The following is a 115,343-nucleotide window of genomic DNA, read 5'->3' as shown; positions in this document are numbered from 1 at the left end:
TTTACATCCAAAAATTATTGTAACAAATAGAAAGCACGCTATGAGTTTCTTGGTCATATAAAGTGGAATTTAAAGCCTTCTAATTTTAATGTTCTTATACCACACTTTTTGTCCGTGATGTTGAAACATAATATGACCAACTTTAGATTTTCCATAATCGGGGTTTTCACTAAACTTACTTTTTGCTAAAAGTGCATTAAGCTCATCTCCACCAATTACATATTCAACTACTTTATTACCATTTATCCAATGTTCTACATGGTTGTTCTTTACAATTAATTTTGCGGTATTGTACTCCCCAACTGGTTTTAGTTTTTTGTTTTTAGGGGTAATTAAATCATATAAGGAACCAGCTGAGCGTTTAGGGTCTTTATCATAGAAGTCAATATCATCTAAAATTTGAAATTCAAAATCATTTAACCAATTGGGACTGTTGCCATTACCTGCTTCCATATCAAATATTTCTTGAAGGTGAAAAAAGACACCACTATTTCCAGCTTTTGAAACTTTCCATTCAAAATTCAGTTCAAAATCAGTGTACATTTCTTTAGTAACAATGTCTACATTTTGCACATCGGTAATGGTGGAAATTGCACCATCTACAACTTCCCAAGCATCAGCTGGGAAGACATCCATTTTATACCCGCGTAGTTTATCTGTATTTTCTCCATCGAACAACACTTCCCATTCTTGGGAATTAGCTGTAAATCCAAAAAGTACTACTATATAAGTTATTAATAGGTTAGAATATTTCATATTGATACTTTTCTATTTGTTAGTATTCCATTAGTTGTATCGATTTAAAATCAATAGGATGGCTGTTGGATTGTAGAGAGACATACCCATCTTTTACCCTATCATCACCATCTACAATTAACGTTTTGCCAACTTCATGGTTGGGGTCATAAGTAGGGTTTTCATAACTTAAAATTTCTTCTCCATTGACAAAATGGGATATTTTACCGTCCTTAATATCAATTTCTAAGGTTACCCATTGGTCTCCATGAAATGTTCTTTTTACGGTTGCCGGGGTGCAATAAGATGTGTTTTTAGCACCATTGACTTCTACAAAAGTACCACCAGCGCAAATTTCCCCAACGGGCCTTTCATCGGTACCATTACCTCCATGAAGATTGTATTCTAGAGAAACAGGGAAAGCTTGATTTAAACCTACAGTTTCTGGTGATTGACAATGATATTGAACACCGCTATCTCTATACCCCCATTCCGGTGCACCAAGACAGGTTTCACCAACAAAACGATATTCCACTTTTAAGCGATAGTTAGTAAGTTTTTTATTAAAGTAAAGAGCACCAAATCTATTATTGAAATTGTCTTCATAGGCATCATATCTAATACTTAAAATACCATTTTCTACTCTAAAAGTATTTCCAAAATTCTCACCTAATTCATGACCTACAATTTTCATGGTCCATCCATCTAGGTCTTTTCCATTGAACAGACTGGTCCATTTACTAACTTCTTCTATTTGGGTTTCAGCTTCTTTGGGAGCTTCAGATTTTTTTCCCTTGCAGGAAACAGAAAAAAATAAAGAAAGGAATAAGAATGTGATTGTGTAGCGCATTGGTTTGGTTTTAGTTGATTGATACTAAAATACTAAAAACATGGTCGTTAGTTAAAAAATTAAGATATTATTAGCATTAGCAATATTCGAATAAGATGCTGTATATAATGATATAGAAATGTTAGAATATAATGGTTATTTCGGCGTCCAAAATGGATCTCCAGCCTCGATAAATTCAATTGGAATTTCTGTAATAAAATTTTTGAGCCATTCTGCACAGTAGTCCATTCCTGCTTCTTCAGAATTTGCATGGCCAATAATGATAAGTGCTTTCTTTTTACCTAGGGTCACGGCGTCACGTACATATTCTACGGTTTCCCATTCATGGGTTTCCCCTATAATAAGGACTTCTACATCATCTCTTTGCAAACTTCGTATTTGTGAAGTAGAACCAGCTGCGCCTAACACAAGTCCGACATTTGTAATTTTCATTTCAGGATTTCCAACAATTCGAATGGTTGGTGTACCAAAAGTTTCTTTTAGTTGACTCCCTAATTCGGCAATTGTTAATTCTGGTAATTTATATACATAAGGGCGTTGATGTTGTTCGTAATCACTCCAACCTAATTTACTTACAATTCCTTTAAAAACACCATCTGGTGATGTTCTATGTATGTGGTCATGAAACCTAAAAACCACCAAACCATTGTCCTTAATATATTTCTGTTTTGCTGCTACAATGGAATCTCCTTCAAACTGGTCTGTTGTATCATAATGATTATAAAAAGTGGGTTCATGGGTAATAATCATATTCAATCCCTTTTCTTTTGCTCTTTGCAATACATCCAATGTTGCTAAAAATGTGGTAGCTATACCAGTAACCTTCATTTGTGGGGTTCCACCCTTATAGGTGTCCACAGTTTCTTGACTCCATTCTACTGTTACATTCTCTTTTATTTTGGAAACAACATCATCTGCAGTTAACTCAGATTGTGCTTTACAAGAAGTACTTATCAGAATTAGTAAACCAATAAAAACATAAAGAAGTTTATTATTTTTCATAGTACATGTAATTACCTTAATACCTGGTTTAAAAATGCTATTATTTTTTGCGTGAATTCTGGTTGATAATAATCGGGCGAACCATGCCCTGCTCCATGCACCACCTCTAACTGGACCTTAACACCAGCTTTTTTAAGTGCTCCATGTAATTCGTGTGCTTGATTAATGGGAACTTGGTTGTCTTGGTCACCATGTGCAATAAACATTGGTGGGTCCATGGCATCTACTTGATAAACAGGACTTGCTAACTTTGCCAATTCTGGAGCCATATCCACAGGTTTACCCAATAAGACTGCAAGTGCTGGAGCTCTTACACTAATTCCATGCGGTGTTGATTGTTGTAGAATGGTTAAAAAATTTGAGGGGCCATATAAATCGATTGTTGCTTGTACATCAGAACTTGTGTCAAGATGGTTCCCTAAAGTTCCTTCTAAGATTGTATTCCCATTAACAGTACCTATTAACGCTGCTAAATGCCCTCCTGCAGAAGAACCAGCTATAACAATTTTAGTTGCATCATAACCATACTTTTTTTTGTTGGCTCGTAAATACCTAATAGCAGCTTTAATATCATGAATCATTGCAGGGAATGGCGCTTCAACACTCAATCTATAATCTATACTGGCCAGGGCATACCCATTTTCTAGAAGTCCTTTTGGCGGATTTTCTTTAGAACCGGAATGCCAAGCACCACCATGTACCCAAACCACCAAGTGTGGGTTAGGGTTGTTTTCTGGCAGGTAAATATCCATTAGTAGCTTTCGCTCTCCTATTTCAGCATAAATAACATCTTTGTGTTGTTGGGAAAAAACAGAAAGGCTCATAAAACAAAGAACAACCCCCGTTTTTACAAGCCTTAAACACTTAACTATTCTAATAGAATTCAAAACTTATTTTTTGATTCCTTTACCAGTAGCTGCCCAATAGATTCCTCCATATAAATGTTGTAAGAACATAGGCTCGCTATAAACACCCGAAATATGACCTAAACCTGTGAAGAAAGAACGTCCACCATCAAATTCATGATACCATGCGATTGGATGGTAACCCATACCTTCTCCAATATTATCTCCCCACTTTGCATATGGTTCATAAGTGGTTTCATCTAATGTTAGCAAAACATTTACTTCTGAGTAGTCCTCTTCTAAGAATTCATACCATTCATCTGTCCACATAAAACGTTTTGGGAAAACTTCCATTCCTGGGAAATTAGCATCGGCCACATCTAACATGGCAGTTTGTTGAGCTGGGTGGATTTTGAACATTTTCCCTACTAATTGATTGTACCATGGCCAGTCATACTCCGTATCAGAGGCTGCATGAATGCCAACATATCCTTTACCAGATTGAATGAATTTTTCAAATACTGCCTGTTGCTTATCATTGAGTACATCCGAAGTCGTATTTAAAAACACAACAACATCAATATCTTTCAAAAAGTTTTCAGTAAAGCAACGATCTGCATTTTCTTCCCATACCAAATCAAAATTATGGCGTTCTGCCAACCCACGCATTGCAGTAACACCATCATAGATGGAAGCATGGTGCCATCCAGCTGTTTTGGTGAATAAAAAGACCTTGAATTGTTTTTGTGAGAATGCCTGAAATGCGAATAACGTACATATAGCAATGGCAAAAAATGTTTTTTTAGAGTTCATAATTTAAGTTTTTAGTTTATTGTTTTGTGAGTATTGCTGCCCAACCACCTCCGGGAGCCAGTTTTATATTTAAAGACGTTGTGTTGGTAACGTCAAGATTTTCTTTTTTGTAATCCTGAGCATAGCGATTAGCATTAACACCATCTTTCATGATTTCCGCATGGTAATCTCCATCAGAAAGAAAGGAAAGGTCAACATTAAGTTCTCTTTCTGCCCAATCTGTCATAGCACCTATATACCAGCTATCCCCTTTTCTTCTTGCCATAAGCACATAATCACCAACCTTTGCATCTAATGCAATAGTTTCGTCCCAAGTAGTTGGCATTTTACTGATGAATTCTGTTGATTCCGCTTCTTTTAAATAGGTTGATGGTGAATCGCACAACATCTGTAAAGGACTTTCATAAATAACATACATTGCCAGTTGATGGCAACGCGTTCCTAAACTCATAGGACGAGGGAAGACCATTCTAAAATTGGCAAGTTGAGCATTTATCATAGCACCTGGAGTGTAATCCATGGGACCAGCAACCATTCTTGTGAACGGAAGTGTAACGTTATGTTCTGGAGAAACATCTGCACTCCATTTATTATTTTCATTTCCTTTTACACCTTCATACGATATCATATTTGGGTAAGCCCTACGCAAGCCAGCTGGCTTGTATGCCCCATGATAATCTATTAGCATTTCATATTTTGCAGCCTCTTTTACCACACGTTCATAGTAGTTAACCATTTGTTGGTCCGCACGCTGCATAAAGTCGATTTTAATGCCTTTTACGCCCCATTTTTTATAGAGTTGCAACGCAGCATCTAAGTTTTGATCAATGGGTTTCCATAAGGACCATAAAACAATACCTACGTTTTTTTCCTTGCCATAATTTACAAGGACCGGCACATCAATTTCTGGGTTAGATTCTAGAACATTGGTTGTGGTTTTGGACCAACCTTCATCCAGTATTATATAATCTAGCCCATATTTTGCTGCAAAATCAATGTAATATTTATACGTATCGGTATTATCTCCAGATTTAAAATCTACCCCATAAATATTATTTGCATTATACCAATCCCAAGCAACCTTCCCTGGTTTTATCCAATCTGTACTTTCTAGTTGAAGTGGACGTGCAAGTTTATATACCAATTCGCTTTCCAAAATTTGTCTATCATCATCCGTAATTACAAATGTTCTCCAGGGAAAGCTTCTTTTTCCTGAAGTTTTAGCGATATAATCTTCAGAAATAATTACCTCATTACGGTCTTCTGCTCCTGGTGCCGGTTTTGCTTCTTTAACAGCTTTTGGAAAACTAGCTGTAAATCCATTACCATTGGTTCCATAAAGAAACATTCCTGGATAGTCATACAAATCAGATTCTGTTACTACAATTTTTACATCATCCACTTCCATTAAGGCAGGAAGCGAAGCAAATTTTGATGTTGAAAGTGTATCTATTTTGGTTGGTATGTATGCTCTTTCGTAATGCGAAACTAAGGTTTCCTCTTCTGGAAAAAGACTGGTTGTATTAACTGGAAAATTTATATCCGCTATTTCATTCTTAATCGTAATTTCTTTACCCAATTTGGTTATAAAACGATAGGCAACACCATCATTATAGGCTCTAAATTCTACAGAGAAACCATTTTTAAAGGTCAAGGTCAGTTGTTTGTACTTATCCTCTATTGTAGCATTTTTTTGAGCTATAACTGGTTTTATGGAACTATCCGTAAAGGTTTCTACTGCTTTCCTTACGATAGCACTATGGCCCAAAATTTTACCACTACCAAGCTCCAATGCAATTTCACTTTCAGTAATAACTTCTTTTCCCTTGTATGAGACCGACCAATTAAGTTTTGGTACAATGTTTACTGATATTTTTAAATTTTCATCATAAGAACTAAGCGTGTAATCCTGTGAAAAAAGATATGTGGAGCTATATAAGCACAGCACCACTAGCCAAATCATTTTTTTGTTCATGTTAAATAGTTTACTTGCTAAGCTCGTAGGCTGTTAATCCGTTTTTATAAAAAGTTGGAATCAATAACAAGTTTTTTTCTTGAATAAATTCAATATCCGCCGCTCCAATTTCTTCTGCACTTGTATCCAACAAAATCTTTTTGCTCCAATCTGCATTTACTAAATGTATTTGCCCTTGCCAGCTAGAGACTAAGTACGACCCGTCCCCTACTGCTTCAATACCATCAGGGTTTTCTATCCCTTCAGTTTTTACAGTAATCTCATTAGTGGCCAAATCTACCGTATTCAACGTTTTGTCATTCCATAAAGCCATTAAAAAGGTGTCGCCGTCGCTCAGTAATCCATTAGGCCCCGCTAAACCTTCCAAGAGTTTGGTAGCTGTGCCATTTTCATAAATAAAGAAGTTTCCTCCATTAGAATCGCTTATATACACTTTGCCATCTACGGTAGTTGTAATATCATTTAAGAAAACGGAACCTTCAATTGGGATTGTTTTAGAAACTTGGCCAGCTTCAATATCAATTTCAACTAAATTGGTAATATCTGTAACATATAGTTTATTCCCAACAATGCCTAGTCCTTTTGGGGCATCTAAACCAGAAATCCAGTTTACTTCAGTTATTTCCCCATCTAGGTTCACTTTTGATATGAACCCAACTCCGTCAGCTTCATCTGGAACACCAGCTATGTTAGAAACATAGAGAATATCTCTTTTGCTATCATAGATAACAGATTCTGATGTTGTTAAAAGGGTATCTGTTGTCCATTTAAGAGTTAATGCAGCTTCCTTTATTTCTTCTACCTCAGAAACAACAGTTTCTGCTTTTTTCTTTTCTTTACACGAGCCAAATAGTACAACTACTATTAAGGCAAAAGCATTTAAGTACTTCATCTTTTTAGGTTGATTATTGTTAATAAAAAAATTTAGAATCAATTAATGATGATGGTCTGAATTCTCATAATGTTCTTTAATAAGATTTCTTCCAAAATCGCCATCAAAATCTCTCCAAACAGCGTGGATATGATTCGCATTGTTTTGCGAATTGTCAAATTCGATTAAAAAAGTCTGTCCTTGAATTCTATAGTAATGTGCTTTGCCCAATCCCACTTCTTTGGCACCGGCCCACGCAAAGTAAATGTCAGCAAGTTCTTCGGATTCAATTTTAGCGCCCCTTTCAACCGCCACTTTATCCGGAGCAGAAGAAATATACTCATTGATTAACTGGAATACCATTTTTTGTTGAATAGCATCCAAATCTGATACAGCGATGCCCTCATTCTCCATTGGTGAAACCTCAGTTTTGTTAAGGGATAAAATGTCATTATAAGTAGAATCTTGGATTATGGCCTTCTCTTGTTGTTCCTCGTTAAGAAGGTTGATGAGTTTTATGCCTAAATCTTGCTCATCTACCAAAGAACGATGCCCTTTTCGTGGACCTTCCATCACTACGGCAGGGTTTGCACCAAAAAACATGGGTACATACGTAACTTCATCACCACTGATGGTAAAATTTAAAGAAACATGATGTCCTTCAAAAGCCCAACTCCATGGTTTTTCAGAATTTGGCTCTCCATAAAATGTAGTATAATAGCGCCCTGTATCTCTAAAAACATGATCATTGGTAAGGTCGCCTAATATGCCTTCAACTTCTATGGCACCCATAGCCTTTTCATACCCACTAGCGCTTAGATAAGTTTTTAATAGTTTGTGAACTAATTCTTTTTGAACATCCGTTAGTTCTTTTAAAGGAATCCCTTCACGCTTGAACATAGTTGACGGAAAAAAGTGCCAGTCTGTTCTTAGTGAGTCATTTTGCTTAAGCAAGGTCTTTGCTTTTTGTTCAGCATCAAGAGAATTTAAAAATAGGGTTGCAATATCATCAGGGGCGTTATCTTCTGTTTTTTTCTTTTGAGCACAACTTGTTGATAAAAGAACAGAACATAATAAAAATGCAATATAGTGTTTCATTAGATTGGTTTTTGTTATTTAAAAGTTTTGGTTTTTGGATATTTAATAAAAAATAAAGGTACAAGTTAGTTTTTTAGAAAATAAGAAGCATCAATTTAAACGTTCTTTTAACACTTTATCTTTTGAGCATAAAAAACCCGCTTTGTTCAAAGCCATCTTCCAAATTTGCTATATACCAATAAGTGTCTGAAGGCATCATTTTCCCGTTAAAAGTTCCATTCCAAGATTGGCCGGCCAACAGTTGTTTTAACAGCTTGCCATATCTGTTAAAAATAAAGACTTGGGTGATTGGAAAGTCCGTATCCTCGGTTACTATCCATAAATCATTGATACCATCATTATTTGGTGTGAAGAATTTTGGAAGGACTACTGATGGTTCTATTAATTCCCCTTCCACTGTAAAAGCCTCTATACAATTATGGGCAATCTCGTCATCATTGTATGGCACTAGGGTCACAACTATTCTTTGCCCTTCTGGCAATGGATTTGTAAACTCAAAACTAGTTACGTTTCCTAAATCTGCATTGTTAACAATGTCCACACCACCGGTTGTAGTACCAACAGATAACAAATAACCAGTAGCATCAGCCACAGGAAACCAAGACAATCCGGTAGTTGTAGAAACACCTATTTCTCCATTTCTTGGAGAAATCAATAGTGAACACTCCAATGGCAGAGGTGGCGGAGGGGCATCACCAGTTCTAAATGAAATAGGGGTGCATCCTACGGCAGGGCCATAACTGTTATACGGAATCATGGTCACAAAATAAAGTGTATTCGGCTTAAAATCTGGCGGTTTATAATTAGTGCCATTACCAACATCCACATTGTCCAAAAGTCTAACGCCACCAACAAAATTTTCTTCAATCAACATTCTGTATCCAGTTGCACTAAAATCTCTTATCCATGTAATATTAGCAGTAACCGACACCAAGGTTGCACCATCGGTAGGGTCTATAATGTTTGTGCATCGTGGAGGGGAAATTGCAATTGTTGAAAATCTGAATTCCATACAATTTGTTGCAGGCCCAAAGGAATTTACGGGAGTAATATTGACATATATATTACTAATTGGAGGTAAGTCCGAAACAAAAGTATATGCAGTTACATTACCAACATCTAAATTGTCTACTATGTCCGTGGCTCCAGATGCAGTACCTACTGTTAAAATATAACTGGTAGCGTTAGGGGAAACATCCCATTGGATAACAACATCAAGAGGGACATTGAACTCAAAATTTACCGGAAAACTAAGCTGAGTGCAATCTGGTACTTGTGCAGCTCCTTTTATAGAGATAATGCATAACGCAATATATAAAAAGAACCTACCTGCCATAACTACATGAAATTGCTAAGTTTTATTAATCCATATCCTCTAAAAGCTTTTTAAAACCCAAAGCAACCCCATTGGTCCAACCAAAACCATCTTGAGTTTTATACTCACCACCTCCAGAAAGTAAGCTGGTGTCCTCTACATTGTATTTCTCCATCATTTTACCAGTATTCTTATATACTTTTTCATTAATGAGCAACCATCTTTCCATTATTTCCTTTGCTTCACTCTTATACCCATACTCAAGCAATCCATTCACAGCAATCCATTGTAATGGTGCCCACCCATTTGGAGCATCCCATTGTTGTCCAGTGTTTTTAAGAGTGGTTAACAAACCTCCATCCTTTAAAAAGTCGTTCATTAACCTATTCCTTACATCTTTAGCTTGTTCTGGGGAAGCTACCCCAAAGAATAATGGATAAGCTGCAGCTAGTGTTTGCTCATCTGTTGTGGATTTTAATTTGAAATCATAATCCATAAAAAATGCCAGTTCATTGTCCCAAAACAAATCGCGTATAATTTCCTTTCTGGCGGTTGCTTTTTCTTGATATAAGGTTTGATTCTCTTTATCTCCTTTTAAACCATACCCATCAGAAATTTTCTTTTCCATGAAGTATATAAGACAGTTTAAATCTACAGGTAAAATTGTTGTCGTTGTAGTGGAACCAAAGTCATCTGCACCATACCACCGGCTGGAATAATCCCATCCAGAAGCTGCTCCGGACCTTAAATTATTATAAAGTAATTCTTTTTCTTCTAGAGTTTTTAATTCACTGGCTAAATGAACATCTTCTTTATAAGCCTCGGGTCTTGGGGTGTATTTATTGTCCCAATATCTATTTAAAGTGCGATTTCCATCAAGTTTAACAACTTGTTTTATAGCTTGGCTATCTAATGACACTTCAGAAAACCCAGACATCCAAAATTCATATTCCTTTATCATTGTTGGTAAGTACTCCAAAAGAAGTGTGCTATCATTTTTGGATAAAGCATCAACCATAACACTATAAAATGGAGGTTGTGAACGAGAAAGGAAGTAATCACGTGTGCCATTAGGTATAAAACCAATGGTGTTTATAAGGTGACTAAAATTGTCTACCATATCTTTTGCTAATTCATTTTCTCCGTCAACCAATAGCCCTTCCATGGTGAAGTAACTGTCCCAATAATATATTTCTTGAAAACGTCCGCCAGGAACCACATAATCATGCGGCAAAACTATTCTTGATGAGTGCGTATATATAGAATCTGGATTTCGGGTTAATTTTCCCCACATAGCACTAATATGCTCATACATGGTTTTGGTTGTATCAGTTTTAAACTCCAGCGCTTTCATAGAATTATCAACAAAATTCTCCTCAACAAAATTCTTTAAGTTGAAACCGACTTCCTTTTTCTCTTTTTCGTACAGAGAAACCAATTCTGCGTGAGACTTTATAGGCAATAAATCAACAAAGGTTTTAGAGTCTTCATAAATAGCGGCAGTCTGAATGTCTTTGAACAATTGCGTTTCATAAAAGTTAATTACTTCTATTTTTTTTGCAGACTCAGTTTTGCAAGCTATTGTAATAGTAAATAAAAGGATAAGCGTAATACGGGTAATTTTCATAGGTTTTTTTTAGTGGGGTCAAATATAATCCATATTTTAATATAGGGTTAACTAGATTAATCGTATACGATATGGTATTTTTGATGTATGATTCAAAAAGCAAACTTTAGAGATCAAGTAAGACAACACCTGTTGAATGAGATGCAAAAAGGTGAACTGCACCTTGGAAAGACTATTAACCTTGCTGCATTAGCAAGAAAATTGGATGTGAGTGTTACTCCTATTCGTGAAGCTTTAACGCAGCTTCAACAATCACAGGTTATTAAAGCAATTCCTAATAGAGGTTTTATAATTTCTGAATTAAACTCATCTGAGGCAAAAAACATATACGAACTTGTGGCCAATATGGAGGCCTTGGCTTTGGAAGAATCAGAGTTTGATGAAGTGGGAATAACACAACTTAAAAATCAACAAAAAATTTTTCAAAATTCTAACAGTCCGTTAGAGCAGGTGAATGCAGATATGGAGTTCCACCGATTATTGACAAGTAACTATAAAAATAATATTGCCCAACAAATAATTTTGGACCTTAAGACCCGTATCTTTTTTTATGAAAAGGAATTGGCAAAGAATACTGAGTTTTACAACAATGCCCATAACCAGCACGACTCTATGATTAATGCAATTGAAGATAATAACAAACCTACGGCTGCATTGATTTTAAAAATGAATTGGCTACAAAGTTTAGGGTATATGCAGAAGTTAATGGTGCCAGTAACAACATAAGGATATTGACTTTCTAATTTAACCAATAGGTCAATTTTAGGGTTAGTGACCAACTTTTTCCATCATAAGGTTCCAATAAATGGTTGTTTGTGTAAACTATGAATAAATCCGAAGCTGGTTTGTATCGCCATTGAAAGCGTGAATTCCAATTAAAGTTTTTTGATTGTTCATTGTATTGAAACAGGTTGGCAAAAAATAATTTGTTAGTGAGTGTAACATCCACTTCAGAGCCAATTAACCAAAATTCAGTTGTATTCCATGGTTCAGGTAATTTAATATTGTTATAGCTTAAATTGGATGTTAAACTTACATAGGGTTGAAAACGATATCCAATTTCAGTAGTAATATTTGTCCTGTTCCCATCTAAATAATATCCTCCAAACCGTCCACCCAAAGTATATGTAAATACACTTTGTGGTTTGGAATTGTATTCAAATCTCATAGCGTTCCAACTGTGTTTGGTTCCAGTATCAAGTAACTCTTTCCCAGAACGTGTAGGGTCAAAAGGTTCCAATAATTCCACATACTCATCAACTACATCTATCGTTAGGCTACTTCGATTTCTAAAATTCAGTCCATATTGTATGCTGCTTTGGTTATCTGTTTTTTTCATCTTTTCATTAAAAAAGTAACTAGTGTTCAATACAGGACCATGACTTAATATGCTTCCTTTTTTGTGAAAGAACAAATGACCAATAAATGATTGCATGTTTATATAGCCATTCCTTGGCACAAAGCCCACTTCTGCTGTATACCTCTCTCCTACTGATTCTTCCTGGATTCGCCAATTCCATTTTCGGCTTTTATATTCCAGATGCGAAGCTTGAGTGATTCCGTTTCCAGTTTTATTGGGCGAAAAGGATTTAAGCACAAATGCCTTTCCAGTCCATAAATTATTAGCAGAAGCTAAATTATATTCCAACCCAACATTCCTGTTAAATTTTGGATATACTGTTCTTAAAGAATCTGTGTCCTGTGGGTAGCGCAATGATTCTTTGTCCACAAACATTAGGCCTATACTAGATCTGCTAAAAACTTTTCTTTGCAGTGATAACACCCCAAAATTTTGATTAGGCAAACCAATGGCATCGATACTGGCGGTTTGCATATCCATTACTCCCAAACGCCAGTTTTCATTTAGATTTCCACTTATCCTAGCTCCAGCTCTTATAGGGACTCCAAGCCCTATACGTCTTGAGAAAAAAGGACGGATGGTAGGGTAGCCAAAATTGGCGAACAAGTCGCCATTCTCTAAAAAGAATTGTCGCTTTTCTGGAAAGAACAGTTCAAACCTGTCCAAATTTGCTACTTGACGGTCCACTTCTACTTGGGAAAAATCAGGGTTGACGGTTAAATCCAAATTAAGGGAAGAAGTCAAGCTTATTTTTACATCCCCCCCAACTTTAATTTCATTGGATTCCTGTCCTTCTATATTTTTATCCAAACCACTCAAAACATAAGGTATTACAGATATATTGGTTCCCGGGGATGGTGGTGGCCTATCCCATACCAAAACGCCTGAATATGCCATGGATGATGTTGGAAATTGCCTAGGAACAGGTGTCCAACTGGACTTTTCACTTGCCTTAAGATCCAACCTGCTAAAATTAATTCCCCATTCTTTTACCCCATCTTTGTATCTAATTGATTTAAATGGAAGAGCCATTTCAAAAACCCATTTATCATCTTCCCTTACAACTTGAGAAACCCATTTACTGTCCCAATTTAAATCTATTCGACTACCTTCATACATGGTTCCATCCCATTGCGCCCCAGCTGCATTGGACCCAAAAGAAAACCCAGTGGTCTGGTTGTTGAATGGGTCTAGGAAAAATAAAAAATTATCGTTTTTGCCAAATGAAAAATCCCGTCGTAAGGATTCAACATAGTTGGGATTAGGAGTGCTGTTATAAAATGTTGCAACTAGATAGATATTTTTATCATCATATGCCATGCGAATTTCAGACTGTTCATTTGCTTTACCTTCATCCATAGGTAAGACCATAAAAAAGTCATTGGCTGCATCTGTATTTTTCCAAGCATCATCATTTGCAATACCATCAATAACAATTGGAGAGGTAGCTTTGCGAATGTTTAACCGAAAATTTTCATTCTCTTTTTGAGCATTTAAATTGAACACAAACAGACTCACAAATAAACATTTAATAAAGGTATTCATAAAAAAAATGTAGTTGTTGTGAGCTGTCTTGGGGAAACTCTTGTTATTAATTTTAAAAGTAGCTATTTTAAATAGAAATATGGTTCAAAAAAAAGTTAGCAACAAACAATTGAATATAAAACAACATTTTTAATTATTGTACGTTTTTATTATCCCATAATAAACTCATTATGCAATATCTTAATAAAGAAATTGAAACCCTGGCCAAGAGAAAAGCATCTAAATCACTTGTTAAAAAACAATACTCCTGCGGTATTTTTCAAGATTTAGGAAAAACCACCATGGGTGTTGAAGAAGGCGCCAATACCAACTCTTTGTAAGTTTATAGTTTTGGAAAAAGGCTTTCGTCCAATCCAGGAATAAGCCTCAATGCATTTCCGTAGTACACTTTCTTTAGAACAATGTCTGGCAGCCCAAGTCCGTACATAGCCCAGAACGCATGATATTTCTTGTAGTACGGAAAGTACTCATCTTCTGTTTCCAAAACTCTAAAATAGGTCGGAAACTCTTCAGGTTTCCAACTGTCTTTTCCAAATAGGATTCTATCTTGATATTTTACAAAAAAGGCATATGCCTGCTTAGGCTGTCTACCCAATTCTGCAATTACAGCCGCTATGCCCACATTCATATTTGGAATCTCATCCATTAACGCACTTAGTTTACCCAAGTCATTGGCAAACCATCCCATGTGAGCATTTATGAAATTGGTATTTGGGTGTTTTTTAAACATGTTATGTTGTTCTGCAATGATTTGCTCCCAAGGAGCAGGGTCGGTTGCAGAACGCTTTCTTCTTGGGTGTGTTTTGAGCTCCAACCAACGTTCATTATAACTGTCCATTTCATCCCAAAAAGGTTTAGGGTCAGCGGCATGAATCAACACAGGAATGCCCAATTCCCCACATTTGGCCCAGATGGCATCCAATCGAGCATCATCTATAGTCAATCGGTTTCCATCAATGTCTTTATTGTACAACCCAAGACTCTTATATATTTTTAACCCCTTAGCTCCATTTTTTACATCAGCTTCTAACTGGGTAACTGCTTTTTCTGTCCACCCAGGAGTTCCCACACCGTCAAAATTAACATTTGCAAAAACTACAAACCTGTTTGGGTAAGTTTCATTGATGTGTTTTACTGCATTGGTGATTCTATCACCATTTCCACCACTTAGATTCACCATAATGCCCTCATTTAAACCATCCATTAGCTTTATCAATTCTGATAAATCTCGTGTGTCCATAGCTCGTTGATGACTATGAACATCTATAAATGGAAATTTGGCTTGCATTTTTTCATTTGTGGGCACAACCAATGTAGAAGTTGGATTGTATTCCTCAAAACCCATTTCTTGGGCCGTAGATTGAAATATAGCAAAGAATGAAAAGATTGATAATAACTTTAATTGGTTGATTAATTTCATTTTAAGGTGTTTAATTTAATTTATTACTTTAATATATTTTGATACATTTCTTTTGTGTCTATATCCTGTGTTTTTCCATCGGAATCAATGCACAGGACAATATCTTCATACTTCTCTAATAACTTTTTCGCGCCACTATCTCCTTCTAGGCTCAATAGCTCTTCAAAATACTTTGAATTAAAAATTGCAGGAACTCCTGCCCTCTTAATGTATTTTGTTGCTGTAATTCCTATATTAAATTCATTGTGCTTTCTAATTAGTTCATTGATATAATCCACATCAATTAAAGGTTGGTCTGCCAACATAATTAAGCATCCATCATATTGATTATCAGTATCCATTAAATATTGAACACCACAGGAAATAGAGCTTCCCAATCCCTTTTTCCAGTTTTTATTATCTATGAATTGAACATCATCTGCCTTAAATTCTTCTTTGATTAAATCACTTTTGGCCCCAACAACTACATAAACATTTTGAGAGCACGCATAGGCCGTATTTATAGCATTCCCAAGCATGGTAGAATTCTTCCATGGCAATAATTGCTTAAGTTCCCCCATTCTTGATGCCGAGCCAGCTGCTAAAATTAAAATTGCAATATTTCTATTTGTATGTTGCATTAACTATGAATGGTTCCCTGTCTGTTCTTTAAATTAATGGGTTGTCTTTCTCGTATAACGGAAAGTATTTCTGACATCACAGAAATAGCTATTTCTTGTGGTGTTTCCGCTCCTATGTCCAAACCAGCCGGGCCATGGATGCTATCAAAAAAGGCATCATCTATTTCTGGACAATATTCCAAAAATTCATTTAGTAATTTTTCTCTTCGCCTAGCTGGACCCAATATCCCTAAATACGATGGTTGCCCATTCTTTAGTGCTATTAAATACTTTAAGTCTTTCACATAACTGTGTGTCATTAAGACCACAAAAGTTTGCTGGTCTAGGGTAGGTTTATATTCCTCTGGCGCAATGGTAATAAGCTCTTGGGCTCCCGAAAAATAGCTAATGTCCTTTTCTTCCATGGGCGGTGCAACAATGGTTACCTCCCATCCTGTGAGAGAAGCATAAGTGCATAATTGAACAGCATCGTGTTCAGCCCCTATAATTATGAGTTTGTAGCAAGGCTCCAATTCTTGTTCAAAAACCTGCAATGCTTTATTGATTTGATTTTCCTGTAACGAAAAACGTTCATTCATAAAATTAAAAACCGAACCATATTCTGCATCTATGCTGTCTTTTCTTTTGAAATGAGAAGAAATATTGAACGAACTACGAGTGCCGATGGCTTCATTAAAAGCAGTCAAAAGAGCATGTTTAGGAGCAAAAGGCTCTATCAATATATATAGAATGCCCTCACAGCCCAATCGATACCGACCATCGTATGTCATTACTTTCGGAATACCCGTCTTAAAAACGGATTCTGATTGGCGGAACACTTCTTTTTCAACGCAACCACCGCTCACAGCCCCTACTGAAGTTCCATTCTCCATAATAAGCATACGAACACCTGGTCTACGGTATGAAGATCCTTCTAAAGCAACTACGGTAGCCAATACAGTTTTTAAACCATTTTCTTTGGCCGTTACGTAGGCTTTAATAATTTTCTTGAGTTCGTGCGTCATACTTACAAAATGCTGCGTGTGGCTACAAATGGGACTGTTTCTCCTTTTTTGTATGGGTCTGTTTTTGGTTTTAGTTTTATGAATCCGTTAGATTTTACCAAACTGGTTAAATCCCCAGAGCCATTTCCAAGCACTAATTCAGCTATTAATTTACCATCTTTTAATTGCGCGTTGGCTCTGATAAAACGTGTTAAATCACCCTGAATATCAATACTCTCATTTAAAATTACATCAATTTTAGGAATGGGGAGTCCTAATGTTTTGTTAAACCAGTCTTTAAAGTATATATGATAATTAGCAAAAGTTGATGCTGGGTTCCCCGGAAAAGAGAATACAACACTATTGAACTCTTTTTGTATTCCAAACCAAAATGGTTTACCTGGTCGTTGTAAAACCTTATGAAACACCTTCTCTACCCCTAAAATTTCCATTACTTCTGGGATGAAATCGAATTTCCCTTTTGACACACCTCCGCTTAAAAGTAGCACATCATTTTCTTTTAAAGCCTTTTTCAACGCTTTTTCAATAGCAGGTTTATCATCCTGCAAGTGCAGTGTGTTGGGGATAATTCCCAGTTCCGACAAAGTTGCAAACAATGTGTGCACGTTGGATTTTCTAATTTGATGAGGCAAAGGGTTTTTGTTTACTTCCACCAATTCATTCCCTGTAGAAATAATGGTGATTTGGGGTAATTTCTTTACCAACACTTCTGATTTGCCAACTGAGGCCAGCACTCCGATTTCTGCGGCTTCTATTTTTGTGTTTTTTTGCAGTACTACCACCCCTTGTTTTTCATCATCTCCTTTGTAATGAATATTTTGACCTAGAACAGGAATTTTATTGATAGTTGCCTTTCCATTTTCTATAGTAATATGCTCATACATGACCACCGTATCTGCATTGTACGGCACCACTGCCCCTGTCATAATTTCAACACAGCTATTGGTGGACTTAAGATTAAAAGGAGGTGTTCCGGCTGCTATAACATCTTGAATATCAAAAATTTCAATATCTTTTTCTATTGCTTGATAAGAAATGGCAACGCCATCTTTTGTAGAGCGGTTAAAGGGCGGAAAATCTCTATCGGCCACTACATTTTCATCTAGTATGCGATTAGTCGCATTTTGAAGTGGTACCATTTCACTACCATAGCTTTGACTATGATTTAGTACTTTTTGATATGCTTCATTAAATGAAATCATAACCAAGGAAATAATTCCATATACGAGTTAAGACCACCAGTAACATTGAAAAACTGACCATTTAGTTGTTCTTGTAGTATTTCAACAGCAGTTTGACTCCGTTTTCCAGACTGACAAAGAAGGTAAACCGGTTTGTTTGTATTGATTTCCAATAGCCTTTCTTCCAATTCCCCCAATGGAATATTTTTGCTATGCTCTATTTTATAGGAATTAAACTCTTCTTGAGTTCTAACATCTATAATTTGTATGTTTTTTTCTGAAGAAATTAAGCTTTGCAGTTGGTCTGCAGTTATATGTTGCACAACAGTACAGCTACTATTTTCATATGAATCCCGTAGTTGAGCGATTAATAAATTATCAGGAATCACATTGAAATTTATTTTATTAATAGATTGATTCAACCCATTGTATAGTAATAATTTACCGTTCATTACTTCATCTATTGATGTAATTATTTTTATTACCTCTAAAGCTTGAAAATTACCTACTATTCCTGGTATAACACCCAATACGCCATTCTCATTACAATTTGGAATTTCCTTTGTTGTTGGCATTTTTGGAAATAGGCATCTGTATGTTGGCCCACCCTGATAATTAAATACACTTACCTGCCCTTCGAACCCATGCAAAGCACCATAAACGAATGGTTTTTTAAGAATAACGCAAGCATCATTGATAAGATAACGAGTAGGGAAATTATCCGAAGCATCCACTACTATATCAAACCCTTCAATAATTTCCAAGGCATTATCTTTGGTCAAAAAGGAATCAAAAACCAAGAATTCCGTACTAGAATTCTGAGCTCGTAATTTTTCTAAGGCAACCTCTAACTTTTGTTTTCCAATATCACCCTCAGCGTATAAAACTTGACGTTGTAAATTGGTCAATTCCACTGTATCTTGCTCCACTAGTCCCAGAATGCCCACACCCATGGCGTTTAAGTACTGTAAAACAGGAACTCCCAAACCACCAACACCAACAACAAGCACGCGTGCATTTGCAAGTTTTTGTTGCCCTTCTTCACCAAACTCTTTAAGAGTGGTTTGCCGTATGTAGCGGTTTATGCTCAAACAGTTGCTAATTTTAATAATACTTTATTGTATTCCTCTTTTGAATTGGCATTGATAAGGATATCATCATTATCTGGATGTATCAACGCAACATCAGAATTAATCAAAAATTTGCGTGGACAGGTACTTGTTCCGTTCTTAAGATGTTCAATGGAGCCCCGTAGCCCTTTTGCTTCCCAAATAGCGGCTAAAGGCTCTGGTAAACCACTTTCTTTTGTTGCAAAAGCTGTAGCTGCCTTTTTGGTTATTCTACTAGAAACCAGCTGGTTTAGCCCTTTTAAATCCATTAATGGTAAATCACAGGCCAATACCAGCCACGAAGCTTCTGGATGCAATTTATGAGCTGTTAAAATGCCATTATATGGACCTCTAAACTCATTGGAATCTATAATGCAATTCATGTTATTAGGAATTACACCTGCCTGTTCAGAACGAATACTAAGAAAAGTTTTATCACAAACCTCATTTAATAAACTATACATGTATTCGCGTTGTGGAATTCCATGATAGTTAATTTCACCCTTATCCTCCCCCATTCGAGTGCTTTTTCCACCCGATAATACCAATCCGTATAATTTTGAAGTTTCTTTCATAATTTTAAATTGTATTGTCATTGCGAACCTCTGAAAGAGGTGTGGCAATCTCGCCATCATTTAGTGCAATTTATTAAAAGATTACTTCGTCTTCCATCCTCGTAATGACAAATTTAATCAACCTCCAATGGAGGTCATGGAACTTTCAAATACTGATTTATGCTCCTTTTGAGCGTCAAAACCAGTTTTTGCTCTACTGCCAATTGCACTGAGTAGTTCCTCTTTAATATTTTTTTCTGCATTTTCTGCACGCATGATATCTCTAAGGTTTGTTTTTGGTTTTCCATACAAACATGTGATGACATCACCTGTAGCTGATATTCGTAACCGATTGCAAGTACCACAAAATGTACGGCTAAAAGACGGAATCAAACCAAAAGTGCCCACATGCCCACTAATTTTGTAATTAATGGAAGTTGAAGTAGCTGGGGACTCCAACTTTTCCATTTCTGGATACTCGGAAATTACGTGCGCAAGAATTTTTTTATAGTCCCACTGAATCGTATTAAAAGTCTTACTGCCCCCATTAAAAGGCATTTCTTCCAAAAAACGAACAGAAACATTGTAGTGCTTCATTAAGTCTAAAATGGGCAATATGTCTTGCGTATTTTGATTTTCGAGAACAATAAAGTTGATACGTACATTAAACCCTTCTGTAATTAGCCTAATTAGATTGTTATGTACTATATCATACTCATCTCTACGGGTAATGCGCTCAAAAGTTTCTCTATTGATGGAATCCAAGCTAACATTCACATTTTTAATGCCCAGTTCTTTTAGTTCATCTATATAGGGGCCAATCAAAGTTGCATTTGTAGTTATTGAAATATCGTTAAGCCCTTCAAGGTGGCTTAAATGTCTCAATAAAACCATCAAGTCCTTGCGTACAAACGGCTCGCCACCGGTAATCCTGATTTTATCAATCCCCTGAGAAACAACTATTTCACTAAGCTTGCAAAGCTCTTCTATAGAGAACAACTTGTCATTTTTGGAAAAATTAATTCCTTCGGAAGGCATACAATAGTTGCACCTTAGGTTGCAACGATCTGTTACCGCCAAACGCAGGTAATTTATTTTTCTATTATGGTTATCTATCAACATTGTAAACTTTCTTATTTGTCATTACGAATCTGCTACGCATATGAAGTAATCAGTGAGATTGCTTCTTCCAATATTTTGGAATCGCAATGACTCTCTACCCACCACTAACTGGTGGAATCAAAGCAATTTCATCAAAGGTATCTATTTTTGTACTGTCCTCAGCGTAGTTATTGTTCACAGCTACCGCTAATGACGATAATTTTAACAAATCTGGATACGTTTGTCCCAAATAGCTCTTTAAATCGCTTACCGTCTTTGGTGAGAAAGATTTTGAGACAGGAATAGACAAGGACGAGCTTCCAACAATGTCCTTTGTAATTCCAAAAAGTAGGATTGTCATATTAGCCTAGAATTTCTTTTTTGGGTAAAGTTAATAACTCTGGGTTTTTCATGAAAGGTTGTTGGTAAATACGTTTTCCCGTGGCTGCTTTCAATGCATTGGATACGGCCCCTCCTGCTGGTGGCAAAGAAGGTTCCCCCAAACCAGTGGGTGAATATTCGTTCTCTATAAAATGAACATCTATTTCCAATGGAGCATCTTTCATTCTAATGAGCTTAAAAGCATCAAAATTTTGTTCTTTTGGAACCCCGTTTTCAAAAACCATATCACCATACATTGCATGGCCAATACCATCTATTATACCTCCTTCTATTTGGTTTTTAGCTCCTAGAGGATTTATGACGATACCACAATCCACCACACAGGTCACTTTTTTTATCACAGGCTTGCCATCTTCAATTACAGCATCGGCTACCTCTGCAACGTGACTATTGTGACAGTAGTAATTTACAAAACCTTGGTACACACCATCTGGTTGTTTACCCCATCCAGATTTTTCCACCGCAACTTTTACACATTCTTCCATACGCTCTGCAGAATACTGTATATTCTCATCCGTGGTTCCTTTTACTTTTTGCAACATGTCCAGCATTAGCTCCACTCTGTCCACTTCCATCAATTCTGCCAACTCATCAAAGAAGCTTTGGTCTGCATAGGCTAAGAAGTTGGTGTAAGGCGCTCTCCATGGTCCTGTGGTGACATCACTTTTATAATTCTGGGTATCAACTTGATAATTTTCAACAGCTCCTGCTGGAAAGAAATGAGGAATTAAACCATACATATTGGAGTTCATTGCCGCCTCTTTTAAATGATAGGCAATTACTTTACCATCTTTTACACCTGCTTTGATTCTATATTTGGAAGCTGGGCGATAAATACCTGCTGCCATATCATCCTCTCTGGTATAAACTACCTGAATGGGTTTTCTGGTAAGGTTAGATATTTCTGCCGCTTCACGGGCAAAATCCCCAATGAGCCTACGGCCAAACCCGCCTCCTTGTCTTGTCATTTCCAAAAAGATATCTTCTTTGTCACGCTCCAACATCTGTGCAATACTATTGGCTGTCCCTTCTGGTGTTTGTATGGGGCCAACAAGATGTATCTTATCATCTGTTACATTGACATAGAAATTCATGGGTTCCATACAGTTGTGTGGTAAAAAAGGAGAAGAATAGGTGCGTTCCAAAACTTTATCGGCCTGTGCAAAAGCTTTTTCTACATCTCCATCTTTTCTACGCGTGTTAAAATCGTTTCCATCAAGGATGCCATCCAATATTGCCTCATGGTCAGTGGTACTCTCCAACTTTTTTTCAGCGGTCCAATTTGCTTTTAATAGGTTCCTACCCTTAATGGCTGTCCATGTATCTTTTGCCAATACGGCCACCTTATCACCAAATTGCACAACATCTAAAACGCCGGGAATCGCTTTTGTAGCAGAATCATCGTAAGATTCCAGTTTTTGTCCAAAAGCAGGAGGTCTCAATACAACTGCTCTCAACATATTTTCTGCCTTGTAATCAAGGCCAAATAAAGGTTTCCCAGTAATAATCTCATCTATGTCCACATTTCCTGTGGGTGTACCAATTACTTTGTAATCTTTGGGTTTCTTTAAGGTAACATCTTCTGGCACTTCCAATGCGGCAGCTTCATTTACAACATCACCATATCCCAAGGTATCACCATTTGCATTGGTGATGACTCCTTCACTAGTAGTACACTCAGATGGGTCCACGCCCCATTTTGCAGCAGCAGCATTTACTAGCATTTGTCTTGCCGTAGCACCAGTTTGTCTTAAGGCATCCCAACCAAAACGCAAGGACTGACTACCACCTGCGACCTGGCGTGTAAAATTCTTTGTATCTAATGGAGCTTGTTTTACAAAAACGTTTTTCCAAGCTACATCCAATTCTTCGGCAATTATCATTGGAATTGCCGTTTTTATGTTCTGCCCTACCTCTGGGTTGGGTGAAAAAATAGTCACGGCGCCATTTTCTGCAATTTTAATGAAGGCATTAAAATCGTTATAATCTAATTTGGAGAGGTCTATGGGTGGTTTTACTCCTGGCTTGCAAGATTGCACCAAATTAAACCCTATTAGAAGCCCCCCACTGGCCAATGAGGATGTTTTTATGAAAGACCTTCGGCTAAAACCTACTTTTGTTGAAGTTGACATTTTATTTTTTTTAAGTTGATTGGAAGAGTTAATACACTATGAACTATTCTTAGCCCATATTTTCTGCAGCCTTTTCTACGGCCTGGTATATTCTACTATAAGTGGCACAGCGACAAATATTACCGTTCATTGCTGTTTTAATTTCCTCCTCCGACGGTGAAGGGTTTTTTTCCAAAAATGCAGAAGCGGTCATAATTTGGCCAGCTTGGCAGTAACCACATTGCGGAACATCAATTTCTTTCCAAGCTTCTTGCACAGGATGGGAGCCATCCTCAGAAAGCCCTTCAATAGTGGTAATGTCTTTTCCTTCTGCCTGTGCGGCAGTGGTAACACAGCTTCTAACTGCATTGCCATCTATATGGACGGTACAGGCACCACATTGGGCAATACCACATCCATACTTGGTTCCCACAAGGTCTAAATGGTCACGGAGTACCCATAACAATGGAGTATCTTCGCTAACATCTATACTTTTGGTCTCCCCATTTACTTTAAGTTGATACGTTGGCATAGTTTTATTTTTAGGTTGTAAAAGAGATTTATTTGTTTTGCAGCTTGAAGTTACCAAAAAAACAAACGAAGTGTTTTTAATTTAACAGGGAGTCGTTTTTATTTAACATTTTATTTTGAAAAGTGGGCTAACAACTTCTTTGTAACCCCATTGAAATTAATAAAATTAAAGTCTAACTTCGTTATCACTCAATATAAAATCATTAAAACGATTTATATCTTATTCGTTATGCAAAATTAAAACGAACAACAGCACATGATAGATGAAAACAGTAATTAAAATATTGATAATAGCTATAATGCCATCCGTGTTCATTTCCTGTGGTATAAAATCAAGTACATTGGATAAAGTTGTTCTTGATACAAACAACACTGCTTTGCCAATCTTACACTTTAATGGAACAGCTTATGAAAATGGATTGCAACACGGGAAACTATTACAAAGGGAAATTAATGAGCTAGTTGATATATGGAAACAAGACCTTGAAGAAAAATTTCAAATACCAGCAGATACTTTTATAAAGATATTTCTCGATACAACAAACTATATTCCTTCAATAGAAAAATGGACGCCTGAACTGCTTGATGAAGTAAAAGGAATTAGTAAAGGCTCTGGAATTGATTTTAATACAATGTTTGCATTTCAGTTAATAGATGAAATATGGACAAATGGAAAATTAATTGACATACAACATCATTGTACATCTGTTGGAATAAATAACTATAAAAAGGACGGAAGCTCGAATTTTATTGCTCAGAATATTGACATAACACCATTCTATCATGGTTTTGAAGTTATATTGGATATTAAAAATAGTAATTCAGGAACAAGGAAATTAGTAACAACATTCGCTGGATATTTAGGCGTAAATGGTCTAAATAAACAGATTGGAATTACTGAGAATAGTTTAACGGATTTAAAAAGTTCTTTAGAGGGACTTCCAGTGTGTTTTATTTCTAGGGGTGTTTTGGAAAAAAACTCATTTGATGAAGCTATCTCTTTCATAAAAAAAGTAAAACACGCATCGGGCCAGAATTATATAATTGGCTCAAGGCAAAATATTGTTTCATTGGAATGTGCTTCTGATTTAATTACTGAGTATTGGCCAGATTCTTCAAAGCAATATACTTTTCATGCCAACAGACCATTAACAAATAACTCGTACCATTCTTCTTATGTAGATTTGAGTTATTTAATTGGTGCAGATAGTAGATTGGAAACGATGAGGAATAGAATTCAAAACAATGACTCAATTGATATTAAAACTTTAAAAGAAGTTCTTTCAATGGAACCTGTCTGTAATTCTAACACTTTTGCTTCAACAATTATGGAGTTTAATGATACCTATAGCGAATTGAATATTTCTACAAGTAAGCCTGATTCAACAGAATACATACTACTAAGAATTGATAAATAACTTTGTATAATAATGTATAAAAATAATAGCCGAGATGGTAGTAAATTCAGGGGTTACATCCCGCTTCAGCTTTTGTGTAACTTGACAGGAATAAAGCCCGAAATCAGCTACTATTCTTATACGAGCCCGTAACGAAATATCGACTATTCCTCTCCCCTAACGATTTTGTCCCGTAGTTCTTTCCAAGTCACCAATACAATGTTTTGCTCCTTTAAGATATTGGAGCATTTTGCACTAGTGAAAAAGTCAAAATCTGCCTGTCTCCATGCGGCTCCCCAATAGGGATGGTTTACAGTAACCGCTTTCATTTCATCATCATCATAGGCCAAATGCAGAATTAGAAAGTTGAGGCCTGGTTCCAAGTTCGTCAACGTAGTGGTGTAAAATGCTTCCATGCCAGCATCAAATGTTGCAGGAGAGGCAGAGAGAATTCTATCTGCAATCACAGAATTTGAGTCCAATAATTTTTGAATGTTATCATTTGGAATGTCATAAACTCTTTTGTCCAGTAACACAGGTAGGCCGTACTCTTTCCCTAGTTTAATATAGGCTTCCAAATAGTCGGGCCTGCTCATGGCGGCACCCATATGCCCATCTAAATGCGTCACATTTATACCAGCTGCGTATGCTTTTTTAATTTGGTTTCGTAGTTCTATTTCTACTTCTTTGGCTGTGCCTTTCATTTGTAAGCTATCTACAGTAGAATAAAAATACCCGTCTTTATTAACCAAACCTGGAACCGAATCTTTGGACGTTACGGGTCCCCATTTATAAAAATCCCATTCGCTATTTAGCGTAAGATGCAATCCAAAATCTGTATTCTGGTTCTTACGGGCATAGGCTGCTATTTCTGGAAACCAAGGACATGGCACCATAATACTTGCAGAGTTTACAGGACTGTCCTCCAAAGCTTTGATACTGGCTCTGTTCTGTGAGTTTGCAACCCCCAAATCATCCCCATGGATAATCAATAATTTTGCATCTTTTGGATATCCTAGCCTTTCAGCAATGTTCTGGGTTTGGGAATAAACACCACCTCCAAGAAAGGTTAAAAAGCAAAGTAAAAGGATGGTTTTTTTCATGATATGTAGTATATGTCAATTATTTATAGTTGTTGAAAGCTACAAAAATTGAGTTTTGCATTAACATAGTTTAACATAGTTTTTTCTTTCTTCCATACTAATCACAGTGTTTGTGCGTTTTTCGTGCAGAACCCAAACACATTTGAAGATGAAGAATTTTTTAAAGTCCCTATTATTTGTTGGAATCCTTGCAACGGCCTTTTCTTGCGGCAATGCTGATGACGATGTAAGTCTGGACTTAAACCTTGGTGGTTTAGGAAAGGGAAAACCAGTAGATGATTGCCTTAACCTTGGAGAAAGCGATTTGGTACTCTCTATACAAGATCAGTTTACAACCCTTCCAGGGAAAGTATCTATTTTCTTTAAGGTATCCGATACCCAAGGAAATCCAATATCTGGATTAACTGCCAGCCAATTTACCATTTATGAACAAGGAAGAAATGATGATTGTTTCAACACCATCTCAACTTCTGAATCTCTAGCACGTATTTCTCCAAAATCACAAATCTTTAATCAGAATACCTTATTGGTACTGGATTTAAGTAATAGTGTGTTAAGTAGTAGTTTGGATGAACTAAAAACCGCTTCTCTTAGTTTTATTGATAATGTAATGCCTGCAGTTGAAGAGAGCTCTTTTAAAATGGCCATTTATTGGTTTGATGGAGAGGATGAACTGCATTTATTGAATGAATTGAGCTCATCCAAAGCAGAATTAACAGCTTCTATTGAAGGAATAACTACAGAAATAAGCAATGACCCATCGACTGATTTATATGGAGCTGTAATTAAATCTACCAATATTGCCGAAGATCTTATTAATGCAAATACGAGCAGTGATATTATTGGAGCTGCATCTGTTGTTATTTTTACGGATGGAACTGATCAGGCATCTCGTTACACCGAAGACGCCGCTCTTAAAAAGGTAAATGATGCCAATCCTAACATATCTTTTTTCAGTATTGGGCTGGGTGCCGAAATTGACACCCAAGTTTTAACTGAAATTGGGAAGACTTTTAGCGTTTTTGCTGGAAATAAAGAGGAATTGGAGACTACATTTAATGATATTTCTTTCCGAGTTTCACAACAAGCCAACAGTTTTTATTTGTTTGAGTACTGTAGCCCTAAGCGTGATGGCAGTGGTGAAAATAATTTAGCCATACAGGTTACAAGCGGCAACCTACAAGGAGCTGTACAGACTAAGTTTAACGCTACTGGCTTTACCGGTGGGTGCGAATAATAACAAGTTTGAAAGTATATTAACGAGCCGCTATTTTTAGCGGCTTTTTTTATTCAAAAAAAAATATAAGTAGGGTTTTTGGCTCGGTAATTGTTTTATACATAACAAACCATAAAAACCAAGTTGTCTTTCAACTTACATCCTAAAAACTAAAAACTGAATGTTTAACTCAAAAAAGAAACGTCATGGATGTATTAAACGAAATTATTCAAAACAGCGCATTAGGAAGCCTTTCTAAAGGGTATAGAAGTGTTGTACTGCTATTGTTCTCTGCAATTGTAGCAGTGTTAATGATAATGTTGGTGTATTTAATTTTAAATGGCTCTCAAATAAATTTTGATTTCGCATACTAATTAAGTTACCTTATAATCATTGCATTCTTAAAACTGGATTCTTTGGAATTTAAGTCAATTAAGAACCCATTGATAACGGCATGTGTTAGTTGTCCGTCTTTTTCTAAAAAGAAGGTAGGATTTATGCCAACTTCCAAGTGAAGCTCTGGTTGCTCAAATTTTGAGCTCACAATATGCAACGGAACATTACTGGCCACCATATCTGTGGGAACGGTATCTACTTTTAGATACGCATAACCCAATTTTATAAGAGATTGCGTATCTAATTTAGATATATCTTGCATTGATTTAAAAGTTTCGGGAAATACTTTCCCCACTTTAACCTTGTATCCTTCAGCATTAAAAGTTTCATACCCATAATAGGTAGATAAATCTCCTTGGTCTATGATTCTACTACTGTAGTAAAAATTGGAATGGTCTTCATTGTCAACTTCCAATCGGTGAATACCTAAATCCAGTATGTATGGGTTTCCCAATAGTTCATAGGTAGCATTTTCAATTTTTAAATCGAATAGCTTCCTGTCGTTTTTCGGGATTTTTTCATAATCCTCATAGGGAATGCTTTCATAGCTCTTATTGGCAATAGTATACAGTGCAGAAAGAATGGAAACATAGTTGAGTTTTCTAATTTCTTGTTTTTCCACATCATTGGTAAAACCTCCGGATTCAATTAAAATAAGGCTTGTCCCCCATTTGGCAATATTGTCACCAAAGGCCCGCGGCTCAAAATCATCACTATATCTACCAACCTGTCCTGGAGCATATTTTTGGATAATATGATTCATAAAAACAATGACCTGCATTGCTTTTGTACGTACATCATTAATATCTTTTTCATAGTTATAGGCGGTTGCCAAGTATGATATAGTTGCTGGCTTATTTGTTAATTCTGCATTATAGTATGTGCTCTGATCATGAAGGTTAAATCCAAAATCAGCATTTAGACTATCCCTAATTTTTTTAAGTGTTCTTCCTTCTGGCGATTGTAAACGCAAGGCATCACGATTAATGTCAATCCCCAAGGCGTTTCTTCTTTGAAACGCTTCTGCGCCATCAGGGTTTAACATGGGTAAAAAATGAAGTGTAAGATTATCCAAAATCTGTTTTTTCTCTTCACTAAAATCTGGACTATCTAAAAAGTTTAGGATATCAAAAATTGCTTGAGTAGCTGTTGGCTCATTACCATGCATCTGTGACCATAGAAAAACATTGATTGGCCCAATACCAATACTTATAAGGGACAGGTCTCTTCCTTCTATGGACTCCCCTACTTTTTGCACCTTAAATTTTGAATTTGCATCATACTTTGTTATCAATGGTTGTATGTCTAAATGCTTTATTCTACGTTCTCCAATAGAAACTTCTTTGTATTGCTCGTAACTATCATAGAGACTTGTTGTAATATCTTTATCCTGTGCAATAGCAATTATTGAAATGAGTATAGAGAGAGTCGATATAAAAATTTTCTTCATTATTATTTTATTGGTGTTTGTTTAAAAGTATGTTTTTTGGTAGCTTTTTTCACTTTTTCTAGGAAATCTTTTCCTGGGTCCGTTTTTTCCGTTCTGTAACCAGCATCTTTTTCTAACCAAAGTTCGTGCCCAACAAAGTTGGTGTACTCATAATGCCCTATAAGATAATCAATCTCATATTTGTTAGACAGATAGTTTACCAACCATATGTTGGCTTTTAATTGCTTTTTAGTTAAAGGCGTATTTTCTGTACCCCCAACATTTTCAATACCTATAGCGCAATGATTAAGGCCGATTACATGTCTTGCCATTATGGTTTCGGGCATTTGACTATAAATAGTTCCATCTTGGTCCACTAAAAAGTGTGAAGAAACATTTAGAGCCCCCGCATTTTTAATATCTGGTCTTGTATTGGGAAGTTTGGAGGGTTTAAATGCTTCAAAAGACTTTTTCAATGTAGGAATGGCTGTCCAGTGTAGCACAATTATTTTTGGGACAATAGTTGGTGCGTCTTGTTCAAGTCCATATCGTTCAGACAGGTATTCCAAACTAAGAATTTTTCGTTCCTCATCAAAAACAATGGGTTTGTCCACTATTTCTCTTGTGATACCACAGGAGGCAAATGTGATTAAAAGTAAGATGATAATGGACTTTTTCATACTGTTAGTTGTTCAATGTGTTTTCCAACACCATTAAGTCTACATTTTTTTCGTTCCAAAATTCTACCATTTCCTTTAATACAGGGCCAAATGGATAGGTAAAGGAGCTAAGAACAATATCTTGATCTCCATCCTCATCTATATCGGCACTATCCATTAGAAACCACTTTCCTAGGTTAGAATCCTTAAATGTATAGGGCTTAAATAAAAAAGATTTAGCATTGTCATTTTCTAAATAAACAAATGAAAACTCAGGCTTGTTTTCATAATCTGGGAAAGCAGCAATCAAACCAAAATCTTGATCTCCATCTTGGTCAAAATCCCTAGCAATAACTCTTGTTGCCCCATTTAATGGGTAAAAGTAGGCTTCTGTAAACTCATTTTCACCATTGTTTATGTAAATCCGCATTCCATGAAATGGTTTGTGGACATAGGAATCATCTGCATTGTCCCCATTTACAATCACGATGTCCATATCACCGTCTCCTTCATAATCCATTAGTTCAAACCAGCTACTCCCATATACTGGACTATAACGTATAGCTTTCTCAATTTTAAAATCTAAATCATCTTTTTGATATAAGATGGTGATGCCCTCATCACCTTGTCCTGTTAAAACAATCAAATCCTCTTTGCCATCATTGTCCATGTCTTGTGCAAGGACTCTAATAGCGCCAGATTGGTTGAGCAATGTTTTCTTTTGGTATTGCCCAGTTTCACTTTTATACAACAAGGAAAGCTCCCCTTTTAAATTCCCATATTCGCAAACTATTATTTCATCGGTGCCATTCTTGTTTAAATCCATTACTAAAGTATTCACGGGTCTGTGAAATACATCATGTACTGGGTTTACACGCCCTTGGCTAATATTGAATATTCTTCCCGAGACCATATCAGATGGAGTTAAAATCCCAATAGTTGTTGCAAAATACTGATCATTTATTTTTGAAAATGATGTAATGGGAGACCCTAGCTCCCCCAATACCTTTGCTTGCTTACTATTAAAATCATAGATTAACATTTGTCCACTAACAGTTCCAAGCTCTAGGTTTTTTACATCTTTATTGTACTTCATAAAAGTAAAATATGTTCCAGGAACACTATCCAATGATAGTGGATGGGCAACAAACTGAGATAATTCTTCTGATGACTTGGACATAGTATTTGATAGGCTATCGGGAGCAAGAGAAAGAACATACTCTTTTAGCATAGCCCAGTCTTCCAAAGGCAGCATAGGTTGTGATGGGTACATTCCAGATGCTATAATAGCACTTTGCTCCCCAAAAGGAAGTCCAGCATAAGGACTGTATCCATTCTCTCTTATTCCCAATCTAGCTCCCATTTCTGGTAGAATGGCTTTATCCCAAATATCCTTGGGCAAATCTTCTATATTTGGTGCTATATGACAGCTAGCACAATATGTGCCATATAAATTTTCTCCTGTTTTTTCTTTTTTCTTGGCACATGAAAAAATCAATACCATGAATAAATAAAGTACAGCGGGTTTTATTGACATAATTTTAATTGATTTGATAAGGTATTTTTTCGCCTTTATAAAAGGCAACAATATTTTGAGCAGCATACAGGGACATTCTATTTCTTGCTTCTACGGTGGCCGAACCTATATGTGGCAAAACAGCCACATTCTCCATATGAAGTAATGGATTGTCTTTATGCATTGGTTCTGGATTGGTTACATCTAACCCGGCTCCCCAAATTTCTTTACTATTTAAGGCATTGATTAAATCTACTTCATTATGCACACCGCCTCTAGAGGTATTAATGAATAATGCACTAGACTTCATTTTCTTAAAGGCAGTTGCATCAAACTTTCCTTTTGTTTCATCTGTCAAGGCACAGTGTAAAGAAATTACATCACTATTAGCCAGAAGTTCATCAAAACTTACTTTTTTAGCATAGAGCTCTGTTTCCGCCAGTTTGTTTTGCGAACGGTTACAATACAAAACATTCATGTTGTAGGCACCTTTACATCTTCTGGCAAACTCCATTCCTATAGTTCCCAACCCAAAAATACCAACAGTTTTATTTTTAAGTTCAAAACCCAAATTTGCTTGAGGCCTAAAATGCCTCCACTTTCCATGCTCAATAGTCTTATGCATAAAGAACATTTTTCTTGATGTAGCAATCATTAAACCAAAAGCAATATCAGCAGTGGCATCTGTCATAGCATTTGGGGCATTGCCAATTGGAATGCCTAATTCTTTAGAAGCGGAAATATCAATATTGTCATACCCTGCAGCAAATTGGGATATAATTTTTAAATGTGTATTGGCTTCCAAAAAAGGTTTGTCAATTTTATAGTTGCCAGTGGTAAGAAGGCCGTCATATTTTTTGGCTTCAATGTTAAGTTTTTCAGCTGTCATGGGTAAATCGTCTGTCCATTTTGTGACTTCAATTCCCGCATTTTTCATAAGCTCTACACCCGTGTCAGGGATATTTAAACACACTAATACTTTCATGTCAAAATTTAATCCTATAAAGTAACGGATAATTGACATAAGAATGAAAACTCAACTTTAATTTAATTTTTATTAGTAATTTCCATCGCCAAAACCAACTTATTTAACTGAAAACCAACCTCATGAATAATTTAAAAAAACTATTTAAATCCCTTTTACCTGGAATCTTTTTATTTGGATTTACTGTGGGAACAGGGAGTGTAACTGCAATGGCCAAAGCAGGATCCGATTATGGCATGTCCCTTTTATGGACTATTTTTCTCTCCTGTGTCATTACTTACTTTCTTATTAACCTATTTGGTAAGTTCACTTTAGTAAGTGGGTATACTGCCTTAGAAGCTTTTAAAAAGTATATTCATCCAGGAGTTAGTATTTTTTTCATCATAACACTTACGGCACATGTTTGTGGCAGTGTTATTGGAGTCATGGGCATTATTTCTGATGTTTGTTTTGAATGGTCCAAAAACTATGTAGAGGGAGGAATTGCCCCTATTTGGTTTGCTGCTGTCTTTATTGCAATTGTTTATTTGATATTTCTAATTGGAAAAACAAGTGTGTTCCAGAATGTACTTGCCGTAGTCGTTGGTATAATGGCTATTTGCTTTCTAATTAACTTCTTTATTCTAATGCCACCGATTGGTGATATCCTTAGTGGGTTTATTCCCAAAGTTCCTGAAACTGAAGTTGGCAAAAATGCCTTTTTGGTCATTGCATCTATGGTTGGAACAACCGTTTTTTCTGGCCTTTTTATTTTAAGGACTACCTTGGTCAAAGAGGCTGGTTGGACAATGGAAGATTTAAAGAAGCAAAAAAGAGATGCTATGTTTGCTGGTGCTATGATGTTTACAGTAAGTGCCTCTATTATGGCCGCCGCCGCTGGAACATTGTATTTGCAGGGCATTACCCTAGAAACCGTTTCCGAGATGATAACATTACTTGAGCCATTGGCCGGTTCTTTTGCGGTTGCCATATTTGCTATTGGTTTAATCGCAGCTGGAGTTTCTTCCCAATTTCCTAATGTGGTTTTATTGCCTTGGATGTTGGATGATTACCATCAAAGAACACCAAATATGAAGCGTAAAAGCTATCGCGTAATTGTTTTGTTGATATCGCTTTTGGGATTGATAGTTCCCATTTTTAATGCGAAACCAATTGCTGTAATGATAGCTTCCCAAGCATTTGGTGCTTTGGTTTTACCTGTAACGGTACTTTGTATTCTTTTTATGGGTAATAAAAAGGAACTCATGAAGGAACACAAATTTAATACCCTGACCAATATTCTATTGACATGTATTTTTGTCTTTGCCTGTATTATGAGTTATATGAGTTTCACAGGAATTGTTGAAACCTTAAAAACTTTATAGTAACTATTTTATATAAAAAAACGCATTATGTACCAGGCATGATGCGTTTTTTAATGCTTTTAAGTTCTTGTTTTTATTCTGTTACTTCAATATCTTCTTTAAGCGCCATAATACTGTGGTATGCTTTTTTTGGTTGATTCTCTCTATCAAACAGCAAGCAATAATTTGTTCGCCCTCTAGCTGGGAAGTTATTTTTCCATGAATTACCATCATTAACCCCCCATAAAGTTACTCTGCTTATTTTATCTTGATGCTTTAAAAACAATGCGAATAAGTCTTCATATCGTTTTGCTAAAGCAACACTAATAGAATCTGGCAAACCATTAACATAGGGGTTGTTTTGCGCATCTATTTCTGCTCTTTGGCTAATGTCTGCACCTTCAATATTTCTTGGGTTAGGAAGTACGTCAATATCCAGCTCCGTAATGGCAACTTTTAAACCTAAAGCTGAGTATTCCAAAATACTGGTTTCTATTTCTTCAATTGATGGTGATGCTAAATGCCAGTGTCCTTGCATACCAATACCATCTATTTTGGCACCACTCTCCTGTATTTTTTTAACCATTCTAATTGCCCCTTTTCTTTTGGCCTCTCCAGTCATACTGTAATCATTATAATATAAATCCGCATTTGGGTCCGCCGCTGCAGCTAGTTTAAAAGATAAGGCCAAATAGTCTTCTCCCAATACATCTAAAAATACAGACTTACGTAAAGAACCATCTCCTTCAACAGCTTCGTTTACTACATCCCAACTATCTAATTTGCCTGCATATCTCCCAGCAATCGTATTAATATGGTCTGTCATTGCAGCAACCATTTCTGTGCTGTCTTTTATTTCATGAAAGAACCTTGAAAGCTGACTGTGCCATATTAAGGTATGACCATGTACTTTAGCTCCATTCTTCTCTGCTAAAGCAAAAAGCTTGTCTGGCATTTCAAAATTAAAAGTATCCTTTGCAGGATGAATATGCATGGACTTCATAATATTCTCCGCCGTGTAGCTATTAAACTCTCTGGCAATCAATGCATTTTGTACACTGTCTTGTTCATTGATTTGACCGCCGTTAAGGGCGGCACCAATTAAGAAATTATCCGCAAAAGCTGTTCTTAAAGAAGGTACTTCCTCTTCAACTATTGGTGTAACTTTGTCTTTACACGAACTATAGGTAAGTATTAAAATGGTAATGAGTAAAAGGTTTTTAAATGTTTTCATAATGTTGGTATTATATGTTTTGCAATCGATTGCGTAAGTTAAAAATAAAACTTCAAAAATATAGAGAACAATACTTTTAAAAATTGATTAAATGATTTTTTCTGTGCAAAGAGTTGGTGTAAACTCTTTAGCAATTAAAGAGAACAATGAATTTAATTTACCTTTTCTAAATAAACATAAATAGAATCTTTAATTAATATCATCTCTTTCTTGGTTAGCTTTTTAATTAGGTATAACCCATCATCAACATTCTTTCCTAAAGAGTTCAAGGTTAACGTTTTTGACTTCTTGTCTAAAGTCCATGTACCTTGTTTAGTAGGTTCTTTTCCAATACGCCCTCCACTTAATAAACCCCCAATATTAAATTGAATATATTTCTTTCTCTCATTTTCTGGTAGCGCATTGGGTATTTGAATTGCATAAATCTCCCACCTTCCTATTAAACGTTTATTGTATCTCCTATACTTCCCCATAAATGGTACAATTTCCTTTAAACTATCAACTTCATTAATTTGTTCAAAATACTGTTGGGAATCATTTTTTTTATTGGCATTTGTTCCATGTATAATAAAAAATGAAAAAAGACAACAAAACGAGTATGTAAAGAGCTTTAGCTTCATATTTTGAAATTATATTAAAACTCGTTCCCCATTTGCTGCTGCAGATTTTTGTATGGCTTCTACCACTCTAATATCTTTTAAACCTTCTTCTCCAGGCACTAGAACATTGTGTGGCGTACCGCTTATAATAGCAAGCGCATCGTCATCCATTTGTCTTGCTTGTTGGTTGCCTTCGGATGGGTTTAGTACCTCTCCGCCAAACGTAGCTCCTTTAACTCCAGAATAACCCTGAAATGGTTTTAGCTCGTATCCGCCATTTTCACAGATGGTATGTAGTGTTCCAATATTTGCTGCAAAAGTTGCTTTGCAAGCTGCTGTAATTCCACCAGGGAATTCAAGATTAAAGACTGTTGTTTCATCCGCATCAAAAATATCTGAACGGGTATTACTTTGTATGGCACTTACGGCTATGGGTTCTAATCCTGTAGTATAGCGTGCTGCATTTAAGGCATAAACACCCATATCGAACATAGCGCCACCACCATATTCCTTCCGTATTTTCCAGTGCATAGGGTCATTTGCACCATTACGGAAACCCGTTTCGGCAAATACATGCTTTACATTTCCAAAAGGTTTGTCCGTTGCCCATTGGGTCACTTTTTGGGTAACAGGCTCGTGTTGTAATCTATAACCAATTGTTAGTTGAACGTTGTTTTTTTTGCAGGCATCAATCATTATTTGACAATCTGCTACGTTGGTTGCCATAGGTTTTTCGCACCAAACATGCTTGCCCGCATTGGCAGCTATTAGTGTATATTTTTTATGTAAAGTGTTTGGGAGCACAATATAAACAACGTCTATTTCATCATTGTTTGCCATCTCGTGCATGTTTTCATAGTTGTAGATATTCTTATCCTTTAAACCATACTTTTCTTTCCATACCGGAATTTTATCAGGACTACCCGTTACGATTCCTTTTAACTCACAATTTTTTGTCAACTGTAGTGCCGGGGATAATAAATCTCTACTATAATACCCTAGGCCAACCAAGGCCACACCTAATTTTTTCTTTTGTGTTGGTATTGAGAATGCTGTTAAGGGTAATGTACTTGCGGCTAAAAATAATCCCGACTTTTTAATAAAAACTCTTCTGTTTTCCATTTGGTTTTAATGTTGGTTTCTTAGAACTAACAAGTTAGGAAAAAGGTGTATTGGTTTTAAGAAAGCTTCCTTTTTTAACGTTCTTTTAAAACTTTATGAATTTTAAAGACTGATATTTATATCTTTAATAGCCTTAATTAGACCAACTTTTATGAAACAACTAAAATTATTTTCCGCATTTTTCTTCTGTTTTAGTGTTCTGCAAATGAATGCGCAAGATAAATACAACCATGGTCCAAACTCATGGAGTTATGAGGGGATTCCAAAGGGAACGGTCACTAAACATACATGGGAAAGCACTGTGTTTGCAAATACAATTCGTGATTACTATGTGTATGTGCCAGCGCAGTATAATGCCTCTGAGCCAGCCGCCCTAATGATTTTCCAAGACGGGCATTCCTATGTTAATTTAGAAGGGGATTTTAAGGTCCCTACGGTTTTTGACAATCTAATTGCACAAGGAAAAATGCCAGTGACTATCGGTCTTTTTATAAACCCTGGGCACGATAAAGATGCACCAGCGCCAGAAAGTCCTTGGCGTGTAACCAACAGAAGTTTTGAGTATGACGATGTTACGGGATTGTATGGTGATTTCTTAATTAATGAAATGATTCCTGAACTTAAGAAGAGTTACACTATTTCTGATGATCCAAAGATGCGTGCAATTAGTGGTTTGTCATCGGGGGCTATTTGTGCATTTAGCGCAGCTTGGTTTCATACAAATCAGTTTCATAAAGTATTAAGTCACTTTGGGAGTTTTACAGATATTCGTGGAGGGCATAACTACCCACCTATGATTCGTAAGGAAGATAAAAAGGATATAAAAATATTTCTACAAGACGGCTCCAATGATTTAAATAACCAGTATGGTAATTGGTGGTTGGCAAACTTACAAATGGAATCTGCCTTAACATATAAAGACTATGAACATAGATTTGCCCCTGGAACAGGTGGTCATGATGGTAAGCATGCCGGTTCTATTCTTCCTGAATCCTTAGAATGGTTATGGAGAGATGTTGTTAAGAAGAAAGTAGAGACCAAAGTGTATTCTTTACCAAAAGAAGAGAAGAATTCAGTTCTAATACAAGGAGAAACAGCACACTTTAATGATATGGTGTTTAATATAAATTACCTATCAAAGTCTGGAAGGGAAGTTCTTTTTAAGCAAAAGAAAGAACAGATTATTATTGTAAAAGAGGGAGAACTAAAGGTTAGTGTTAATGATAAAACAAAAACTATAGGTCCAAATAGTGTGATGCTCGTTATACCTGGGGATATTGGGAAAATTGAAGCTGTATCAAGCAAAGCAAGTTATTATCAAATGACGTATTCTTCTGATAAAATGGATTTAGTAAGAGGAAAGGAAGAAGGATCCACTATATATGATTTTGAAGAAATTGAATTTAATGAGCATGATAGAGGAGGCATCCGTAATTATTTCCATAGAAAAACTGCTATGTGTCCATATTATGAAATGCACGTGACCAATTTAAATGGGAATATTAAAAGCCATGAACCGCACACGCATGGTGCGGCAGAAATAATCCTGATGATAAAGGGAGAAACAGAAATGGAAATAGGCAACTCCAAATACCAAGCAACCGCTGGGGATGTGTATTATGCAGCATCAAATGTTCCACATGCCATAAGAAATAAAACAGCCAACCAGTGCATGTACTTTGCCTTTCAGTGGGATTGAAATTTATGATTTTTCCATTCGCTTTAAATCACCACTCGTTTGTCTGGTCGAGCGGAGTCGAGACCTTAACGCTATAGAGATTGCCACATCTCTCTTGCAGGAGATTCGCAATGACAATATGGAATTTACTCCAAAATGGCATGTCCAAAATTCACGTCAAAATCTACGCACCAAACCATGATAATGTTATGGGTAGTAAAATCTATATCTTCTGGAAGTTCATAGGTAAAATCACCTTCTAAGCCTATCAACTCTCCCAAAGTAACATATTGGGAAGCATTAGTGTCGGTAGTAATATATAATTCTAGTAAAGGTCCAGAATCTGATTTAAAATTTGTTAACACTAACTCTGTTCTTTCCTCATTAATAGTTGCCGTGCCACTAGTTGGGTGGGCAGCATCCATAAAATCTCCCATTAAGACCATAGGGGATTCCTCCTCCTCCTCCTCTTCCATCATTTCCTCTTCCATTTCCTCTTCCTCTTCCATTTCCATTTCCATTTCCATCATTTCTTCTATCTCCTCCTCCATTTCAACAAGGGCCATTTCTTCCTCCTCCACCGCATCAGTGCTGGAGCATGATATGAAGAGAACCGCCAAAAAGAATATAAAATATCTGAGTTTCATAACCTTATTTTTAATGTGAACACTACAAAGATACTTGCCAAATATCACAAAAACATCACTACACAACATTTTACTCTTGGTTCACAACAATAGTTTTCTTTTAGCGCACATAGTAGGTAGTTTTACTATGTATTAAAAAAAGAAGTTAATTTTTTCATTTTCATATAGTGTTCTCGTAAAGGAGTCTTGTCTTAATTGATGAGACTCTTTTTAGTTTATGTAACTTCTTATTGATTGAACCTTAATTAAGCAATTCTTCTGAACAGCTTACGCTATCTAAGGTATCCAATTGTTTTTCCCAAAATTGGGTTTGCGCTTTTCTAAAAAGGCATTCCTACCCTCTTTAGCTTCCTCTGTCATATAGGCCAATCGTGTGGCTTCACCAGCAAAGACCTGTTGCCCCACCATGCCATCATCGGTAAGGTTCATGGCGAATTTTAGCATTTTTATGGATGTTGGGGATTTCTCTAATACCTCTTGTGCCCATTGGTAGGCAGTATCTTCCAATTCTTCGTGTGGAACTACAGCATTCACCATTCCCATTTCATAGGCTTCTTGTGCAGAATAGTTTCTTCCCAAAAAGAAAATTTCACGTGCCTTTTTTTGACCCACCATTTTTGCTAAATAGGCAGAACCATAACCACCATCAAAACTGGTAACATCGGCATCTGTCTGTTTAAAAATAGCATGTTCTTTACTTGCAAGTGTCATGTCACAGACCACATGTAGACTATGACCACCACCAACAGCCCAGCCAGGTACTACGGCAATAACAACCTTGGGCATAAAACGTATTAAACGCTGTACTTCCAGAATGTTTAGACGGTGCATACCATCCTCACCCACATATCCTTTATGTCCCCTGGCCTTTTGGTCGCCACCACTACAAAAGGAGTACACTCCGTCTTTTGTGGACGGTCCTTCAGCAGACAGCAAGACCACTCCTATAGAAGTATCTTCTTGCGCATCATAAAAGGCTTTGTAGAGTTCACTAGTTGTTTTGGGTCTAAATGCATTGCGAATATTGGGCCTGTTAAAGGCTATTCTGGCAACGCCATCACATTTTTTATAGGTAATGTCTTCAAATTCTATGGCAATTTGCCAGTTGGGTAATTTCATGCTGATATATTTTGAATGACAAAGTAAAGAAATTTAGCCAAGACTTAGCTTGCTCCTTTTTTGGTTAAGAACTTAAGTATAACTTTATTGGTATAGTCATAGAAAACGCCCTTGAATTGGCTAAATTTATTATATGTGCTGAACCCGTTTTAGCATTGGTCAAGTCATAGATTTAACCTATTTCAATTGATACTGGTAATGAAGAAAACACCATTTACTGCAATAACAGAAATCTTTTATAATATAATAGCAGAACAAAAGGAAGATGTTATATTTAAATATAATCAGGTTGATAAAATTCTTGTTTGGATAGTAGGTTTTTCGATAACAGGCTTTTCATTAATTATTTCGAATAAGATTGGTTTTAAAGAATTTTATCAAAAAGAGATAATTATAATCATATTATCACTTTTATTTTCATGTATTATTTCTGGAATTATTTATAGGACATCTTCATTGTACTCAGTTAACAATTTCCAGCAATTAATATTTAAACTAAAAGGTTCCTTCATGCATGATGAAATGATGAATACAGAGCCTTTAGATGAAGATGAAGATAATATTACTTTTATCAATAATGAAATATTAATCAATTACGGACATAACTATGATGAAATCGTTAAACAATATTTTACATCTGAAAGTGAAAATGAAAAAGAGATATTATTAAAGTATTTAATAAATGAATACAACCAACTTGCACTTATTACGAAAAAAGAGGAAGAACATTCTAAAAAGTATGTTTTTTCTACCTATAGATCAATTTTTGGGATAAGTGAAGAACAATTAAAAAAAATTGAAAATATAAATAACACTTATTGGTTTAAGTTTTGGGAAAAGGTGAGAATGGTATCTCTTACACTCACAATTATTAGTTTTATTGTAGTTTTATTTATTTTGTTTATTGCATTTATAATGAAGTATTAAAAACAATTTGTATAATTAATTGCAATTGTAAACTAAGTCATTGATATATTGAATTTTACCCTAAAATTCATATGTTTATGATTGATTCACTTTCTTTTTCTTGTAAAAGAAGTAATCTCAAATTAAAGGTAATCTGCCAGTTGGAAGATATCATACTTATTTATTTTGAACAACAAAGTAGTGGAATTTAAAGAAAAACAAGATAATGTATAAGAAGCAAAATATAAATTGTTGAGGGCTAAGAACTTTACTATACCTTTACTGATATCCCCTTTAATTTAAGGATTGCCCTTGCTAGCTTTGGTATAGAAGGATAGCTTATTTGCTTCACCTCAAGCTGGTTACATTTTTGATAAAATCAAAATCAATTCTGCTAAACTAGTTTCAGTATTTTAATTGTTCTCAAAGGTTTGAAAAATATTAGAATTAATTATGGCTTCTTCATATAAAAAAATTTCAAAAGCGTTAAGTAGAAGCAAGCTTTTAAAAAACATTATAACATACTTCCCCTTCATATATGTATTTTTGGTTATTTATGGTTTTATTAGTAAATCCAGCTTCTATTATATAATCGATGTAGATATTCAACAATATATATCGATTGGGGAACTTTTGTTACCAGTATTTACGGCGGTTGAATTAGCTTATATTTTTTTAGGTGCTTTCTGTGTGGATCTACTTTATAAAACGGTTAGAAGAAAAAAAGAAAAGTCTCATAAGACTATTAATAAATCTCAGTCTCAAGAAGGAAAAAAAATACCGAAATGGCTTAATTATTCAATAGAGCTTTTTTTTACTTTACTATTATTTTGGCCAATATTTTTTGCAATTGGCGTTTTTCTTAGTTATCACCAATTTTTAAAATCTACATTTTTTCGAGTAGTTACATTTCTATTTGGCTTTTTACTTCTGGGGATAATTTATGTGTTTCATAATAGATTAAAAACAAAGGAATTAAAGAATTTGCTTTTTGTTTTAATTCTTTATTTAATAACATGTTCGGTTTATTTTCAGGTTATGAGAGGTAATTCTATTCTCCAAAACTCACCAGAATACAAGATAGAATTCACCTATAATGATACAATCGTTGAGTCTAATGATACTCTTGTATATTATGGAAAAACTAATTCTTATATATTCATGCGGGATATAGCTGCTGAAAAAACTAAAGTTTTTAATTTGAATTTTATACCAAGAATTACCCTTCAAAAGATGAGGGAAAGTGGTGTTTTTTCAAGAGTAAGAACCCATAAAAGAGATTGGTCAGAACATCACATATACCAAATAGTAAATACCAAGACCGGAATAAACGAATTAGTGATAAAAGTAGATAGACGTGCAGAGATATTTATTATCAATGACAAATATTTGTTCCCAAAAAGTGTTGAGGTTCATGAGAATGACAACAAATTTAAGTGGTTTGAACCTCGGCCAGAAAGCTTATTACTATATGATATTGAACCTCCTTACCGATTCATTAAAAAAGAGAATGATTATCAGGCCCTTATTATAAAGGATGGAGACACATTAATAGCAACAAACAAACCTTAGATTATGTAAAGCGTACTATTATTCCAATATTTTTTCAATGTTATGCCAATTTCACTCAGACTAACTTCTTTTGAATTAAGAACAGTTGGTAACAAAACCTATAACGAAGCTTGTCTATTTCCTCTTTTTCTCGGCTATCCAACGAGACATATATTCAGTACTCGCCATGGTTTGATGAAGAAATATGGACCCAATAAAATTTTTGGTTCTATGAGATTCTCTATTTTGCTCCATAGCTTTTAGTTTAGCACTCAAAGCAGTATTCAACTTAGATTTAGCGTACAGCTTATTTATGATAGCTACTCCATTTTCTTGGGCTTGCTTCCATTTCCTCTTGTTTTGGTACAATGCTACTGCTGTGTTTGCAAAAGCTTGTGGATTGCTTTCAATGGCTCCGTTCCAAGGAAGATTTTGGTGCATGCCTTCTGCCCCTATGTTTGTAGTAACGCTAGGGGTGCCACAAAGCATGGAATCTACTAGTTTTCCTTTGATTCCTGCGCCAAAACGTAAGGGTGCCAAGTTAATTTTTGCCTGTCCTATGGCCTTTTTTGCTTCCTCTACCCTGCCATGTATATAAAAACCTTCAGTGGGCTTATGCAATTGCAGAATTCTCTGTGGTAAATAGGCTCCGTAGATGTTTAATTTGGTTTCTGGTAATTGTTTGCGTATCAAGGGCCATATTTCTTCTTTTAGCCATATAAAGGCATCTATATTTGGAGCATGTTTGCCATTTCCTATACAGACAAAATCGGTTCTTTTTTCAAATGAAAGCCACTCACTTTTTGCATCAGTATTAATTTCATTTAACTGAAAAGGCAAATAGAGCAGTAAATGAGAGTAGATTCCAGCATCATTTAAAAGCAAAATCATTTCATAGTTAGAAATAATAAGAGAGCAATCGGATCTATAGATACTTGCAACTTCTCTTTTGGTAATATCATTTTGAAGCCAGTTGGCAATTGTAAAATCAATTTTATTTTTAAAGGCTTCCTGCCTTGTTGCACGTAAGGAATGCAAATCTTCTGTATCCAATAATCTAATGGCATTTGGAGTATGTTTTGCCACGCGCCACCCAAACTGTTCTTCGGTAATAAATCTATCAAATAGCACAATGGATGGGTTTAATTCCTTTATAAAACCATCAAAACCATCATCATTTAATATAATGCTTTTTTTCTGTACTCCCAGTGTGGGTAAATCTGTGGAATACTCGGTTTCTTGAGCTGTACTGCAAAAAGTAATTTCATATTTTTCTGAGAGGAAAAAATCTATTAATTGCAGCATTCTGCTACCAGCTGCTGTGGAATTGGGTTCTGGCCAAACAAGACCAATGATAAGCAACTTTTTTTGCATGGTATTGTAGTGCTACATTCTGGAAGCAAACTTTTGAGAGATACTTAGCCTTAACTTTCTCTCATAATCCTCTTCTAACCATTCCTTATAGTTTTTGGTGTTGTTCATTATACAATAGGAATATTGGCGCACACGGAACATAATTTCTTCCTTTAACTTTTTGGCAAGTATTCTGGCATCAAAAACATCTTCACTGTTCTCTACGCAAATCTGGGCATGTTGCTCAATACTACGCTCCAGAACAAGTTTGGATTTAAGACCTTGTGCAAAAACCTTTTTGTATTCTGCCTTTACATCAAACTCTATAGTATCAGATTTACTAAACAGGGCTTTTAATTCTGCGGGCATTTCATAAACAAACTCCCGCTCTATATCTTCATCATTTTTAATATTCTCCAAATAGAAATCTGGAAAATGAAAGATCTCTTGCCAATCAATCGGAGCATCCCATTGGCCAAAACGGGCAAGGTTGTTGCCAAGATCAATAACATTAAATTCACTTTTATTTGGTAGGATTCTTGAGCCCCTACCAATCATTTGAAAATACAATGTTAATGACCTAGTTGCCCTATTTAAGATAATGGTTTCCACTGTTGGTTCATCAAAACCTGTAGTAAGAATACTGACCGAAGTTAAAATTGCATCTGGTGTGTTAGAGAACCATTCCAATATCTCCCTTCGTTCAGATGCATTATTTTTATTGTCTAGATGTCGTATGTTATACCCAGCTTTTTTAAAGCTTTCATATACATACCTAGATGTATTGATACCGTTGTTAAAAATTAGTGTTTTAGTACCTTTTCCAAGCTCTTCATAAGCCGAGACAAGCTTGCTCAACATATTGTTATTGCCGTAAAGCTCTTCTGATGATTTTACGGTATAATCTCCATTGATTCCCAATTTTAACCCTCTAAGGCTTACATCATAATTATGTGTATTGGCCTTTGCCAAAAAATTCTTTTTTATCAATGAACTTATGGACTCCCCTACAATCAATTTTTTGTAATGGTCCTTCATGGGAAGTTTTATATTGGAACTCAATGGAGTTGCCGTAACGCCCAATATGACCGATTCATCAAAATATTTAAAGAGTTTTCTAAATGAATTATAATGGGCCTCATCAATAATAACCAGTCCAATATCCTTTATTTCAATTTTCTCTTCTTGAAGTCTATTGTTTAAAGTTTCTACCATGGCAACAAAGCACATAAACTCATTTTGATCTCTAAGCTCTTTTACTTCACTGTTAATGATTTTGTTGTTGACCCCAAAGCCATGCAGCATTTTAGATGTCTGCATACTGAGCTCTATTCTATGGGTAAGAACTACTACTTTCTTTTTATTTTGGTTGATATACCTCCTTGCTATTTCCGAGAAAATAACAGTTTTTCCTCCTCCAGTAGGGAGTTGGTACAGGAGATTTGTATTATCATCAGACTCATCCAAACACTTAAAAATGGTGTTTAAATCCTCTAGTTGATAATCGTAAAGAGTTTTTTCTTTGTGTTCTTTTTGTAGCTCCAAATTGGAAAAACAGGTATTGGTTATAAAAAAATAAACCTTGCTAAATTAGAAGTTTTTTATCCGTAAATGAAATATTAAAAAAGAAATGCCAATAATTCATTATTGCATACATCAAAATAACATGTGAAAAGTAAATGGGGAGTTTTAATCCAAAATATCTAAAACTCTTGAGAATTCTTCTCCATAAAGCCATTGATTTTCTTGGGTTACCGTATAAATTTTAAGAATACGGCTTTTGAACTCTGGTAGAAGCTCATTTATTGATATATACTGCACTACCTCCGAAAAAGAGTTGAGCATGCTTTTGTAAAATGAATCTGGAACATTTCTTTCTTGCGAGAATGATTGGGCAATTTCTAAATTAAATAACATAACATCTGCAATCAATGATGGTTCTACACCAAGCTTCACAAAATGTTTAATATATTTTTGAGCAACCGACCGTCTTGCTTTAGGTTTTCTTCTCTTAAGCGGAAAATACTCGTTGGAGATTTTTGTTTTTGCTTCTTGTACCAACTTATCCTCTTTGGGATTAAAAACAAAGTCATAATACTCTTTTACAACAGGAAAACGGACATATAAATCCATCAGTTGCTCTTCTATTTCCTCTTTTTTTATCTGGGACAAGTACTTCTTAAGGGCTCGTTTACTCACTTTTTAATTTTTGAAGGATTCTTAAACTGAAAGAAATATCAACAAAAATAAGGGATATTCCCTTATTCACAGGTATTAGTTTAATCTTGATAACATTGGGATAAGAATAACAGTTTGCCCTTGGAAAATACATATTAAAAGTGTATCATGTAAGTTTATAACATTTAACCAAAACATAATATGAGGCAACTAAAGATTATCAAGCAAGTAACAAATAGAGAATCAAAATCTTTAGACAAGTACTTGCAAGATATCAGTAAAATTGACTTGATAACCGCAAATGAAGAAGTAGAGCTAGCGCAAAAAATACGAGCTGGGGATCAAGCTGCCTTGGAAAAATTGACAAATGCCAACTTAAGATTTGTTGTTTCCGTGGCCAAGCAATACCAAAACCAAGGGCTTAAATTACCAGATTTAATTAACGAAGGGAATGTAGGATTAGTAAAAGCAGCTAAACGCTTTGATGAAACCAGGGGTTTTAAATTTATATCCTATGCTGTATGGTGGATCAGACAATCTATCCTGCAAGCACTAGCGGAACAATCTAGAATTGTTAGGTTGCCTTTGAACAAAATTGGTTCCATAAACAAAATTAAAAAGACGTTTTCTTACTTAGAACAAGCCCATGAGAGACCGCCTTCTCCTGAAGAAATCGCCAAGGAATTGGATATGACTATCACAGAGGTTAAACAATCTTTAAAGAATTCTGGAAGACACGTTTCCATGGATGCACCGCTACGTGAAGGGGAAGATTCCAATTTGTATGATGTATTACGTTCTGGGGAGTCGCCAAGACCGGACAAGTTACTTTTGTTACAATCCTTGAACACGGAAATAAATAGAGCATTGGAAACGCTTTCACCTAGGGAAGCCGATGTTATTAAATTGTATTATGGTATAGGTGATGAGGCCTCTATGACACTTGCAGAAATTGGACAGACTTTTGATCTAACTAGAGAAAGAGTAAGACAGATTAGGGAAAAGGCAATAAGAAAACTAAGGCACAATTCCAGAAGCAAGATTTTAAAAACATACTTGGGTTAAGTTACAAAAGCAGTAAATAAACAAGAAGAGCCCATTAATTAATGGGCTCTTCTTGTTTATTTACTTTGCGGACTATTAAAAATAATTAAGCTTATTTATATTATAGTCAAATAAAATTTCATTTAAATCTTCAATGAAATTAATGTAAGCTGTGTTGTCATTATTTTGCTGTGCCATAAGTAGGTATTTAAAAAATTACCAATAGCGTATGCTATAAGTAATCTAGTTCAACTAATTCATTTAAACTCAAAATTTCATTTAAATCTTGGAGAAACGTTAAGTATTCCTCTCCATATGTATCATATAACATGCTTAAGTTTATTAGGTTATTATTTGGGACTAAATAATTATATGCTAAACTTATTTATTTTTTTCACTTACAACAATTAAATGTGGTGTACTTGCTTTTTTTTGTTGTAAACTATTTATTACCGTTGGTAGAATTTCATAAATAGCGTATTAGAACAATTAAAAATTGAACGGAAGATTTGCATACTAAGGCATATATATTAGAATAATTCCAAAGAATAGGAACAACGAGGATTAAACACCTGATTTCTACTGCAATAATTGGTGTATAAAATCGTTGAATACTAGTGTATATAAAGGTTTAAGTAATTACTGCTATTAAATTTAAAACCTTTGTAAAGTCTTTAAAATGAAAAAAAATAAGCTGTATTGGTTAAAAAAACTAACCATCTATATTCTATATATTTCTGTTGGTATAGGATTTAATTCTACTACTATTGCCAGTACAAATATATATCCCGTTAATTATAAAATATTGGAATCACCTAAAGTTGTCCTAAACAGCAATAGCTTCAATGCTAAAAAAAGGAGCAATTTTACAATAGCGGGACAAACTGAACATATAGAAAGAGGATTAACAATTGTTCATTTTATTTCTGAGGAAAAATTTGAATTTAAGACGTTTGATACTTATTCTAGCGAGGAAGATTCTGAAAAGATGATTGATGTTTTGAAACTAATGCTTAACAGTAAAGCAACTTTTGCCATTTTGGCCCATGACTCTGCTACTAAAAACCTATTGGCACAATCGGAACAGCTTTCCAAAATGGGCTTTTCTAAATTAGGTGCCTTAAAAGGCAGGCAGGCATATATTATGCATAATTTGGATAATGTAATATTTGAAAGTGTAGATGACACTTCATTGTCTATCTCTCTCAATCCTCCTAAGAATGTGTTGGATAAAAAAATCTATTTCCCTAAAATAAAATACCAATTTGAGCCTAACAACAATAGATATATTGCTCATGCTGGTGGTGAGGTAAACGGCATTAAATCTACCAATACCAAAGAAGCGCTTGACCAAAATTATGAGAAAGGGTTTCGACTTTTTGAATTGGATATCATTGAGACATCCGATGGAAAATTGGTAGCAGCACATGACTGGAAAATGTGGGCAAGATTTACAGATTATACCGGAACATTGCCACCTACCCATAAAGAATTTATGAAGCATAAGATTTATGGCGACTATACCACTATGGATTTAGATGGTATTAATAATTGGTTTAAGAACCACCCAGATGCTACACTTGTAACTGACAAAGTAAATGACCCCATTGCTTTTGCCAATCAATTTGTAGACAAGAGCAGGTTAATTATGGAGCTGTTTAGTGTAATGGCAGTTGAGGAGGCTTCAGAAAATGGTATTAACGCCATGATTTCTCAAGAACCGTTGCTAAATATGGTTGGAGATAAACTAAACTATTTATCAGTCAATAATGTTAAATACGCAGCTCTTTCCAGGAGAATTATAGCAAGTCAAACCAAACTAATGCTCCAGTTAAAAGAACAAGGCATAAAAGTTTATGTGTACAATGTAAATTTTGACCCTGGAAAAGATGAAAAATATGTGCAAGAGAATGAAATAGGCCTTGTTTATGGAATGTATGCCGATACATGGTTTTTTGATTTAGATGATAACAAAGAATTATCAAATAAATAACTACCTAATCTATCTTAGAACTTTACTTGATAGGTAACTCCTGCAGAAACTGCCCAAAAGAAGTTACTTGAATTGGAGACAATTTCTTGACGGGTAACACCCATATTTGCTCTATATATATTTGGATTGTTTTTACTGGTGAATTGATATTCAAAGCTTAAACGCTCGGACTCTATATACAGTAGTGTTTCTGCCAATAATTGATCACCAGAGGTCAATTGACGTAGCTCTGGGGAATAGCCCATGCCAAAATTAATGCCCATATAATTATCCGCATCCTTTAAGTATTTACGGACCAATATGTTGCCAGATACTCTAGTTAAATTATTTGGCCTTGGTGTTATGTATGATCTTAGTGAGAAATAGTAGTTTCCACGGTAATGTCCAACAGAATTGGTAAGTACTGAAACATTTTTGGTATCAAATTTAATATAACGTCCACCAGCCGAAAACTCCATAGCCCAAGGCAAGTTTACATATAGGTCCCCTCCTATTTTTTGGTTTGGGTAAATAGAAGCATTGGAATAACCATAGTTAATGTAAGCATAAAAACGCTTAGAAAACTTTGGGTAAAAGTCTATATCATACTGTATACCATGTTTCCCTAAGCGATTACTATAATTTATTCGTGGAATAATACTTCCAGCCAATGTTTGTCTTTTAAAGGATATGCTAGAAAATATCATAGGGTCATACCGTTGGTCAAAAACAGTAAACGAATTTCTAATAGAAACCCTATTGTTTTGTATTTCTTTATCTGCTGGTGTCTTTGGCTTTATGGTGTTATCTGACAAATCCTCCGACAATTTATTCTCATCTGTAGATGATTTTTTATTTGTCCCTTTTAAACTTCCTTTGTTTGTTTGCACAGATGAGTTTGTATTATGCCATCCCAGTTCTGGGTATTTTTGATTTTTAATACGCTCCAGAGCAATTTTTTGTAACCTTTCAACTTCCTTATTGTTTTTTAGGTAATACTGGGCTTTATTTGCCAAGCCCAACGCTGTAGCATTGTTCATTGCATAAAGCTCATTCTTTATAGCAGATATCCATACGTTACTATTGTTCTGTTCTTTACTAGTAACCCTGTTAAACTCCAATCTGGCCTTATCATATTGTCCGCTCCAACTATAAGAACTGGCCAATAAGGAACGAGCCTTTAAATCCTCAGGATTTTTATTAAGCACTTCAATAAGCATTTTTCTTGCGGAATTGTGATTTCCATTATAGGCAAGTGTATATGCATTTGGGTACGATGGTTCATTAGAATCATTATACGCTAAATCTTGGCATCTTAGCCAAAGGCATAACATTCCAAAGAATAGAAAACTATATGTACGTTTTTGTAGCATTAATTATTTATAGATGCCATATCGGCTTTGAGTTCTTGTTTTTTACTATTTTTTTTGGATAGCGCTATCCCCATTTTTCTAGCCTGATTTCTGGCTCTTTCAATTTTATCGTTAATTTCATTGACGCTAGAACTGTTCTGTTGTGCAAGATCTATTAACTCCAATGCATCTTTAGGCCTTTCGGACCAAAAATAAACGTCGAATAATGCTGAATATGAGTCAATATAATTCGGGTTCATTTTTATACATGCTTTCAATATTTCTATTGATTCATCATAATTTCCCTGCCATACATTGATACGACCTGTTAGTATTTTGGTGTCTATATGACTTGGAACCATGGAAAGAATGTATTTGCAAAGCAATAAGGCTTTTTCATATTCCCTATCAAAAGCCAATTCTCTTGCTGTAAAGTATGCCTTATCCGAGTCTTGCCCATTATAGACACTATTAATCCAAACGATTTCACTTTCTTTAAATTTTTCTTTTTGTACTGAAAAAATTGCCAAACTGTCCGGTATAATTTTATCATTATTAGTTACGTATGCATTCATGGATTTAAAACTATTTAGCTTAACTTCTGCCTTTGACCCTCCCATGGAGGTACTTAAATCCATATTTTCATCAATAGAGAAAACAGAACCATCAGAAAAAATTTTCTCTCCACTGATATACTCTTTTAACTCATTTTTGTTTCTCATTAAAGGAATGTCTTTTATAGACCTATATTCAGCGTTCATATCCAACTCAGCGCCCATCCATGCCACTCTTTTTGGCATTTTCATCTCATATTTGCCCTCTAGTAAAGCCAATAAAGTTGGTGTAACATCAAAATGAGAAGAAATTGCACTTATCTTTTTTGTGGTTTTTAGCATAGGGCTGTACATAATTAAAGGCACATGAAAACGGCTTAAGTTATTTCTTTGCGGAATAGGAATAAGTCTATGGTCACCCGTGATAATAAAAATTGTATTATCATAGTCGGGTTGCTTTTTATACTCTTCAAGTACGTATTTTAACGAATTGTCCGTATACAAAAGTGTCGCAAATACATTGTCATTTTTTTTGATTACATTTTTTATTTTTCCCTTATGATTGCTTTTAGATAAAATTTGAGCTACTTGTTTTTCATACATTTCCTGTTGTGGTGGTATAAAAGGTTCATGATTACTAATGGTCATATACACTTCTAGCCTAGACTCACCTTCTTTACGTGGTAAACTCATGCTCTTTTTAAAAAGTTCTTTATCTGGATACCCCCATGAAGAACCAGCAGCATCCTCGGCTTGCATTTCATATTTATTACCAAACCCAGATTTGTCCAAGACAAAATCTAGATTTTCACTAAGTAGAAATCGGTCTATATTATCAAATGAACTATTGGTACCTTGATAATAAGAAGTTGAATAACCATTGTTTTTTAGGATACTGAATAATGTTAGTTTATTTGGGAATTTATCAAGCTCCATAAACCCACTTTTTCCAAATGGTAGGGACCCCAATAGTGATGGAAGCACCCCGAATGTTCTACCTGTATTACTAAGGCAATTTTCCCAGTACAATGATTTTGTTGTAAGGGAATCCAAGAAAGGAGTAAAACCTCCATATTCTGCACCTTCACCTACAAAATCCCTTCCAAGGCCTTCTACCATTATAAAAACAATGTTCGGTTTACTTTCCTTAAGTTCAAAATATTCGCCGAGTACGTTTTGTATTTTTTGAGGCTTAATCAATGGATATTCAACGTCTGAATTGTATGAAGTATCCTCGGTCGATGTATTATAAAGGTTCAATGCTAAGTATTGTGACTTGTTCTGGTTGATTGGTTTCCCTTCTATAAAAAGTGTCATGATAAATAGACTAAATAAAATAATGGTAAAAGGATACATCTTACTAATACGATGATAGTGTTTTGATGTTACTTTATACATACCAAAGAACATTCCTATAATTGCCACTACTGCAATAATAAGTGATATGGATACCCCCCCAGAATTGCCAATAGTTTCCTTGATATCTGCAAAACTATAACCTAATAAATCTGACCCCAATGGAACTAGTGCCGTGCAGTAGTAACTAATTAGCATGGCCTCAATAATCAGCAAGAAAATAAGTATTACAAAAACCAGATTAAACCCATATTTTGGCCTGTAATTTTCCCAAAAATTAAATGGAAAAACAAGAAGAACCCCAATTAGCGACGCATAACCAATTTGGTGAACGGCAGCTATAAAAAAGCTTGAGCCAAATATGGTATCCACTACTCCTTTAAAATACAAAGTAGTGTATTGAAAAATAGAAAGCGCAAGCAAAACACTGAAGAATGATATTATCAATCTTGTATATTGCTTTGTGGTGTATCTATCTAACTGACTTGTATTCATTTTTAAAATTTATGCTGCTTTTGCAAAACCTTTACGTACTTGTGAACCCCAACCTGATTTAATATTGAATAATTTTTTATAATTACCACGCACTGCAGCGCACACAACAATTGGGTGAAATATTATGGGTTCTACAATGGCACAGAACATTAAAATCAAAATATCTTTTGTTTTTTTATACTCATTATAGCTATATACGTCCCATAAAATGGCATAAAGGGAGAACATGATTGAAAACATATAAATAGTGGCCGTAATCGCTATGAAAAAATCCCAATTAAGTATTCCCAGATATATAAAAATTATGATAGTTATAAATCCAAAGAATTCCAGTAAAGGGGCTAACCATTCATAAAAAAACCAATACGGGTAACTAATTAGCCCCAATCTCCCATATTTAGAATTAAAGAACATATCCTTATGTTTAAATAAGGTTTCTAAGTTTCCACGTGCCCATCTATCCCTCTGGTTCACAAATATTTTTAAATCTTCTGGAACCTCTGTCCAGCATAGCGAATCGGGCATGTATTCAATGGTATAAGGAATTTTTTGGTTGTGCATGTGCCGTCTCATTTTAAATATAATTTCCATATCCTCCCCTACCGTATTAGTATCATATCCTCCTACAGCCATTGCAATTTCCCTATCAAAAAAACCAAAGGCACCAGAAATAATCAAAAGACTATCTATGCGTCCCCAGGCCATTCTACCTAAAATAAATGACCTTGTATATTCTAGCAACTGGAATCGGGCCAGCCAGTTTTTTGGAATGTTTATTTTTTCCAATTGTCCTCCAGAAATTTCACATGAATTTGCTACACGAATTACACCGCCAACTGCTATTACCTGTTTGTCAGATCGTTGGTAAAAAGATTTTACAACATGTAACAACGCATCAGGCATTAACAAACAATCCACATCTATACAACCGACATATCTATTACTAGAAAGTGCAATTCCTGTATTTAAGGCGTCAGATTTACCGCCGTTTTCTTTATCTATTACTGTTAACTTGGAAAAAGCTTTGTTAGAAGACTTGTATATACCTCTAATAGGTTTGCTTTTCCAATCTGGGTCTATTTTTTGATCTATTTTATGTAGGTTATAGGCCTCAATCATTTTTGTCATTGTATCATCCTTGCTCCCATCATTTACCACCATTACTTCATAGTTTACGTAACGTAGTGACATTAATGAACGAATATTTTCAACAATGGTAAGACCTTCATTATATGCTGGAGCAATAATGGTAATACTAGGGGCCAATGGTGACACCATAATTTTGGACAAATCACCAAAACTGTTTTTATTCTTATAATGAATGGAGTTTCTTGTGGATAAATACCCCATGAAAAGAAACATAACAAATAGAACTACTGTAAACATTAAAAAGACAATGTTTATATACTCTAAAATGATATTGAATACACCGCTGTCCATCATTTTTTCTTTTTACCCTTATTAGATTTTTTTAAATCTTCATGATTTTGATAGAACTCTTGTGTAAGCTCAAAATCTATATCAAACAAGCTAGATGGTTCAGACAATTCAATTTCTAGTTCATCTAATAGAAAACAAAACTCCAATGGAATTAAATGTTCATTTTTAGAACTGTTTTCTACCTTCTTTTCTATTTTTAAAGAAGGCTTGTATTCTACGGATTGTGTTAATATAATGTCAGTCGGAACAAGAGAAGTATGTAAGTTTTCAACTGTATTTTGAGATTTGTTATGTTCATTAACCGTATTTCCATCAATAATTGGTTCTCTTTTTAGCAGTTCATTTTTAACATATTGAGCCTTTTCTTTAATGTCTTTGTCTTCATTTATTAAAAGTGTATTTAAAAATGAAATTTCCTTCCTATCTCCTACTTCAACTATTTCATCTAAAAGAATTAATTTGGATTCTTTGTCACACCCAGCAAAAAGTTGCTTAAATATACTATCTGCTCCACTGTCAGCTTTTTCATTTAGTGGGCTGTTTTCTTCTTTTATATCAGAATATCTTTTTTCTGAGAAAATATTAAAAATCCCTATTGCTCTTTCTTTAATGGCGTAATTTTCTTCTTTCTCTATTATTTCGTTCAAAAATTCTAAATCTTTAAGGCTTCCTAAATCTTCAATAGTATCCAACAGTAAAAATTTATTATAGTTGTCTTGCTCAAAAAAGTTGTTATCAAATATGTTTGTTGTTGGTTTATGTAATATGCTGTTTTCTACATCTAGTTGGTTTTCTTCAACTTCAATATCATCAATAACTACTGGTAAGAAATTAATTTCGGGTTCAAAAGAAGAATCATCATTATCAAACTCTTCTGGAGAATCATCAATTTCAAGTAAGATTTCATCTATAGAATCATCTTGAGATTCTATAGAAACTTCTTCATAAGAAACTTCTAAGTTGTTAATGTTTACTTCTTCTTCTTCTTTTGCTGCTGCTTTTTCTTTCAAATCCTTTTCTATTTCGATAGGATTATTGGTTTGTATTGCTTTTATACTATTTGTTTCCTCAATTGTGGGAACAGGAGGAGTTATAATTTCTTCTATTTTGGATGCTTCTTCCTCCTCAACCAAGTTAGACTGTTCCAAAACTATTTCTTCTAATCCTTTGGTTGGTAAAATGGTATCTGGCGCAATGGCATTTATAGCACTTTGGGCTTTACTTTTAATAATAAAATTGGAATCTTTTTTTTCTACTAATTTTAAAAAAGAAATTTCCTCATCACTCCCAATGGAAGCAATGGTATCCAATATAAGTACCTTAATATCTACATTGCACTTCCAGAAAACCTTTTTTAAGTCTGGCAGAGCTTCAAAAACACAAAATTTCTTAATGCAATTAATTGTTTCCTCCTTAATCTGATTGTTTTTATGTCTTATCAATTGTATAATGGAGGTATTAGCATCATTCTGGTTATAATACTTTATAAGTCTTAAAGAAAAAAGCACAACATCTTTATTGGATGATGTTAACCAAGCATTAAATTTAGGGGGCTCAAATTCTTCGAAATTTCTTAACACTTCAAGAATTTTGAGTTGCTGCCACTCAGATATTTTGTATTTAGTTGTATCCAAAAAATAATTTACACCTTCATTTTTTAAGCTTACCGTGGCTATTTCTGAATGCTTTCTTATAATACTTCTTCTATCATTTATAAATTTGGTAATGAAGCTATAGGCATCTTGAACTTGCATTTGCGTTAACTCTAAAATTCCTTTAGAAACTATATGCCATTTCCAACTTTTTAGCTTTTTATAAGCATCTAGATGCAATCCTAAGTCTTGGTATAACCTAAAAAGTCTTTTTTCTGTATTTCCAGATACATCTTTCTGTAGATCAAGTAGAATTTCTGAAAGAACACTTCTATTAAAATCGTCCTTTAGAAGTTCTCTAATCTCAATTTTTAAATCTATATAGCTAATTTTTTCTTCTTTGGAAGCATTTTCTTCGTAAAACAAAAATTCACTAATCATTGGAGAAAACTGCCTCTTTTTTTCTGCTATTTCTTTATTTTTTTTTGAAATTCTATTTCTAAAGAAAAAAATACAGGAAAAATAAAGCACACCTAGACCAATAAATAACCAAGTAAGGTCCCACAAAAGATCTGTATGAATCTTTGGAGGACTTATTAGGGGGATGATATGTAGTCCAATGTTTTTAATACTATGCTATATTTTATTAAGCTCTCTTGCAACACGCACAAGGAGTTCGGAAGGACTAACGGGTTTTGAAATGAAATCATTAGCGCCAAGTTCAAAGGCACTTAGTACATTTTCCTCATTACCGGCAGAGGAAATTATAATAATTGGAATGCTTGATTTTAGGTCATTACGAACAAAATCTATGAGTTCAATGCCCGAAAAATAGGGCATCATAATATCACTCACAATAATGTCTGGCGTATTGCTTTGTAAAAAGTCTTTTACCTCTTTTCCATCACGCATTAGGGTTACTTCATAACCACCTTTTTCTAACCTGTAGCTTATTAAAGAAGCTAGTAGTTCATCATCATCGGCTAAAAGAAGCCTTTTTTTCTCTTGCATCATTTGTATACATCATTAAATCCCTTTCAACTTTTGTACTTGTCTATCAATTGCTATTTCCACTAAAGAATATTCTTCGATAAACCTTTTATGTAAATTTTCTATCTCTTTTATATTTTGAATGGTATTACAATTATTCTGAATATTTTCAACAATATTGCTAAGACCAAAAGTTTTCATCATTTTTAAACCGGCCTTTGTCTTATGGGTAGAAAATTTAATTGCTGTAAAGTCACTGTTTTTAATAGCTATTTTGATATTTCCAATAAATTCCAAAGCATTTTGTTTAAATAGACCAACTAATTCTTCTAGCATGTCCATATCATCCATACAGTCTTTATATACAGAATCTAGATTAACTAGAGTGTCATTATCTGATATTGATTGAGTATTTTGAGTGGTATGAATTTTAATGTTTCCGTCCTCGGGCTTATTTTTATATTCTATTAGTTTGTCTAATAGCTCATCTGGAGCATATGGTTTAAGAATAAAATCGTTTATACCGTATTTATCACACTTTTCCTTGTCATTAACTGAAAAATCAGCCGTTAGTGCTATAATGGGAACATTCTTTGCATTATTTACCTTACTAGCCCTAATCTTTTTGGTAATATCAAAGCCATCCATCACAGGCATTCTAAGGTCCATGAAAACAACATCTATTTTATGATTTTTAAGGATATTGAGGCCATAAATAGGCTTGTCAGTTAAGAACACTTCACACTTCCAATTTTCCAATCGATTCTTTATAAGTTGTTGGTTTAGAGTGTTGTCTTCAAAGACAAGAATTTTCATGCCTTCAACATTTTTTTCCTGTTCTTCAGTGTTTTTTAACTCTTTTACAAGATTTTTTTTGCTGCTTTTTAAATAGGGAAGTGTAAACTTAAAAGTGCTTCCTTGTCCAAGATTGCTGGTGACACTAATTTCACCATTAAGGTTTTCTATTATTTGTTTAACAATGTTTAATCCCAAGCCAGTTCCTCCGTATTTGGAGAATACATTTTCCTCTACTTGTTTAAATGGATCAAATATTTGGCCAAGATTTTCTTTGGATATACCTATGCCAGTATCTGTAACATCAAACTCCAGTAAAACATCGTTATTTGTTAATCCAACTTGAGTAATGGTCAATTGAATGGAACCATTCTCAACAAATTTTATTGAATTCCCCATGAGGTTTAATAAAACCTGTGAAAGTTTGGATGGATCGCCTATCAGGATTTTTGGAATGGTATTGTCCATTTTCACCTTTAGGTCAATATTCTTGTTTACAATCAAGGTCTTGCATAAGTATGCAACATCATTAATAAGCTTGTGGCAATCAAACTCAATTAACTCGGCATTATTGAGACTTGTTGAAATTTTAGAATATTCTAAAATTTCATTTATGATATGCAATAGAGTTTGTGATGCAGATTCTATTGCATTAACATGATTTTCTTGAGTCTTTGTTAGGGGTGTTTCCTTTAAAAGATCGGTAAAACCAATAATTCCATTTAGCGGAGTTCTTATCTCATGACTTACTTTTGCAATAAGCATAGCCTCTTCACTGGAATCTTTTGCGTGTATGTTTTTTGAATGACTTACTGCCTTATCATTGCCAAAGAATTTAGTATCAACATCATTTTTGAATGTCTTAAATGCCTTTTTTAACTCAGTAGCTTCATCTGCCGTTAGTTCTTCAAACGAAAAATTATTCAGCTCAATTTCTAAATCTGTTAAATGGGAGAATAGGTTTTTGGATTTGTTGGACATTTGGGTGCTATATTTTAGCTTTTGTTCTTTTGAATAATCATAATTATTTCTCAGTTTAAAATGAGATTTACCTAAGAAAACTAGTAGGTTTTTAATAAAAGTCTATAATAGGTATAGAGTAGGCAATTAAATGTTCCCTATATGCCCTTTTATGTTGTCAAAATGACTATTTTGTAGGTGTAAAAACATACAGTATGAAGCAGTTTATCGGATTAATTTGCATTTTGTCTATGCTTTCTTGTGCAGAGGCTGAAAAGAAAGAAGAAGTTTCTATTGAAGAAATGGCCATGGAAATTCATAATAAAGTTATCACCTTAGATACCCATGATGACATTAATGTAAGCAACTTTACAGACAGCATTAATTATACTCAAAGGCTAAGTACGCAAGTGAATTTGCCTAAAATGGAAGAGGGTGGTTTAGATGTTGCGTGGCTAATAGTATATACAGGGCAAGATACTCTTACAGATGAAGGATATGCAAAGGCTTCAGAAAATGCTATGGCCAAATTTGCTGCCATTCATAAGCTGTGTGAAGAAATTGCCCCTGACCAAATAGAATTGGCACTTACTTCTAGTGATGTAAGAAGAATACAAGAAGCTGGTAAAAAAGTTGCCATGATTGGTGTTGAAAATGCCTATCCCATGGGAGAGGATTTGTCCAATTTTGAAAAGTACCACCAACTGGGTGCTCGCTATATTTCCTTAGCACATAATGGTCATAGTCAGTTTTCTGATTCTAACACTGGAGAATTGGATAGTGTATGGTTGCACAATGGCCTAAGTGAATTAGGCAAAGAAGCAGTTAAAGAAATGAACAGACTTGGAATAATGATAGACGTGTCTCACCCATCCAAGGAAGCTATGAAGCAAATGATTGCCCTATCCAAAGCACCTATAATTGCATCGCATTCCTCGGCCAGAGCATTATGTGGACATAGTAGAAATTTAGATGATGAGCAATTGATGATGATGAAAGAAAATGGAGGAGTTGTACAAACGGTTGCTTTTAGCTCATACTTAAATACTGAGAAAAATGATAAAAGAGCCGATTTTATGCGAGGTGTTTATAAAAAGGTAGCTGACTCTTTAGAAATTGATTGGTATGAACGTTCCCAATTTGGTAGTTTAACTGATGAACAACGAGTATCATTTTTCCAAAATTACCGCAAAGTGACTTCAATGGCAGAGGAGTTAGTTGCAAATGATGAAAATGCACCTCCTGCAGTAAGTGTTATAGATTTTGTAAACCATATAGATTATATGGTAAAATTGATTGGAATTGACCATGTAGGTATTAGCTCCGACTTTGATGGTGGTGGTGGTATAGATGGTTGGTCGGATGCCTCAGAAACTTTTAATGTAACATTAGAGCTCGTAAAAAGAGGATATACTGAAGAGGAAATCTCTAAATTATGGAGTGGTAATCTATTAAGAGTATTGGATGAAGTACAAGCAATTGCCCAAAATTAAGTAGGTTTCTCCTCTTCTTTGGCTATTCTGTCCTTAACATATTCTATTTTGGTTTTCCCGTGATTTTTTGGTTTTCCATCTTCTCCTAAATTTACCATAATAATGTTATCTACCGTAACAATGGTCTCAAGTGTCATTTTATTACGGACTTCACATTTTAAGGTAAGTGAAGATTTTCCAAACTTAACAACAGCTACTCCAATTTCAATAATATCGCCTCTATGAGCGCTACTCATAAAGTTGATTTCTGACATGTATTTGGTAACTACCTTTTTATTTTCTAATTGTATTATACTATAAAGGGCTGCTTCTTCATCTATCCAAGCTAGGACGGCGCCTCCAAACAATGTTTCATTGGCATTTAAGTCCCCTGGTTTCACTAATTTTCTAGTATGAAATCTCATATTACATGAATTTGATAATACAAATTTAGACTATCAATAAGAATTAGAACAACTTATTATTGGAATCATGAAGCGTTTTTGGAATTTGTAGGTTACACCCTAATTTTTTGTTCAATTTTCCAATAAAATATGCCGATAATAATGGAGACTCTAACTCCATGTTCTGGTGTACAAAAAAATGAATGTTACTAAGCCCTTTGGTTTTCCATTGGTACAACCTATCTATCCAATCATCCAATCTGGAATAATCCGTCTCATGATTTGCTCCAACGTAGCGTATAAAAGCTTCATTATTGGTTAGGCGCATATGCATAATATCCCTTCTACCAGCAGTATCTACTAAAATATTTGCTATGTTATTTTCTTCTAATAAATGATACAGTTCTTCAGCTACTTTTTCATTGGTAAACCAATCTGTATGTCTAAACTCCATTGCCAGAGGGAACTCTTTGGGCCAATATTCCACAAATTGCACTACCCTATCCCAGTTTTTTGGTCCAAAATTACCATGCATTTGCAAAAAGATTGTTCCTAACTTTTCTTTTAAATGGCTAGTTACATCTAAATACCTGTCAACTATGGGGTATACTTTTTCATTTAGTCTTCTTAAATGACTTATATCCTGTGATATTTTAGGGAAAAATTTAAAATCATCAGGTGTTTTATCATACCATTTATCATATTGTTCTTCAGGAAATATTCTATAAAATGTAGCATTTAGTTCTATTGAATTAAACTGTGAAGAATAATAAACCAATTCATCTTTTGTTCCCCTTGGATAGAAGTTCTTTAAATCTTGTCTGTTCCATTTTGCACAGCCTACATAAACATTTAATTGGGATTCCTTATTTAATTTTGACAAAAGAACCTCAGTATCAGGGTGGTCCTTTGGAATGCAGAAATCTACTAATTCTGGGTGGTCAACTTTTCCGAACTTCATTTGGCATATTTTATGTTAAAAATACAAACTAAAATCTAGTCAAGTTTTTGTTTATAACCTCGTTAAAAACTAATTTATATTAAGAAATTTGGGAAATCACTATTGGCTATCTTTAATAAAACTTCACAAATGAACTCTAGGTCCCAAGATCTATTAAAGATTCGCCCGCAGATTTCCACAAATAGTTTAACAGAGCAAATGAGCGATAATGAACGGTTTCAGAATGAAACTATTAGACCCATTATTAAGTTTCAGAATGACTTATTTCAGGTTGCTTTTAGAAATTATATTAAGAAGCATAAGAATTCTTTCTTGGAGTTATCTATTGAAAGAAAGATGGTTTATATTGAAAATGCCATTCAAAAGGATATAAAATTTAGAAATTCTCTTAAAGGAATGGTCATTGGTCAATTCACCGTTGAAGAATATAGAATATATATTCAGAATTCTTCGGCACTGAACAAGAGAATGATGAATATGGTTATAGAACGGTTAAAAGATCAGATTCAGTTTTTTGATGAACCAGTTTTAGTCTAATAACGACTCCCCATTTAAATTAGTGGTTAAAATATCGCTCATTAAATCAAAATAAGGCCTAATAGCTTTAAAGGAATCATTTACATCATTAACAAAATCAGGAGACAGAACTTCTTTATTGGTAAAATTCTTCACAAAAATAAATTGCTTCATCCTAATCAAATCAATATTAGGGTCTTCTTTATCAAACCCTTTAGGTGCAGTCTTTAAAGCATCACCTTTTACCTCTCCCCATACTTTTTTAAAGGATTCATTACCAATTACTTTCCTAAAATCAGTAGCATCCAATTCAAGTTCTTTTCTAATTCGGAACAAGTCTTCTTTATTTGGCTCCCAAAACCCCGTTGCAATAAAAGATTCATTGTTTTTTATTTGTAGATAGTAGCCACCTCTTAATCTAGCCCCAGACCTAGAGAAGGAACCGGCAAAATGGGATTTATAAGGTGTTTTATCTTTTGAGAAACGTACATCTCTATAAATACGAAACATTTTCATTTTCTCTATTTCATCATGTACATTCAATTTATCCATTAAAATGCTAAAGAATGCTTTGATGTTGGTTTCATGTTCCTTAAACTCAGTTTTATGGTCTGTAAACCATTCTCGCGTATTGTTTTTCTGTAACTGGCTTAAAAAATTAAGGGCATCCTTGGTAATAACTGGGTTGTTCATACGACTTAGCAATAAATATTTTATGCTAAAGTTAACCCTTTTGGAAGTATTGCTTTTGAAATAATGGTTAATTTTGAATAACAATGTAACCTAAGATGGATATAAAATCTACAATCGATAAAATAATTCTTCATAAGAAACAGCCTAATTTAAGGTATTGCTTAAAGGAAAAAACGGAAGTATTTGCCAATACCCTTTTTTACACTCTTTTTGATATTGATACGCCTGTTGAAGAAAATTTAAAAAAACTTGAAGCTCTTTTTGATGAACTAACAAATTTGGCATGTTGGGATGTTGAAAAACCATGCTCTGAGCTTTGGAAAAAATATGTTTCTGGACTGCCAAGCATCTTAGAAAAATTAAATATGGATGCAGAGGCTACTGTCAATTGTGATCCAGCTTCCCTATCTATTGAAGAGGTATACATGGCCTATCCAGGTTTTTACGCTATTGCCATTTATAGATTGGCTCATGAACTTTATAAAGATGGATTTCCTTTGGTGCCACGTCTAATGACGGAATACGCACACAGGCAAACAGGAGTGGACATTAATCCTGGTGCTACAATTGGGGATTCATTTCATATTGATCATGGAACTGGAGTAGTGATTGGCGAGACTGCTATAATAATGAATGATGTAAAAATATATCAAGGTGTAACTTTGGGAGGACATTATGTTGCCAAAAATCTTCAAAAGACAAAGCGCCATCCAACTATAGAATCTAATGTCACCATTTATGCCAATGCCACCATTTTAGGGGGAGAAACCATAGTTGGAGAGAATTCCATAATTGGAGGTAATGCATGGATAACAAGTTCTGTCCCTAAAAACTCAACAGTTTATCATACTTCAGAAATTAAAATTAAAACCCAGTCTCATGTCTCATAATATTCTGGATTTAATTGGTAATACTCCCTTAGTGAAATCTAGGGTGTTGAATCAAAACCCCAATGTTACCCTATATTTTAAACTAGAGGGGCATAACCCTGGAGGCAGTGTTAAAGATAGACCTGCTTTTAACATGATAAAAGCTGGTTTGGAAAGAGGTGATTTTGATAAAAATTCCAAACTCATAGAAGCTACTAGTGGTAATACAGGAATTGCATTGGCTATGATTGCTGGTATTTATGGTTTGGATATGGAATTGGTAATGCCAGAGAATTCAACAAAAGAAAGGGTACAGACCATGAGGGCATATGGCGCAAAAGTTACTCTTACTTCATCAGATATTGGGATTGAAGGAGCAAGGGATTATGCCGAATCCAAAGTAAAAAATGATGGCTATATTATGCTAAATCAATTTGCTAATAATGACAATTGGCAAGCTCACTATAAAACAACAGGCCCAGAAATTTGGAAAGATACTGATGGAAAAATAACGCACTTTGTTTCTGCAATGGGTACTACAGGTACTATCATGGGAACTTCCACATACTTAAAAGAAGTAAATCCTAATGTGCAAATTGTTGGTGTACAACCAGAAGACGGTTCAAGAATTCCTGGAATACGAAGGTGGCCAGAAGCATATTTACCCAAAATATTTAACCCTAATAAGGTTGATAAAATTTTAGATGTAAACGAAGCTGATGCCAACAATATGGCAGTGAAAATGGCAAGAGAAGAAGGTATATTCTGTGGAGTTAGCAGTGGTGGTGCAGCTACAGCCGCACTACGCTTGGCCGAAACACTGGAAAGTGGTGTTATAGTATCAATCGTATGTGATAAGGGCGATAGGTATTTGTCTTCCAACCTATTTAGTTAGCACTGTATAAAGTTTCAGAAATTCCAATTTGAAAGTTCTCAAATTCTACCAAATTATTATGGTGGCCACCAACAATGGTATACATTCTTTTGTTTTTGCCCGGAATTGATTCATATAATTTTATCCCAGAATCATACGGTACTACCCTATCATCAGTTCCATGAAAAATAGTAATGGGACATTTTACATTTTGGATATAATCCATGGACATAAATTTATATTTCAACAACCATTTTAAGGGCAAAAATGAAAATCGGTTTTTTGCAACATCCATTAAACTAGCGAATGGTGTTTCTAAAATAAGTTTGTTAGGGTTGTTTTTTGATGTAAGGTTTGTAGCAATACCAGTTCCCAAGGATCGTCCATAAACTATAATCGAATCCTCGGCATAATACTGCAATGCATAGTCATAGAATAACTGAGCGTCGTCATATAGGGCTTGTTCACTAAGCTTGCCCGTACTTTTCCCATAGGTTCTATAATCCATTACAATAACATCATATTCCTTTTCAACAAAAGAAGAAGTAATTTCTCCCCATCTTGCTAAGTTTCCAGCATTACCATGAAAATAAAGAATAAGTCCTTTTGGGTTTTCTGTTTTAAAATGAAGTGCATTTAGTTTTGCTCCATCTGGAGCTGTTAAAAAAAATTCGTCATGTTGGTCGGAAAAAGAATAGGAGTATTCTTGATCTAGCTCAGTTGGTAAAAAAATTAGTTTTTCTTGTAAAAAATATAGCATAGTAGTTACCAATAGATATAGCGCAAACAACCACTTAAGGAATTTCTTAAGCCTTTGCATTTTTTTGTTTTTTTGAATGCCTTACATGGATGCTGCTCCCCTCTAAATCCACTTCTGCGGGTTTGGTGGTTATAATTTCCATCAACATTTTATGATATGATTCAAATGTGTTTAAATTTTTGTGTCCACCGCCGATAACAGTATATAATCTAGATAGTTTTGGTTTTATTTTTGAGAGTTTTACACTGGTTTTATAGGGAATCAATTTATCATCCGTACCATGAATAATATGTATGGGGCAGTTTACATATTTTAACCACTTATAGGTTGGCATGGGGAATTTTATTAGAACTGACAATGGCATAAAGGGAATATATTTCTTTGCTACCTTGCTTAGACTATAATAAGGCGCATCCAATATTAACATTCTGGGATTGTTCATAGATGCCAGCTTCGTGGCAAAACCAGAACCTAAAGAACGCCCATAAAGTATAATATACTTTTCTGCCACATTCTCTTTTATTTTATCATATATAACCTGTAAATCCCTTTTAATGGCCTTTTGTGAACGCCTTCCAGTGCTTTTGCCAAAACCTCTATAATCAACCATTAGTACATTGTAACCAAGACGTGTAAAATCAACGGCAAATTTGCCCCATCCCTTTATACTTTTGGAATTCCCCTTTAAATAAAACACAATACCCTTAGATTCTTTTGCTTTAAAAAGCAATCCATTGATGGTAGCCCCGTCCCGTGTGGTTATGTTATATTCTTCTATTTCCTGGTTATCATAATGAAACTGAAAGTCTTTGGAGAGTTTTTCAGGTTTAAAAAGTAGATAGTCCTGCAGAAAGTAAAGTAAAATACTTACTAATACATAAATGCCCACAACTAGCAATAGAATAAATAACCAATCTTTCATAGAAATGAAGTTGGATAGTAAATTACAAAAAATAATAATTATGATTTTTCATGAAACTCTACCTTATTCAATAAAAGCCCAGAACCTGGCGCCACATATGGGATTTGATTGGTATTTTCACCCAATAATGATTTTTTAATATCCTCTAAACTAAGCTCCCCTTTTCCTAAGAGTATCAAAGCACCCATAATCATACGAATTTGGTATCTAATAAATCCTTCTCCCTCCACATGTAGGGCATAACTCTTTTTGGGAAAAAAATTAGCCGCTATAATGCTGTTTTCTTTTAATTGGCAATTAGCAACAGTTCTTTTAAAATTAGTATTTTCCTGTGGTCTAGCTGTATAGGATTTAAAATCATGAAACCCTATAAAAAGTCTGGCTCCTTCCTTCATAAGTTCAATATCTAAATCTTCTATGATATTGGCCAAAAATGGAGCGCAAAAAGGATGGTTCTTTTGCCCAAAAGCAAAGAGGTATATATATTCTTTGGACTTACTGTGTTGGATAATATTAAACTCAGCATTTACTTCGGTAATTGTTAAGGCTTTAATATCTGGTGGAAGATTTTTGTTGAATTCAAAAAGAAATTCTTCAAAATCCACAATGGCCTTTTCATCAACAAATAATTCAAATTTTGCATCTAAAGCAGATACTTTGGAATCTGTTCTCCCCGCCCCTAGCACTTTAAAATTTGTATTGGGAAGCACAAACTTTAAAGTTTTTATAAGCATACTTTCAATAGTTTTCTGCCCAGGTTGTTTTTGCCAACCACTGTACCTAAAACCCAAAAATTGAAGCTCTACTAAATAGTAATATCGTTTTATATTCATATAAGATTTACTTGATGTAGGGTTTAACAAGATATGATTTTAACACTTAACCCCGCTTTTGACCACAGGTTTTTTGACATACCCAACATTCCTATCCTTTCATCGATTTTTTGAAATATTAAATATAGGGCCACGTTTTTAAAATCGAAAGGACTCTAAAAAGCCTCGTAATATATGAACTACCTTTTACGTATTTTTTCATGGAAGAGAAGCATGTTTCTCTCAATTATAGTACTACTTATTTTAATAGTGCTAAATTTCTATGGAATATATACCAACAAGTTCTATTTTCTTAGACCAGACAACTATATTTTCCCTGTACTTAGCATAGTACATTTTGTATATATCTATGTAATACAGTTTAAAATAAGGGAAATGGAGACTACAGATATACAAATGCGAAATCTGGAGTATGCACTCTACATAATCCTTTTTGTATACCTATTTAAATTATACGATTCCTTTAATAACCTATTGAGCTATACCGAATTTAAAGACCAATTGTTGCCAAATACTTTTAAACCAATGGCAATATTCATCTTATACCTATACCTATTATTACTGTTCTTAACATTTATCACATTTAAGCATAGAAAAGAATTGGTAGGAAAGTATGTGTTTGATGACAACGATGGTATTGATTCTTGGGACTAATAACCAATCTAACTATAACCTAGAAAGCCCTATGATATTTCATAGGGCTTTCTCATTATTAAAAACTAACACTCAATATTTATCTACTAACGGTTCCTGTTGGAAAACTTGCAGGTACATTAACACCAAGCTGTTGAACACCCATAGCATCTGCTGGTATCATTCCAGCAAGCGGCTTTAAGGTAAACGGCATTGGACTATTGTCCGGGAACGGCTCTATTGAGATTACAGCAACTCCACCTCTTAAATCCGTAGGAAATGTTAATCCACTTGGTGCATTGTACAAGAAATCTTCGCCTGGAAAAGGTGGTCCTGGGTTTGTACCACTAAATGGGTCTGCTTCATCAAAATTATCTACAGCTGTAAATGTTCCCGTAGTAACTGGCACACCATCTATAACTGCCCATCCTTCATATTTCCATCCATCATTTAGAGTTGGCAAATCCAATCCAACCATTGGACTCCCAGAACTGTTGTTCAAGAACCAAATTCCACTATATTTTTCATTATCGGCACCTGTTCCTGTTGGCGTGGCTAAAATGTACTCGCCAGCAATACTGTCAAAACTAGCAGCTACGGTACCTGTAGATACAGCTGCGGTATCACCACTAAATTCTCCAATTAATAATTTTGTTGGCGCTGGGTCTGGTGAAGGGTCTGGTACTGGTTCAATAGAAAGCACAAAATTGGTAGCGCTTTCAAGTGTTTCTGCATCTAAGGAGAACATAGTCTCAGATAATTCTCCATTTCCATTTACAGAAAATGTCCCTGTGGAAACCGGTGCCCCATCAACAATAATCCATCCTTCATAAAGAAAATCGCTTCCTAAATCTTCCAGACCACTAAGATTAAGTGTTAAGTTAGACATAGGTGGTTCATCGTCCACATTGCCTCTATGGCAACTTGTAAGTAATGCAAGTACTCCCGCAAATAATAATAAATTTTTCATATTGATTTTTTTAAAGTTATACTGCAAACTAACCCCAGCAACATAACAAGGGTATCACAGAAATATAAATTCTCCCGTAAGTTTCATGATACTTTTGTGACTTCTATGATGGTGATTTGTTCAATTTTAGTTTGATGCTGTGTAAAAGCCAGTTATTTTGGATACATTGTAATTCACCATTGCCTAGATTCCTATGTGATAGTTATGTGATACTTTTTAATTCTCTTTGTATATAATTATGAAGCAAATATTGATAATTGAAGACGACCAAGAAATTATAAAACTCTTGGAAATTCATTTGACTGGACATATTTACCAAACTTCGGTAGCCATGGATGGTGAAACCGGTTTGCGTATGGCTTTGGAAAATGAGTATGATTTAATTGTACTGGATTTAACTTTGCCAGTGATGGACGGCGTTGAAGTTTGCAAACAACTCCGTACTAAGAAAAATACACCTGTAATTATGCTTACTGCCAAATCTGAGGAAATTGACCGTGTATTGGGCTTGGAAATTGGCGCCGATGACTATATTACCAAACCCTTTAGTATTAGAGAATTACTAGCTAGAATAAAGGCGGTAACGCGTAGAACAGGAGCACAAACAGTAAATGATGCTGATTCCTCTGCACTCGCTTTTGAAAATCTTTTGATTGATATTGATAAACGTAAAGTGTTGGTGAACAAAAAGAAAATTGAGCTTTCTCCAAAAGAATTTGAGCTTTTGGTACTTATGGCTAGCAATCCTGGAAGAAACTATTCTAGAACAGAATTGTTAAACATTATTTGGGGGTATAATTTTGATGGATACGAGCATACTGTAAACTCTCATATTAATAGACTTAGGGCTAAAATAGAATCGGATATGGCCAACCCCAATTATGTATTGACCACATGGGGAGTTGGTTATAAGTTTAACGAAGACATGGTATCATGAGCAAGACAGAAAGAACCCTTACTCCCAATTTAATAAAGAAACTTTGGTTGGTTTTTATTCTCATTATTATCTTAATGGGTGCTTCCTATATATTTATTACTGGTTATTTTGCCAATAAATACAACCAAGCCACTACACAAAAGTTAAATGCAAATATTGCCAATCATTTAATTGAAGAAAAATTCCAAAACGCCTCTCCCTTTCTGGATGATGGTAGTGTAAATAAGCCCTTGTTTGGGGATTTAATGCACGATATGATGGCGGTAAACCGAAGCATAGAAGTATATCTTTTGGACAACAATGGAAGAGTGGAATACTCCGTTGTCTTGAGCCCAAGTGAAAATGAAGCTGCCAAAAAGGTAGATTTAGCTCCAATTAAATCCTTTATTTCTGATAATGGGGAAAACTTTGTTTTAGGTGATGACCCAAGAAATCCCGAAGAACAAAAAATATTTTCTGCAGCACCTTTTGATGTTGACGGTAGAAAAGGATATATCTATATTATTCTTGCTGGGGAAGAATTTCAATTGATAAGCCAAAACATGCTAGCGCAATATTTTGTAAAACTGGGTATTGGTGCAACGTTTCTTACGATGTTATTTGCTGCATTATTAGGAATTTTGAGTATTTGGTTTTTGACCAAAAACCTGCGCCTTATGACCAAAACAGTGCGTAAATTTCAAGAAGGTGACTTAACAGCACGTATTGAGAACCCTGAAAAATCCGATATTGAAGTTTTTGCCAAATCGTTTAATGAAATGGCAGACACTATTACTGGCAGCATAGATAAAATGCAGTCTGTAGATACACTCCGTAGAGAACTTATTGCCAATGTGTCCCACGATTTACGTACACCACTGGCCATAATGAAAGGGTATATTGAAACCTTGCAGATTAAAAAGGATACGCTTACAGAAGAAGAAAAACAGGAATATTTACAAATAACCCATAACAATATCGATAAGCTTTCTGGTCAAATTAATCAACTGTTTGAGTATTCAAAGCTAGAGGCTGAACAGATAACACCCATAAAGGAACCTTTTTCCATTACGGAACTCTCTCATGATTTAATAGCAAAATTCAAGGTGATTGCGGAGAAAAAAGAAATTTCTTTGGAATTAAATAACCCAGAGGAGAATTGTATGGTCTATGCAGATGTAAGTCTAGTGGAACGTGCTCTACAGAATTTAGTTGAGAATGCTTTAAAGTACACGGCTCCAAAAGGCAAAGTGACCATGTCTTTGAACAAAAAGGATAAGAATATTGAAATATGCATCGCTGATACTGGTACTGGCATTCCTTTAAGTGAACAGCCTTACATTTTTGACAGATACAAACAAGTAAACAAGAGTTCTAAAAAGCAGGGTTACGGATTGGGGTTGGCCATTGTTAAAAAAATAATGGATTTGCACGAAACCACCATAACGGTATTGAGCAAACCAAAAGAGGGAAGTTCGTTTATATTTAATTTGCCTGCATATTAAAACCTTTTGTCATTCCTACATAGGTAGGAATCAATTTGGGTTCCATATGTAATGGAGTTCAAAACCCGCAACGGGAAAAGTTGCTATGAAAGCTTAAGCCACTCATTCGAGTGGCTTTTGTATTTCTCTTCTATTTACATTTTTTGTATAGAAAATATTAACTTTTTATGGGTAGCTTCACTAAGTATTTTAAGTTAATTTAGTAACATAAGTTTTTACTACAAAGTAAATTTTAGCTATGTGTGCTAGAATTAAAAATATAAAAGGAAAATTAAAAATTAGAAGATGGCGAAGTTTAGTTTAAAAGTTAATGGCGAAATTCATCAAATTGATATGGACCCTACAACCCCAATCATCTGGGTGTTGAGAGATCATCTAAAATTGGCAGGAACAAAGTATGGCTGCGGTATTGCGCAATGTGGTGCCTGTACCATTCATCTAGACGGTACGGCAACACGTTCCTGTATTTTACCTATTTCCGCTATTGGTGATAAAGCTATAATTACAATAGAAGGACTTTCTGAAAACGGAGAAAACCCTGTTCAACAAGCTTGGTTAGAGCACGATGTGCCTCAATGTGGTTATTGTCAGGCAGGTCAAATTATGAGCGCAACTGCTTTACTAAAAAACAACCCAAGTCCAAGTGATGCAGAAATTGACACAGCTATGAACGGTAACATCTGTAGGTGTGGCACCTATACGCGAATTAAAACTGCAATAAAAACTGCCGCAGAAAAGGTGTCATAAAAATTTGCAATCCAAAACCATTCTTTATTCAACGATAAAATATTCAAAAAATGTCAACAATAAAAACATCAATAGGTAGACGTTCATTTTTAAAATCAAGTGCATTGGCCGGGGGCGGAATGATACTGGGATTTAGCTGGCTTGCATCTTGTCAATCCAAAACAAAAGAGGAAGTCTTGGCCATGCCCAAAGAGTGGTTCGAGATAAATTCATATTTAAAAATTGGCGATAATGGAGTTGTAACCATTTATGCGCCCAATCCAGAATTTGGTCAAAATGTAAGAACCTCAATGCCTATGTTAGTTGCGGAGGAATTGGATATGGATTGGAAAAATGTAGTGGTAGAACAAGCTCCCCATCATGCAGAAAAGTACGGTTTTCAATTTACGGGAGGCAGTCAAGGAATTAGAATGAGATGGGAACCATTGCGTATGGCTGGTGCATCTGCTAGACATATGTTGATTGCGGCTGCAGCACAAGCATGGCAAGTGCCCGCAACAGAAATTACTACAGAAGCTGGTCTCTTGCACCATAAAGCTAGTGGCAAATCTTCAGGCTTTGGTGAAATGGCTTCAGCAGCAGCAAACATACCTATTCCCGAAGAAGTAAAACTTAAAGAAGTAAAAGACTTTACCATTATTGGTACATCTAAAAAGAATGTAGATGGAAAAGATATTGTTACCGGTAAGCCTATGTTTGGATTGGATTATCAATATAATGGTATGTTGATTGCTATGATTGAACATCCCCCAGCTTTTGGTTTGACCTTGAAATCACTAGATGATACGGAAGCTAAAGCAATGCCAGGCATTAAAGATGTAATTACCATTAAAAGTTATAAGGATGATTTTGCAAAAGGAGGTTTTGACACCAATGCTTTCCCAGAAATAGTAGCAGTTGTTGGTAGCTCTACATGGGAAGTAATGCAAGCCAAAAAGAAACTAAAAGTTGAGTGGCAACCCACAACTGCTTATACAGAAACGGTTACCAACTTTGGACAAAAAGTAACAAAAAATATTCCTGCAGGCTTAGAGTCCTCTACCAGCCACGCAATGAATATAAAGGAATTAGCAGGTAAGGACGGGAAAGTAATTCGTAAAGATGGCAATCCAGAGGAAGCCTTTAAGAATGCGGCAAAAATCATTGAGAGTACATATGCTGCTCCCTTTCTTGCACATAACTCTATGGAGCCTTTAAATGCATTTGCCCACGTAGAAGGGAATAAAGCAAAAATAGCGGCCCCAATCCAAATACCAAACTTTATTCTACCCACAATTTCGGCAAGTTTAGGAATTCCTGTAGAGAACATTGAAATGGAAATGCCCCGAATGGGCGGTGGTTTTGGACGCAAAGCTTATGCTCACTATGTAGTGGAAGCTGCACTGATTTCTCAAAAAGCAAATGCCCCTGTTAAGTTAATTTACACTCGGGAGGATGATATGACCAACGGTATCTATCGCCCAACATATGAAGCTACATATAGGGCAGCATTGGATGAAAACAATAATTTAACAGCGTTGCATATAAAAGCTGGTGGTATTCCAGAAAGTCCTTTGTTTGCGAATCGTTTTCCAGCTGGGGCTTTAGATAATTATTTAGCAGAAGAATGGTCTATTGATTCTAATATAACCATAGGGGCGTTCCGTGCCCCTCGTTCCAATTTTATGGCCGGCGCAGAACAATCATTTTTAGATGAAGTTGCAGTAGCTGCTGGCAAGGACCCTATACAATTTCGTTTGGATCTATTAAAAAGAGCTAAGGAAAACCCGGTTGGAGAGCAGAATGACTATGATGCAGAGCGCTATGCCGGTGTTTTGGAACTGGTTAGAGAAAAATCAAATTGGGAACAAAGCCCTGCAAATGCTAATCGTGGTGTATCCGCATATTTTTGTCATAACAGCTATGCAGCACATGTGCTGGATTTAACTATTGAAGAAGGCAAACCTGTAGTGCAAAAAGTATGCTGTGCTGTGGACTGTGGCATTGTGGTAAACCCAGATGCTGCTAAAAACATGGCAGAAGGTGCCATTACAGATGGTATTGGCAATGCTCTTTTTGGTGAAATGACTTTTAAAGACGGAGTACCCCAAAAAAATAATTTCCACCAATATAGAATGATTCGTATGAGTGAAGCCCCAAAAGAAATTGATGTTCACTTTGTGCAAAATGAAATTAGCCCTACAGGAATGGGAGAACCTCCTTTTCCTCCTGTTTTTGGTGCTGTTGCAAATGCATTGTTTAAAGCCACCGGCGAACGACATTATCAACAACCCTTTTTTGGGGACAAGAAAATTCTAGGATAGATATTCTGTCACAAATTCCAAGGAAGTAGTTTAAAGCAGATGGTTTTGGAATAGATTGCCGTTCCCTTTGTAAAAATATTATGTCAATTATTTTCTTTTCTCTATTAAATTAAAGCGCAGAGCTTTAATAAGACTACCTTCGAAAAAAAACAATGTCCATAGAGCGTAGAGTGCAATTGGTGGAAAAGCTTTTTCATCAATTGGAGCAAGAAAGCGCTCAATTTCAACAAACATCAGGGTTGGGATGTGTTTCTGGTTGCGGAAAATGTTGCAGCTACCCAGATGTAGAAGCTTCTCCCTTAGAATTTTTACCGTGGGCCTTTCATTTGTTTTTAAATGGAGAAGCAGAAAAAATGCTCAGTACTCTTAATAAAACACATACTCCAACCTGTTTGATCTATAAACCTTTATCCGTTATTGACCAAGGTCGATGTAGTAGTTATAAATACCGAGGTTTAATATGTAGGTTGTTTGGCTTTGCGGCCAATACGGATAAATATGGAAAATTAAGATTGGCTACGTGTAAAATTATTAAAGAAGGCCAAATAGATAAATATAATTCCACTGCCGAAGCAATTACAAAAGGATTGTCTGTGCCAGTATTTACTGAGTATTACATGCAATTAAACCAAATAGATTTTCACCTTGGAAACATAATAGTACCCGTAAACAAAGCCCTTAAACTGGCATTGGAAGAGGTACTGCAATATTACGCATACAGACCTTTTCCAGATTTAGGAAAAAAGTGTGTTTAGCCTCTTCATTGTGAGGAACAAAGTCTGCCTACCGTCATTGCGGACACAGTAAAGCAATCTGTTTAACATTTAGAACCCATTAAAAGATTAATTCGCCATTTTTTTTGCTCGTAATGACGAAGTAAAGTTAATAACTTTGGAAAAAAGTAGGAAAATAGACATTAATACGCATGAAAATTAAGGCTAACTTCGTTGCATAAGTTGAACTTAGTTTTAGTAGCGGTAGATAAAAAGCATCAATTGATTCTTATACCAAACGTTAGTAGCAATATTCATTCATGACATTAGTTTACGGCCAATTAGAGTCTTTAAAAAAGATTAGAGAAACTTTAAATTGCAAAGGAATCTCAAGATTTAATTCTATTGGTGAGCTAAATAATTTCATTAAAAACTATGAGAACGAGAAAGAAGAACTATTCTACAAGATTGAGCAGGATATTAAACTTGAGCTAAACACCCTGCAAGTTGAAGCATTTCATCTTCAAAAAAAATACAATGCTATAAAAACGGATTCCGAAGCAAGACTCAAACAAAGAGTAAAAAAACTAAAAATGAAGTGCGGAACACTAAGATCTACTTCAGCTAAAAATGCTATTGTAGAACTAGGCAACTGGTACATGCTACAAATCTTATTATGTGTAAAATTCATTCTGGATAAGGGTTATTATGGCATAATGTGGCTTCAGACATTTAGAACTAAAAAACACCTAAATGAAATATTGAAAAAGGTTGATGAGTATACTTCCAACAGTGAAACCATTATATCAGCACGTTTTGCTGCAGCGTTTAAAAAGCTTGAATATGTAAAATCAGTAGTGAGTGATATTAATCCTTTAATTGCGGGTGCAATCGGAGAGCATTTAGTAGCTAAGGAATTAAAAAAATTATCAAATACAGATGTGCTATTCAATGACTTTTCACTTTCCTTCAATCCACCGATTTATAACAAAAAAGATAATGACCGTATATATAGTATTCAAATTGACCATCTTCTTGTAACCATGGCTGGTATTTTTATTATTGAGACTAAGAATTGGAGTAAGGAATCCATCGAGCGGTTAGATCTGAGATCACCTATAAAACAAATACAGCGAATGAGCTATGCCCTATTTGTCATTCTTAATAGTAACAAATCTTATGGTAGCGGGGTTCTTAAACCACATCATTGGGGTAATAAAGAACTGCCGATAAGAAATGTAATAGCTATGATTAACCATAGGCCCAAGGAAAAATTCAATCATGTTGCCATAAAAAAATTAAAGGAGTTAAATGGCTACATTAACTATTTTGACCCCATATTTGATGTATCAGAAGTTAGAAGCATTGCTGAACATTTGAAAAGACTAAAAATTTAAATATGCACTTTATCCAACAACGACCGACTATAATCATCACCTGCAATGACCATTGAATAATTGCTAACTTGTGGTATATAAATAATGTCTCAATGATATGCCTTTCCTAACGTAGTATCATTGCGGGGGTCAAGAACAAAACTTAATTACAATCCACTAATAAAACTCCCGTACATATCTTTAAACTGGTAGCCTTTTGTAAAGCGTTGTTTGTTTAATTTTTTATGGGTAACCAATCCCCAAAGCAGAAGTTCTTTTAAAAAATACTGGTCTTGTTTGTTAGCATTGGGTTGGTGTTCTTTTAACAACTGGTTTAATGGGGGAACACCATCCAATAATTTTTGGTATTCGGTGTCTGTACTATCATCCAAAAGTTCAAAACCTTCACTATTAAAAAACCAACTAATTAATTCATCATATGGACTGGGGGCATCTTTCCTTTCTAATTTTGCAATGCTCGGAAAATAGTTGGGGAATACCGTTTTAATGGCATCCTCTACCAAGGTTTCTGCAACAGAATCTGCTCCCTCCTGCTCTCCTTCATAGACCAATTCTATTTTCCCTGTTATAGATGGGATTAACCCCATAAAATCACTTAACCTAACTGCTGTGGATTTTTCATCACTCAGTAAAACTCTTCGTTCTGCTGTACTCAACAGGTTCTCAAAAGCGGTAATACTCATACGGGCGCTTACCCCACTTTTGGCGTCTACATACTCACTTGTACGGGCTTCAAAACTAATTTGTTCCAATAGATCCTTGGCTACATCTGGTACATGTACCAAATCCGTTTGTCGTTTGTCCAATTGGGCTTCTTGCTCTGTTATTTTACGGGCAGTCGCTATATCTTCTGGGTAATGGGTTAGAATCTGTGAACCAATTCTATCTTTCAACGGAGTCACAATACTTCCCCTATTGGTATAATCCTCTGGGTTGGCAGTGAAAATAAATTGTAGGTCCAATGGCAATCGCAATTTAAACCCACGAATCTGAATGTCCCCTTCCTGCAAAATATTAAACAACGAAACCTGTATACGTGCCTGTAGATCGGGCAGTTCATTGATAACAAAAATACTACGGTTGGCCCGTGGAATCATCCCAAAGTGAATGACCCTATCATCAGCATACGATAATTTTAAGTTGGCAGCTTTTATGGGGTCTACATCGCCTATTAAATCTGCCACAGTAACATCTGGTGTTGCCAGTTTCTCATAAAAACGTTCATCTCTGTGCAACCAAGAAATAGGAGTCTTATCCCCTTTCTCTTTTATTAATTCCATTGCATACCTAGAAATAGGGTTAAAAGGGTCATCATTAATCTCTGAGCCTTCCACAACGGGAATGTATTCATCCAGCAATCCAACCATGAGCCTTGCCAAACGTGTCTTTGCTTGTCCGCGCAACCCCAATAGGTTTATATTGTGACGAGAAAGTATGGCTCTTTCCAGTTCTGGGACAACAGAATTTTCATAACCCCAAACGCCTTTAAAAACGGTTTCACCGGCCTTTATTTTTTTAATAAGGTTATCTCGTAATTCATCCTTTATGCCTTTACTCTGGTACTTGGCTTTTTTGAGTTCGCCAAGGGTTTTTATGTTTTCTTTCATATTTATTTTTTGTCATTCCGCACTTGATGCGGAATCTAATTTATTTCTGGTGGTTTCTTGCCTCCTGAAAACTGTCACTTCAACCTCTTCCTCCTATTGGTTTCATAATCTTCAAAAATCATTTCTCCCAATCCCTTAAGTCCCGTATAGAATGCCTTTCCCTTATTGGCCTTGGTAAATTCTTGTACAAATTGCATTAAATAAGGGTCCTCTGCAATCATAAAAGTAGTAATGGGAATGTGCAACTTTCTTGCTTGTTGTGCCATGGCATAGCATTTTTCCACAATATGCTCATCCAACCCAACACTGTTCTTATAATAGGTGCCATCTGGTAACCGTAAACAACTTGGTTTTCCATCTGTAATCATAAAAATCTGCTTGTTGGTATTTCTCTTTCTACGCAGCATATCCATTGCCAATTGCAAGCCTGCAACCGTATTGGTATGGTAAGGCCCTACTTTTAAATAAGGCAAATCTTTTATGGGAATGGGCCAGGCATCATTACCGAACACCAAAATATCCAAGGTGTCCTTGGGATAACGAGTGGTGATTAATTCTGCCAAAGCCATGGCCACTTTCTTTGCAGGTGTAATCCGGTCTTCCCCATAGAGAATCATACTATGACTAATATCTATCATCAACACCGTGCTCATTTGGGCTTTGTACTGGGTGTCTTCTACCACCAAATCCTCTTCACTTAAAGAAAAATCTCCTAAGCCATGGTTAATTTGAGCGTTTTTAAGGCTTTCCGTCATAGAGATTCGCTCTAAGGAATCGCCATATCTATATTCTCTATACTCGCCCATATGCTCATCTCCCCTGCCCGATTTTCCAGTTTTATGATTTCCAGAACCACTTCGTTTCAATTTTCCAAAAATCTGCTCCAAAGCGCGCTGGCGAATCAGTCGTTCCATTTTTGCAGTTATGGAAAGGCTGCCGCCTTCCCCTTCTTCACCATCACCATCGCTACCACCATCCTCAAATTCTTCCTGTAAGTATCCTTTTGCTTTTAAATCTTCAATAAAGTCATCTATGGTATAGTCATCATCGGTCAATTCATATTCCTTGTCAAGCTCACGCAACCAATCCAAAGCCTCATCCACATCCCCAGAAGTATGGGTAATGAGCTCCTGGAAAATCTCAAAGAGTTTTTCAAAGGGAGATTGGTCTGGCGCTTTATAATTAGAAAACCTAAAGCCTTTCCTTAAATTCTTTACCATAAATATAAATTTAAGACAAATACGTTTATTAGTAGGGCTTTTAGATAAAACTTAACTTTACAAGTACCACTATTTAATTCTCCCTATATAAATTACTATAAATACAGTTTTACTGTAACTAATGAAGTAATTAATCGTCAATTAGTTAAAAATAATTCAATCTAAATGCAACCCTTCTATTTTTCTTTTGTCAATAATAAAAAGAGAAACATAAAATAGAAGACCTAGCGCTAACATCTACCTTAGAATTAATTGGAACAAAATATTCTATTTACTCACAAAGACCTTGTTGAAAAAGGCAAGTCCGGAGATAGAAGTTCGCAGTACAAGCTGTATGAACTCTATGTAGATGCCATGTACAATATAAGTATGAGGATGCTAACCTCTAAAGAAGATGCAGAAGATGTAGTACAGGATAGCTTTGTGGAAGCATTTAAAAACCTCTCTTCTTTTAGGTATGAAAGCACTTTTGGTTCTTGGCTAAAGCGTATTGTAATCAATAAAAGCATTAATCATTTAAAATTAAAAAAGGTTTCTGTAACGCCATTAGAAGACCATGAGTATTATTTAAACGAGGAAACTGAAGAAAAGGAAACAGATTTTGATATAAAAAAAATTAAAAAGGGGATTGAAAAACTGCCCTTAGGATACAAACAAATTATAAATCTGTATTTAATTGAAGGTTATGACCATGTAGAGATCTCTGAAATATTGAATATTTCTGTATCTACATCAAAATCCCAGTACCACAGGGCAAAAAAGAAATTGATTGAAATAATAAAAGAATTGTAATGGACAATTTTGAAAAATATATAAAAGAAAACAAAGACTCTTTTAATGAGCACAAAGCGGATAGAAAAAAGCTTTGGGCAAACATTGAGCAAGAGTTAGGTAAAAAAGAGAAGCCTAAAGTAAGACGCTTATGGCAAAGCCCAATTATGAAGATAGCTGCAAGCATAGTTCTGTTATTTGGGCTATTCTCGGTAATTACCTTTTTTATGAACGGAGGAATTAACCCAAGCGAAGATGCAATTGTGGACCAAGAGTTAAAAGAAATAGATATGTATTATTCTAACATGGTGTCCCAACAGGTGCAATTGGTAAGACTAAATACAAATCTCTCACAAGAGGAAAAAGATGAGTTTTTATCCTTTATGGATGAACTGGACAAAGAATACTTGGAACTAAAGCAAGAAATGAAAGAGAACTTGGATAATGAGCTTGTGCTTGCTGCTATTGTAAGCAATTATAAAAAACGAATTGAGCTAATTGAGAACTTACTCGTAAGAATAAATAATTCAAAAAATATTGAAGATGGGAACGGATATATTTTATAAGAAAATAATGATGGCACTGCTCTTTATAGTGGTGGGACACTTGGCTTTTGGGCAAGAAACCGTGTCCAAAAAAATTGAGAAAAGCTATGGGCTGACCAATAGTGGTGAACTTCATCTAAATAACAAATATGGTGATGTTATTATCAATGGTTGGGAACGGAGCTCCGTTAAACTTTCAATTGCCATAGAAGTTTCCCATAGAAAAAAGGAAAATGCTGAAGATATTCTAGATAGGATAGATGTGAGCACAAAGGTTACAAAGGATTTTGTAAATCTTGCCACAGAAATAAATGAGAACAGCACTGGTTTTTTTGCGAAATATTTTAGCAAGGTAAATCCGTTTGATTTGGATAAAAGCAATATTAAAATTAACTACACCATTTATTTGCCCAATAATGCAGAAATGGACATTACCAATAAGTTTGGCGATGTGATTATCACAGATTGGCAAGGAAAACTAAAGGCTAATGTAGAGCATGGCAATGTTTGGGTAAACGATGATTTGACCAATGCCAATATTAGTGTAAAGTTTGGAGAATTGCATTCCAAGAGTATTACATATGCCAATTTAACCATAAGAAATGGGGAGTTAGATTTGGATGGGGCCAAGCAATTGAGGCTAAATAGCTCTGGTACTACCATGGAGTTAGGGACAATTTCCAGATTGGAAGTCTCTTCTAGCAAGGACGAAATTAATATTGATGAAGTGGGCAGTATTCACGGAAATTTGGATTTCACAAAAGTGCACATTAATACCCTTGGGGAAGAAGTAGATATTAAAACCAAGGTAGCGGACTTTTGGATATCGGAAATTAGAAAACCAGATTCTAAAATTTTTATTGATCAAGAGTCATCAGAATTCAACATCAATATTACGGGTCAATCACTCATATTTAATGCCACTTTGGAACAAGGTCTTTTGCGCATTCCAAAAAGCTTTACAGATATCCATACAGATGTCATAAGCAAAGCAAAAAAAGTACGGAAAATAAATGCTACTTATGGCAACGGGCCATATGGGGAGTTCGTATTGACCGGTTTAAAGGGAATTATTCTATTGAAAGAAAATTAATTTTTAAAAACTTGCAACCTTTATAAAAATCAACTGTCTATAATTAGGAAAACTATAATCAATCAAAAAATGAAACAATCAAAAAATATAATAGTAGCATTCTTATTAGTATTAATCTTTGGAAGTATAAATGCCCAAGAGGACGAATCTGAGGGTGATTATATAGAATTTAACGACCGTAGAAATATTGTACACGGAGTATATCTAGGTTTTTCTGGTAGCTATGGTAAAGTAGCCGGCTATGACGCTGGTCTATTTGGAATTAAACTGGCATATGTTGCGAATAAACAATTTGAAATTGGTTTTGCCGCAACAGCATTCTATGCAGATCAGAATTTGCCAAATGTATTTCCCGATAGTGATGGTGACCTACTAGGAGCCTATGGTGGTTTGCATCTGGAACCCATTTTCTTTGGTAAGAAAAAAGTAAATCTATCCTTTCCAGTTTTATTGGGTAGTGGTATTGTGGGATATATTGAGGATATACAAGAAAATCCTGATCCAGATTTTGATGACGATAGTGCAACTTGGGATATTGCATTTGTTGCAGAACCAGGAGTTAGCCTTCTATATAACATAAATAGATATGTGCAATTGGAACTTGGAGCCAAGTACAGATTTTCCAATGGAGTTAAGTTAAATCCCGATAGTATTAAAAACATTAATGGATTCTCCACTGGTTTTGGGATAAAAATCGGGGTGTTTAACCTTGGAAGAAACCGTTACAAAAAGAGCCTGGACAATGAATAATTTTAATCAGATTATTGACACGCAGTATGTCTATATTAAAAACAATCAAGTGTATTTTATTAAAAACAATGAAGAAATACCAGTTGATATAGATTGGGTACCTGTTGGGACCTAGCAAGAGTTTATTTATCAATCATACTGAACTCGTTTCAGTATCTAACATCAATCAAAATGAAATCAATCACAAAATTTTTTAACATTACATTATTATGCCTTTTAATTTATTCCTGTGACTATGAAACCATAAGAGTTTCCAGTACAGTAACTACACAAGAAGTTTCATTCTCGGATTATTCCGCTTTAAGTATTTCGGACGATTTTAATGCATTTATTACATTTTCTGATACAGAAGAGCACATTGAAATTGAAGCTAACAGAAATTTACACGACAGAATTATTGTTAGAAAAGAAGGAGACAGACTTTTAGTTAAAATGGAAAACTATATAAATATTAAAGGAAATGAAACTTTAAATATTTACATAACAACAAAGCAGATTACAGATTTTGAGGCATCAGGGGATTCAAGAATAGTATTAGAAAATGTTTTGGATGCGCAAAGTGCAAGAATAGAACTTAGGGGGGATAGTTACTTTACTGGAGAATTGTTTTTAAATGATTTAAAACTCATTGCGAAGGGAGATTCCAAGGCAGATATTTTTGGGGATGTGGAATTGCTTTATGCAGAGCTTACAGGAGATAGTACTTTAAAAGATTATGACATGGAAATTGATGATTTATTGATAGACTTAAGAGGTGATAGTGATGCCTACTTAACAGTAAAGAACACCATAGATATAGATGCAAGTGGGGATAGTACGCTTCGTTACAAAGGAAATGCAGTAATTACACATCAACACCTAACAGGAGATTCAAAAATCATTGATAAAAATTAGTTTTTGATGTAGTTTTTGATTTTAAAGGCCTTGCATTTATGCAGGGCCTTTTGTGTAACAAAACATGTCTTTTAACGTCTTATTATCTCAAGACCAACCTAATATGAAAGCGATAGTATACACAAAATATGGAGGACCAGAAGTGCTCCAATATAAAGAAGTAGAAAAACCAACTCCTAAAGAAAATGAAGTTTTGGTAAAAGTGCATGCTACTACCGTTAACAGGACCGATTGTGCGGGATTAAGAGGTAAACCATTTGTATATCAATTTTTTATAGGCCTGTTTAAACCCAAAAGAAAAATTGCTGGCACAACATTCTCAGGAGAAATTAAAGAAATTGGTTCTAAAGTTGCATCCTATAAAGTGGGCGATAGAGTTTTTGGTTTCAATGATAATATTCTTTCTTCTTATGCTGAGTATATGGCTATTTCAGAAAATAATTTTTTTGCAACCATTCCTGATAAAATAAGCTATGAACATGCGGCGGCAAGTATTGAGGGAGAACATTATGCACGTAATTTTTTAAATAAAGTAATTGTTAAAAGTAACCAAAAGATATTGGTCAATGGGGCAACGGGTGCCATAGGTTCTGCTATGGTTCAAATATTAAACACATTGAATGTTGAAATTACCGCTACGGCAAACACAAAAAATATGGAGCTAATCAAATCATTGGGAGCCCACAAAGTAATTGACTATACCAATGAAGACTTTACAAAGTTGAATGAGAAATTTGATTATGTTTTTGATACAGTGGGTAAAAGTACTTTTGGAAAATGTAAAAAAATAATGAAATCAGATAGTGTTTATATATCTTCAGAATTAGGCCCTTGGTCACAAAATATCTTTTATTCCATTTTTAATAAAAGAGTTAAGTTTCCTATGCCCGGTAATATCAATGCAAGTCTTTCTCTAGTGAAAAGCATGATGATAGAAAACAAGCATACTCCGGTGATAGATAGAAAGTATACTTTAGAACAACTACCAGAAGCTTACAAATATGTTGAAACAGGAGAAAAAACAGGAAATGTTGTAATTACTCTTTAATGCCTTGTCTTTAAGTTTTCTACAATGTCATTAAAAGTAAATCCTTTTGCTTGTAATAAAATTAGATAGTGGAACAACAAATCTGACCCCTCATCTAAAAACAGTTCATCATTATCATCTTTTGCTTCTATTACAATTTCTACAGCTTCCTCCCCTACTTTTTGAGCAATTTTATTAATGCCTTTACGAAATAAAGAAGCTACATAACTTTTCTCATTCTCCATATTGGCTTTTCTATCCGCTATAATATCTTCTAGTTCAGAAATGAAACCAAAATTTTGGAAATTCTCTTCATTCCAGCAGGTATCAGAACCAGTATGGCAAGTAGGCCCAACAGGATTAACTGTAATTAGCAAAGTGTCTTTGTCACAATCATTCTTTATAGAAACAAGGTTTAGATAGTTACCACTCTCTTCACCTTTTGTCCAAAGACGCTTTTTAGTTCGGCTGTAAAAAGTAACCTTTTTGGAGTCCTGAGTTACTTTTAAAGCTTCCTCATTCATATAGCCCAACATTAGGACATTCTTAGTTGTTGCATCTTGTATTATAGCAGGAATTAATCCGTCCGAATTTTTATTAAAATCTATTTTCATAATATGTTTTCATTAGAAATGGCAAAATTAACAGCAGCTTCTGCATGTATTTTGGTAGTGTCAAACACAGGAACGGAACAATCTTCTGGTTTAATTAATAGTGGAATTTCTGTACAACCCAAAATTACTCCTTCTGCTCCTTGTTGTATTGCTTTTTTAATAACGGCAATATATTCCAACTTAGATTTGTTAGAAATAATGCCTTTTGCCAGCTCATCGTAAATTACTTGGTGGACTACTTTTCTATCCTCACCTGATGGAATAAGCACATCAATTTCATATTGATTTTTAAGGATGTCCTTGTAAAAATCTAGCTCCATTGTATACTTTGTGCCCAATAACAGTACTTTTTTTAATCCACTCCTTTTGACCGTTTCTCCCGTGGCTTCTGCAATATGTAGTAAGGGAATATTCACTTTGTCTTTAATAGCATCTGCGCACAAATGCATGGTGTTTGCCCCAATTAAAATAATATCTGCACCGGCAACCTCTAATCTTGCAGCTGTTGCAGCCATATCTTGATCTAAGGTTTCCCAATCATTCGCCTTTTGTTTGGCAGCAATATCAGCAAAATCAACAGATTCTATAAGGCACTTACAAGAATGTTGGTCACCATATGCTTTAGCCACTTTTTCATTTAAATATTGATAGTATAGCTGTGTGGACTGCCATGTGATTCCTCCTATTAATCCGATTTTTTTCATATACTATAATCTAACTGAAATATTGTTGCGTTCCAGTTCCTTTTTTAAATCTTTAATTTCTATTTCTTTAAAATGGAAAACACTGGCTGCCAAAGCCGCATCTGCTTTCCCTTTTATAAAACTATCTGTAAAATGCTGCATATTCCCCGCCCCACCAGAAGCAATTATCGGAATATTCAATTCTTTAGATAATCTGGCCAATGCTTTGTTTGCAAAACCATCTTTGGTACCATCGTTATCCATACTTGTGAAAAGAATTTCACCAGCACCACGTTCTTCAGCTTCTTTTGCCCATTCAAACAAATTGAGTTCTGTTGGAACCTTTCCTCCTACCAAATGTACAATCCAGTCACCATCAATCTGTTTGGCATCAATTGCTACTACAATACATTGTGAGCCAAATTTAGCTGATAATTCATTAATTAACTCAGGATTACGAACCGCTGAGGAATTAATTGACACTTTATCTGCTCCATTGTGCAATAGTATATCTACATCTTCAACTGATGAAATGCCACCTCCTACGGTGAATGGAATATTAATTTTCTCTGCAACATGATATACCAAATCAGCCAATGTTTTTCTACGTTCTTCTGTTGCTGAAATATCTAGAAAGACCAGTTCATCTGCTCCACTTTGAGCGTATAATGCTGCAAGTTCTACTGGATCTCCAGCATCCTTAAGGTCTACAAAGTTAACACCCTTAACCGTGCGTCCATTTTTAATATCTAAACAAGGTATTATTCTTTTACTTAACATAATTTTTGTTCAGGGTGACGTTAATCATTCGTTATATTCAAATCCACATTATCATAAAACCCTAGGCCATTCTCAGTGAGTTGTTTTACCCAAAAGGCAATTTGGCCTGTGTGATACGAGTAATGCTCTACAACATGCATTACAACTCCTATCCCTGAAAAATTATAGCCTTGAACACTTCTCTTTTTTACCAATTGTTCCTCTGTAGCACTGTTAATTGTACTCTTTGCTTTTTCTACCGTTGTATTTAATAGCACAAGAAGTTCTTTTTTAGAGAACCCTTCTTTAGTTGAAAATTCAGTATCTCGCTCACGAGTGTCCTTTTCTCCTCCCAAAGAAGCAATTGCATATTGTGTAATGTTTCCACATAAATGCAATATTAAATTGCCAATACTATTAGATGAAGGGTTTGGACGTTTCCATACATTGTTCTCATCTATTTTAGAAAGTGCTATGGTAATCATTCGGGTGCTTTCATCCATACGATAAATAGCATTTTCCTTAAATTCTGAAATTACTACATTCATGTTTTATCAACTATATAATTTTCTAATTGCTTCATGCTTATTCTACCTTCATAAATAGCTTTACCAATAATAGTTCCTTCACAACCTATTTCAGCAAGTTTAGGAAGTTCATCAAATGTTGAAATTCCTCCTGATGCTATAAGTTTAATACTTTTTGTTTCCTCCAGCGTAGTCGAGAGGTCTGCTTTAGTTCTTAACTCCGACCGAACGGACTTTAATATTTTTTGATACAATTCAAAAGCCGGCCCATCTAACATGCCATCCTTACTAATATCTGTACAAATAACATAATCAATACCACTTTTTTGATACGCCTGAATAAAAGGAACCAATTCTTCTTTTGATTCTTCTTGCCAACCAGATACTGCGATTTTTTCATCCAATGCATCAGCTCCTAAAATTATTTTATCAGCTCCATAATCTTTTAACCAACCCAAAAAGGTTTCTCTGTCTTTTACGGCAATGCTACCTCCCGTAATTTGATTTGCACCACTCTCAAAGGCAATTTTTAAGTCTTCATTAGTTTTTAACCCACCACCAAAATCAATTTGTAAGTTAGTTTTGGTTGCAATCTGTTCTAATACTTTATGATTGACAATATGCTTGGATTTTGCCCCGTCTAGATCTACCAAGTGCAAATACTCAATTCCATGCGCTTCAAATTCTTTAGCTACCTCTAACGGATTTTCATTGTATACCTTTTTAGTACTATAATCCCCTTTAGAAAGACGTACACACTTTCCATCTATAATATCTATTGCTGGTATAATTCTCATTTTATGCCTTTATTTTTGTCATCCATACCTCAGGGTTTTCTATACTTTTAAACCCATATTGTTCATATAGTTTATGTGCATCCACTGTTTTTAATCCCATCCCTGATACTTGTTTTAATTCTGGCATGTCAACAATATGTCCGACAAGCATTTTACCAAGACCTTTACCTTGGTGTGCTTTATCAATAAAAACATCCATGAGCCAGGCAACAGTTACATAATCCGTGGCAATACGTGCAAAACCTACCTGAATATCTTTATCATTGTATACTCCAAAACAAATTGAGTTTTCAATGGACAGCTTTACTTTTTCTATTGTTCTGCCCTTTGCCCAGTAAGAATCTTCAGAAAGATATTTATGAATAAAAGGAATATCTAGTTTAGATTTATCTGTTGATATGTAAAATTTTGAACTCATTATAATTCCAAAAAGTTCTTTAATATATTTTCCCCAACGTCGCTACTCTTTTCTGGGTGAAACTGGGTTCCATAGAAGTTATTTTTCTTTAGAGCCGCACTATATTTTAAATCATAATCAGATTCTGCTATGGTCTCATCACACAAAGGAGCATAAAAACTATGCACCAAGTAGATGTACGAGTTACTTTCAATATCGTTAAACAAATCCGATTTTAAATTAGAAATCTGATTCCATCCTATTTGTGGTACTTTAACTCTATTTGAAAACTTTACTACACCAACATCAAAAATCCCCAAACCATTGGTATTACCTTCTTCAGTGGAATTACACATTAATTGCATTCCAAGACAAATACCTAAAACAGGTTGTTTTAATTGAGGTACAATTGTGTCCAATCCACTTTCTAGAAGCTTGTTCATTGCACTGCTGGCTTCTCCAACACCAGGAAATATAACTTTGTCAGCAGCCTTTATTTCTTCAACATCATTGCTTAAAATAGCCTTGTAACCTAATCGCTGAACAGCAAATTTGATGCTCTGAATGTTACCGGCACCATAATTAATAATAACTATCTTCATTTATAACATTCCTTTTGTACTCGGTAATACCATTTTTTCCACGTCACGCTTTACGGACATTTTTATAGCCTTTGCAAAAGCTTTAAAAATTGCTTCAATTTTATGGTGCTCGTTGGTGCCTTCAACTTTTACATTTAGGTTGGCTTTAGCTCCGTCTGTGAATGATTTGAAGAAATGATAAAACATTTCGGTAGGCATGTCTCCCACTTTTTCTCTTTTAAAATCAGCATCCCAAACCAACCAGTTGCGACCACCAAAATCAATAGCAACTTGAGCTAAACAATCGTCCATTGGTAAACAAAAACCGTAACGTTCTATACCAAGTTTATTTCCAAGAGCTTTGTTAAACACTTCACCTAAGGCTATTGCAGTATCCTCAATTGTATGGTGTTCATCCACTTCTAAATCCCCATCTACTTTTATTTTGATATCCATTTGGCCATGACGCGCCAATTGGTCTAACATATGATCAAAAAATGACAATCCAGTATTGATGTCGCTTTTTCCTGTTCCGTCAAGGTTTATTTCAATTTCAATATCTGTCTCATTGGTTTTTCTACTGATTGAAGCTGTTCTGTTCTCTAATTTTAAGAACTCGTATATTTTCTCCCAATCATTGCTTTCCAAAACGATGATCTTATCTAAATCTCCCTTGTCTACGGTAATCTCACCTGTACCCAAATTAGTGTCATCATTAATAAAGATTCCTTTAGAACCTAAGTTTTTAGCTAGCTCCATATCGGTTAATCTATCCCCAACCACAAAAGAGTTGGCCAAATCATAATCTTCGGAGAAATACTCAGTTAATAATCCAGTTCCCGGTTTTCTTGTATTTGCATTTTCATGAGGGAAAGTTTTGTCTAGAAATACCTTGTCAAAAACAACACCTTCATTTTCAAATGACTTTAAAATAAAGTTGTGGACAGGCCAAAAAGTGTCTTCAGGGAAAACATCGGTACCCAAACCATCTTGGTTGGTTATCATTACTAGCTCATAATCCAGTTCCTTGGCTATCTTACCAAGAAAAGTAAATGCTTTTGGATAAAAAATCATCTTCTCAAATGCATCTATTTGCTCATCGATTGTTTCTTTAATGATGGTGCCGTCTCTGTCTATAAAAAGAACTTTCTTAGCCATTACTTAATTTTTTTTAATACTTTAATCAATTTTCCAATCTCATCCTCTGTACCAACTGTAAAACGCAAAGTATTTTCGCACAATGGTTGCGTTGTTCTATTACGGATTACAATTCCGCTTTGTAACAATTGGTTATAGCGCAGATTGGCATCATCAACTTTTACTAGCACAAAATTAGCATCAGTATCATATACTTTTTCAACAAATGATACTTCCTTCAAAATGTCAACCAACTTAGTTCTGCCTTTTAATATTTCAGCAATTTCATGCTGAACCGCCTTCGTATCCAAAACACGCTCCAATGCTTTTCGTTGTGTAAGTTCATTTACATTATAAGGCGGTTTTATCTTATTTAAAATAGCAACAATTTCTTTGGAAGCATAACACAGGCCCAGTCTTATGCCCGCCATTCCATATGCCTTTGAAAGTGTTTGTGTAACGATAAGGTTTGGGAATTCCTTTAAACGACTCAACCAACTTTCTTCATTTGAAAAATCTATATAAGCTTCATCAATAACAACTAATCCGTTGAATACATTTAATAACATTTCTATAGCCTTGTTAGAAAAATTATTTCCTGTTGGATTGTTTGGTGAGCAAAGGAATAGAATCTTAGAATTTGAATCTACTACTTTTAGAATAGTATCAATATCTGGTTCAAAATTAGGAGTTAATAAAACCTCTCTATTTTCAACATTATTGATGTTAGCTAAGACGTTGTACATACCATATGTTGGCGGTAACGTAATAATGTTATCTTCTTTTGGTTCGCAAAACGCTCTAAAGAGTAAATCCAACACTTCATCACTTCCATTTCCTAACAGAATATTAGCTTCAGAAATTCCTTTTTGCTTTGATAATTCAGCTTTCAAACTACGTTGTTGTGGGTCAGGGTAGCGATTTACACCATTTTCAAACGGATTCTCATTGGCATCCAAGAATATCATTTTTGAACCATCAGACACATACTCATCACGTGCCGATGAATATGGGCTTAGGGTTTTTACGTTCTCCCTAACCAAATTTTGTATGTTGATTTCTTTATTCATTTAAACTTTTTAACCGTAAAGTAACCGCATTTTTGTGGGCTTGTAAACCTTCCGATTCAGCCATTAATTCAATTGTGTTGCCAATATTTTTAATACCCTCTGATGATATTTTCTGAAAAGTGATGCTCTTAGTAAAACTATCTAAGTTTACACCACTGTATTGTTTTGCATATCCATTTGTTGGTAATGTATGATTTGTTCCAGAGGCATAATCGCCTGCACTTTCTGGGGTGTAATTTCCAATAAAAACAGAACCAGCATTTTTAATATTATCAATATAATAACTCTCCTTTTCAACACAAACAATAAAGTGCTCCGGGCCATATTCATTGATTAAATCCAATGCAACAACATCGTTTTCTACATAAATGAGTTTACTATTGGCAATGGCCTTTTTAGCAATTTCCTTTCTCGGCAGTTCATTGATTTGTAGTGCTATTTCTTTTTCTACTTCTATCATTAATTCCTTAGAGGTAGATACTAAAATTACCTGACTATCTATACCATGCTCTGCCTGACTCAACAAATCTGAAGCTACAAAGGCTGCATTGGCAGTGTCATCTGCTACAACCAGTAATTCTGATGGACCAGCTGGCATATCGATAGCCACACCGTGTTTGGTTGCCAATTGCTTGGCAACCGTAACAAACTGATTTCCTGGACCAAATATCTTATATACTTGAGGAATTGTTTCTGTTCCAAATGTCATTCCAGCAATTGCTTGTATTCCACCTACTTTAACAATTTTGTTTATCCCACATAGATTGGCAGTGTATAGAATAGCAGGGTTAATATTTCCATCCTTATCTGGTGGAGAACATAAAACAACTTCTTCACAGCCGGCAATAGCAGCAGGAACAGCTAACATTAATATTGTTGAGAATAGTGGTGCTGTACCACCAGGAATGTATAATCCTACTTTTTGAATAGGTCTTTTTTCTTGCCAACATTGCACGCCTGTGGTAGTTTCAACAGAAACTTTATTGGTTATTTGAGCTCGGTGGAATGCTTCAATATTTGCTTTTGCTGTGTTAATAGCAGCTTTTAATTCCTCGGAAACTACATCTATTGCTGTCTCAATTTCAAGTTCAGAAACTAACATGGAATCTACTGCAATCCCATCAAATTTTTGAGTATACTTCTTTACAGCAATATCTCCTTGAGATTTTATTTCATCAAATATAGCCGTAACGACACTTTCAATATCATTCACAGTTAGAGTGGGCCTTTCTAAGAGGGCTTTCCAATCGTTGTTATCTGGATTATATATTTTGTTCATTCTTACTTAAAAAATTGTTGCAAGTGGTAGCCTACCTTTTTATATCCTTGATTTTCCCAAAACTTTTGTCCCTTTTCATTTTTTATGTACACATTTACCTCGGATGCATCACAACCAATCTCTTGAGCATAATTAAGTACCCAATCCAGCATTAATTTTCCAACTCCCCTGCTCCTGTATTCATCAGCTATAAAAACATTGTCTGGCTCCACATGTTTACCAACATATAATTTATTTAATACCCAAATACCACAAATTCCAATCATTTTCTCCTGATCAAAAACACCGATGCATTGATACCCCATGGGAATCATTTCTTGCAATCTTTCCTGAAGGGTATCAACATCTATTCTGCCCTCATTCAATAGAAATGCCAATGGCAAAATACTATCTAATTCATCACTTGGTATTAGCTTTATTTTAAAATTGTTCTCCATAACAATTCATTTTTACAAAACCATTTTCTCAATTGGACATACCAGAATTCCTTCTGCACCGGCTAATTTTAACGCATCAATAACATCCCAAAAAGCATGTTTTTCTATTACTGTGTGCACAGAACTCCAACCTTCTTCGGCAAGAGGTAGCACTGTTGGGCTACGCATACCTGGAAGAATATTTATAATATCATCTAATTTATCATTAGGAGCATTCAATAGAACATATTTAGATTGCCTTGCTTTTAATACTGACTGAATTCTAAATTGCAATTTTTTAAGAATCTCTTTTCTTTCATTTGATATTTTAGGGGAAACAGCAAGCACTGCCTCACTGGTAAGCATTGTTTCTACCTCTTTTAAATTGTTTTTAAAAAGCGTACTTCCACTTGAAACAATGTCGCAAATGCCATCTGCCAATCCAATGTTTGGAGCAATTTCAACAGAACCATTAATAATGTGCAAATCTGCTGTGACACCTTTCTTGTCTAAATAATTTTTGACCGTATTGGGATAGGACGTTGCTATACGCTTTCCTTCAAGATCTTTAACAGAATTGTACTTTACGCCTTTTGGTATTGCTAAAGAAACTTTGCATTTAGAAAACCCAAGCTTTTCCGCCATAATAATATCTTCACCCTTTTCAACCAAAACATTTTCACCAATTATAGCTATATCAACAACACCATCTCTTAGATACTGCGGTATATCTCCATTACGTAAATAAAATACCTCTAATGGGAAATTTCTTGACTCAGCTTTAAGTTGATCTTTACCATTGTCTATAGAGATTCCACAGTTTTTTAGAAGCAATAGAGAATCTTCATTAAGTCGGCCACTTTTTTGTATGGCTATTCTAATTTTTGTCATTTTTTGTTTATTTAGTATGGCAACCAAACTTGCTTTAAAAAATAAAAACCCGTTTGATTGCTCAAACGGGTTCGATATATGTTGAATTGACACAATACATCTTTACCTCGCTTGGCAGCAAGTATAAAAATGATGATGTGTAGAATTAGTTCTCATTATATGGGTAAAATTAAAACTTATTTTCAATTATAAAAATTTAACGAAAAAATATTTCAATTTGTATTCTGATAGTTAAAAAAATAATTTTAATTATTTCCTAAAATTAATGGTAATCCAGAATCCCCACTCCCAACAATAACTACTTTAGCATTTGGAGACTCGGATAATTTTAACGTAGCATCAATACCTTTATCCTGTAATATTTTATCCGTTAGGGATGCACTTAGTATTCTATTTGCATCTGCCTTACCTTGTGCTTCAATAGTTACTTTTTCAGCTTCTTTTTTGGCCGTAACCAAGCGGAATTCATATTCCAAAGATTCTTGTTCCTGCCTAAGTTTACGCTCAATTGCTTCTTTAATTGTATTTGGTAAGGTAACATCTCTTACCAAGACTTCATTTAACTGAACGTATTGTTTCTCAAGAATTTTTTTTGTCTCTAAAAATATTTCATCTTGTATAGCATCACGCTTACTGGAATATAATTGTTCTGGGGTATAGCGACCAACCACACTACGAGCAGCACTCCTAATTGCTGGTTGAATTACACGCTGTAAATAACCTTCACCTAGTGATTGGTGCAAGTTCCCCAAATCTTTACGTACAGGCTCATACCATGCAGATGCGTCAATCTGAATTTCTAGACCGTTAGATGATAGAACTTTCATTTTTTCAAAAAGTTCTTGTTGCCTCACTTCATAAATAAAAACCTTGTTCCAAGGTGCAACTATGTGAAATCCTTCTCCCATGGGTGGCTCATCTGTTACAACACCATTTCCAAATGTTTTATATAATACTCCCGCTTGACCAGAATCTATAGTCACAGCAGATTTTGATATTAAAACAATTAATATAATCGCAATAAAAATTACGGGTAATGCAATTTTTGGTAATTTGTCCATTTTCTATTATTTAAATTAATCCGTTATATTTTCTTATAAACCATTCTACCGCTAGAGCAGAAATGATGATTCCTAACAGAAATCTGAAATCTATCAAAGATACTACATTTTGCTTGCTTTTTTGGATAGGAACAAAACGCTTTTCCATTAATAAATTCTCATTTAACTCATCAACTTGACTAGGATAATATAGGTGTCCAGCACTGTTTACTGCTAACCTATCTAATTTTTTATAATCGCTAGATAGGAACTGTTGTTCTATATTGAAACTTATAATAGTAAAATGGCCTGACTTAGATAGGTTTTCATCTTGAACTGTTACGGTGAAGTTATATTCTCCAGATTCCAAATTACTTAAGTCTGCCTCATAGTGACTTCCGCTAAGTAGCATAGGGATTTCTGATGAAACTCCGTTTCTATCTAATTTTAATAATAATGATGCATTTGGGTCAAAGACTAATGTTTCATCAAAATAGCTTGCGGTAATTTTTGTATCGTTGGAACCATCATAAATGGTTTCATAATCTAAATTAAGTCTATCCTTAGAGTTCCCAGATGCAAGATAAAGCACAATCTTACCAATAAAATCATCAAAGTTTTTAAAGTCACGGTCGTTTCTATATGCGTGCATGCGCCACTTCCAGATATTCTCACCAAACAAGTATGCTTCTTTAATTTCAGTACTTGGGGCTATTGCCAAAAGTGGTTCATTAAGCTCCGTGCCTTTTATTTGCTGCCCCAAGAGAACTTCATATGGTTTATTGATAAATAATTCTCCTAATTCTGATTCTAAGGGAGGAAACCCTTGGGTATTAAAATCAGAAATATTGAAAATAGAAAACCCTGCGTTTAAAACAGGAAGTATATCTTCCTTTACTCCCGCATCATCTTTATCAATAGTACTCTGCGCATTATTAAAAAAACTCCAATCTGTTTTTGGACCCGTTATAGTAAGAGTATTTATCCCTCTTTGTTTTACAAAATCATATGTTTTTTGAAAAGAAGAGTTAGGTTGGTATAGAATAAGTAAGTCTGAATCTTCAAAGTTGGAAATATCTCCATTCGGTTTTTCAACAATTACAGAGCGTTGTTCATTACTCTCTATTGCTTTACTTAAAGCACCAATGTCTGGATGCACCATACTAGAAACAATCACAACCTTGGTTTTTTCATCAATAACCTCCAAAGCAACATATTTACTATTATTTAGGGTATTCTTTTCGTTAGATAATGGTTCAATTGAAATAGTTAATCGTTTTAAACCAATTGCTTTTGCGTCCAATAAGGCACTTATTTTTTTTGAATTTACATTTGGGGATAGATTAATGTTTTCTGTATATACAATTTTTCCATTTACTTGAACAGTAACCTTAGAAGCAATGTTCCTTGTTCCATCATAAACAACATAGGCTTCAACAGGAAACTTGTTTTTAAGAAATGCATACTTATTGACATTTACTTGACCAATCCTAAGGTCTTCATAAGTCGTGGTATCCCCAATCACAATTGGATAAATAGGAAAATCCTGAGTTTTTCCATAAAATTCATAGTCTTCACCAAGGGTCTGATTTCCATCAGAAACCAATACAATGGCAGTATTGGTTTTGTCATAAATCTCATTAATACTTTTTAACGCACTGGAAATATTAGTGCCCCTATCACCAAGTGTAATGCTATCATTGTTGTTAAGGGCATTCCCAAAAGTGTAGCTTGTTAAATTAAATTTGTTGGCAACATCACTATTTCCATCTATTTGATTTAAAACCGCTTGCATTTCACCTTTTTGTATTGAGGCACCAATAGAAGATGAATTATCAGCTAAAACGACAAGATTAGTCTTTTCAAGAGTGTATTCATTTTTTGAAAACTTTGGGTTTATTAATAAAAGAAAAGTGCCAAAAATGGCAAGAAAGCGTAAAAAAGAAAGGATAATACTGAATTTCCCTCTCTTTTTAGTCTTATAGAAATATTGAATCCAAACTATTCCTAACGCAACTATTGCAGATAAAATAATCAATAATAGCGTTTTGGTTTGCATTTAGGAATGCTTTAAAATTAATTAGTTTGGTTTATGTCAACATTCCTCCATCAACATTCAATACCTGTCCGGTAATATATGCTGATAAATCTGAAGCTAAGAATAAGCATGCATTGGCCACATCCTCAGGAGTTCCTCCGCGCTTTAGCGGAATTCCATCTCGCCAACCTTGAACCACTTTTTCATCAAGTTTATCAGTCATTTCTGTTTCTATAAACCCAGGAGCAATTGCATTGCAACGAATGTTTCTTGAACCAAGTTCCAAAGCCACGGACTTTGTAAACCCAATCATACCAGCCTTTGAAGCTGCATAGTTAGTCTGCCCAGCATTCCCTTTTACCCCAACAACACTACTCATATTAATGATAGAGCCCTTTCGTTGTTTAAGGAATGTACGTTGAACAGCTTTGGTCATATTGAAAACTGATTTTAGATTGGTTTCAATAACCGAATCAAAATCCGCCTCTCCCATTCTCATTAACAAATTGTCTTTAGTAATTCCGGCATTGTTTATTAAAACATCAATTCCGTCAAAATCTTCCAATACCTGAGCTACCAATTTTTCTGATTCCTCAAAGCTAGCTGCGTTACTCTTATATGCTTTGGCCTTTACACCTTTGCTAATTAATTCTTTTTCCAACTCTAAAGCTGGTGCCTCACTAGAACTATATGTAAAAGCAACATTAGCACCATTATCAGCGAATATTTCTGCTATTCCTCGTCCTATTCCTCTACTGGCACCCGTAATAATTACATTTTTTCCTTCTAAAAACTTCATGTTGTATTTAGTTTGATTTGTTATTTCAAATATAGGTTATGTTTAATATAATGACGAAAAAAATCCCGAATTAGACGGGATTTTATCCAAAGTAAAACTTTGAGTTTTTATTATAATTTGACAATTATGCCATGACTTCTTTTACTTTTAAGCCAATCTCTGCAGGTGAATCAACCACATGTATTCCACATTCTCTCATGATTCTTTTCTTTGCTTGTGCAGTATCATCACTACCACCCACAATAGCTCCAGCGTGACCCATGGTTCTTCCTGCAGGAGCAGTTTCACCAGCTATAAAACCAACAATTGGTTTTTTGCTTCCACTTTCTTTGTACCACTTAGCGGCATCGGCCTCTAATTGACCACCAATTTCACCTATCATTACCACACAATGTGTTTCTTCATCATTAATCAACAGTTCAACAGCTTCCTTTGTAGTTGTTCCAATAATTGGATCACCACCAATACCAATGGCAGTAGTAATTCCCATGCCTTGGCGCACTACCTGATCAGATGCTTCATATGTCAATGTTCCAGATTTAGAAACAATTCCAACATGACCTTTTTTAAACACAAAACCTGGCATAATACCAACTTTGGCTTCATCAGGGGTTATTACACCTGGACAGTTTGGACCAATCAATCTGCAATCTTTATCCTTTATATAATTGGACGCCTTTACCATATCAGCAACAGGAATTCCTTCTGTGATAGTTATGATTACTTTAATCCCTGCATTGGCAGCTTCCATAATAGCATCCGCAGCAAATGCAGGTGGAACAAAAATAATAGTTGTATCTGCTCCAGCTTTTTCAACAGCTTCTTCTACTGTGTTGAATACGGGTTTTCCTAAGTGTTCTTGTCCTCCTTTTCCAGGAGTAACTCCGCCCACTATATTGGTGCCATATTCTATCATTTGCTCGGAGTGAAAAGTTCCTTCACTTCCCGTAAAGCCTTGTACTATTATTTTGGAATCTTTATTTACTAGAACACTCATTGTTTATTGGTTTTAGGCAGTGCAAAAATATAGGTTTACAAATGAATTTTAAAGTATTCTTTTGCTTATTTAACTTTCTAATTTTTTAATTATGCTTGGAATTTTTTTAACATTGGCCAATTGCTTTAACTTTTCTCTTGCTTCTTCAGCAGGGCTGCCAAAATAGCTCTTTCCACCTTCTAGGGATTTTGCTATTCCAGTTTGGGCAAGAACTACAGCTTTTTTTCCAATAGTTATACCACTGGTAACTCCTACTTGCCCCCAAAGAGTGACCTCGTCTTCAACAATCACACAGCCTGCAATTCCCGTTTGGGAAGCAATCAAACATTTTTTTCCGATTACAGTGTCGTGACCCACTTGAACTTGGTTATCCAATTTGGAGCCTTCTTTAATGGTGGTATCTCCCGTAACTCCACGATCTATAGTACACAAAGCACCTATATCCACATTATTTTCTATAACAACCCTTCCACCAGAAATGAGTTTATCAAAACCTTCAGGTCTATTCTTATAATAAAAAGCATCCCCACCAAGAATGGTGCCTGCATGTATGGTTACATTGTTACCAATTACACAATCATCATAAATAGAAACATTAGAGTGTATTATACAATCATCACCAATTACAACATTGTTCCCAATAAATGAATTTGGTTGAATTACTGTGTTTTTCCCAATTTTTGCTGAAGATGATATGGCCGCATCGGAGCTTTTAAAAGGATTAAAAAACTGAGTAAGTTTATTAAAATCCCTAAATGGATCATCTGAAATCAAAAGTGCTTTGTCTTTTGGGCACTCTACAGCTTTATTTATCAAAACAACAGTAGCTTTGGACTGCAGTGCCTTATCATAATATTTTGGATGGTCAACAAAGACAATATCGCCATTCTCTACCACATGAATTTCATTCATTCCCAATACTGGGAAATCATCCGAACCAACATATTCAGAATCAATGAGGGTTGCAATTTGTTTTAGAGTTTGAGGAGTTGGAAATTTCATGCGTTTTGGGAATTATTCTTTTACCCTTTCCATGTATGCTCCTTTTTCCGTGTCTACCTTAATTTTATCTCCTTCATTGATAAAAAGTGGTACATTGACACTTGCGCCAGTTTCAACTTTAGCTGGTTTTGTTGCATTGGTGGCTGTATTACCTTTTACACCTGGCTCCGTGTAGGTGACTTCCAAAATAACACTGGCGGGCATGTCAACCGATAATGGCATACTATCTTCAGTATTAAAAAGGATGGTTACAACTTCCCCCTCTTTTAACAATCCAGGAGCATCCAAAGAACTTTCTTGTAAAGTAATTTGGTTGTAATCATTTGTGTTCATAAAATGATAGGTTTCTCCTTCGGCATATAAATACTGATAAGAACGTGTTTCTACACGGACATCTTCAATTTTATGACCTGCTGAAAAAGTATTGTCAATAACTTTTCCTGTTGTAACGCTTTTAAGCTTGGTTCTTACAAATGCAGGCCCTTTACCAGGCTTCACATGTAAAAATTCAATAATTTTATAAATATCGTGATTGTACTTAATACAAAGACCTTTTCTAATATCTGATGTTGACGCCATATAATTTAATTTGTGCTAAAATAACCTTTCATAATCCCTCTTTGCGAATCTCTAATAAATTGGAGAATCTCATCTCTTTCAGGAGTTGCCTCCATTTCTGCCTCTATAATCTGAACAGCCTGTGAATTATTATAATTTTTTTGATATAATATTCTATATATATTCTGTATTTCTCTGATTTTCTCTGATGTAAAACCCCTTCTTCTAAGGCCAACAGAATTTATACCTACATAAGACATGGGTTCTCTAGCTCCTTTTGCATAAGGAGGTACATCTTTCCTTACCAAGGAACCCCCAGTAACAAATGCATGATTGCCTATAGATACAAATTGATGTACAGCAACTAATCCTGCAAGTACTACGTTCTCTCCAATAGTAACATGGCCCGCTAGGGTTGAATTGTTAGAAAAAATACAATTATCACCAATAAAACAATCATGAGCTATATGGCAATATGCCATGATAAGACAATTCTTGCCAATTACGGTTTTCATTCTATCAGAAGTACCCTTATTTATAGTAGCACACTCACGAATAGTTGTGTTGTCACCAATAATAACGGTTGTTTCTTCTCCTTGATATTTGAGGTCCTGTGGAGGAGCTGATATTACCGCTCCTGGGAAAATATTGCAGTTTTTCCCTATTCTTGCTCCTTCCATAATTGTGACGTTACTCCCAATCCATGTTCCTTGTCCAATTGTAACATTGTTATGTATGGTAGTAAATGGTTCTACCACCACATTTTTAGCAATTTTTGCTCCAGGATGTATATATGCCAATGGTTGGTTCATAGGTGTTATTTTACTTTAATTATTTGAGCCATAATTTCTGCTTCAGAAACAAGTTTGTCATTTGCATATGCTTTAGCATGCATCTGGCAAAGACCTCGTCGTATAGGAGACATTAAATCCAGTTTAAAAATCAGCGTATCACCAGGAACAACCTGTTGTTTGTACTTAACATTATCAATTTTTAATAAATAAGTTAAATAGTTTTCAGGGTCAGGAACTGTGTTCAAAACCAAAATACCACCGGTTTGAGCCATTGCCTCTAACTGTAGAACCCCAGGCATTACAGGTGCTCCAGGAAAATGCCCTACAAAGAATGGCTCATTCATTGTAACATTTTTTAGTCCCACAACATGAGTTTCGGACAATTCCAAAATTTTATCAACCAATAAGAATGGAGGTCTATGTGGCAACTTATCCATTATTTGGACCACATCCATTAATGGGGGTTTGTTCAAATCGTAAGATGGAACATTGTTTCGCTTTTCTAGTTTAATTATTTTGGAAAGTTTTTTAGCAAATTGTGTATTTACAAAATGACCAGGCTTGTTTGCAATCACTTTGCCTCTTATTCTTGTCCCAGCCAATGCCAAATCCCCAATTACATCTAGTAATTTATGTCTTGCTGCTTCATTAGGTTGATGCAACGTTAGATTGTCTAATATTCCATTTGGTTTTACAGACAGCTTTTCTTTATTAAAAACTTTTTCAAGTTTTTTCATGGTTGCAGCAGATATTTCCTTGTCTACATAAACAATAGCATTGTTAAGGTCTCCACCTTTTATCAAACCATGCTCTAGAAGCGTTTCCAATTCATGCAAAAAACTAAACGTTCTTGCATCGGCAATCTCAGTTTTAAAATCAGATAGATTTTCCAAAGTTGCATTTTGGGTTCCCAAAACTTTAGTGCCAAAATCTACCATGGTAGTAACTTGGTATACATCAGAAGGGATTATAGTAATTTCACTACCTGAATCTTCATCTCTATATGTAAGAACTTCTTTGACCACATATTCTTCTCTCTCTATTTTTTGTTCTACAACACCAGCTTTCTCCAAAGCCTCTACAAAGAACTTTGAAGAGCCGTCCATTATAGGAGGTTCAGATGCATCCATTTCAATTAGTACATTATCTATTTCTAAGCCAACTAATGCCGCTAGTACATGTTCTGATGTTTGAATTTTAACTCCTCTTTTTTCAAGATTTGTCCCTCTTTGGGTATTTACAACATAATTGGCATCTGCCTCTATAATTGGCTGTCCGTCCAAATCTACCCTTTTGAATGCATACCCATGGTTCTCAGGTGCAGGAACAAATTTCATGGTTACATCTTTTCCAGTATGTAACCCTACCCCTGTAAGGCTTACATCCTTAGCTATGGTCTGCTGTTTATTATTTGTCTTAATTACCATTTATTTTCTTTTCCAGTTCGTTAACCTTATTGATTGTTTTTGGTAAATTTTTAAAGTGTACGTAGGATTTGTTATAATCCCCGTAATTTAATGCAGGAGAACCTTGAAGAATTTCATCATCTTTTACATTTCTTCCAATCCCAGATTGCGCTTGTATTTTTACTCGGTCTCCTATAATAATATGACCAACAATTCCAACTTGCCCACCAATCAAACAATTTTTTCCAATCTTGGTAGAGCCTGCAACACCAGTCTGTGCTGCTATCACTGTATGTTCCCCAATTTCCACATTATGAGCAATTTGTATTTGATTGTCCAGTTTAGCTCCTTTTCTTAAAATGGTAGAGCCCATTGTAGCCCTGTCAATTGTTGTACCTGCGCCGACGTCTACATCATCTTCTAGGATGACATTTCCGGTTTGAGGTATTTTGCTATATTCTCCTTTTGAATCTGGTGCAAATCCAAACCCATCTGCGCCTATAATAGCACCACTATGAATAACACAGTTATTCCCAATAATTGTTTCTGAATAGATTTTGGCTCCAGCAAAAATGGCTACATTATTACCAAGGGTAACATTATCACCAATATAAGCATTAGGGTAAATTTTCACATTATTGCCCATAATCACATTGCTACCTATATATGAGAAAGCCCCTATATAATGATTCTCACCATAAGTCACCGTATCCGATATAAAAACCGGGTTCTCAATTCCTTGTTTGTTTTCTTTTGTAAGATTATAATACTCTAATAATTTGGAAAAGGACTTATAGGCATCTTCTACTTTTATCAATGTAGTGGAAATTGCTTGTTCTGGAACAAAATCTTTGTTTACTATGGTGATTGATGCTTTGGTAGTATAGATGTAAGGAGTGTATTTGGGATTGGAAAGAAAGGTCAAAGAGCCTTTTTTTCCTTCTTCAATTTTAGCTAGTTTATCGACCGCTATTTCAGGGTTTCCTTCCACTTCTCCCTCTAAAATACCCGCAATCTGGCTAGCAGTAAATTTCAATTTCTATGTTTTTATCAAATGGTACACAAAAGTAAGAAAAATTGTCAAACCTCATCTTTGGGATAGCACATATAATATTTAGTAACTTTTCTAGAAAGGGTCTTCAAGTTTAATTGGTCAGAAACTTTGGCAACATCTATTACCTTTTTATTGGATTTTAAAATATTTATGTTTTGACTCTCTTGATTGTAAGCCAGATTTTCAATCTCCCCCATAAATACAAAATAGGAAGTCTCAGTATCAGTCAAGCTATTGTTGTTTTTGAAAGTTTTATAACATTCTTCAAACTTAGAGGCATTTATTGGCTTATTCTTAATTTTTATTTCCAGTAATTTTCGGTCAATAATCATTTTACATAATTTGGAAAGAACAAAATCTGTATGGTTTTGCCATGATTTAATAGCTCCCATTACATCTACATCGTCTAATTGAGAGAACTTTTCCAATATATCATCAGTAAAATTATTCTTGGTAATCTTATTTTTTAAAAAGTAAAACAAAGCCTCACTGCATTGAATGTTTTCTCCTTTCAGAACTAACTCCTTGGCACGGTTCAAAATTTTAGTAAGTAGCTGTTCTGCAACCAAAGAAGTTTTGTGCAAATAAACTTGCCAATACATAAAACGGCGGGCCATCAAAAATTTTTCTACTGAATAAATTCCTTTTTCTTCTACCACTAAATTGCCTTCAACAACATTTAGCATAGTAATAAGTCGTTCAGAATTAATATTTCCTTCGGCAACACCAGTATAGAAACTATCTCTCTTTAGATAATCCAATCTATCTATGTCCAATTGACTGGAAACCAATTGGTTTAGAAACTTTTTTGAATACACTCCTTTGAATATTTCTATTGCAATCGTTAAACTTCCGTTAAACTTGTCATTGAGCTTTTCCATGAAAAGCAAAGAAATATCCTCATGTTTAATCCCAGTTACTATACTATGCTCCATGGCATGAGAAAATGGTCCATGTCCAATATCATGCAAAAGAATAGCAGCTAACAAGCCCTCTTCCTCTTCTAGATTAATCTCAATTCCTTTTAAACGAAGCACTTGGACTGCCTTGGACATTAAATGCATACTTCCTAAAGCATGATGAAAACGTGTGTGATGTGCGCCAGGATAAACCAAATATGACATTCCCATTTGCGAAATTCTACGCAGCCGCTGAAAATAGGAATCTTCTATAAGGTTGTAAGCTACAGTATTAGGTATTCTAATAAATCCGTAAATTGGATCATTAAAATATTTTAATTTATTCACTTCTGTCAAAACAGGTTTCTTTTACAAAACAAATATAAGCACTAAATGAGCAAGATCACAATACTTTGGGTAGATGATGAAATAGAATACATGAAGCCACATATCCTTTTTCTAGAAGAAAAAAACTACAATGTTACCACATGCCAAAGCGGGCAGGAAGCATTGGAAGAATTAACTCAAAATAGATTTGATATTGTTTTCTTGGATGAAAACATGCCTGGGATTTCTGGTTTGGAAACCCTTAATGAAATTAAGATTATTGATGCTACTCTCCCAGTGGTTATGATTACCAAAAGTGAGGAAGAGTACATAATGGAAGAAGCTATTGGGTCCAAAATAGCGGATTATCTTATAAAACCTGTAAACCCAAACCAAATCTTATTATCACTTAAGAAGACTTTGGACAACTCCAGATTGGTGTCGGAAAAAACTACTTCTAATTATCAGCAAGAATTTAGAAAAATTGCCATGGACTTGTCTATGGTAAACACGTTTGAAGAATGGGCAGAGCTGTATAAAAAATTAATTTATTGGGAACTTCAATTAGAAGAGATTGAAGATTCTAGCATGTTCGAAATATTGGAATCACAGAAAACAGAGGCTAATAATCATTTTGGAAAGTTTGTAGAAAAAAATTATACCAGCTGGTTTAACTCAGATGATGCTCCTGTAATGTCTCATACACTTTTTAAAGAATGGGTACATCCAGAAATAAAAAATGAGCAAACATTATTAATTGTTATAGATAATTTAAGGTACGATCAATGGTTTGCTTTTGAAGAAGGACTAAATGCCTATTATAAAAAAAGTAAGGAGAAAACCTTTTATAGCATTTTGCCTACAGCCACGCAATATGCTAGAAATGCTATTTTCTCGGGACTTACACCGCTGGATATGGAAAAGAAGTATCCCAATTGGTGGAAAAATGATACTGATGAAGGAGGTAAAAACCTTTTTGAAGATAAGTTTCTTGGTGAGCAATTAAAACGCCTTGGGTTAGACTTCAAATGGGAGTACCATAAGATAAGTAGCTTAAAACAAGGGAAGCATCTTTCTCAAAATTTTAAGTCGCAAAAAGAAAACGATTTAACTGTCATTGTGTACAATTTTGTGGATATGCTTTCACATTCTAGGACGGAGATGGAAGTAATAAAAGAACTAGCGTCTAATGACAAAGCCTATAGATCATTAACCCAAAGCTGGTTTAGAAATTCCCCTTTGCTAGAAATTATTCAACAAGCACAAACAATGGGATTAAAATTGATTATAACAACGGACCATGGTACTATAAATGTTAAGCAGCCATCTAAAGTGGTTGGGGATAGAGAAACTAGCCTTAATTTAAGGTATAAAACTGGCAGAAGCTTAACATATAATGACAAAGAAGTCTTGGCGTCCAAAAACCCAAAAGAAATTCATTTGCCAAGTATTAATATGAGCAGTTCTTTTATTTTTGCCAAAAATGATTTCTTCTTTGCTTACCCAAACAACTATAATCATTATGTTGGCTATTATAGAAATACCTACCAGCATGGCGGTGTATCTTTAGAAGAAATGATTATCCCTTTCGTAGTTTTGGAACCTAGATAGATTTAAATGCAGATTACTTATACCGAAAATCAACTACCAGAGGTTGTAAAAAAAATACTCACCACATCAAAATCTAAAACCATCTGTTTTTATGGAGAAATGGGTTCTGGTAAAACCACATTGATTAAGGAGTTAATAAAAGAGTTAGGAAGTATTGACCAACCAAATAGTCCAACTTACGGTATCGTTAATGAATATTTTGATGAAGAAGGTGGGTTGTTGGCCTATCATTTTGACTTTTATAGGTTGAATAATGAAGCAGAAGCATTGGATTTAGGTTTAGAAGATTATTTGAATTCTGATGTTTGGATACTAATTGAGTGGCCCGAGATGATAAAATCTTTACTTCCTGATGATAAAACCGAAGTTTTTATTGAAATTTTAGGTAAAAAAACTAGAGGCCTGATACTCAGAGGTTAAAATAGTGTTGAAGAATCATCATCAGATGACTGGTTTTATTGCATTCTTTTCGATGAAATGTAAAAAAATCGATTAAATGCTTGATTTTTACGTTAAAGTGCTTATTTTTACTGTTGAAATACAAATTGATAAAAGAATTTTTCCTACATTTGTATTGAAAATGAATCAAATCTTTAATTAAAAACCCTCAGGACGATGAACACGAAAAGAATTTTATTTGGATTTATGGCATGTTTAATGTTAATTGGAGCTTCTTGTACTCCAAACACTGCTGATGACAACGCTTATGAGCAAGGTGTTGATAAAACAAAATTGATAAACGGTGATAAAAAAAAGTAATTAAGTAAGTTAAGATTACTTAATTTATTATATTATTATAAAAGGGCAATCATAAATTGCCCTTTTTTGCGTTTCAATATGTGAACAATTTTTTTTACTTAAATGGGCAGGAATATTACTGAAAAGGGAAAAAGCGCAAGAAAAAGGATAATTATAGATTCCTTTATGGTATTCTTAATTATTATTTCTCCTTTTGTTTTTAATTTGCATGAATATGTCACTAGTGACCCTGAGGCTTCTTTAAACATATTTGGGATTATAATTGACAAAAATGGGTATCCGAATATAAATATATATATATGGTTTCTTTTAGGAAAGATTGTACCTTTTTATTTATTAGTGATTTGGTTTTTTACATGTAAGCATTGGTGGTATCATATTATTTTGATTCCAATGCTTATGTATGCCTTTCAGATTTATGAAGGTGTTTTTTCTGAAAGTGATTTTGTAGATACTGAAAATATCATGTGGCTCTTACCTGTATGTATGGTTGTTATTCCTTTTGTCTATTTTATAAGGGTAAAGCTATATGACAAGCATGTACACGGTATAGATTTAGATGCTATGGATGCCGAACTTAAAGAACTTAAAGAAAAAGAACGTTTAAGAGAAGAGGCAGAAGTAGAATAAAAAAATCGTAATTTTGGTTATATTGGTTTTTCTTTAATAGAAGCCAAAGATTATATATATGAACCAACCCTCTTCACCGTTTAGCAAACAACAATTACTTCCACAAGAAGAAACCTTAGAAATCTTAAAACAAAAAGGGGAACTTTTTATTGGTATTCCAAAAGAAAACCAATACCAAGAAAAAAGAATATGCCTAACACCAGATGCCATCAATGCCATTACAGCTCATGGACATCGAGTGCTAATTGAATCTGGTGCAGGTGAAGGAGCTGATTATTCCGACATTAACTATACAAATGCTGGTGCTGAAATAACAAAGGATAGAAAAAAAGTATTTTCATGTCCATTACTTTTAAAAGTGGAACCTCCTACTCTATCAGAAATTCAGTTGATAAACCCTCAGACTACTGTTATTTCGGCTTTACAAATAAAAACACAGACCAAGGAATATTTTGAAGAATTGGCAAAGAAAAGAATTACTGCCATCGCCTTTGAGTATATTAGGGATGATGAAGGAAAATACCCAGCTGTGAGGTCATTAAGTGAAATTGCCGGTATCTCTTCTGTATTAATTGCATCCGAAATAATGGCCACAACAAACAATGGAAACGGTCTAATGTTCGGTAATATTAGCGGAGTACCTCCTGTAGAGGTTGTTATTATAGGTGCTGGTACTGTTGGAGAATTCGCTGCACGATCTGCTATTGGACTAGGTGCCAATGTTAAAGTGTTTGATAATTCCATCACCAAATTACGTAGCATACAGACCAACCTTAAACAGACAGTGTACACTTCCACTATTCAACCAAAAAATTTATTAAAAGCACTAAAACGTTGTGATGTAGCTATTGGTGCTACACGTGGTAAAGACCGCTCTCCTGTAGTTGTTTCTAGCACCATGGTAGAACACATGAAAAAAGGTGCTGTAATTATTGATGTAAGTATTGATATGGGTGGGTGTTTTGAAACAAGTGAAATAACGAGTCATGACAAACCAACGATTACAAAGTCTGGAGTTGTACACTATGGCGTGCCAAACATTCCGTCTCGTTATCCAAAAACTTCTTCTATCTCCATTAGTAATATTTTTACTCCTTATTTATTAAAAATTGGTGAAGATGGTGGCTTGGAAAATTCATTGCGTTTTGACAAAGGGCTAAGAAATGGTCTTTATATGTATCACGGTATCTTAACAAATAAATCTGTTGGCAATTGGTTTGACTTATCTTATAGCGATATCAACTTTCTAATATTTTAAAATGGCATTGTTAAAAAGGATTGGATTTTATCTAGTTGGATTATCTATTGGTATTGTGTTCTTAACGCTCTTTCTTAAGAAAAAAGCAGAAGGCACTGGCACGGAATTTTGCTATTTTCCTAACTGTAGAGTACTAAAAGATATGCGTTCCAAACCACTGTATTACTCAGATGAAATTAATAATATGTTACAGGAGAAGGCGTTGGACTCAACAGATATTGTTTCTTTCCTTACAGATGGTAAAGTTGATTTTGGAAACAGCAATACTAAATCCAAACCATGTAAAACCTATGTGATTGCAGGGGATTTAAATGGAAATGAAACTTTTTTAGAAGTAATTAACTGTACATCCAAAGTAACAGTCAATAGTTTAAAACTGTCACAAGATTAAATTTTTCTTCTTTTCCGTTCTTTTTTTAATAATTCCAATTCTCTATTTGTTTGCCCAGCCACCGAAGTATTTTCCTCTGCCCTTCTAATTAAATACGGCATAACATCTCTAACTGGTCCAAAAGGCAAATATTTAGCGACATTGTAGCCTTTGTTTGCTAAATTGAATGAAATGTGGTCACTCATTCCAAACAGTTGCCCAAACCACACTCTTTCATCATTATTGGCAATTCCTTTAGATTCTAATAGCTCTACCAATCTATATGAACTTTCCTCATTATGTGTGCCTGCAAAAATTGAAATAATATCTAAATGGTTTATTATATAGTTGACCGCATTATTAAAATTATCGTCTGTTGCTTGTTTTGAAGCACAAATAGGGGTTGGGTATTTCATTTCTTCAGCGCGCTTGGCTTCTTTTTCCATATAAGCACCACGCACCACTTTTACTCCTATTTTAAAATTATTTTTAGCAGCTTTTTGATAGAGTTTTTCCAAGTAATCCATCCTATCCCAACGATACATTTGCAGGGTGTTAAAAACAATAGCCTTTTTTGTATTGTACTTCATCATCATCTCCTCTACCATATAATCGGCCGCATCTTGCATCCAACTTTCTTCCCCATCTACCAAAAGAGAAACATCCATTTCAAATGCTTTCTTGCATACTTTATCAAATCTATTTATTACTCTTTGCCATTCTATGGCTTCTCCATCTGTAAGTTCTTTGTTAGCACTTACTTTTTCAAAAAGTTTAAACCTTCCAAACCCCGTTGGTTTAAATACCGCAAAAGGAATGGCATCTTTTTCTTTTACAAAATTTAATATATGCAAAATTTTATCCAACGCTAAATCAAATTGCGCTTCCTCTTCTTTACCCTCAACCGAATAGTCCAAAACCGAGCACACTCCTTTTCCATACATTCTATCAATAAGTGGCAGGCAATCCTCTTCATTTACCCCTCCGCAAAAATGGTCAAAAACTGTTGCTCGTATTAGTCCTTCAACTGGCAAATGTGCTTTAATGGCAAAATTGGTGGCCAATGTGCCAATTTTAACCAGTGGTTCATTCGCTATCATTTTAAACAAGAAATAGGCGCGCTCCAACTCAGAATCGGTTTTTAATGCAAAAGCCGTTTTGGTATTTTCAAAAATCCCTTCCATTGATTAAAATTTGTTACGAATCAAATATAATTACAGAAATAGTATTCCTATCAATAAAAATAACCTTTATTTTGTATGCTTAAAATTATAAAATGGATTCTATTATTTCATCATCGTATGCCGTTCACTTTAATTCTGTAGCCTATTCCATGCTTAATACGCATTTGGAAAACGCAAACTATTCTAAAGTGTTTATTATGGTTGATGAGAATACACATGAATACTGTTTGGCAAAACTCATGTCCAATATTACTGTAGATTGTCATTTTGAAATCATTGAAATAGAATCGGGTGAAATTCATAAGAATATTGAAACCTGTACCCAGGTTTGGGAAGCCATGTCGGATTTAGATGCAGATAGAAAGAGCTTAATGATTAATCTTGGAGGAGGCGTTATCACTGATCTTGGTGGTTTTGTAGCATCAACATTTAAAAGAGGTATAGATTTTATAAATATTCCTACTACCCTTTTGTCCATGGTTGATGCATCTGTAGGTGGAAAAACTGGTGTTGATTTGGGGATGCTAAAAAATCAAATAGGAGTTATAAACCAGCCAGTGATGGTGTTGATCATTTCTAATTTTTTAGAAACTCTTGGGGAAAGACAATTAAGAAGTGGTTTTGCAGAAATGTTGAAGCATGGATTAATTAAAAGCGAACAATATTGGGAGAAACTTAAAGAAGTTACCAGTTATAATGGTTTGGATAAACTCATTCATGAGTCAGTTTTAATGAAGAACGAGGTTGTACTCCAAGACCCTACGGAGCAAAACTTAAGGAAAATATTAAATTTTGGACACACTTTAGGCCATGCCATAGAATCTTATTTTCTTGAAAGTAATGAACATGAATTATTATTGCATGGTGAGGCAATAGCAATAGGTATGATATTGGAAGCCTATTTATCTAATAAACTCATAGACTTGCCAGAGAATGAGCTGGCTGATATTAAAAAAGTGTTTTTGTCCAAATACCCCAAGGTGGTTTTCTCGAACGATGACATCAAAAATATTCTTGAACTATTAAAGTTTGATAAGAAAAATTCTCATGGCAATGTCAATTTTGTACTGCTCAATAATATTGGAAAAACTGTAATTGATGCTCAAGTTCCACATGAATTATTTCATAAAGCTTTTACATACTACCAAGAATAACCTCTACGTATACTAAAATAACTGTTTTACAACTCTTTAAGCTTACAGAGAGAATTAATTTCTAGTTTAGAATGGAATAACAAAACCAACTAAACTATGATGCGTGTATTAATTGATTACAAAAAGCTAAACCATGAGATTGGTGCTTTACTAATAGATACTTATCCCCATGGATATGGTGATGATGATATTATTGCATTTAAGAATGCGAAGGGAGAAATTATTGAAGCCGTTGAGTTAAAAACTGAAGATGCTGTTTATTTAGTTAAAATAAGTAAAAGCCTATCTAACTTCATTGCAAACTTTGACCACGTTATAGAAAAGGAATTAGAAGCTAAACCAGAAAAGGAAGCGACTGAAGAAAATACTTTATCCAATGATTCTGTTTTAGAAATGAATCGTGAAAATGATTTGGATGAAGAATTGGATTAAATAATTACAAGTATCGCTCCTTTAGAATATCAACATGGTGCTTTTGGTGACCTGAAATTGCAAAACCCAAGCCTGCGACACTCCAAATAAGATTACTTGCAGTACCAGTAAGTTTTAACTGTTCATTAGTTAATTGTTGAAACATGGTGATTGAAGAATCTCTTACTGCTATATATTCATTTTTTAATTCATCAATACTTCTATCATTTGCATTAGACCCTATAACATAATCATCCTGTTCAAAACCGGACAAAGGTGTCGTATCACCTCTTCCAAATCGTAATGCCCTGTATAAGAATATACGCTCTGTATCAATAATGTGCAATAATACTTCTGCGACTGTCCACTTATCAGCACCATAACTAAAAAGCAATTTATCAGTCGGCATTGAATCCATTAATAGTATTAAATCATGCTTGCCTTTCTTCAATTCATTCATTAATTCTGAGTTCTTGCTCAGCTTAGCTAGATAGGTACCATAAAAAGCTGCAAATTCGATAGCCTTTAATTCAGATAATTTCATGTTAGAAAATAAAAAAATCCTATACATAGAATGCATAGGATTTATGATTATAAATTATACTCTCTACAATTCATTAAAAATAGAGTGCATTAAACGTTTCTTATCATTGATGCTCTCTTCAAGAGAAATCATTGTTTCTGTTCTGCTAATACCATCAATATCATCAATCTTAAAAATTATATTTTTTGCATGTGTGGTGTCCTTAGCTCTAATTTTACAAAAAATATTGAATTTTCCAGTAGTAATGTGTGCCACTGTTACATATGGGATTTGATTCAACCTTTCCAAAACAAATTTTGTTTGATGCGTTTTTTCCAAGTAAATACCCACATAAGCAATAAAGGCATATCCAAGTTTAACATAATCCAATGTTAAGGAAGATCCTTTTATAATGTCGGCTTCTTCCATCTTCTTTACTCTAACATGTACAGTACCAGCGGATATTAATAATTTTTTTGCAATATCTGTAAATGGTGTCCTGGTATTGTCTATCAACATGTCCAGAATCTGGTGGTCTATTTCGTCTAATTTTACTTTGCTCATTTTAAGAAAATTTTATCCAAAAATAATACTTTAAGAAATTAAATTCAACAAATCTTCTATTTTTTTAGAAAAAGTGCAATAGAACGGTGAATAGGTTGAATAAAACGAATTATTTTATTGCTGAGTTCAGTTCTACATCATTCTGCAAACTAGCTAAATCCCTTTTTATGGAACAATCGAATGTCTTATGCCCATAATAATTAGCTAGTTCCCCTATTTCCGCTGCATATGGTTCAAAATGAACTATACCATTATTTAAAACCTCTTTATACAGAATGCCAATGTTGTCGTCAGAACTATATTTAGCATTTAATATGTGGGGGTTTTTAATTAGAACATCAAAAAACAGTTTACCATTTTCAGGTATGTCAAAGTAGTCTTTCTCAGAATGTTCATTGAAAGTATTTAATGCGATTGAATTTGTTCCCGAAACCAGTGCATAAAATATATACTCTCTAGTAATTTCCCTTTCATAGTCATTAGGATAATGACCTGCTTCAAATAAAATAGTTGGCGTATTCAACATCTGGAACGTATCGCCCACACAGTTAGCATTAAAAGAATCGTCATACCTGCCAACTTGTTCGGGAATGTATCCTTGCAATTGCTCATTCATAGTGGAAATTATCTGCATACTTCTAACTCGACTAGATGTAACACTTCTTTCCTCATCTTGTGAAGGGGTTAGAAAAGAAACAGTGGCCGGTTTGTTGGTCTCACCTACACTAAAAATAGTCCGTTGCCCATGAAGATTATAACAAAAATGTGGTGCGAATTTTTCATAAGCTTGGCGTAAAACAATACTTTCTGGTTGACTAAGGTTTTGGGCATCCCTATTTAAATCTACTTGGTTGGCATTAACACGGGTATATGCTTCTGCTCCATCTGGATTTAAAATGGGGACAATCTGTAGCGTACAATTGACTTTGATGGCTTGTGCCATTTCATTATCAGTACCTAAAAAATTAATAAAATCCAAAAGAGCACGCGTAGTTGTGGATTCATTGCCATGCATTTGAGACCACATTAAAATCTTTGTAGGACCATTGCCAATAGAAACCATTTTAATAGGCCTCTTTAATACTGATGTTCCAATTGTCTTTAGAACATATTTTTCTGATATTTTTTCTAGATATGGAAAAATATGCTCGTTGGTAACATAACGTCCTTTAATAGATTCCTCTTTTATTTTTAAATAGTCAATTTCTAATTTCTGCATACAACAAACTAATTCCCAAAAAGCAAAAGTACTTACGATTTAGATTACAAGTGTAATATTATTATTTACATTTGTATACAAAAAATATACTTATTTAGTATTTAATATAGATTTGTAATCGCATAAATCATTATTTCTAATAAATCATATTTATATTATTATATATCAATCATTTATATAGTTAAATAAGAAGTAACGATTTAATTAAATACTACAAGTTTTAGTGGAATATATAGATATTTTTGCTTAAAATAGTTACAATGATAAACCCTGAAGATTTTATTACTAGATTAGAAGCAATCATGAAATTCTATGGGATTTCTGCCTCTGGGATGGCAGATAAAATTAAAGTGCAACGGTCCAGTATCTCCCATTTACTTACCGGAAGAAACAAGCCTAGTTTGGATTTTGTCCTAAAAATTGTTACTGTTTTTCCAGAGGTTGACCTCTATTGGCTTCTATTGGGAAAAGGTGTTTTTCCTAAGGACAAAGAGATTACCACTAAAGACCTTGCTCCTATTTTAAATACGGACTCCAATAAAGATGAATCGGTCTCTAAACAGATTGATAAGATTGTTATTTTTTACAAAAACAATAGTTTTGAATCTTTTACACCCAAATAAGCTCAGGATTCCATTATCACATTATATTATTTACTTTAATTTGCAGGTATGATTTATAGAGCATTTTTCATCTGTATAGTTTTGTTATCTGCAACTTCTTGTTATCAACCCCAAAGGGAGTGCAAAGACTTTAAAATGGGAACTTTTACCTTTACCTCTGTAATAAATGGGGAGGAACAAACCACCACTTTTACGAGGAGCAATGATATTGAAATTGATTATTATAATGGAAAGGCAGACACTTCCTCTGTAAGGTGGATCAACGATTGTGAGTATATTGTGAAAAAATTGAATCCTAAATCAATGGCAGAAGAAAAGTCCATCCACATGAAAATATTGTCCACAACCAAAAATTCTTATATTTTTGAGTACAACATTGTGGGAGACACTAAAAAATCTAAAGGAACAGTCATTAAAACTAACTAGCCATGTTTGAAATCTTTACAAGTCCAGATGCCTGGATAGCTTTATTAACATTGACTTTTTTAGAAATAGTATTGGGAATAGATAATATTATTTTTATATCT

At 34.8% G+C, this 115,343-nt stretch carries 116 protein-coding genes (2 of these 116 cut by a window edge); 40 read left to right on the top strand and 76 right to left on the bottom strand.

Features of this window, described 5'->3' with window-relative positions; all coding sequences use genetic code 11:
* The 11 genes from AC000W_RS05055 to AC000W_RS05005 all read right to left on the bottom strand — a co-directional run.
* Window positions 1-57: the 5' portion of a carboxylesterase family protein gene (locus tag AC000W_RS05055; protein ID WP_474746576.1), read on the bottom strand. Its footprint begins 837 nt before the window's first position; 57 of the gene's 894 nt are visible here — the first part of the coding sequence; the start codon lies at window positions 55-57; the stop codon falls past the left edge of the window.
* 12 nt (window positions 58-69) lie between these two features.
* Complete coding sequence (locus tag AC000W_RS05050) at window positions 70-756, bottom strand: 3-keto-disaccharide hydrolase (RefSeq protein WP_474746575.1); 687 nt, start codon at window positions 754-756, stop codon at window positions 70-72.
* A gap of 19 nt (window positions 757-775) precedes the next feature.
* A complete protein-coding gene (locus AC000W_RS05045; protein ID WP_474746573.1) occupies window positions 776-1,585 on the bottom strand; it encodes a 3-keto-disaccharide hydrolase in 810 nt (269 codons plus the stop codon).
* A 135-nt stretch (window positions 1,586-1,720) separates the two neighbouring features.
* A complete protein-coding gene (locus tag AC000W_RS05040; RefSeq protein ID WP_474746572.1) occupies window positions 1,721-2,587 on the bottom strand; it encodes a Nif3-like dinuclear metal center hexameric protein in 867 nt (288 codons plus the stop codon).
* 11 nt (window positions 2,588-2,598) lie between these two features.
* Window positions 2,599-3,474 carry an alpha/beta fold hydrolase gene (locus AC000W_RS05035; RefSeq protein ID WP_474746571.1) on the bottom strand — a complete coding sequence of 292 codons (876 nt, stop codon included), beginning with the start codon at window positions 3,472-3,474 and terminating at the stop codon, window positions 2,599-2,601.
* 3 nt (window positions 3,475-3,477) lie between these two features.
* Window positions 3,478-4,245, bottom strand: coding sequence for a ThuA domain-containing protein (locus tag AC000W_RS05030; protein ID WP_474746569.1), 768 nt, complete (start codon window positions 4,243-4,245; stop codon window positions 3,478-3,480).
* A gap of 16 nt (window positions 4,246-4,261) precedes the next feature.
* Window positions 4,262-6,220, bottom strand: coding sequence for a glycoside hydrolase family 97 protein (locus AC000W_RS05025; protein WP_474746568.1), 1,959 nt, complete (start codon window positions 6,218-6,220; stop codon window positions 4,262-4,264).
* Window positions 6,221-6,230: 10 nt separating this feature from the next.
* On the bottom strand, window positions 6,231-7,112 hold the full coding sequence (locus AC000W_RS05020) for an SMP-30/gluconolactonase/LRE family protein (RefSeq protein ID WP_474746567.1): 882 nt from the start codon (window positions 7,110-7,112) through the stop codon (window positions 6,231-6,233).
* Window positions 7,113-7,154: 42 nt separating this feature from the next.
* Window positions 7,155-8,189 (bottom strand): DUF3500 domain-containing protein, encoded by a 1,035-nt coding sequence (locus tag AC000W_RS05015; RefSeq protein ID WP_474746566.1) that lies wholly within the window; start codon window positions 8,187-8,189, stop codon window positions 7,155-7,157.
* A gap of 115 nt (window positions 8,190-8,304) precedes the next feature.
* On the bottom strand, window positions 8,305-9,525 hold the full coding sequence (locus AC000W_RS05010) for a T9SS type B sorting domain-containing protein (RefSeq protein ID WP_474746564.1): 1,221 nt from the start codon (window positions 9,523-9,525) through the stop codon (window positions 8,305-8,307).
* A 25-nt stretch (window positions 9,526-9,550) separates the two neighbouring features.
* On the bottom strand, window positions 9,551-11,131 hold the full coding sequence (locus AC000W_RS05005; protein WP_474746563.1) for a trehalase family glycosidase: 1,581 nt from the start codon (window positions 11,129-11,131) through the stop codon (window positions 9,551-9,553).
* Window positions 11,132-11,218: 87 nt separating this feature from the next.
* Here AC000W_RS05005 and AC000W_RS05000 point away from each other — a divergent pair, with 87 nt between their 5' ends.
* Window positions 11,219-11,857 (top strand): GntR family transcriptional regulator, encoded by a 639-nt coding sequence (locus AC000W_RS05000; protein ID WP_474746562.1) that lies wholly within the window; start codon window positions 11,219-11,221, stop codon window positions 11,855-11,857.
* Window positions 11,858-11,870: 13 nt separating this feature from the next.
* Here the strand turns inward: AC000W_RS05000 and AC000W_RS04995 are convergent, their stop codons facing one another.
* Window positions 11,871-14,009 (bottom strand): carbohydrate binding family 9 domain-containing protein, encoded by a 2,139-nt coding sequence (locus AC000W_RS04995; RefSeq protein ID WP_474746561.1) that lies wholly within the window; start codon window positions 14,007-14,009, stop codon window positions 11,871-11,873.
* A gap of 197 nt (window positions 14,010-14,206) precedes the next feature.
* Between AC000W_RS04995 and AC000W_RS04990 the strand changes: the two genes are divergently transcribed.
* Window positions 14,207-14,356, top strand: coding sequence for a hypothetical protein (locus tag AC000W_RS04990; protein ID WP_474746560.1), 150 nt, complete (start codon window positions 14,207-14,209; stop codon window positions 14,354-14,356).
* 2 nt (window positions 14,357-14,358) lie between these two features.
* Here AC000W_RS04990 and AC000W_RS04985 read toward each other — a convergent pair whose 3' ends face one another.
* The 10 genes from AC000W_RS04985 to AC000W_RS04940 form a co-directional block, all read right to left on the bottom strand.
* Window positions 14,359-15,456: an amidohydrolase family protein gene (locus AC000W_RS04985; protein WP_474746558.1), complete on the bottom strand. Its 1,098-nt coding sequence runs from the start codon at window positions 15,454-15,456 to the stop codon at window positions 14,359-14,361.
* Between the two features lie 23 nt (window positions 15,457-15,479).
* Window positions 15,480-16,076, bottom strand: a complete 597-nt coding sequence (locus AC000W_RS04980) for a nucleotidyltransferase family protein (RefSeq protein WP_474746557.1) — start codon at window positions 16,074-16,076, stop codon at window positions 15,480-15,482.
* Window positions 16,076-17,080 carry an XdhC family protein gene (locus AC000W_RS04975; protein WP_474746556.1) on the bottom strand — a complete coding sequence of 335 codons (1,005 nt, stop codon included), beginning with the start codon at window positions 17,078-17,080 and terminating at the stop codon, window positions 16,076-16,078. Before AC000W_RS04975 ends, AC000W_RS04980 begins: the two co-directional genes overlap by 1 nt.
* A 2-nt stretch (window positions 17,081-17,082) precedes the next feature.
* Window positions 17,083-18,282 (bottom strand): molybdopterin molybdotransferase MoeA, encoded by a 1,200-nt coding sequence (locus AC000W_RS04970; protein WP_474746554.1) that lies wholly within the window; start codon window positions 18,280-18,282, stop codon window positions 17,083-17,085.
* The gene (locus AC000W_RS04965) at window positions 18,279-19,352 is read right to left on the bottom strand and encodes a ThiF family adenylyltransferase (RefSeq protein WP_474746553.1); all 1,074 of its coding nucleotides are present in this window, start codon (window positions 19,350-19,352) and stop codon (window positions 18,279-18,281) included. Before AC000W_RS04965 ends, AC000W_RS04970 begins: the two co-directional genes overlap by 4 nt.
* Window positions 19,349-19,945, bottom strand: coding sequence for an NTP transferase domain-containing protein (locus AC000W_RS04960; protein WP_474746551.1), 597 nt, complete (start codon window positions 19,943-19,945; stop codon window positions 19,349-19,351). Before AC000W_RS04960 ends, AC000W_RS04965 begins: the two co-directional genes overlap by 4 nt.
* Window positions 19,946-20,062: 117 nt before the next feature.
* Window positions 20,063-21,046 carry a GTP 3',8-cyclase MoaA gene (moaA, locus tag AC000W_RS04955; protein WP_474746550.1) on the bottom strand — a complete coding sequence of 328 codons (984 nt, stop codon included), beginning with the start codon at window positions 21,044-21,046 and terminating at the stop codon, window positions 20,063-20,065.
* A 94-nt stretch (window positions 21,047-21,140) separates the two neighbouring features.
* Window positions 21,141-21,386, bottom strand: coding sequence for a MoaD/ThiS family protein (locus tag AC000W_RS04950; RefSeq protein ID WP_474746548.1), 246 nt, complete (start codon window positions 21,384-21,386; stop codon window positions 21,141-21,143).
* A gap of 1 nt (window position 21,387) precedes the next feature.
* Complete coding sequence (locus tag AC000W_RS04945; protein ID WP_474746547.1) at window positions 21,388-23,559, bottom strand: xanthine dehydrogenase family protein molybdopterin-binding subunit; 2,172 nt, start codon at window positions 23,557-23,559, stop codon at window positions 21,388-21,390.
* Window positions 23,560-23,608: 49 nt separating this feature from the next.
* A complete protein-coding gene (locus AC000W_RS04940; RefSeq protein WP_474746546.1) occupies window positions 23,609-24,070 on the bottom strand; it encodes a (2Fe-2S)-binding protein in 462 nt (153 codons plus the stop codon).
* Between the two features lie 262 nt (window positions 24,071-24,332).
* On the opposite strand from AC000W_RS04940, the gene AC000W_RS04935 reads away from it, so the two are divergent.
* Window positions 24,333-25,487 carry a C45 family autoproteolytic acyltransferase/hydolase gene (locus tag AC000W_RS04935; RefSeq protein WP_474746544.1) on the top strand — a complete coding sequence of 385 codons (1,155 nt, stop codon included), beginning with the start codon at window positions 24,333-24,335 and terminating at the stop codon, window positions 25,485-25,487.
* Window positions 25,488-25,630: 143 nt separating this feature from the next.
* Here the strand turns inward: AC000W_RS04935 and AC000W_RS04930 are convergent, their stop codons facing one another.
* Window positions 25,631-26,569 (bottom strand): polysaccharide deacetylase family protein, encoded by a 939-nt coding sequence (locus AC000W_RS04930; RefSeq protein ID WP_474746543.1) that lies wholly within the window; start codon window positions 26,567-26,569, stop codon window positions 25,631-25,633.
* A gap of 148 nt (window positions 26,570-26,717) precedes the next feature.
* Here AC000W_RS04930 and AC000W_RS04925 point away from each other — a divergent pair, with 148 nt between their 5' ends.
* Window positions 26,718-27,806, top strand: coding sequence for a vWA domain-containing protein (locus AC000W_RS04925; protein ID WP_474746541.1), 1,089 nt, complete (start codon window positions 26,718-26,720; stop codon window positions 27,804-27,806).
* Between the two features lie 185 nt (window positions 27,807-27,991).
* Window positions 27,992-28,159 (top strand): hypothetical protein, encoded by a 168-nt coding sequence (locus AC000W_RS04920; protein WP_474746540.1) that lies wholly within the window; start codon window positions 27,992-27,994, stop codon window positions 28,157-28,159.
* 5 nt (window positions 28,160-28,164) lie between these two features.
* Here AC000W_RS04920 and AC000W_RS04915 read toward each other — a convergent pair whose 3' ends face one another.
* The 4 genes from AC000W_RS04915 to AC000W_RS04900 are packed head-to-tail and all read right to left on the bottom strand — an operon-like array spanning window position 28,165 to window position 32,770.
* The gene (locus AC000W_RS04915) at window positions 28,165-29,631 is read right to left on the bottom strand and encodes a M14 family zinc carboxypeptidase (protein WP_474746539.1); all 1,467 of its coding nucleotides are present in this window, start codon (window positions 29,629-29,631) and stop codon (window positions 28,165-28,167) included.
* Between the two features lie 2 nt (window positions 29,632-29,633).
* Entirely contained in the window at window positions 29,634-30,290 is a 657-nt protein-coding gene (locus AC000W_RS04910; protein WP_474746537.1) for a peptidoglycan recognition protein family protein, read from the bottom strand.
* Window positions 30,291-30,294: 4 nt separating this feature from the next.
* The gene (locus tag AC000W_RS04905) at window positions 30,295-31,806 is read right to left on the bottom strand and encodes an FG-GAP repeat domain-containing protein (RefSeq protein WP_474746536.1); all 1,512 of its coding nucleotides are present in this window, start codon (window positions 31,804-31,806) and stop codon (window positions 30,295-30,297) included.
* Between the two features lie 4 nt (window positions 31,807-31,810).
* Window positions 31,811-32,770, bottom strand: a complete 960-nt coding sequence (locus AC000W_RS04900) for a 2-hydroxyacid dehydrogenase (protein WP_474746535.1) — start codon at window positions 32,768-32,770, stop codon at window positions 31,811-31,813.
* A gap of 122 nt (window positions 32,771-32,892) precedes the next feature.
* On the opposite strand from AC000W_RS04900, the gene AC000W_RS04895 reads away from it, so the two are divergent.
* Complete coding sequence (locus tag AC000W_RS04895; protein ID WP_474746533.1) at window positions 32,893-34,134, top strand: Nramp family divalent metal transporter; 1,242 nt, start codon at window positions 32,893-32,895, stop codon at window positions 34,132-34,134.
* 73 nt (window positions 34,135-34,207) lie between these two features.
* Here AC000W_RS04895 and AC000W_RS04890 read toward each other — a convergent pair whose 3' ends face one another.
* The 3 genes from AC000W_RS04890 to AC000W_RS04880 form a co-directional block, all read right to left on the bottom strand.
* Window positions 34,208-35,347: an endo-1,4-beta-xylanase gene (locus AC000W_RS04890; RefSeq protein ID WP_474746532.1), complete on the bottom strand. Its 1,140-nt coding sequence runs from the start codon at window positions 35,345-35,347 to the stop codon at window positions 34,208-34,210.
* A gap of 152 nt (window positions 35,348-35,499) precedes the next feature.
* Window positions 35,500-35,967: a hypothetical protein gene (locus AC000W_RS04885; RefSeq protein ID WP_474746531.1), complete on the bottom strand. Its 468-nt coding sequence runs from the start codon at window positions 35,965-35,967 to the stop codon at window positions 35,500-35,502.
* A 9-nt stretch (window positions 35,968-35,976) separates the two neighbouring features.
* Window positions 35,977-37,068, bottom strand: a complete 1,092-nt coding sequence (locus AC000W_RS04880; RefSeq protein WP_474746529.1) for a Gfo/Idh/MocA family protein — start codon at window positions 37,066-37,068, stop codon at window positions 35,977-35,979.
* Window positions 37,069-37,219: 151 nt separating this feature from the next.
* Between AC000W_RS04880 and AC000W_RS04875 the strand changes: the two genes are divergently transcribed.
* The gene (locus AC000W_RS04875) at window positions 37,220-38,767 is read left to right on the top strand and encodes a cupin domain-containing protein (RefSeq protein ID WP_474746528.1); all 1,548 of its coding nucleotides are present in this window, start codon (window positions 37,220-37,222) and stop codon (window positions 38,765-38,767) included.
* Window positions 38,768-38,892: 125 nt separating this feature from the next.
* On the opposite strand, the gene AC000W_RS04870 is transcribed toward AC000W_RS04875, so the two are convergent.
* A complete protein-coding gene (locus AC000W_RS04870) occupies window positions 38,893-39,393 on the bottom strand; it encodes a DM13 domain-containing protein (RefSeq protein ID WP_474746526.1) in 501 nt (166 codons plus the stop codon).
* Window positions 39,394-39,669: 276 nt separating this feature from the next.
* Window positions 39,670-40,512 carry a 1,4-dihydroxy-2-naphthoyl-CoA synthase gene (locus AC000W_RS04865; protein WP_474746525.1) on the bottom strand — a complete coding sequence of 281 codons (843 nt, stop codon included), beginning with the start codon at window positions 40,510-40,512 and terminating at the stop codon, window positions 39,670-39,672.
* Window positions 40,513-40,710: 198 nt separating this feature from the next.
* Here AC000W_RS04865 and AC000W_RS04860 point away from each other — a divergent pair, with 198 nt between their 5' ends.
* Together AC000W_RS04860 and AC000W_RS04855 are read left to right on the top strand one after the other, a co-directional pair.
* Entirely contained in the window at window positions 40,711-41,439 is a 729-nt protein-coding gene (locus AC000W_RS04860) for a hypothetical protein (RefSeq protein ID WP_474746523.1), read from the top strand.
* Between the two features lie 432 nt (window positions 41,440-41,871).
* Complete coding sequence (locus AC000W_RS04855; protein WP_474746522.1) at window positions 41,872-42,990, top strand: hypothetical protein; 1,119 nt, start codon at window positions 41,872-41,874, stop codon at window positions 42,988-42,990.
* Between the two features lie 114 nt (window positions 42,991-43,104).
* Here AC000W_RS04855 and AC000W_RS04850 read toward each other — a convergent pair whose 3' ends face one another.
* From AC000W_RS04850 to AC000W_RS04840, 3 genes are all read right to left on the bottom strand, one after another.
* Entirely contained in the window at window positions 43,105-44,343 is a 1,239-nt protein-coding gene (locus AC000W_RS04850) for a glycosyltransferase (RefSeq protein ID WP_474746520.1), read from the bottom strand.
* Window positions 44,344-44,355: 12 nt separating this feature from the next.
* On the bottom strand, window positions 44,356-45,867 hold the full coding sequence (locus AC000W_RS04845) for a DEAD/DEAH box helicase (RefSeq protein ID WP_474746519.1): 1,512 nt from the start codon (window positions 45,865-45,867) through the stop codon (window positions 44,356-44,358).
* A 144-nt stretch (window positions 45,868-46,011) separates the two neighbouring features.
* Window positions 46,012-46,521 (bottom strand): DUF6155 family protein, encoded by a 510-nt coding sequence (locus AC000W_RS04840; protein ID WP_474746517.1) that lies wholly within the window; start codon window positions 46,519-46,521, stop codon window positions 46,012-46,014.
* A 180-nt stretch (window positions 46,522-46,701) separates the two neighbouring features.
* Here AC000W_RS04840 and AC000W_RS04835 point away from each other — a divergent pair, with 180 nt between their 5' ends.
* Together AC000W_RS04835 and AC000W_RS04830 are read left to right on the top strand one after the other, a co-directional pair.
* Window positions 46,702-47,565 carry a sigma-70 family RNA polymerase sigma factor gene (locus AC000W_RS04835; protein WP_474746516.1) on the top strand — a complete coding sequence of 288 codons (864 nt, stop codon included), beginning with the start codon at window positions 46,702-46,704 and terminating at the stop codon, window positions 47,563-47,565.
* A 658-nt stretch (window positions 47,566-48,223) separates the two neighbouring features.
* A complete protein-coding gene (locus AC000W_RS04830) occupies window positions 48,224-49,537 on the top strand; it encodes an interleukin-like EMT inducer domain-containing protein (RefSeq protein WP_474746514.1) in 1,314 nt (437 codons plus the stop codon).
* A gap of 14 nt (window positions 49,538-49,551) precedes the next feature.
* On the opposite strand, the gene AC000W_RS04825 is transcribed toward AC000W_RS04830, so the two are convergent.
* The 6 genes from AC000W_RS04825 to AC000W_RS04800 form a co-directional block, all read right to left on the bottom strand.
* Window positions 49,552-50,889, bottom strand: a complete 1,338-nt coding sequence (locus AC000W_RS04825; RefSeq protein ID WP_474746513.1) for a YaiO family outer membrane beta-barrel protein — start codon at window positions 50,887-50,889, stop codon at window positions 49,552-49,554.
* Window positions 50,889-53,273, bottom strand: a complete 2,385-nt coding sequence (locus AC000W_RS04820; RefSeq protein ID WP_474746512.1) for a sulfatase-like hydrolase/transferase — start codon at window positions 53,271-53,273, stop codon at window positions 50,889-50,891. The genes AC000W_RS04825 and AC000W_RS04820 overlap by 1 nt, the downstream gene beginning before the upstream one ends.
* A 9-nt stretch (window positions 53,274-53,282) precedes the next feature.
* The gene (locus AC000W_RS04815; protein WP_476658666.1) at window positions 53,283-54,659 is read right to left on the bottom strand and encodes a glycosyltransferase family 2 protein; all 1,377 of its coding nucleotides are present in this window, start codon (window positions 54,657-54,659) and stop codon (window positions 53,283-53,285) included.
* Between the two features lie 53 nt (window positions 54,660-54,712).
* Window positions 54,713-56,746 (bottom strand): hypothetical protein, encoded by a 2,034-nt coding sequence (locus tag AC000W_RS04810; protein WP_474746509.1) that lies wholly within the window; start codon window positions 56,744-56,746, stop codon window positions 54,713-54,715.
* A gap of 195 nt (window positions 56,747-56,941) precedes the next feature.
* Window positions 56,942-57,319 carry a response regulator transcription factor gene (locus AC000W_RS04805; RefSeq protein WP_474746508.1) on the bottom strand — a complete coding sequence of 126 codons (378 nt, stop codon included), beginning with the start codon at window positions 57,317-57,319 and terminating at the stop codon, window positions 56,942-56,944.
* Window positions 57,320-57,331: 12 nt separating this feature from the next.
* Window positions 57,332-59,071: an ATP-binding protein gene (locus AC000W_RS04800; protein ID WP_474746506.1), complete on the bottom strand. Its 1,740-nt coding sequence runs from the start codon at window positions 59,069-59,071 to the stop codon at window positions 57,332-57,334.
* Between the two features lie 194 nt (window positions 59,072-59,265).
* Between AC000W_RS04800 and AC000W_RS04795 the strand changes: the two genes are divergently transcribed.
* Complete coding sequence (locus tag AC000W_RS04795) at window positions 59,266-60,543, top strand: dipeptidase (protein WP_474746505.1); 1,278 nt, start codon at window positions 59,266-59,268, stop codon at window positions 60,541-60,543.
* On the opposite strand, the gene AC000W_RS04790 is transcribed toward AC000W_RS04795, so the two are convergent.
* Together AC000W_RS04790 and AC000W_RS04785 are read right to left on the bottom strand one after the other, a co-directional pair.
* Window positions 60,540-60,947, bottom strand: coding sequence for an acyl-CoA thioesterase (locus tag AC000W_RS04790; RefSeq protein ID WP_474746503.1), 408 nt, complete (start codon window positions 60,945-60,947; stop codon window positions 60,540-60,542). The two genes, AC000W_RS04795 and AC000W_RS04790, sit on opposite strands and share 4 nt — an antisense overlap.
* A 43-nt stretch (window positions 60,948-60,990) precedes the next feature.
* Window positions 60,991-61,887, bottom strand: a complete 897-nt coding sequence (locus AC000W_RS04785) for a DUF72 domain-containing protein (protein WP_474746502.1) — start codon at window positions 61,885-61,887, stop codon at window positions 60,991-60,993.
* A gap of 129 nt (window positions 61,888-62,016) precedes the next feature.
* Between AC000W_RS04785 and AC000W_RS04780 the strand changes: the two genes are divergently transcribed.
* Window positions 62,017-62,424 (top strand): glyoxalase, encoded by a 408-nt coding sequence (locus AC000W_RS04780; RefSeq protein WP_474746501.1) that lies wholly within the window; start codon window positions 62,017-62,019, stop codon window positions 62,422-62,424.
* Here AC000W_RS04780 and AC000W_RS04775 read toward each other — a convergent pair.
* Window positions 62,416-63,096 (bottom strand): DUF2461 domain-containing protein, encoded by a 681-nt coding sequence (locus AC000W_RS04775; RefSeq protein WP_474746499.1) that lies wholly within the window; start codon window positions 63,094-63,096, stop codon window positions 62,416-62,418. The genes AC000W_RS04780 and AC000W_RS04775 overlap by 9 nt on opposite strands.
* Before the next feature lie 95 nt (window positions 63,097-63,191).
* On the opposite strand from AC000W_RS04775, the gene epsC reads away from it, so the two are divergent.
* Window positions 63,192-63,986, top strand: a complete 795-nt coding sequence (epsC, locus tag AC000W_RS04770) for a serine O-acetyltransferase EpsC (protein WP_474746498.1) — start codon at window positions 63,192-63,194, stop codon at window positions 63,984-63,986.
* The gene (gene cysM, locus AC000W_RS04765; protein WP_474746497.1) at window positions 63,976-64,860 is read left to right on the top strand and encodes a cysteine synthase CysM; all 885 of its coding nucleotides are present in this window, start codon (window positions 63,976-63,978) and stop codon (window positions 64,858-64,860) included. Before epsC ends, cysM begins: the two co-directional genes overlap by 11 nt.
* Here the strand turns inward: cysM and AC000W_RS04760 are convergent.
* From AC000W_RS04760 to AC000W_RS04750, 3 genes are read right to left on the bottom strand one after another with little or no spacing between them, the layout of a single operon-like run.
* On the bottom strand, window positions 64,853-65,659 hold the full coding sequence (locus AC000W_RS04760) for an alpha/beta hydrolase (RefSeq protein WP_474746495.1): 807 nt from the start codon (window positions 65,657-65,659) through the stop codon (window positions 64,853-64,855). The genes cysM and AC000W_RS04760 overlap by 8 nt on opposite strands.
* Window positions 65,646-66,521, bottom strand: coding sequence for an alpha/beta hydrolase (locus AC000W_RS04755; protein WP_474746494.1), 876 nt, complete (start codon window positions 66,519-66,521; stop codon window positions 65,646-65,648). The genes AC000W_RS04760 and AC000W_RS04755 overlap by 14 nt, the downstream gene beginning before the upstream one ends.
* Before the next feature lie 38 nt (window positions 66,522-66,559).
* Window positions 66,560-67,354, bottom strand: a complete 795-nt coding sequence (locus AC000W_RS04750) for a tRNA pseudouridine synthase A (protein ID WP_474746492.1) — start codon at window positions 67,352-67,354, stop codon at window positions 66,560-66,562.
* 174 nt (window positions 67,355-67,528) lie between these two features.
* On the opposite strand from AC000W_RS04750, the gene AC000W_RS04745 reads away from it, so the two are divergent.
* The gene (locus AC000W_RS04745) at window positions 67,529-68,008 is read left to right on the top strand and encodes a hypothetical protein (protein ID WP_474746491.1); all 480 of its coding nucleotides are present in this window, start codon (window positions 67,529-67,531) and stop codon (window positions 68,006-68,008) included.
* 79 nt (window positions 68,009-68,087) lie between these two features.
* Here the strand turns inward: AC000W_RS04745 and AC000W_RS04740 are convergent, their stop codons facing one another.
* The gene (locus AC000W_RS04740; RefSeq protein ID WP_474746489.1) at window positions 68,088-68,957 is read right to left on the bottom strand and encodes an anti-sigma factor domain-containing protein; all 870 of its coding nucleotides are present in this window, start codon (window positions 68,955-68,957) and stop codon (window positions 68,088-68,090) included.
* 238 nt (window positions 68,958-69,195) lie between these two features.
* Between AC000W_RS04740 and AC000W_RS04735 the strand changes: the two genes are divergently transcribed.
* From AC000W_RS04735 to AC000W_RS04710, 6 genes are all read left to right on the top strand, one after another.
* Complete coding sequence (locus AC000W_RS04735) at window positions 69,196-69,894, top strand: response regulator transcription factor (protein WP_474746488.1); 699 nt, start codon at window positions 69,196-69,198, stop codon at window positions 69,892-69,894.
* Window positions 69,891-71,378, top strand: coding sequence for a sensor histidine kinase (locus AC000W_RS04730; RefSeq protein WP_474746486.1), 1,488 nt, complete (start codon window positions 69,891-69,893; stop codon window positions 71,376-71,378). Before AC000W_RS04735 ends, AC000W_RS04730 begins: the two co-directional genes overlap by 4 nt.
* 285 nt (window positions 71,379-71,663) lie before the next feature.
* Entirely contained in the window at window positions 71,664-72,125 is a 462-nt protein-coding gene (locus AC000W_RS04725; RefSeq protein ID WP_474746485.1) for a (2Fe-2S)-binding protein, read from the top strand.
* A gap of 50 nt (window positions 72,126-72,175) precedes the next feature.
* On the top strand, window positions 72,176-74,428 hold the full coding sequence (locus tag AC000W_RS04720) for a xanthine dehydrogenase family protein molybdopterin-binding subunit (protein ID WP_474746484.1): 2,253 nt from the start codon (window positions 72,176-72,178) through the stop codon (window positions 74,426-74,428).
* Window positions 74,429-74,580: 152 nt separating this feature from the next.
* A complete protein-coding gene (locus tag AC000W_RS04715) occupies window positions 74,581-75,183 on the top strand; it encodes a YkgJ family cysteine cluster protein (RefSeq protein WP_474746482.1) in 603 nt (200 codons plus the stop codon).
* 278 nt (window positions 75,184-75,461) lie between these two features.
* A complete protein-coding gene (locus AC000W_RS04710; protein WP_474746481.1) occupies window positions 75,462-76,538 on the top strand; it encodes a nuclease-related domain-containing protein in 1,077 nt (358 codons plus the stop codon).
* Window positions 76,539-76,684: 146 nt separating this feature from the next.
* On the opposite strand, the gene AC000W_RS04705 is transcribed toward AC000W_RS04710, so the two are convergent.
* Complete coding sequence (locus AC000W_RS04705; protein WP_474746479.1) at window positions 76,685-78,145, bottom strand: magnesium chelatase; 1,461 nt, start codon at window positions 78,143-78,145, stop codon at window positions 76,685-76,687.
* Window positions 78,146-78,219: 74 nt separating this feature from the next.
* Complete coding sequence (locus AC000W_RS04700) at window positions 78,220-79,365, bottom strand: vWA domain-containing protein (protein WP_474746478.1); 1,146 nt, start codon at window positions 79,363-79,365, stop codon at window positions 78,220-78,222.
* 252 nt (window positions 79,366-79,617) lie between these two features.
* On the opposite strand from AC000W_RS04700, the gene AC000W_RS04695 reads away from it, so the two are divergent.
* From AC000W_RS04695 to AC000W_RS04665, 7 genes are all read left to right on the top strand, one after another.
* Complete coding sequence (locus AC000W_RS04695; protein WP_474746477.1) at window positions 79,618-80,157, top strand: RNA polymerase sigma factor; 540 nt, start codon at window positions 79,618-79,620, stop codon at window positions 80,155-80,157.
* Window positions 80,157-80,702, top strand: a complete 546-nt coding sequence (locus tag AC000W_RS04690; protein ID WP_474746475.1) for a hypothetical protein — start codon at window positions 80,157-80,159, stop codon at window positions 80,700-80,702. The genes AC000W_RS04695 and AC000W_RS04690 overlap by 1 nt, the downstream gene beginning before the upstream one ends.
* Window positions 80,680-81,774 carry a hypothetical protein gene (locus tag AC000W_RS04685; protein WP_474746474.1) on the top strand — a complete coding sequence of 365 codons (1,095 nt, stop codon included), beginning with the start codon at window positions 80,680-80,682 and terminating at the stop codon, window positions 81,772-81,774. The genes AC000W_RS04690 and AC000W_RS04685 overlap by 23 nt, the downstream gene beginning before the upstream one ends.
* 69 nt (window positions 81,775-81,843) lie before the next feature.
* Window positions 81,844-82,524 (top strand): hypothetical protein, encoded by a 681-nt coding sequence (locus AC000W_RS04680; protein ID WP_474746472.1) that lies wholly within the window; start codon window positions 81,844-81,846, stop codon window positions 82,522-82,524.
* The gene (locus AC000W_RS04675; RefSeq protein WP_474746471.1) at window positions 82,517-82,639 is read left to right on the top strand and encodes a hypothetical protein; all 123 of its coding nucleotides are present in this window, start codon (window positions 82,517-82,519) and stop codon (window positions 82,637-82,639) included. The genes AC000W_RS04680 and AC000W_RS04675 overlap by 8 nt, the downstream gene beginning before the upstream one ends.
* Before the next feature lie 56 nt (window positions 82,640-82,695).
* The gene (locus AC000W_RS04670; protein ID WP_474746469.1) at window positions 82,696-83,418 is read left to right on the top strand and encodes a head GIN domain-containing protein; all 723 of its coding nucleotides are present in this window, start codon (window positions 82,696-82,698) and stop codon (window positions 83,416-83,418) included.
* Window positions 83,419-83,521: 103 nt separating this feature from the next.
* The gene (locus AC000W_RS04665; protein WP_474746468.1) at window positions 83,522-84,466 is read left to right on the top strand and encodes an NAD(P)-dependent alcohol dehydrogenase; all 945 of its coding nucleotides are present in this window, start codon (window positions 83,522-83,524) and stop codon (window positions 84,464-84,466) included.
* On the opposite strand, the gene hisIE is transcribed toward AC000W_RS04665, so the two are convergent.
* The 22 genes from hisIE to AC000W_RS04555 all read right to left on the bottom strand — a co-directional run bounded on the left by hisIE (window position 84,463) and on the right by AC000W_RS04555 (window position 104,540).
* Entirely contained in the window at window positions 84,463-85,059 is a 597-nt protein-coding gene (gene hisIE, locus AC000W_RS04660; RefSeq protein ID WP_474746467.1) for a bifunctional phosphoribosyl-AMP cyclohydrolase/phosphoribosyl-ATP diphosphatase HisIE, read from the bottom strand. The genes AC000W_RS04665 and hisIE overlap by 4 nt on opposite strands.
* Complete coding sequence (locus tag AC000W_RS04655) at window positions 85,056-85,763, bottom strand: aspartate/glutamate racemase family protein (RefSeq protein ID WP_474746465.1); 708 nt, start codon at window positions 85,761-85,763, stop codon at window positions 85,056-85,058. The genes hisIE and AC000W_RS04655 overlap by 4 nt, the downstream gene beginning before the upstream one ends.
* A 3-nt stretch (window positions 85,764-85,766) precedes the next feature.
* Window positions 85,767-86,522 carry an imidazole glycerol phosphate synthase subunit HisF gene (hisF, locus tag AC000W_RS04650; RefSeq protein WP_474746464.1) on the bottom strand — a complete coding sequence of 252 codons (756 nt, stop codon included), beginning with the start codon at window positions 86,520-86,522 and terminating at the stop codon, window positions 85,767-85,769.
* Window positions 86,523-86,542: 20 nt separating this feature from the next.
* Window positions 86,543-87,049: a DinB family protein gene (locus AC000W_RS04645; protein ID WP_474746463.1), complete on the bottom strand. Its 507-nt coding sequence runs from the start codon at window positions 87,047-87,049 to the stop codon at window positions 86,543-86,545.
* Window positions 87,046-87,825 (bottom strand): 1-(5-phosphoribosyl)-5-[(5-phosphoribosylamino)methylideneamino]imidazole-4-carboxamide isomerase, encoded by a 780-nt coding sequence (locus tag AC000W_RS04640; protein WP_474746461.1) that lies wholly within the window; start codon window positions 87,823-87,825, stop codon window positions 87,046-87,048. The genes AC000W_RS04645 and AC000W_RS04640 overlap by 4 nt, the downstream gene beginning before the upstream one ends.
* A 1-nt stretch (window position 87,826) precedes the next feature.
* Window positions 87,827-88,243: a GNAT family N-acetyltransferase gene (locus tag AC000W_RS04635; RefSeq protein WP_474746460.1), complete on the bottom strand. Its 417-nt coding sequence runs from the start codon at window positions 88,241-88,243 to the stop codon at window positions 87,827-87,829.
* The gene (gene hisH / locus AC000W_RS04630) at window positions 88,243-88,824 is read right to left on the bottom strand and encodes an imidazole glycerol phosphate synthase subunit HisH (RefSeq protein WP_474746459.1); all 582 of its coding nucleotides are present in this window, start codon (window positions 88,822-88,824) and stop codon (window positions 88,243-88,245) included. The genes AC000W_RS04635 and hisH overlap by 1 nt, the downstream gene beginning before the upstream one ends.
* A complete protein-coding gene (gene hisB / locus AC000W_RS04625) occupies window positions 88,825-89,961 on the bottom strand; it encodes a bifunctional histidinol-phosphatase/imidazoleglycerol-phosphate dehydratase HisB (protein WP_474746457.1) in 1,137 nt (378 codons plus the stop codon). It abuts the gene before it with no gap.
* Entirely contained in the window at window positions 89,961-91,010 is a 1,050-nt protein-coding gene (hisC, locus tag AC000W_RS04620) for a histidinol-phosphate transaminase (RefSeq protein WP_474746456.1), read from the bottom strand. The genes hisB and hisC overlap by 1 nt, the downstream gene beginning before the upstream one ends.
* A complete protein-coding gene (gene hisD / locus AC000W_RS04615; protein WP_474746455.1) occupies window positions 91,003-92,289 on the bottom strand; it encodes a histidinol dehydrogenase in 1,287 nt (428 codons plus the stop codon). The genes hisC and hisD overlap by 8 nt, the downstream gene beginning before the upstream one ends.
* A 2-nt stretch (window positions 92,290-92,291) precedes the next feature.
* On the bottom strand, window positions 92,292-92,726 hold the full coding sequence (locus AC000W_RS04610; RefSeq protein ID WP_474746453.1) for a GNAT family N-acetyltransferase: 435 nt from the start codon (window positions 92,724-92,726) through the stop codon (window positions 92,292-92,294).
* Window positions 92,727-92,738: 12 nt separating this feature from the next.
* Entirely contained in the window at window positions 92,739-93,596 is an 858-nt protein-coding gene (gene hisG / locus AC000W_RS04605; RefSeq protein WP_474746452.1) for an ATP phosphoribosyltransferase, read from the bottom strand.
* Window positions 93,597-93,841: 245 nt separating this feature from the next.
* Complete coding sequence (locus tag AC000W_RS04600; RefSeq protein WP_474746451.1) at window positions 93,842-94,657, bottom strand: prohibitin family protein; 816 nt, start codon at window positions 94,655-94,657, stop codon at window positions 93,842-93,844.
* Window positions 94,658-94,667: 10 nt separating this feature from the next.
* Complete coding sequence (locus tag AC000W_RS04595) at window positions 94,668-96,695, bottom strand: VWA domain-containing protein (protein ID WP_474746449.1); 2,028 nt, start codon at window positions 96,693-96,695, stop codon at window positions 94,668-94,670.
* Between the two features lie 31 nt (window positions 96,696-96,726).
* Complete coding sequence (fabG, locus tag AC000W_RS04590) at window positions 96,727-97,473, bottom strand: 3-oxoacyl-[acyl-carrier-protein] reductase (protein WP_474746448.1); 747 nt, start codon at window positions 97,471-97,473, stop codon at window positions 96,727-96,729.
* A gap of 124 nt (window positions 97,474-97,597) precedes the next feature.
* Window positions 97,598-98,470, bottom strand: a complete 873-nt coding sequence (gene sucD, locus AC000W_RS04585) for a succinate--CoA ligase subunit alpha (RefSeq protein ID WP_474746446.1) — start codon at window positions 98,468-98,470, stop codon at window positions 97,598-97,600.
* Window positions 98,471-98,539: 69 nt separating this feature from the next.
* Window positions 98,540-99,472, bottom strand: coding sequence for a UDP-3-O-(3-hydroxymyristoyl)glucosamine N-acyltransferase (gene lpxD, locus AC000W_RS04580; RefSeq protein ID WP_474746445.1), 933 nt, complete (start codon window positions 99,470-99,472; stop codon window positions 98,540-98,542).
* A gap of 12 nt (window positions 99,473-99,484) precedes the next feature.
* Complete coding sequence (gene efp / locus AC000W_RS04575) at window positions 99,485-100,051, bottom strand: elongation factor P (protein WP_474746444.1); 567 nt, start codon at window positions 100,049-100,051, stop codon at window positions 99,485-99,487.
* Window positions 100,052-100,056: 5 nt separating this feature from the next.
* On the bottom strand, window positions 100,057-100,842 hold the full coding sequence (gene lpxA, locus AC000W_RS04570) for an acyl-ACP--UDP-N-acetylglucosamine O-acyltransferase (protein ID WP_474746442.1): 786 nt from the start codon (window positions 100,840-100,842) through the stop codon (window positions 100,057-100,059).
* A 5-nt stretch (window positions 100,843-100,847) separates the two neighbouring features.
* Entirely contained in the window at window positions 100,848-102,251 is a 1,404-nt protein-coding gene (locus AC000W_RS04565) for a bifunctional UDP-3-O-[3-hydroxymyristoyl] N-acetylglucosamine deacetylase/3-hydroxyacyl-ACP dehydratase (RefSeq protein ID WP_474746441.1), read from the bottom strand.
* Window positions 102,241-103,266, bottom strand: coding sequence for a UDP-3-O-(3-hydroxymyristoyl)glucosamine N-acyltransferase (gene lpxD, locus AC000W_RS04560; protein ID WP_474746440.1), 1,026 nt, complete (start codon window positions 103,264-103,266; stop codon window positions 102,241-102,243). The genes AC000W_RS04565 and lpxD (AC000W_RS04560) overlap by 11 nt, the downstream gene beginning before the upstream one ends.
* Before the next feature lie 44 nt (window positions 103,267-103,310).
* A complete protein-coding gene (locus tag AC000W_RS04555) occupies window positions 103,311-104,540 on the bottom strand; it encodes an HD domain-containing protein (protein ID WP_474746439.1) in 1,230 nt (409 codons plus the stop codon).
* 36 nt (window positions 104,541-104,576) lie between these two features.
* Here AC000W_RS04555 and porX point away from each other — a divergent pair, with 36 nt between their 5' ends.
* From porX to AC000W_RS04525, 6 genes are all read left to right on the top strand, one after another.
* Window positions 104,577-106,121 (top strand): T9SS response regulator signal transducer PorX, encoded by a 1,545-nt coding sequence (gene porX, locus AC000W_RS04550; RefSeq protein WP_474746438.1) that lies wholly within the window; start codon window positions 104,577-104,579, stop codon window positions 106,119-106,121.
* A 6-nt stretch (window positions 106,122-106,127) separates the two neighbouring features.
* Window positions 106,128-106,541, top strand: coding sequence for a tRNA (adenosine(37)-N6)-threonylcarbamoyltransferase complex ATPase subunit type 1 TsaE (tsaE, locus tag AC000W_RS04545; RefSeq protein WP_474746436.1), 414 nt, complete (start codon window positions 106,128-106,130; stop codon window positions 106,539-106,541).
* A gap of 195 nt (window positions 106,542-106,736) precedes the next feature.
* A complete protein-coding gene (locus AC000W_RS04540; RefSeq protein WP_474746435.1) occupies window positions 106,737-106,880 on the top strand; it encodes a hypothetical protein in 144 nt (47 codons plus the stop codon).
* Window positions 106,881-106,982: 102 nt separating this feature from the next.
* Window positions 106,983-107,510: a hypothetical protein gene (locus AC000W_RS04535; RefSeq protein WP_474746433.1), complete on the top strand. Its 528-nt coding sequence runs from the start codon at window positions 106,983-106,985 to the stop codon at window positions 107,508-107,510.
* A 58-nt stretch (window positions 107,511-107,568) separates the two neighbouring features.
* Window positions 107,569-108,768 (top strand): alanine dehydrogenase, encoded by a 1,200-nt coding sequence (locus tag AC000W_RS04530; RefSeq protein ID WP_474746432.1) that lies wholly within the window; start codon window positions 107,569-107,571, stop codon window positions 108,766-108,768.
* A 1-nt stretch (window position 108,769) separates the two neighbouring features.
* The gene (locus tag AC000W_RS04525; RefSeq protein ID WP_474746431.1) at window positions 108,770-109,159 is read left to right on the top strand and encodes a DUF4258 domain-containing protein; all 390 of its coding nucleotides are present in this window, start codon (window positions 108,770-108,772) and stop codon (window positions 109,157-109,159) included.
* On the opposite strand, the gene AC000W_RS04520 is transcribed toward AC000W_RS04525, so the two are convergent.
* Complete coding sequence (locus AC000W_RS04520) at window positions 109,156-110,322, bottom strand: proline dehydrogenase family protein (RefSeq protein WP_474746430.1); 1,167 nt, start codon at window positions 110,320-110,322, stop codon at window positions 109,156-109,158. The two genes, AC000W_RS04525 and AC000W_RS04520, sit on opposite strands and share 4 nt — an antisense overlap.
* Window positions 110,323-110,414: 92 nt before the next feature.
* On the opposite strand from AC000W_RS04520, the gene aroB reads away from it, so the two are divergent.
* On the top strand, window positions 110,415-111,476 hold the full coding sequence (gene aroB, locus AC000W_RS04515; RefSeq protein WP_474746428.1) for a 3-dehydroquinate synthase: 1,062 nt from the start codon (window positions 110,415-110,417) through the stop codon (window positions 111,474-111,476).
* Window positions 111,477-111,572: 96 nt separating this feature from the next.
* Complete coding sequence (locus AC000W_RS04510) at window positions 111,573-111,908, top strand: hypothetical protein (RefSeq protein ID WP_474746427.1); 336 nt, start codon at window positions 111,573-111,575, stop codon at window positions 111,906-111,908.
* Between the two features lie 4 nt (window positions 111,909-111,912).
* Here AC000W_RS04510 and AC000W_RS04505 read toward each other — a convergent pair whose 3' ends face one another.
* The 3 genes from AC000W_RS04505 to AC000W_RS04495 all read right to left on the bottom strand — a co-directional run bounded on the left by AC000W_RS04505 (window position 111,913) and on the right by AC000W_RS04495 (window position 114,193).
* Window positions 111,913-112,431, bottom strand: a complete 519-nt coding sequence (locus tag AC000W_RS04505; RefSeq protein ID WP_474746425.1) for a DinB family protein — start codon at window positions 112,429-112,431, stop codon at window positions 111,913-111,915.
* A gap of 63 nt (window positions 112,432-112,494) precedes the next feature.
* Complete coding sequence (locus AC000W_RS04500) at window positions 112,495-112,974, bottom strand: Lrp/AsnC family transcriptional regulator (protein WP_474746424.1); 480 nt, start codon at window positions 112,972-112,974, stop codon at window positions 112,495-112,497.
* A gap of 109 nt (window positions 112,975-113,083) precedes the next feature.
* A complete protein-coding gene (locus AC000W_RS04495) occupies window positions 113,084-114,193 on the bottom strand; it encodes a M14 family metallopeptidase (RefSeq protein WP_474746423.1) in 1,110 nt (369 codons plus the stop codon).
* Between the two features lie 260 nt (window positions 114,194-114,453).
* On the opposite strand from AC000W_RS04495, the gene AC000W_RS04490 reads away from it, so the two are divergent.
* From AC000W_RS04490 to AC000W_RS04480, 3 genes are all read left to right on the top strand, one after another.
* Window positions 114,454-114,816, top strand: a complete 363-nt coding sequence (locus AC000W_RS04490; protein WP_474746421.1) for a helix-turn-helix domain-containing protein — start codon at window positions 114,454-114,456, stop codon at window positions 114,814-114,816.
* Window positions 114,817-114,951: 135 nt separating this feature from the next.
* On the top strand, window positions 114,952-115,242 hold the full coding sequence (locus AC000W_RS04485) for a DNA topoisomerase IV (protein ID WP_474746420.1): 291 nt from the start codon (window positions 114,952-114,954) through the stop codon (window positions 115,240-115,242).
* Window positions 115,243-115,244: 2 nt separating this feature from the next.
* Window positions 115,245-115,343, top strand: the start of a protein-coding gene (locus AC000W_RS04480; protein WP_474746419.1) for a TerC family protein. Its footprint extends 699 nt past the window's final position; only the first 99 of its 798 coding nucleotides appear in the window; the start codon lies at window positions 115,245-115,247; the stop codon falls past the right edge of the window.

Source organism: Saonia sp., assembly GCF_056326165.1.
The sequence above is the reverse complement of the archived record's forward strand: the minus strand, read 5'-3'. Positions and strand labels throughout refer to the sequence as shown.

Bases quoted from the DNA above. Each gene is read 5' to 3' on its own strand.
- AC000W_RS05000 (WP_474746562.1), top strand. From the start codon at position 11,219: ATGATTCAAAAAGCAAACTTTAGAGATCAAGTAAGACAACACCTGTTG.
- AC000W_RS04685 (WP_474746474.1), top strand. From the start codon at position 80,680: ATGGGAACGGATATATTTTATAAGAAAATAATGATGGCACTGCTCTTT.
- AC000W_RS04505 (WP_474746425.1), bottom strand. From the start codon at position 112,431: ATGAAATTATCTGAATTAAAGGCTATCGAATTTGCAGCTTTTTATGGT.
- AC000W_RS05005 (WP_474746563.1), bottom strand. From the start codon at position 11,131: ATGAAAATTACCCGTATTACGCTTATCCTTTTATTTACTATTACAATA.
- AC000W_RS04760 (WP_474746495.1), bottom strand. From the start codon at position 65,659: ATGCAAAGGCTTAAGAAATTCCTTAAGTGGTTGTTTGCGCTATATCTA.
- AC000W_RS04595 (WP_474746449.1), bottom strand. From the start codon at position 96,695: ATGCAAACCAAAACGCTATTATTGATTATTTTATCTGCAATAGTTGCG.
- AC000W_RS04930 (WP_474746543.1), bottom strand. From the start codon at position 26,569: ATGAAAAAAACCATCCTTTTACTTTGCTTTTTAACCTTTCTTGGAGGT.
- hisB (WP_474746457.1), bottom strand. From the start codon at position 89,961: ATGGCTAAGAAAGTTCTTTTTATAGACAGAGACGGCACCATCATTAAA.
- hisD (WP_474746455.1), bottom strand. From the start codon at position 92,289: ATGAACAAAATATATAATCCAGATAACAACGATTGGAAAGCCCTCTTA.
- aroB (WP_474746428.1), top strand. From the start codon at position 110,415: ATGGATTCTATTATTTCATCATCGTATGCCGTTCACTTTAATTCTGTA.
- AC000W_RS04935 (WP_474746544.1), top strand. From the start codon at position 24,333: ATGAAAACAGTAATTAAAATATTGATAATAGCTATAATGCCATCCGTG.
- AC000W_RS04985 (WP_474746558.1), bottom strand. From the start codon at position 15,456: ATGAAATTAATCAACCAATTAAAGTTATTATCAATCTTTTCATTCTTT.
- AC000W_RS04665 (WP_474746468.1), top strand. From the start codon at position 83,522: ATGAAAGCGATAGTATACACAAAATATGGAGGACCAGAAGTGCTCCAA.
- AC000W_RS05025 (WP_474746568.1), bottom strand. From the start codon at position 6,220: ATGAACAAAAAAATGATTTGGCTAGTGGTGCTGTGCTTATATAGCTCC.
- AC000W_RS04915 (WP_474746539.1), bottom strand. From the start codon at position 29,631: ATGAAGAAAATTTTTATATCGACTCTCTCTATACTCATTTCAATAATT.
- AC000W_RS04750 (WP_474746492.1), bottom strand. From the start codon at position 67,354: ATGAATATAAAACGATATTACTATTTAGTAGAGCTTCAATTTTTGGGT.
- AC000W_RS04565 (WP_474746441.1), bottom strand. From the start codon at position 102,251: ATGGTAATTAAGACAAATAATAAACAGCAGACCATAGCTAAGGATGTA.
- AC000W_RS05045 (WP_474746573.1), bottom strand. From the start codon at position 1,585: ATGCGCTACACAATCACATTCTTATTCCTTTCTTTATTTTTTTCTGTT.
- AC000W_RS04815 (WP_476658666.1), bottom strand. From the start codon at position 54,659: ATGTTTACAGTAGTTCTATTTGTTATGTTTCTTTTCATGGGGTATTTA.
- AC000W_RS05015 (WP_474746566.1), bottom strand. From the start codon at position 8,189: ATGAAACACTATATTGCATTTTTATTATGTTCTGTTCTTTTATCAACA.
- AC000W_RS04700 (WP_474746478.1), bottom strand. From the start codon at position 79,365: ATGGTAAAGAATTTAAGGAAAGGCTTTAGGTTTTCTAATTATAAAGCG.
- AC000W_RS04785 (WP_474746502.1), bottom strand. From the start codon at position 61,887: ATGAAGTTCGGAAAAGTTGACCACCCAGAATTAGTAGATTTCTGCATT.
- AC000W_RS04990 (WP_474746560.1), top strand. From the start codon at position 14,207: ATGCAATATCTTAATAAAGAAATTGAAACCCTGGCCAAGAGAAAAGCA.
- sucD (WP_474746446.1), bottom strand. From the start codon at position 98,470: ATGAGTGTTCTAGTAAATAAAGATTCCAAAATAATAGTACAAGGCTTT.
- AC000W_RS04525 (WP_474746431.1), top strand. From the start codon at position 108,770: ATGGCATTGTTAAAAAGGATTGGATTTTATCTAGTTGGATTATCTATT.
- AC000W_RS04850 (WP_474746520.1), bottom strand. From the start codon at position 44,343: ATGCAAAAAAAGTTGCTTATCATTGGTCTTGTTTGGCCAGAACCCAAT.
- hisH (WP_474746459.1), bottom strand. From the start codon at position 88,824: ATGAAGATAGTTATTATTAATTATGGTGCCGGTAACATTCAGAGCATC.
- AC000W_RS04610 (WP_474746453.1), bottom strand. From the start codon at position 92,726: ATGGAGAACAATTTTAAAATAAAGCTAATACCAAGTGATGAATTAGAT.
- AC000W_RS04795 (WP_474746505.1), top strand. From the start codon at position 59,266: ATGAAGCAGTTTATCGGATTAATTTGCATTTTGTCTATGCTTTCTTGT.
- AC000W_RS04865 (WP_474746525.1), bottom strand. From the start codon at position 40,512: ATGAAATTACCCAACTGGCAAATTGCCATAGAATTTGAAGACATTACC.
- AC000W_RS04805 (WP_474746508.1), bottom strand. From the start codon at position 57,319: ATGATGCAAGAGAAAAAAAGGCTTCTTTTAGCCGATGATGATGAACTA.
- AC000W_RS04945 (WP_474746547.1), bottom strand. From the start codon at position 23,559: ATGTCAACTTCAACAAAAGTAGGTTTTAGCCGAAGGTCTTTCATAAAA.
- AC000W_RS04880 (WP_474746529.1), bottom strand. From the start codon at position 37,068: ATGGAAAACAGAAGAGTTTTTATTAAAAAGTCGGGATTATTTTTAGCC.
- AC000W_RS04540 (WP_474746435.1), top strand. From the start codon at position 106,737: ATGAACACGAAAAGAATTTTATTTGGATTTATGGCATGTTTAATGTTA.
- AC000W_RS04725 (WP_474746485.1), top strand. From the start codon at position 71,664: ATGGCGAAGTTTAGTTTAAAAGTTAATGGCGAAATTCATCAAATTGAT.
- AC000W_RS04530 (WP_474746432.1), top strand. From the start codon at position 107,569: ATGAACCAACCCTCTTCACCGTTTAGCAAACAACAATTACTTCCACAA.
- hisIE (WP_474746467.1), bottom strand. From the start codon at position 85,059: ATGAAAATAGATTTTAATAAAAATTCGGACGGATTAATTCCTGCTATA.
- AC000W_RS04900 (WP_474746535.1), bottom strand. From the start codon at position 32,770: ATGAAAGTATTAGTGTGTTTAAATATCCCTGACACGGGTGTAGAGCTT.
- AC000W_RS04905 (WP_474746536.1), bottom strand. From the start codon at position 31,806: ATGTCAATAAAACCCGCTGTACTTTATTTATTCATGGTATTGATTTTT.
- cysM (WP_474746497.1), top strand. From the start codon at position 63,976: ATGTCTCATAATATTCTGGATTTAATTGGTAATACTCCCTTAGTGAAA.
- AC000W_RS04730 (WP_474746486.1), top strand. From the start codon at position 69,891: ATGAGCAAGACAGAAAGAACCCTTACTCCCAATTTAATAAAGAAACTT.
- AC000W_RS04495 (WP_474746423.1), bottom strand. From the start codon at position 114,193: ATGCAGAAATTAGAAATTGACTATTTAAAAATAAAAGAGGAATCTATT.
- moaA (WP_474746550.1), bottom strand. From the start codon at position 21,046: ATGTTGATAGATAACCATAATAGAAAAATAAATTACCTGCGTTTGGCG.
- efp (WP_474746444.1), bottom strand. From the start codon at position 100,051: ATGGCGTCAACATCAGATATTAGAAAAGGTCTTTGTATTAAGTACAAT.
- AC000W_RS04950 (WP_474746548.1), bottom strand. From the start codon at position 21,386: ATGACAATCCTACTTTTTGGAATTACAAAGGACATTGTTGGAAGCTCG.
- AC000W_RS04925 (WP_474746541.1), top strand. From the start codon at position 26,718: ATGAAGAATTTTTTAAAGTCCCTATTATTTGTTGGAATCCTTGCAACG.
- AC000W_RS04510 (WP_474746427.1), top strand. From the start codon at position 111,573: ATGATGCGTGTATTAATTGATTACAAAAAGCTAAACCATGAGATTGGT.
- AC000W_RS04885 (WP_474746531.1), bottom strand. From the start codon at position 35,967: ATGAAGCTAAAGCTCTTTACATACTCGTTTTGTTGTCTTTTTTCATTT.
- AC000W_RS04975 (WP_474746556.1), bottom strand. From the start codon at position 17,080: ATGACGCACGAACTCAAGAAAATTATTAAAGCCTACGTAACGGCCAAA.
- AC000W_RS04780 (WP_474746501.1), top strand. From the start codon at position 62,017: ATGAACTCTAGGTCCCAAGATCTATTAAAGATTCGCCCGCAGATTTCC.
- AC000W_RS04980 (WP_474746557.1), bottom strand. From the start codon at position 16,076: ATGCAACATACAAATAGAAATATTGCAATTTTAATTTTAGCAGCTGGC.
- AC000W_RS05040 (WP_474746572.1), bottom strand. From the start codon at position 2,587: ATGAAAAATAATAAACTTCTTTATGTTTTTATTGGTTTACTAATTCTG.
- hisG (WP_474746452.1), bottom strand. From the start codon at position 93,596: ATGACAAAAATTAGAATAGCCATACAAAAAAGTGGCCGACTTAATGAA.
- AC000W_RS04490 (WP_474746421.1), top strand. From the start codon at position 114,454: ATGATAAACCCTGAAGATTTTATTACTAGATTAGAAGCAATCATGAAA.
- AC000W_RS04690 (WP_474746475.1), top strand. From the start codon at position 80,157: ATGGACAATTTTGAAAAATATATAAAAGAAAACAAAGACTCTTTTAAT.
- AC000W_RS04640 (WP_474746461.1), bottom strand. From the start codon at position 87,825: ATGAGAATTATACCAGCAATAGATATTATAGATGGAAAGTGTGTACGT.
- AC000W_RS04775 (WP_474746499.1), bottom strand. From the start codon at position 63,096: ATGAACAACCCAGTTATTACCAAGGATGCCCTTAATTTTTTAAGCCAG.
- AC000W_RS04830 (WP_474746514.1), top strand. From the start codon at position 48,224: ATGAAAAAAAATAAGCTGTATTGGTTAAAAAAACTAACCATCTATATT.
- AC000W_RS04860 (WP_474746523.1), top strand. From the start codon at position 40,711: ATGAAGAAAACACCATTTACTGCAATAACAGAAATCTTTTATAATATA.
- AC000W_RS04890 (WP_474746532.1), bottom strand. From the start codon at position 35,347: ATGAAAACATTTAAAAACCTTTTACTCATTACCATTTTAATACTTACC.
- AC000W_RS04875 (WP_474746528.1), top strand. From the start codon at position 37,220: ATGAAACAACTAAAATTATTTTCCGCATTTTTCTTCTGTTTTAGTGTT.
- porX (WP_474746438.1), top strand. From the start codon at position 104,577: ATGAGCAAGATCACAATACTTTGGGTAGATGATGAAATAGAATACATG.
- AC000W_RS04825 (WP_474746513.1), bottom strand. From the start codon at position 50,889: ATGCTACAAAAACGTACATATAGTTTTCTATTCTTTGGAATGTTATGC.
- AC000W_RS04870 (WP_474746526.1), bottom strand. From the start codon at position 39,393: ATGAAACTCAGATATTTTATATTCTTTTTGGCGGTTCTCTTCATATCA.
- AC000W_RS04910 (WP_474746537.1), bottom strand. From the start codon at position 30,290: ATGAAAAAGTCCATTATCATCTTACTTTTAATCACATTTGCCTCCTGT.
- lpxD (WP_474746445.1), bottom strand. From the start codon at position 99,472: ATGAAATTTCCAACTCCTCAAACTCTAAAACAAATTGCAACCCTCATT.
- AC000W_RS05030 (WP_474746569.1), bottom strand. From the start codon at position 4,245: ATGAACTCTAAAAAAACATTTTTTGCCATTGCTATATGTACGTTATTC.
- AC000W_RS04740 (WP_474746489.1), bottom strand. From the start codon at position 68,957: ATGAAAAATTTATTATTATTTGCGGGAGTACTTGCATTACTTACAAGT.
- AC000W_RS04670 (WP_474746469.1), top strand. From the start codon at position 82,696: ATGAAATCAATCACAAAATTTTTTAACATTACATTATTATGCCTTTTA.
- fabG (WP_474746448.1), bottom strand. From the start codon at position 97,473: ATGAAGTTTTTAGAAGGAAAAAATGTAATTATTACGGGTGCCAGTAGA.
- AC000W_RS04675 (WP_474746471.1), top strand. From the start codon at position 82,517: ATGAATAATTTTAATCAGATTATTGACACGCAGTATGTCTATATTAAA.
- AC000W_RS05020 (WP_474746567.1), bottom strand. From the start codon at position 7,112: ATGAAGTACTTAAATGCTTTTGCCTTAATAGTAGTTGTACTATTTGGC.
- AC000W_RS04970 (WP_474746554.1), bottom strand. From the start codon at position 18,282: ATGATTTCATTTAATGAAGCATATCAAAAAGTACTAAATCATAGTCAA.
- epsC (WP_474746498.1), top strand. From the start codon at position 63,192: ATGGATATAAAATCTACAATCGATAAAATAATTCTTCATAAGAAACAG.
- AC000W_RS05050 (WP_474746575.1), bottom strand. From the start codon at position 756: ATGAAATATTCTAACCTATTAATAACTTATATAGTAGTACTTTTTGGA.
- AC000W_RS04755 (WP_474746494.1), bottom strand. From the start codon at position 66,521: ATGAAAGATTGGTTATTTATTCTATTGCTAGTTGTGGGCATTTATGTA.
- AC000W_RS04940 (WP_474746546.1), bottom strand. From the start codon at position 24,070: ATGCCAACGTATCAACTTAAAGTAAATGGGGAGACCAAAAGTATAGAT.
- AC000W_RS04855 (WP_474746522.1), top strand. From the start codon at position 41,872: ATGGCTTCTTCATATAAAAAAATTTCAAAAGCGTTAAGTAGAAGCAAG.
- AC000W_RS04680 (WP_474746472.1), top strand. From the start codon at position 81,844: ATGAAACAATCAAAAAATATAATAGTAGCATTCTTATTAGTATTAATC.
- AC000W_RS04800 (WP_474746506.1), bottom strand. From the start codon at position 59,071: ATGTCCAACAAATCCAAAAACCTATTCTCCCATTTAACAGATTTAGAA.
- AC000W_RS04820 (WP_474746512.1), bottom strand. From the start codon at position 53,273: ATGAATACAAGTCAGTTAGATAGATACACCACAAAGCAATATACAAGA.
- AC000W_RS05010 (WP_474746564.1), bottom strand. From the start codon at position 9,525: ATGGCAGGTAGGTTCTTTTTATATATTGCGTTATGCATTATCTCTATA.
- AC000W_RS04960 (WP_474746551.1), bottom strand. From the start codon at position 19,945: ATGAAAGAAACTTCAAAATTATACGGATTGGTATTATCGGGTGGAAAA.
- lpxA (WP_474746442.1), bottom strand. From the start codon at position 100,842: ATGAACCAACCATTGGCATATATACATCCTGGAGCAAAAATTGCTAAA.
- AC000W_RS04600 (WP_474746451.1), bottom strand. From the start codon at position 94,657: ATGGACAAATTACCAAAAATTGCATTACCCGTAATTTTTATTGCGATT.
- AC000W_RS04735 (WP_474746488.1), top strand. From the start codon at position 69,196: ATGAAGCAAATATTGATAATTGAAGACGACCAAGAAATTATAAAACTC.
- AC000W_RS04710 (WP_474746481.1), top strand. From the start codon at position 75,462: ATGACATTAGTTTACGGCCAATTAGAGTCTTTAAAAAAGATTAGAGAA.
- AC000W_RS04535 (WP_474746433.1), top strand. From the start codon at position 106,983: ATGGGCAGGAATATTACTGAAAAGGGAAAAAGCGCAAGAAAAAGGATA.
- AC000W_RS04790 (WP_474746503.1), bottom strand. From the start codon at position 60,947: ATGAGATTTCATACTAGAAAATTAGTGAAACCAGGGGACTTAAATGCC.
- AC000W_RS04645 (WP_474746463.1), bottom strand. From the start codon at position 87,049: ATGAATGTAGTAATTTCAGAATTTAAGGAAAATGCTATTTATCGTATG.
- AC000W_RS04705 (WP_474746479.1), bottom strand. From the start codon at position 78,145: ATGAAAGAAAACATAAAAACCCTTGGCGAACTCAAAAAAGCCAAGTAC.
- hisC (WP_474746456.1), bottom strand. From the start codon at position 91,010: ATGAATAAAGAAATCAACATACAAAATTTGGTTAGGGAGAACGTAAAA.
- AC000W_RS04835 (WP_474746516.1), top strand. From the start codon at position 46,702: ATGAGGCAACTAAAGATTATCAAGCAAGTAACAAATAGAGAATCAAAA.
- AC000W_RS04720 (WP_474746484.1), top strand. From the start codon at position 72,176: ATGTCAACAATAAAAACATCAATAGGTAGACGTTCATTTTTAAAATCA.
- hisF (WP_474746464.1), bottom strand. From the start codon at position 86,522: ATGTTAAGTAAAAGAATAATACCTTGTTTAGATATTAAAAATGGACGC.
- AC000W_RS04920 (WP_474746540.1), top strand. From the start codon at position 27,992: ATGGATGTATTAAACGAAATTATTCAAAACAGCGCATTAGGAAGCCTT.
- AC000W_RS04655 (WP_474746465.1), bottom strand. From the start codon at position 85,763: ATGAAAAAAATCGGATTAATAGGAGGAATCACATGGCAGTCCACACAG.
- AC000W_RS04745 (WP_474746491.1), top strand. From the start codon at position 67,529: ATGAACTACCTTTTACGTATTTTTTCATGGAAGAGAAGCATGTTTCTC.
- AC000W_RS04520 (WP_474746430.1), bottom strand. From the start codon at position 110,322: ATGGAAGGGATTTTTGAAAATACCAAAACGGCTTTTGCATTAAAAACC.
- AC000W_RS04715 (WP_474746482.1), top strand. From the start codon at position 74,581: ATGTCCATAGAGCGTAGAGTGCAATTGGTGGAAAAGCTTTTTCATCAA.
- AC000W_RS04485 (WP_474746420.1), top strand. From the start codon at position 114,952: ATGGGAACTTTTACCTTTACCTCTGTAATAAATGGGGAGGAACAAACC.
- AC000W_RS04500 (WP_474746424.1), bottom strand. From the start codon at position 112,974: ATGAGCAAAGTAAAATTAGACGAAATAGACCACCAGATTCTGGACATG.
- AC000W_RS04895 (WP_474746533.1), top strand. From the start codon at position 32,893: ATGAATAATTTAAAAAAACTATTTAAATCCCTTTTACCTGGAATCTTT.
- tsaE (WP_474746436.1), top strand. From the start codon at position 106,128: ATGCAGATTACTTATACCGAAAATCAACTACCAGAGGTTGTAAAAAAA.
- AC000W_RS04635 (WP_474746460.1), bottom strand. From the start codon at position 88,243: ATGAGTTCAAAATTTTACATATCAACAGATAAATCTAAACTAGATATT.
- AC000W_RS04810 (WP_474746509.1), bottom strand. From the start codon at position 56,746: ATGATTAGTGAATTTTTGTTTTACGAAGAAAATGCTTCCAAAGAAGAA.